Origin of the sequence: Sphingomonas daechungensis (assembly GCF_039543105.1) — a bacterium.
GTDB lineage: Bacteria > Pseudomonadota > Alphaproteobacteria > Sphingomonadales > Sphingomonadaceae > Sphingomicrobium > Sphingomicrobium daechungense.
In genome coordinates this window covers 2,148,904-2,261,036 of record NZ_BAABJC010000001.1, presented here as the reverse complement: position 1 = coordinate 2,261,036, position 112,133 = coordinate 2,148,904, and the positions used below count along the sequence as shown (strand labels likewise).

Here is a 112,133-nt window from a genome sequence, read left to right as displayed (position 1 = left end):
GGCCTAATGGTCGCGTGGAACCAGTTCGCCACCCTTCACCACCGCGACCGGGCGCTCAAGCACGCGCACGTCCTGAAGCGGATCGCCGTCATAGGCAACGAGATCGCCATAGCGTCCGACCTGGATCTCGCCGACGTCGTTGCGGCCGAGCGCTTCCGACGCATTCCTGGTCGCCGCCTGGATCGCCTGCAGCGGGGTCATCCCGTACTCGACCATGACCGCGAACTGCTGCGGGACCATCTTGTGCGGCATCACGCCGGCGTCCGACCCGAACAGCATGCGTACGCCCGCCTGATTGGCCTTGCGGAAGTTGTCGCGCTGGATCTGCCCGATCTCCCGGTCCTTGCGGATGTTTTCCTCGAGCTCGCCGTTCTTCTTGCCCTCCGCCTGCGTGTAGTCGGTGTTCTTGATGTCCATCGAGAACCAGACCGGCCGCTTGCGCGCCTTGGCGAGCTTGATGCTTTCATCGTCGAGCAGGCTGGCATGCTCGATCGTGTCGATGCCGGCACGGATCGCTGCGTTGATGCCGCTTGCGCCGTGCGCATGCGCGGCGACGCGGAGGCCCTGCATGTGCGCCTCGTCGGCAATGGCGCGAAGCTCCTCCTCGGTCAGCTGCTGCTGCCCCGGCGTGTCGCCTCGCGAGAAGACGCCTCCAGTCGCGCAGACCTTGATCACTTCGGCGCCAAACTTGCGCTGGCGGCGAACCTGGTACTTCAGCTCGTCAGGGCTATCGCCAATGCCTTCTTCCTTTTCCTTCTTCTGAAGACTGGGCGGCAGATAGGTATCGTCGCAATGGCCGCCCGTCGCCCCGAGCGCGTGGCCCGCGCCGATGATCCTGGGGCCAGTGACATAGCCAGCCTCGATGGCCTGCTTCAGGCCGACGTCCTCCCAATCGCTCGAGCCGACAACCCGCATCGTTGTGAAGCCCACGTCGAGCATGTCGCGAGCGCTTGCGGCCGCGACGATCGGCCAGAAACTGTCGGTGTATTCGAGGAAGCGATAACCCGCGATGTCGGCGGGCCCAAGATGCGTGTGCATGTCGATCAGGCCGGGCAGCAAGGTACGGTTGCCCAGATCGATATGCTTGACGTCCGATCCCCAGCGAACCGTGCGCGCGTCCGCAATCGACGTGATGTGCCCGCTGTCGTCGACGAAGATCGCCGGGTTCGCGACGTAACGCCCCGTCTCGACGTCGAGATAACGGTCAGCAGTGATCACCGTCGCCCCGCTCGCAGGCACAGCGAAGGACAATGCCGCAGCGGCGGCGAGCAACAGGCGCTTCATCGAATTCCCCCTATTTCTAATGCTTAGATGTGAATGACCCGTCCAAAAGCGGCGAGGACGCTTTCGTGCATCATCTCGCTGAGCGTCGGGTGTGGAAAGACGGTTTGAATGAAGTCGTCTTCCACGAGCTCAGCGGTCTTGCCTATCGTGTAGCCCTGGATCAGCTCGGTGACCTCGGCGCCGATCATGTGCGCGCCGAGCAATTCGCCGGTCTTGGCGTCGAACACCGTCTTCACGAAGCCGTCGACCTCGCCGAGCGCGATCGCCTTGCCGTTCCCGATGAAGGGGAACTTGCCGACCTTCACCTCGTAGCCGGCTTCCTTCGCCTTCGCCTCGGTCAGGCCGACTGAAGCGACCTGCGGCCGGCAGTAGGTGCAGCCCGGAATGTTCTTCGCATCGGTCGCGTGCGGGTGCGCATCTTTATTGCCGAGCTCCTTGGCGATCGCTTCAGCCGCCGTCACCCCTTCGTGGCTCGCCTTGTGCGCAAGCCAGGGCGGCGCGGTCACGTCGCCGATTGCCCAAAGGCCCGGCACGTTGGTGCGGCACATCGGGTCGGTGTCGATGTGTCCCTTGGTCGTCTTCACGCCGAGCGCTTCGAGCCCGATGTTCTCGGTGTTCGGAACGATGCCGACCGCGACAATCGCATGGCTGAACCGATGCGCGGCCGACTTGCCGTCCTTGGTCTTGATGACCGCGACGACGCCCTTCGCGTCCGACTTCAGGCTCTCGACGCCCGCGGACGTCAGCACCTGCATGCCCTGCTTGGTCACCGACTTTTCGAGGAAGGCGCTGACCTCCGCATCCTCGACCGGAACGATGCGGTCGAGCATTTCGACCACCGTCACCTTGGCGCCAAGGTCGGCATAGAAGCTCGCGAACTCGATCCCGATCGCGCCGGAACCGATGACCAGCAGTTCGCTCGGCATCTCCGCCGGAGTCATGGCGTGGCGGTAGGTCCAGATGCGCTTGCCGTCGGCCGCAGCGAACGGCAGGTCCCGCGCCCGGGCGCCTGTCGCGATGATGATGTGCTTAGCCGCCAGCTCGGTCGCCTTGCCGTCCGAGCCGGTCACCGAGAGCTTGCCCTTCGCGGTGATCTTTCCCTCGCCCATGTGCACGGCGATCTTGTTCTTCTTCATCAGGTGCGTGACGCCCTGATTGAGCTGCTTGGCGACTGCGCGGCTGCGGGCGACGACCTTGTCGATCTTGAAGCCGGCCTTGATCGCCTCGAGCCCGTAGGCGTCCGCATGTTGAATCTGGTGGAAGATTTCGGCCGTCCGAAGCAACGCCTTGGTCGGGATACAGCCCCAATTGAGGCAGATGCCGCCAAGGTTCTCGCGCTCGACGATCGCGGTCTTGAGGCCAAGCTGGGCAGCGCGGATCGCGGCCACATAACCGCCCGGGCCGGAGCCGAGCACGATGACGTCGTAGGATTCAGCCATTACTTCCCTCTTGTGCCGCGACTTCGCGCGGTCTGTCATTCTCGTCGAGCGCGACGAACTTGAAGCGCCCCCATGCAACGCGCGTCTCGGCATCGCCGTGCCGTTCCCGCGAGATCGCTTCCGCCTGATAGGTGAGCGACGTCCGCCCGCTTTCAAGCAGCTCCACGTAGACAGAGACTTCGTCGCCGACGCTCGGCGCGCCCTTGAACCGAAGCTCGTCCGCCGCGACCAGCACCGCCTTGCCGCGCACAACGCGCGACGCTTCGCTTCCCGCGCCGAGTGCCATCTGACTGATCAACCAACCGCCGAATACCCCGCCGTAAGGATTGAGGTGCGTCGGCATTGCAGTCGCGCGGATCACGGGGACGCGGTCAGGCAAGCGCGGCCCTCAGCGCGTGTGCCAATTGAAGAACATCCGGAAGGCAAGCGCGGAACCCAGGAACAAAGGGACCGAGAAAAGGAAGCCCGGCGACCCCTTGATCGGCCGGATCGTCCCCCAACCTGCCCAACTATGGAGCCACCCGCCTTCCTGGCCGCCGAGGGACAATGGCAACACGAACGCCAGGATCGCTCCGAGCAGGAGTGCCGTCATCCACTTCATGTCAGGCCAACATGCCTAAAGGATTCTCCACCAGCCGCTTGAACGCCTGCATCAGCTTCGCTCCGTCGGCGCCGTCGATGGCGCGGTGGTCGAAACTTCCGGTCGCAGACATCACCGAGGCGATCTGAAGGCTGTCGTTGATGACATAGGGCCGCTTCTCGCCCGCGCCGATCGCCATGATCATGCCCTGCGGCGGGTTGATGACGGCTTCGAACTGCTTGATGCCGTACATGCCCATATTGCTAAGGCTGGCGGTGCCGCCCTGATATTCCTGCGGCTGGAGCTTGCCCTCTTTAGCACGGCCCGCCAGGTCCTTCATCTCCGTCGAAATCGCGGAGACGCTCTTGGTGTCGGCACCGACGATGATCGGAGTGATCAGGCCCGCGGGGATGGAGACTGCTACGGAAACGTCAGCCCGGCTGTACTTGAACAGCTGGTCGCCGGCGAAGCTGACGTTGCACTCCGGCACCTCGATCAGCGACTGAGCAAGCGCCTTAATCAGCAGATCGTTGACCGACAGCTTCACGCCGCGGCTTTCGAGGCCGGCGTTGAGCTCGGCGCGAAGCTTGAGCAGCGCGTCGAGCTGGATGTCGACCGTCAAATAGATGTGCGGGATCTGCTGCTTCGACTCCGTGAGGCGGCGAGCGATCGTCTTGCGGATGTTCGACAGCTTGATCGCCTCGTGCGGGATCGCTTGTTCAATGACGCCTGGGAGTACGGCGTGACCGCCAAGCGCCGGAGCCGCCGCTGGCGTACCTGCCGGTGCAGCAGCCGGAGCTTTGCCGACCGCAGCGTCGATGTCGGCGCGGACGATGCGCCCGTCCGGACCCGAGCCCTGCAGCGCATTGAGATCGATGTTCTGGGCCTGGGCCAGACGGCGAGCCAGCGGCGAGGCCTTCACGCGGTCACCTTCTGTACGTGGCCGAGCGGCGGGCTGCGCCGGAGCAGGAGGTGTCTCGGTCGAAGTGACGCCCTTGGCCTCCGGCAGCGCACTCTTGGGCGTTTCGTCCGGCTTCGGTGCAGGAGTGGCGGCCTTCGGCGCTTCCGCCGGAGCGGTATCTGCCTTCGGAGCCGCCGCGGAAACGTCCTCGCCCTCGCCCGCGAGAATCGCGATGGGGGCTCCGACCTTCACGCCATCCGTGCCTTCGGGAACGAGGATCTTGGCGATCTTGCCCTCGTCGACCGCTTCGAACTCCATCGTCGCCTTGTCTGTCTCGATCTCGGCGAGAATGTCGCCCGACTTCACGTCATCGCCCTCTTTCACGAGCCATTTGGCGAGCGTGCCCTCCTCCATGGTCGGTGAAAGTGCGGGCATTTTGAGTTCGGTCGGCATGAGCGTCTTTCCGCTTGAGCAAGCCTTTGGGCACAAAGCCAATGCGGCGGTCCGGGTCAAGGGCCAGACCGCTCGCGAACGTGCCGCTTGCGCTGAACGCCGGATTAACGCAGCACTTGTCTGACATGGGGGAGAGCGGCCCGAAAAGAACCTACCTCGTCGTGATCGACGACAGTGCGGAGGCGCGTGTTGCGCTCCGGTTCGCGGCGCGTCGCGCGATCAAGACCGGCGGCCTCGTCGAGGTGCTGGCCATCGTCGAGCCGCAGGATTTCGTCCAGTGGGGGGGAGTCCAGGCGGCAATGGAGGAAGAGCAGACGCTGCGCATCGAGGGGATCGTCAGCGGCGCGGTCGGCGAGATCATGGACGAGTCGGGCCTGAAGCCCTCGATCGTCATTCGTAGCGGCGAGCCGGCCAAGGTCGTGCGCGAATATGTCGGCGAACGGACTGAGGTCGCTGCGCTGGTGCTCGGTGCCGCCCCTGCGGGGAGTCCCGGACCGCTGGTGGCGCATTTCACCGGCAATGATGCCGGCAAGGTTCCCTGCCCGATCATGATCATCCCCGGCTCGCTCAGCGAGGAGCGGCTGGAACAGCTCAGCTGAGATGAATGCGGTAAGCGGCGGCTGCCTCTGCGGCGATGTCCGTTTCACCGCGGTAGGCGAGCCGGAGCGCGTTGGCATCTGCCACTGCTTCGATTGCCGGAAGCACCATGGAGCCCTGTTTCACGCGTCGGCGATCTTCGATCAGGGTGCCGTGGAGGTTGAGGGAGAGACACGCGAATATGCCGGGCGTCATTTCTGCCCGCGTTGCGGCTCGTCGGTGTTCGGCCGGAGCGGCGTCGAAGTTGAAGTGAATCTCGGCGCCCTCGACGCCATCGATCAATTCAAGCCGACTTATGAACTGTGGACGGTTCGTCGCGAGTCATGGATGCCGCCATTCCCGCTCCAACGGCGATTCGAGCGCGACCGCGTCTAGAGGACTTTCGCCAGCAGCTCGCCCAAGGCGACGCAGCCCGCTTCATCCTCTCCGCTGAACCTTGCCGGGCTCGGGCTGTCGATATCCAGGACTGCAATCAGCTTCCCGTCACGAACGATCGGAACGACCAGCTCGCTCGCCGAAGCTGCGTCGCAGGCGATATGGCCTGGGAAGGCGTGAACGTCATCGACGCGCTGAACCTCGTGGCTCGCTGCGGCAGCGCCGCACACGCCGGTGCCGAACGGAATGCGGATGCAGGCCGGCCGTCCCTGGAACGGTCCGAGCACCAGCTCGCCGTCGACGTTGCGGTAGAAGCCCGCCCAATTGATGTCGGGAAGCGTCTCCCAGATCAGCGCCGCGACGTTGGCCATGTTGGCGATCGGATCGGGCTCACCGGCCGTCAGCCCCTCGGCCGCGCTCAGCAGATCCTTGTAGAGCGTCGCCTTGTCCGCCGCTTCGATCTTGAAGTCGTACATCAGTCGAACTGAACCTTTCCGCGGCCCTGCTTGACCGCGCTGCGTTGCTTCTTCCTGTCAACGCGCTCAGCCTTCGCCGCCCGGCTTGGACGCGTCGGCTTGCGCTTCGCCTGGACGATATGGGCAGCGGCAATCATTTCCGCCAGCCGCCGCCGCGCGTCCTGCCGATTGGCATCCTGCGTGCGATACTTGCGGGCGGTGATCAGCAGTTCGCCGGCGCCGGTCACCTTGCTGCCGGCGATCTGCTTTAGCCGCTCGTAGGCGTTGGGATGAAGGCCGAGCCGATAGAGGTCGACGCGCAGCTGCACTGCCGTCGCGACCTTGTTGACGTTCTGTCCGCCGGGTCCCGTCGCGGCGAGGAAGCTCTCGCTCAGTGCGTCCTCGGGGATGATGACATCCTCAGGCTTCACTGCCCCAGTCCCCGAAATATTCCGGAAGCGGCGCGCTCACGTCGATCGTCGCCTTCTTCTCGCGCGGCACGACCAGCCGCGAGGCATGCAGCAGCATCGGTCCGCCAGGAACGCCGTAGACGCGATCGCCGACGATCCCGCGGCCGAACGCCTCTCGCGCGTGCACACGCAGCTGATGGGTGCGTCCGGTCACCGGGCGAAACTCGACCAACGTCCTGCCATCGCGTTCCGACAACTTGCGCCAATTGGTCACGGCCTTGTCGCCCTTGGGATCTGGCACCATTCGCCATCCCGCTTTTTCACTCGACTTTTTGCCGAGCGCGAGTTCGATCACGCCGTCGTCCTGCTCGATCGCGCCGTCGACGACCGCGAGATAATATTTCTCGACCTGCCGCGTTTCGAACGCCTTCTGCAGCAGCGACCTCGCCTTGGGCGATCGCGCGAGCAACAGGCAGCCGGACGTGTCTTGATCCAGCCGATGCATCGGCGTCGGCGGCCGCTGGAAGCCTTGCTTCAATTCGTTGAGACGCCCGACGACGCTATCGCCGCCCCGGCGCGGCGTATCCACCGGCAGGCCCGCGGGCTTGTCGATGACCATCGCTTCCGCGTCGATGAAGAGGATGCGTTCGTTAAGCACTTGCCGTCATTGCGAGGAACGCCGTGGCGAAGCAATCCATCGGCTCAATTGCGGCGTCGCGCCTGCGAACAAAGGGAAATCGGGTCTGTGACTCCTGCGCAACGATTCCGAGGGAATCCAGCGCGTTACACATTATTAACCTTTTGCCTTCAGACATCGAATGGTTAATGACCGCTTCAAGGCCGTTAAGAGAGCGTAACGCTAGCTACGCTTTAGGGGGCCTGTCGGGTGGGGGGATTTCAAGATGCGTGTGCTGCTGATCGAGGACGAGCCGACGACCGCAAAGAGCATTGAGCTCATGCTGGGTACGGAAGGCTTCAATGTTTATACCACCGATCTCGGGGAAGAAGGCCTCGATCTCGGCAAGCTCTACGACTACGATATCATCCTTCTCGACCTGAACCTGCCGGACATGCACGGCTATGACGTGCTGAAGAAGCTTCGCACCGCGAAGGTCGGCACTCCGGTCCTGATCCTCTCGGGCATCGGCGAAATGGACAGCAAGGTCCGTGCGCTTGGTTTCGGCGCTGACGACTACGTCACCAAGCCGTTCCACCGCGATGAATTGGTCGCCCGCATCCATGCGATCGTGCGCCGCTCGAAGGGCCATTCGCAATCGGTCATCCGCACCGGCAAGCTCGCTGTGAACCTCGACGCCAAGACGGTCGAAGTCGACAGCGCCCGGGTGCACCTGACCGGCAAGGAATATGCGATGCTGGAGCTGCTTTCGCTCCGCAAGGGCACGACGCTGACCAAGGAAATGTTCCTGAACCACCTCTACGGCGGCATGGACGAGCCCGAGCTCAAGATCATCGACGTGTTCATCTGCAAGCTGCGCAAGAAACTTTCGCTGGCTTGTGGCGGTGCGAACTACATCGAAACGGTCTGGGGCCGCGGCTACGTGCTTCGCGATCCCGATTCAGAAGAGGTAGACCCGCCTGCGGCGGCAGTAGCGTAACCCAACAAAATCCCGGGGAGGGTGAATTGGCGGGGTGCCTGATCGGCGCCCCGCCTTTTTCTTTGCGCCAAAGCGTCCATGGCAGACTGAAACGCTTGCTTTTTGGCGACGGCACGCATCACTTCTTGGAAGTTGAAAATCGGGGGCGTGAACTTGGCCGACACAGGCAATCACGACGGAATGGTCTGGCTGGCCGGCGGCGAGTTCAGAATGGGATCGGACCATCATTACCGGGAAGAGTCACCTGCACATGATGTTTCGGTGGCCGGCTTCTGGATGGACGAGCATCCCGTCACGAACCGGCAATTTGCGGAATTTGTGAAGGCGACTGGCTACGTCACCATAGCCGAAATCGCGCCGTTGGCCGATGATTATCCGGGCGCCAAGCCGGAAATGCTCCGACCCGCGTCATTGGTGTTCACACCGACCGATCGGCCTGTCCAGCTCGACGACTGGAGCCAATGGTGGTGCTATGAGTTCGGCGCGGACTGGCGGCACCCGACGGGACCGGAAAGCGGTTTGGACGGATTGGAAGATCATCCGGTCGTCCATGTCGCCTGGGCCGACGTAAACGCATATGCCGACTGGGTGGGCAAGGACCTGCCTACCGAGGCCGAGTGGGAGTATGCAGCGAAGGGCGGATCGACCGGCGAATTCGTCTGGGGCGATGAACTCGTGCCCAACGGGAAGCACATGGCCAATACGTGGCAGGGCGAATTCCCCTACCGCAACAGCTTGGAAGACGGGTTCTTGAGGACATCTCCCGTGGGCAGCTTTCCAGCGAACGGGTTCGGGCTGGTCGACATGATCGGAAACGTCTGGGAATGGACCTCCAACTGGTATTCGAATGGCCATTCGGTTGAGGCCGTCAAGCCATGTTGCTCGCCCGCGAGTCCCCGAGGCGCATCCATCGAAGGTAGCTACGATCCCAATCTTCCCGACATTCGAATTCCCCGGAAAGTGGTCAAGGGCGGGTCACACCTTTGTGCGCCCTCCTATTGCCGACGCTACCGTGCTGCAGCTCGGCACGCACAAGCGATCGACAGCTCGATGAGCCACCTCGGGTTCAGGTGCGTAGTCAGAAAGCCGTCATCTAGCCAAGGTTAGGTCGATTTGGCGTCGAGAGTCTTCGGCGATACCGAATCTCAGGCGTTGATCAGCAGGCGCTTCCGTTCACCGCGAATGGGCAGACTGAGCTGCTCCGGCAGCGCATTGGCGGCCGCTTCGTGCTCCGCCTCGTCCATTCGCCGCCAGCCGTCGCGGCCAAGCCGCTCGAGCGGGCGGAAACGGGTCTTGTAGGCCATTCGCGGAGAGCCCTCGACCCAATAGCCGAGGTAGACGTATGGCAGCCCCGCCCTTGATGCCCGGATGATGTGATCGAGGATGATGTAGGTGCCAAGGCCTTTGCGCGATCCGGGGCCGACGTCGAAGAAGCTGTAGATCATCGACAGACCGTCGCCCTGCTGGTCCGACAGGCAGGCGCCGACCAGCTTGCCCGGCTTCCCGTTCTTCGACGGCTCCCGATATTCGACGAGGTAGGTGCGAACCGGCGTCTGCTCGACCATGTCGGCGAAATCGCTCTCGTCCATCTCGGCCATGCCGCCGCCCGGATGACGAATTTCGAGATAGCGCTGCAGCAGCTCGTATTGCTCCTGCGTCGTCCAGGGCTTGCACGCTGTCACTTCGAGGTCCGCATGCTTGCGCATCATCTTGCGTTGCGTTGCGTTGGGCGTGAACTCCGCCGCCAGGACGCGCACGGAAACGCAGGCCGAGCATTCGATGCAGCTTGGACGGTAGGCGACCGACTGACTGCGCCGAAATCCGATCCGGCCGAGCGCTTCGTTGAGCTCGCCGGCGTGGCGACCCGAAAGCTCCGTGAAAACCTTCCGCTCAACCTTGCCCGGGAGATACGGGCACGGCGACGGATTCGTCACGAAGAACTTCGGAAAGCGGAACGGTGCGCTCAAGCGGACTCGCCTCCTGAGAAAGTTACGAACTCATTTATGCGACTGGTAAACGCCGATTGAAAGGGTTTGCGCCCTTGGAAAGAGGGTTAATTGTCGCCGCTGTCCCGAGATGGGAAAATCCGGACTTGTCCGGACCTAGTCGAGCGAAGCCCGTTCGACGCGGAATCCTGCCGATTCCAATCGCTTGATCACGTCGTCGATCGACTCTGCATCGCGTGCCTCGCACTCGACTTCGATGATCGTGTCCTTGGCCGGAAGGCGGTTGAAGATCCGGCTGTGATAGATTTCGATGATGTTGACGCCCGCGTCCTGACAGCAGCCCGCGATCGCGGCGAGCGCGCCCGGCCGGTCCTGTGCGGCAATTCGAAGACGCGCCATTCGCCCCTGGCGGGCAAGGTCGCGCACCAGCACGGTTGCAAGCAAGTGCGTGTCGATATTGCCGCCGCATAATACGGTGCCGACCTTCTTCCCGGCATAGCGCTTGGGATCCGAAAGCAGTGCCGCCAGCCCCGCCGCGCCGGCCCCTTCTGCGACGGTCTTTTCGATCCCGACGAGCATCGCGACCGCGCGCTCGATGTCGCGCTCGGGGACCAGAACGATGTCGTCGATCAGCGCCTTCAGAATGCGCGAGGTGAGTTCGCCGGGTTCCTTGACTGCGATGCCCTCTGCGAGGGTGTCTCCGCCCAAAGGAAGGTTCGATCCGTCGTGAGCGCATTTCATCGACGGATAGAGCTCGGCCTCGACGCCGATCAGCTCGATCTCCGGCTTCAGCGCGCGTGCTGCAGTTGCGATACCCGAAAGCAGGCCACCGCCACCGATCGGAACGACCAGCATGTCGAGATCCGGCGCTTCCTCCAGCATCTCGATACCGAGCGTTCCCGCGCCGGCAATGATCTGAGGGTCGTCGAACGGATGAACGAAGACGAGTCCTTCCTCGCGTTCCAACTCGCGCGCCTTGGCAAAGGCATCGTCGAACATCTTGCCAAACAGCACGACCCGGGCGCCGTGGCCCTCGGTCTGGGTGACTTTGATTGTTGGGGTCGGCTCCGGCATGACGATCGTCACCGGAATGCCGAGCCGGTGTCCGTGATAGGCGACCGCCTGTGCGTGATTGCCGGCCGACGCCGCGATCACGCCGCGGGCGCGTTCTTCGGGCGAAAGCTGCAGTAGCTTGTTGAGGGCGCCGCGCTCCTTGTAGGCGGCAGTGAACTGCAGGTTCTCGAACTTCAGCCAGACTTCCGCTCCGATGATCTCGCTCAGCGTCTGGCTCTTGAGCATTGGCGTTCGCACGACGGCGCCTTCGATACGCTCGGCGGCGGCGCGGATGTCGTTGATCGTCGGGGCTTGCATGGACGCGGGCTGAAGCATGCCGCGGAGCTAGACCTTCCGCGCCGTCGGAACAATGCTATGCCGCAAGGATGCGAAAGGCATTTCTCGCCGCGGTTGCGGTTCTCCTCGCCACACCGGCGTTCGCCGATACCCTCATCGACAATGCTCGCGGCATCCAAATTGGCGCCGACGGCAAGCTGCAGCGGTTTCGCGCACTCGTCGTCAATGACAAGGGCAAGGTCGTCCAGGTCCTTCGCGACGGACAAACTGCCGTCATGCCGATCGAGCGTACGGTCGATGTCGGCGGGCGAACTTTGCTTCCCGGACTGATCGACGCGCACGGACACGTAATGGGCCTCGGCATTGCCGCGCTTCAGCTCGACCTCGTCGGCACGAGCTCGGTCGCCAACCTGCAGCAACGGCTGCGTGCCTATGCTTCGGCCCGGACCAGCGATCCGTGGCTTTCCGGCCGGGGCTGGAACCAGGAATTGTGGACGGATTCACGCTTTCCGACCGCGGCTGATCTGGATGCAGCGGTTTCCGACAGGCCGGTGGTTCTGGAGCGGGTGGATGGCCACGCGCTGGTGGTCAACAGCGCTGCGCTGAAGGCAGCGGGCATCACTGCGGCGACGAAGGATCCCGTCGGCGGCAAGATCGAGCGCGACGCGAGCGGGAATCCCACCGGCTTGCTCGTCGACGCTGCGATGGACCTCGTTGCGTCGAAGGTTCCGCCGTCGACGCCGGAACAGCTCGCGCAGGCGCTGGCCAAGGCGCAGGAGCAACTGCTTTCCGTCGGAGTCACGGCTGCGGCCGACATGGGCACTTCCGCAGCGGACTGGGCGGCGATGCAGGCGGCCGGGCAGAGCGGAAAGCTCAACGTCCGCATCATGAGTTATGCGTTCGACGTCCAGAACATGCGGGCAGTGGTCCCGAATGGTCCGACGCCGTGGCTGTTCGACGACCGTCTTCGAATGGGTGGGATCAAGCTCTACGCCGATGGGGCTTTGGGCTCTCGAGGCGCATGGCTCAAGAAGCCTTACGCCGACAAGCCCGACACGCGGGGCTTGCAGTTCCTCAAGGACGAAGAGCTTCTCGCCAAGGCGGAGGAAGCAGCAGGCAAGGGGCTGCAGGTCGCGGTGCACGCGATCGGCGATGCCGCGAATGCGCAGGCCATCTCAGCCTACGAACAACTCACAAAGCGCTACGGCAACCAGCGCCGCTGGCGGATCGAGCATTTCCAGATCGCCGACCCGGCCGACATCCCACGCCTCGCGCCCGCCGGTATCATCGCCTCGATGCAGCCGACTCATCAGACCAGCGATCGTCTGATGGCGGAAAAGCGGCTCGGGCCGGACCGGCTGGCGGGGGCCTACGCCTGGCAATCGGTGCTGAAATCGGGTGCGCGGTTGGCCTTCGGCTCAGACTTCCCGGTCGAATCGCCCAACCCCTTCCCGGGCCTGTCCGCGGCAGTCAGTCGCCAGGATGCGAACGGACAGCCTTTGGGCGGGTGGATCCCGGAAGAAAGGGTGAGCTTCGAGCAGGCACTCGCCGGATTCACCCGAGACGCCGCCTACGCGGGCTTTGCCGAGCAAAAGTTCGGCGCGCTCGAACCGGGCAAGTGGGCCGACTTCATCATTGTCGATACGGATGTCGCGGCTGCCGATCCGCAGGAGATCGGCAAGACGCAGGTGCTGCAGACCTGGGTCGCCGGCAAAAAGGTCTGGCAGCGTCCGGCTAGCGGGACTGCCGAGCGCGGGAGATAAGCATCGACGGCGTCAGGATCTGCGGCAATTCCTCGGGATCCTTGCCCGGCACATACCAAAGGTAGAGTGGCACCCCCGCCCGTCCCCGGCTTTCGAGGAAGCGCGTGATTTCCGGATCGCCCTTGGTCCAGTCCCCCACGAGCACCGTCACACCCGCCTTTTCGAACGCCTTCTGCACCTCGTCGCGATTGATCGCGGCGGTTTCGTTCGCCTTGCAGGTCAAGCACCAGTCGGCGGTGAAATAGACGAACACGGGGTGGCCTGCCGCCAGCTGCTCCTCGACACGGGCTTCGCTCCATGCACTCGCATCCGAAGCCGCGGTTGAAGCCGTAGGCGGCGCGATGGGGATGAACGCGATCGCGACCACGGCGACCGCGATTGCGGCGAGCGTCGCCAAATAGCCGGACTGCTTGCCTTGCCGCTGGAGCAGGCCTGCCCCGAACAGCATCACGGACACCAGCACAGCTGCAGCGATCCCGATCTGCAGCGCGGTCCCCCCGCCCAGCCGCCACAAGAGCCAAAGGCAGGCAAGCGCAGTCAGCCCCATCGGGATGGCCAGGATGCGCTGGAGCGTAGCCATCCACGCACCCGGCTTCGGAAGCAGCTTCCGAAGCGCCGGAATGAAGGCAACCAGGACGAACGGCAGCGCAAGGCCAAGACCGAGCGCCGCGAACACGGCGATCGACCCAGCAGGCGGAAGCAGCAGCGCAGCACCGAGCGCTACTCCGAGGAACGGCCCGGCACACGGCGTGGCCACGAAGGCCGCCAGCGCCCCGGCGCCGAAGCTTCCAGACGGCATGCTCTCCGTCATCACGCTCGGCACTTCGAACACACGCAGGAGGTTCAGCGTGATCGCCGTCGTCAGCAGCAGGAGAATGAGGATCGTCCTCGGGTCCTGAAGCTGGAAGGCCCAACCGATCTCGGTCCCGGCCGATCGGATCGCAAGCAGGACGACACCGAGCGCGCCCGTGCCGACGATTGCGCCGGCCGCATAGCCAAGCGCATCCCTCCGCGCCGCTCGCTCGTCACCGCCGCTCTTCGCCAGGTGAAGGGCCTTGATCGCCAGGATCGGGAACACGCACGGCATCAGGTTGAGTAGAAGACCGCCTAGGATCGCCCCGACAACGGCCCACAAGATCGCCTGGGGCCCCGTATCGCCGATCAGGCTACCGCCCTTTGGCACCGTTCCGCGCACCGCCGTGAACTCGAGCCCGGTGCCGTCCCCCAGCGAAAGCACGCCGGCAAACTGCGCCGGTTCGCCCGTTCGCCGCGGCAGCCCCGCGATCAGCCTGTCGCCCTTCCGACGGAACTGCTGCTCGGCAGCATAATCGACGGGCCCGTCCACCGCCGCGAAGACGTACGGCTCCTTGACCTCCACGTTTCGCGGAAGCGGGATTGCGATCCGGAGCTTCTGGCCTGACACCTCGAAATTCGCCGGCGTCGCAAGCGGACGCGGCAACAGCTTTCGCCATGCATCGAACTGCTCCTGGAAGTCCGGTTGCACCTTCCCGATTGCAAGGTCTGTCGAGAATTCGCCCTGTTCGGGAACGCAGATCTTGTCAGTGCAGGCGAGCCAGCGGGCGCTGGCACGGATCGGAACCGTTCCGGGCTTTGCGTCCGCCGGAACCTTCAGCCTTGCGAGTACCGAATAGTCGTTCTCGTAGACGTAATTCATGATCCCGGCGACGGTCAGCCGCGTGGGAACCGGGTAGCGAAGCGCGCCGACCGCATAGCCCGGCGGCAGCTCCCACTTCACCTCCATCGGCAGCCCGGCGTCCCCGGGATTGAGCCAATAGCCGTGCCAGCCAGGTTGCGTATTCATGCGGATGGCAAGCTCGACTTCACCGCCCGGCTGCGCGGAATTTTCGGCGATCAGTTGCGGCTCGATTCCGCGCGCGTTGGCGAGGGCCGGCGCAAGCAAGATGGCGAGCAGGATCAGCAGGCGCCGAAGCATTGCGTTAACGGGTACAGCCGTACGGCCCGAAGGCAAGAGAGTCGGAGTCGCAATGGCTTCACATCTCGGCTAGCTCTTGCCGCGGACCCAAGTCGGAGAGTCATGGAATGCGCTTCGTTCGTGCAATCTGGAAACTGCTTGTCGGAGTTAAGGACGCCCTCGTCCTCATCTTCATGCTTCTGTTCTTCGGGTTCCTCTACGCGGCGCTGTCCGCGAAGCCGACGCCGGTCGGCGACGGCATTCTCGCTCTCGACCTCAACGGGTCGGTCGTCGAACAGCCCTCGAAGGCGGACGTTTCCGAAGTCCTCTCGGGCGGCAACCGCATCCGTCAATACAGCCTGCGCGAGTTGCTGGCGGCCTTGGAGGCGGCGAAAACCGACGATCGCGTCAAAGCGGTGGCGCTTGATCTGGATGGCTTCACTGGCGGCGGTCAGACGACGCTTACCGATCTCGCCGACGAGATTCGCTCCGTGCGAGCGTCGGGCAAGCCGGTGATCGCCTATGCGACCGGCTACACCGACGACGGCTATCAGCTCGCCTCCGCGGCATCCGAAATCTGGCTGAACCCGCTGGGACTGGTCGCAGTGGCCGGACCCGGCGGTCAGCGGCTCTATTACAAGGGCCTGCTCGACAAGCTCGGCGTCACTGCCCACGTCTATCGCGTCGGCACCTACAAGGCCGCCGTCGAGCCCTACACCCGAACCGACATGTCGCCGGAGGCGAAGGAGAACGCCCAGGCGCTCGGCAATGCCCTGCTCGAAAGCTGGCGCGAAAGCGTGGTCAAGGGCCGTCCGAAGGCGCAGCTCGACGCCTATATGCGCGATACCAATGCCGCGGTTCAGGCTGCCGGTGGCGACATGGCCAAGGCGGCGCTTAACGCCGGGCTGGTCGACAAGGTCGCGGATCGCCACGACTTCGAGAAGCGTCTGGCGGAGCTGGGTGGCGAAGATGACAGCGCCGTCGGCGGCTACAAGCGCATTCGACTTGGCGCCTACATCAAGGACGCAGTCGACGCGCAGCCGGAAGGTCCGATTGGCGTCGTCACCGTTGCCGGCATGATCGTCGACGGCAAGGCCTCGGCCGGAACAGCGGGCGGCGACAGCATCGCCCAGCTGATCGAAAAGGGTCTCGCCCGGAAAAACCTCAAGGCCCTGGTCGTTCGCGTCGACAGCCCCGGCGGTTCGGTGCTTGCGTCTGAGCGTATTCGCCAGGCGATCCTCGAAGCCAAGCGCCGCAAGCTCCCGGTCGTCGTCTCGATGGGCAGCGTTGCAGCCTCGGGTGGCTACTGGGTGTCCACCCCCGCCGACTACATCTACGCCGAACCGTCGACGATCACCGGATCGATCGGCGTGTTCGGGATCCTGCCCAGCTTCGAAGGCACGCTCGCCAAGCTCGGGCTTGGCGCTGATGGCATCAAGACGACGCCGTTGTCCGGAGAGCCCGATGTCCTGCGCGGGCCGTCACCGGAATCCGAGCAACTTCTGCAGACCGGCGTGAACTCCATCTACGGGCGTTTCCTCGGCCTCGTCGCCCAGTCGCGGCACAAGACTCCGCAGGAGATCGACAAGATCGCGCAAGGCCGCGTGTGGGATGGCGGAACCGCCCACCAGATCGGCCTCGTCGACGGATTCGGCAGCTTGAACGACGCGGTCCAGAAGGCCGGCGAGCTCGCGAAGCTGGACAAGGACGACCGCGGCATCACCTATCTGGAGCGGCCGACCAGCTTCAAGGAGCAGCTGATCGAAATGCTCGCCTCGGAAGAGCGCGACGAAGGGTCGAGCCCAACCGATGGCTTCGCCTTCATCGGGAATGGCCAGGTCGAATTGGCCCAGGCGGTTGCCGACCTGCGCTCGGTTCTCGGCGGACCAAGCATCCAGGTCCGCTGCCTCGAGTGCCCGTCCCCCGCTCCGGCCAAGGTCGATCGGAAGGACGCCGGCTTCCTGGCCGCAATCAGCGACTGGCTGTTCTAGAGCCCCTTCCGCTTCCGACGTAGCGTCATCGGCAAAGTCATGGCGCCCAGGACGGCCATTGCCAGCGCTCCGATCGCGAGGACGATGATAAACGGATTGTGTGCGTCCTCGCGGCCGCCGGGGTCCAAGATGTGCAGGCCCCACATGAAATCGTAGAAGCGCCACCAGCGCGTGCGCGTGGCGACGATCTGGCCCGATACGGCATCGACAAAGAAGTGCGTTCCGTCGTCCATCGTCACCTGCCATGTCGCGAGTGGACGACGAAGGTCGAGCGGCGGGTCTTCCGGCCTGGTTCGTGTTACGGATGCAACCCGGCCCGTACCGGCATAGCGCGCCTGGACTTCTTGCCGGGCATCGGCAGCGGACAGGGCCGGGAGATAAAGCCCGGTCAATGGATCGGCGAGCCGAACCTTGCCATCGGGCAGCTTGACCACCCATCGCGGACCGACCGCGCGCTGCTCCAGAGAGAGGGACGTCAGATTCACGCCTGTCAGTGACGGCGGGATCGGCGGACCCGCAAGCCGAACGGGTGCCGCATCACGAAGCAGGCCCTCACCACGCACTGTCTCGATGGGCCGCGCGACCATGACCAGGCCGGAGATGATCCACAGGAGCACCGGGATCGCGGCCAGCCAGCCGAGGCGGATGTGCCAGCGCCTGAGGCCGGCCCGTTCCATTATCGCCATCCCCTCGCCGCCGTGGTCATGCCGCTGGCAAATGCTTCCTTGGCGACGTCCGCCAGAAGCGCCGCAATCCCTGCGTCATCGGACGCTCCAGAAGCCGATAGCAGAGCATGGCCCCAAGGATCGAAACCGTTACCCCAACGGCGGTGAACGCAGTCGGCCCCAGGCTCTCCAGGCCGCCGGATCTCCAGAAATGCGCCAAGGCTGCAAGCGTGATCACGTGCGTGAGGTAGAGCGAATAGGACGCGTCACCAACGGCCTTCAGGCCAGGGATCGGCAAGGTCCGCGAATATAGCGCGCCGCCGACGACCAATGTCGCTCCAACCAGGTTCGAAGCATGGCCGAGAAACGGAAGGATGGAGCCGTCCCGCAGGATGATAAAGCCTGCCGCCACGGCCAGCAGCCAAGTCCACGACCGCGCAAACTGATGCCGCATGTAGATGATGCCGAGCACGACGCCCGACAGGAATTCGAAGATGATCGGGTTGGCGTAGAAATTCATCACGTCGATCCGGCCGCGAAGCGCGGAGCCGGCAAGGACCACTGCGGTGAGAAACACGGCGATGAGTGCGAAGCGTTTTCGCCACGACCCCCGGCTGGCGGCAATCGCAATGGCGAACAGGACGTAGAACAGCATTTCGTAATTCAGCGTCCAACCGGGCACCAGCAACGGCCAGAACTGATCGGTGACCACCGGATGTCGCGCCGGCAAGAACAGGAAGGATGCAATTGCATGCGGCGCGCTGAAAACGGTGGTCTTGAGCAATTGCGGTGCGGTCAGCGCAATCGCCAGGACTCCGGCAGTGACGAGCCAGTAAAGCGGGACGATGCGAATGATCCGGTTGCGCATAAAATCGCCCGCGGACATTCCCTGCCGCCGCTCGACCGACACCCACATGATGAAGCCACTGATGACAAAGAAGATGTCGACGCCCGACGACAGCCAGTTCACGTCCAGGGTCCCGTACCCCAGCCGCTCCAGCTGCAAGCCGATGTGGACAAAGACCACCATCGTCGCCGCAACACCGCGCAGCATCTGAATCGGGACAATGTCCTGGCGCGTGGATTCAATCGTCAGATGCCCATCCTCCGCCTCTCATGAGGCCGTAGGACAGGACGAATTGCAAGCACCGGCAATCGAGACTTAAGCCCCTGTCTCAAAAGGGGATGAAGCGGGCTCCGGCGTGGATTCGGGATTTGCCCGGTAAATCAGCGTCCTAGATGTGGATCGGCTTGCCGGTCACCGCCATCGCCGCTTCCTTCAGCGCTTCGCTGTGCGTCGGATGGGCATGGCAGGTGTATGCGATGTCCTCCGATGTCGCGCCGAATTCCATCGCCTGAGCGGCCTGCGCGACCATCGTCCCCGCAACCGACGCGATCATCCACACGCCGAGCACGCGGTCGGTCTTCGCATCGGCGATGACCTTCACGAAGCCGTCGGGCTCGTGGTTGGTCTTGGCGCGGCTGTTGGCGAGCATCGGGAATTTGCCGACCTTCACCTCGCCATGCTCGCGCGCCTGCGCTTCGGTGAGGCCGACGCCGGCGATCTCCGGCATGGTGTAGACGACGCTCGGGATCACATCGTGGTTCACGATGCCGGTCAGGCCTGCGATGTTTTCCGCGACCGCAATGCCCTCATCCTCGGCCTTGTGGGCGAGCATCGGGCCCGGGATGACGTCGCCGATCGCCCAGACGCCCGGGACCGACGTGCGGAACTCGTGGTCGGTCTCGATCTGACCGCGCTGGTTGACCTGCAGACCCGCCTTGTCGAGCGCGAGGCCTTCCGTATTAGGCCGGCGGCCGATCGACACCAGCACAGCGTCGGCCTCGATCGTCTGGGCTGCGCCGCCCTTGGCTGGCTCGACGGTGAGCGTCGCCTTGCTGCCGTTGACCGTCACGCCGGTCACCTTGGTGCCGAGCCGGAACTCGATCCCTTGCTTCTTGAAGATCTTGTTCGCTTCCTTGCGGATGTCGTCATCGAAGCCAGGGAGGATCTGGTCGAGGAACTCGACGCAGGTCACCTTCGCCCCGAGCCGGCGCCATACGCTGCCCAGCTCAAGCCCGATCACGCCGCCGCCGATGACAACCAGATGGCCCGGGACCTTCTCAAGCTCGAGCGCGCCGGTCGAGGAGACGACGGTCTTCTCGTCGATCTCGACGCCCGGGAGCGGCGTCACCGACGAGCCGGTGGCTACGACGATATTCTTCGCGCGGACGGTGCGGTCGCCGACCTTGACCGTGTCCGCGTTCTCGAAGCTGGCGCGGCCCTTCAGCCATTCGACCTTGTTCTTCTTGAACAGGAATTCGATGCCGCCCGTCAGGCCCTTCACCGCGTCGAGGCGCTGCGCATGCATCGCCGGCAGGTCGAGCTCGGGCGTGACCTTGATGCCCATCTTGGCCATCGCGCCATTCGCCGCCGCGTCGAAATACTCCGACGCGTGCAGGAGAGCCTTCGACGGAATGCAACCGACGTTGAGGCAGGTGCCGCCGAGCGTGTCGCGGCTTTCGGCGCAAGCGGTCTTCAGGCCAAGCTGCGCGGCACGGATCGCCGCGACGTAGCCGCCGGGGCCGGAGCCGATCACGAGAACGTCAAAGTCGTAGGCCTCGGCCATCAATCGCTCCGATCTTGGGGTTCGCGGGCGACTTAAGGGCGAGACCCGCCAGCCGCAAGCGCGTCGCCGTTGGTAACGCGCATTTAACCGTCATTTGTTAGCGCTATCACCACGGGGGAGAGCCGTACAAAATGTTGGATCGTCACGCATCGGGCGTACGCGCCTGGCTATTGATCGAAGCGTCGCGCGAAGGAATTCTTCGCTTTGCGACCGCACTGCCGTCGGCCCGCCCCCGCATTGCGGACATTCATGAAATCCGTGTGGACGGGGTCCCAACTTTCACCGACGCCCTGCAACAGTATGAGAGGGAGAAGCGCCTCCAGCTCAGCGGCATGCAATGCGCCATGGCAATCGCCGGAGCCGCGAACGGTGAAGCCATCTCTCTGGTCCGGTCTCGCTGGACCATCAGCAGAGCCGGGCTTGCAGCCTACTTCGGCACCAGCCCCATCATTTTGAACGATGTGGCCGCGCGAGCATGGGCGACCCGCTCCGGGACCGGGATCATCGAACCGATCCGCGGCGTGGATCGACTGAGCTTCGACAAGCCGGGGCGCTACGGCATGATCATGGTTGAGGAAGGCGTCGGCGCGGCAATCGTGGACGTCGCTCGCGACGGGTCCGTGCGCGTTCTCGAGACGGAAGCCGGTCACATGGACTTCGCAGCGTCGAACGAGCGTGAGGAGCGACTCGCGAAGGCCGTCCGTGGAGCGAATGGCGTGGTCAGCTGGGAAATGCTGCTGATGTTCGACCGGATGGACCCGATATGGGCAAGCGCCTGCCCCGACCTGCTGGAGCCTGAGCGGCCGCGTGTCCTTGCGACCCTGCTCTGCCGCTTTGCCGTCAACCTGATGCACAGCTTCGGGGCGTGGGACGGGATCATGGTCACGGGGAGTCGCGCAGCGAGAATGCTTCGGGCGGACAGTCGCCTGCACTTCGAATCAGCGTTCACCACACGCCGCAACTTCAGCCGGCTGGTGTCGAATTCGACGATCTGGCGTGTCGACCAGCACGAGGCCGTCCTGACCGGCGCCGCCGAACGGCTGGCGCAGCACGTCTTCCCGGCGCTGAGAGCCGCGGCCTAGAGGTCGATCAGCAAACGGGTCGGATCTTCGATCGCTTCCTTGACGCGAACCAGGAAGGTAACCGCCTCGCGGCCGTCGATCAGGCGGTGGTCGTAGCTGAGAGCCAGGTACATCATCGGGCGGGCGACGATCTGCCCGTCCTTGACCACCGGCCGCTCCTCGATGCGGTGCATGCCGAGCACGGCAGACTGCGGCGGGTTGATGATCGGCGTCGACAGCAAAGACCCGAACACCCCGCCGTTTGAAATGGTGAAGGTGCCGCCGGTCATGTCGTCGACCGTCAGCGTGCCTTCCTTGGCCTTCTTGCCGTAATCGGCGATCGACTTCTCGATCTCGGCAAAGGTCATGCGGTCGGCGTTGCGGACGACCGGTACGACGAGGCCCTTGGGTGCCGATACCGCGACCGACACGTCGAGATAGTCGTGATAGACGATCTCGTCGCCTTCGATGCTCGCGTTGACCGACGGAACGTCCTTAGCCGCAAGCGCGACCGCCTTCACGAAGAAGCCCATGAAGCCGAGGCGAATGCCGTGCTTCTTTTCGAACAGATCCTTGTAGCGAGCTCGGGCGTCGATCACCGCCGACATGTCGACGTCGTTGAATGTCGTCAGCAGCGCTGCCGTATTCTGCGCCTCCTTCAGGCGATGCGCGATCGTCTGCCGCAGACGCGTCATCTTCACGCGCTCTTCTCTGCGGTCTCCGGTTGGGGCAGTTTTCGCGACGGGCTGCGGAGTAGCAGAAGTCGGCGCTGCGGGAGCACGGGCCTCCGGCTCATGGACCGGCCCACCGGCCTTCGCGGCTTCAGCGGCAGCAAGCACGTCGTCCTTGGTCAGGCGTCCGTCCTTTCCGGTCCCGCGGATCTTGGTCGGGTCGACATGATGCTCGAGCACGGCACGGCGAACCGCCGGCGACAGGGTCGTGATGGCATCGTCACCGTTCGGGGGCTCAGGAGCATGCTCGGTCCCGCGCAATTGCGGGTTCTCGCCGGCGCCGGCCGGGTTCGTCGTCGCGGCTGCGGCCTCGGTGGCCGGCGCGGAAGGCGCGGCAGCGCCCGCCGTCGCATTCTCGTCGATCCGAGCGATCAGTCCGCCGACGGCAACCGTGTCGCCCTCATTCGCCAGCGCCTCGGTCAAAACTCCCGCGACCGGCGACGGAACGTCGACGCTGACCTTGTCGGTCTCGAGCGTCGCAATGGCCTCGTCGGCCGCGACCGCCTCGCCTGGCTTCTTCAGCCACTGCGCGAGTGTGCCTTCGGTGATGGACTCGCCGAGTGTCGGAACTTTTACCTCAGTCGCCATCGATGCTCCTCTAGGCCCGGCGTGCCGCGGGCTCAGCCTGTGCCGGGCTGCTATGGCCCAGCGCCGCCGCAATCAAGTTCGCCTGCTCCGCCGCATGACGTTTTGCCAAGCCAGTCGCGGGCGACGCAGACGACGCGCGGCCCGCGTAGGTCGGCCGCATGCCCTGGAACCCCGCCTCGGCGAGGCACTCCTCGAGCAGGTCCTCAACGAAGAACCAGGCGCCGTTGTTCTTCGGCTCTTCCTGCGCCCAGACGAGCGTTTCGAGCTTCGGCATCGCCTGGAGGCGCTTCACGAGCGGTTCCGACGGGAACGGATAGAGTTGCTCGATCCGAACCACCTCGGTGTTCGGGTCGCCCCCGCCATCGCGGGCTTCCATCAGCTCGTAGGCGAGCTTGCCGCTGCAGAGCACGAGGCGCTTGGTCTCGCCGTCCTGCGGTGGACGCAAATCGCTGACGATGCGCCGGAAGTGGCTCTCGCCGGTGAAATCGGCGAGGCTCGACACCGCCAGCTTGTGCCGAAGCAGCGACTTCGGCGTCATCATGACCAGCGGCTTGCGGAAATCGCGCAGAAGCTGACGCCGAAGGATGTGGAAGTAGTTCGCCGGGGTCGTGCAGTTGGCGACCTGAATATTGTCCTCGGCGCAAAGCTGCAGGTACCGCTCGAGGCGCGCGGAGCTGTGCTCCGGCCCCTGCCCTTCGAACCCGTGGGGAAGCAGCATGACCAGGCCGCTCGCTCGGAGCCACTTGGCCTCGCCCGCCGCGATGAACTGGTCGATGATGGTCTGCGCGCCGTTGGCGAAGTCACCGAACTGCGCTTCCCAGCACACCAGGGTGCTCGGGTCGGCGAGCGAGTAGCCATATTCGAACCCGAGCACGCCGAATTCGCTAAGCGGACTGTCGCGAACCTCGAAGCGACCGCCATCGATGTGCGCCAGCGGGATGTATTTCGCACCGGTCTGCTGATCGACCCAGACCGCGTGACGCTGGCTGAACGTGCCGCGGCCGCTGTCCTGGCCTGACAGGCGGACATTGTGGCCTTCGGCGATCAGGCTTCCAAACGCGAGCGCCTCGGCGGTCGCCCAGTCGAAGCCTTCGCCTGTGTCGAACATCGCCTTCTTGGCATCGAGAATGCGCTGCAGCGTCTTGTGGACGTGGACATCGGCCGGAACCGTCGTGAGTGCTTCGCCAATCTTGCGAAACTCGTCCTCCGGTACGGCGGTCGTCGTGTTGCGACGCCCCGTGACCGTCTCCTCCGGCTGGTTGAGCCCGGTCCAGCGGCCCTCGAACCAGTCGGCCTTGTTCGGCAGATAGCTGACCGCCGCCTGAAACTCTTCCTCTAGGTGGTCGACGTACGCCTTGGTATGCTCTTCGACCCACTTTGCGTCGATCACGCCTTCGTTGACGAGGCGCTGCTCATAGATCGCCGAAATCGGCGGATGCTGGCGAATAGCCGCATACATGAGCGGCTGGGTGAAGCTGGGCTCGTCGCCCTCGTTGTGACCGAAGCGGCGGTAGCACCACATGTCGATGACGATGTCGCGGCCGAAGGTCTGGCGGAACTCGGTCGCCAGCTTGCAGCAGAAGGTCACCGCCTCCGGATCGTCGCCGTTGACGTGCAGGATCGGTGCCTGGACCGACTTCGCCACATCCGAAGGATAGGGCGATGATCGCGCGAATTGCGGGCTGGTCGTAAACCCGACCTGGTTGTTGATGATGAAGTGGATCGTGCCGCCGGTGCCGTATCCGGGTAGCCCGGAGAAGGCGAGGCATTCGGCGACGATGCCCTGGCCCGCGAAAGCTGCATCGCCGTGCAGGAGGACCGGAAGCACGGTCTTGCCATGCTTGTCCTCACGCAGCGTCATGACGGCACGCGCCTTGCCGAGCACGACCGGATCGACCGCTTCGAGGTGTGACGGGTTCGGCAGCAGCGACAAGTGCACCTTGTTGCCGTCGAACTCGCGGTCCGACGAAGTACCGAGGTGGTATTTCACGTCGCCCGATCCGCCGACGTCCGCCGGGTTGGTCGCGCCTCCGGCGAACTCGTTGAAGATCGCGCGATAGGGCTTGCCCATCACGTTCGACAGGATGTTCAGCCGGCCGCGGTGAGCCATGCCGACGTCGATCTCGGTCACGCCATATTGGCCACCATATTTGATGACCGCCTCAAGAGCGGGAACCGCGCTCTCGCCGCCGTCGAGCCCGAATCTTTTCGTGCCGACATATTTGCGCGCGAGAAACTTTTCCCACTGCTCAGCTTCGATGACCTTGGTCAGGATCGAGCGCTTGCCCTCGGGCGTAAACTGGATCTCGGCGTCCTTGCCTTCGATCCGCTCCTGAAGAAAGCGGCGCTCCTCCAGGTCGTTGATGTGCATATATTCGACGCCGACGACGCCGCAGTAGTTCGCCTGCAGCACCTTCACGATCTCGTTTATCGTCGCCCGCTCGAACCCGAGTGCCCCGCCAACCCAGATCGGCCGGTCAAGGTCGCCCGGCCCGAAACCGTGATATTCGGGGGTCAGGTCGGCCGGCAGCTCCGAATGATGGAGGCCGAGCGGATCGAGCTTGGCGGCCAGATGCCCGCGCACGCGATAGGTGCGGATCAGCATCATTGCGCGGATTGAGTCTTCCGCCGCACGCCGGATGACGTCGGGATTCGCGGCTGGCGTGGCGGCCGCAGCCTTCTCCGTAGCTGCTTTCTTGAAGGCCTCGATCGTCGCCTCGGTGGGATCGAGACCAAGATTGATGTCGTCGAGCTCGGCGATCGGCCAGTTTGGCCGCGCCCAGCTAGGTCCCGGCTCGCGCTCCGGGAAGATCGGTTGGTCGTCGGACATTATGCGTAAGCTGCCAGTAGCTCTTTCAGCGTCGTTCCGAGCTCAGATGGGCTTGGGCTGACGGTAATTCCAGCCGCCTCCATCGCCGCGATCTTGCTCTCCGCATCGCCCTTGCCGCCCGACACGATCGCGCCGGCATGGCCCATGCGGCGTCCCGGAGGCGCCGTGCGGCCCGCGATGAAGCCGACGACCGGCTTCTTGCGGCCGCGTTTCGCTTCATCGGCAAGGAACTGGGCAGCGTCTTCTTCAGCCGAGCCGCCGATTTCGCCGATCATGATGATGGACTTGGTCTCGTCGTCGGCGAGGAACATCTCAAGCACGTCGATGAACTCGGTGCCCTTCACCGGATCGCCGCCGATGCCGACCGCGGTCGACTGGCCAAGGCCCTCGTTGGTGGTCTGGAACACCGCTTCGTAAGTGAGCGTGCCGGAGCGGCTGACGACGCCGACACTGCCTTTCTTGAAGATGTTGCCCGGCATGATGCCGATCTTGCACTCGTCCGGAGTCAGCACCCCGGGGCAGTTCGGGCCAATCAGCCGCGATTTGGAGCCATCCAGTGCGCGCTTCACGCGGACCATGTCGAGCACGGGAATGCCCTCAGTAATCGCCACGATCAGCGGGACCTCGGCATCGATCGCTTCCAGGATGGAGTCGGCGGCGAACGGCGGCGGCACGTAGATGACGGACGCATCTGCTCTCGTCTTCTCCACCGCCTCGCCGACCGTATCGAACACCGGCAAGCCGATGTGGGTGGTGCCGCCCTTACCCGGGGTGACACCGCCCACCATCTGCGTGCCGTAATCGAGAGCCTGGCGCGTGTGGAAGGTGCCAGTCTCTCCGGTCATCCCCTGCGTGATGACCTTGGTGTTCCGATTAACCAGAATGCTCATTGGGTCGGCGTTACCTTTGCGTCTTTGTTCCAATTGACCTGCAGGACCGTGTATCCGCCGGTCCGCGTCGCGAGGGCGCGATAGCCCTCCTTGTCGTTCAACCACTCAACCGGCTTGAAGGAGCCCGCCGACGGCTGGCCGCCGCGCAAGTGGCTCTCAACCGCGGCCGATGCCGGCCGCAGGACGAGGTTCTGCGATGCGACGCCGCAGATCCTCGGGCTGAAGCTGCGATCCGTATAGCTCAGCGAATAGAGGTAGGAATCCTCCGAGCCTGCGATCTTCCACACCTGCGCTTCGCTCGGCTTGCCGAGGCGGCTGCGGATGGCGGTCGGAAGTCCGTCAAAGCCGACCTGGGTGGCGGACGTCGCCGCCGCCTTGCCCTCGAAGCAGGCGGCAATGAACAGGTTCGGTAGTTGGTCGGGTGCGACCGGGGTCGTGACAGCCGCTGCGTTCAAAAGAGTGGCTGCTGCAAGTGACATCATCATCTTGGACCTCCCTCTAACTTCTTGGGGCAGCGATTATGCGCCCCATCGCCGACGAAACGAACCGTGATTCGATGAACGCCCTTTAGCTCAGGCTGCCATCGATCTGCCTGCACGCCACCAGAAGTTCCTTCACCGCGTCAACGCTGACCTGGAGGTTCTGCCTGGCTTCATCGTCGAGCGTGATCTCGATCACTTCCTCCGCGCCATCGGCACCGATTACGACCGGAACGCCGACATAAAGTCCGTCGAGGCCATATTTGCCTTCCACGTAGACCGCGCATGGCAAGACGCGCTTCTGGTCCCCGAGATAAGCTTCCGCCATCGCGATCGCGCTGGTGGCGGGCGCGTAGTAAGCCGAGCCGGTCTTCAACAGCGCCACGATCTCGCCGCCGCCGCCGCGGGTGCGCTTGACGATCTCGTCGATCCGCTCCTTCGTGGAGCGGCCCATCTTGACCAAGTCGTCGACCGGAATGCCGCTGATCGTGGTGTAGCTGGTCACCGGGACCATCGTGTCGCCGTGTCCGCCGAGGACGAAAGCGTTCACGTCGCGGACGCTGACATTGAATTCCTGCGCCAGGAATGTCGCGAAGCGCGCGCTGTCGAGCACGCCGGCCATGCCGACCACCTTGTTGTGCGGGAGACCTGAGAACTCGCGAAGCGCCCACACCATCGCGTCGAGCGGGTTGGTGATGCAGATGACGAAGGCGTCCGGGCAATGCTCCTTGATGCCCGCGCCGACGGCCTTCATGACCTTGAGGTTGATGCCGAGGAGATCGTCGCGGCTCATGCCTGGCTTGCGCGGCACGCCGGCGGTGACGATCACGACATCGGCTCCGGCAATGTCGGCATAGTCGTTGGTGCCCGTAATCTTCGCGTCAAAGCGCTCGATGGGACCGCATTGGCTCAGATCCAGCGCCTTGCCCTGCGGAATGCCCTCCGCAATGTCGAACAGCACGATGTCGCCAAGCTCGCGCTGCGCGGCGAGGTGAGCGAGGGTTCCACCGATCATTCCGGCGCCAATCAGGGCGATCTTCTTGCGGGCCATCAGGCTGCTGCTTTCCTTGCTTTTTCGTTTGACGCCGAGGGCTCGGCGCAGAATGGCGGCGCTCTAGACCGCGATGAGGAGTCGGGCAACCGCCTCTCCCCGGATGTCAAAATCCTCACCTTTGCGGCATCGATCAAGGCGAGCCCCACTCCGGCCACGGCGATGACGATTAAGCCCGTCCACGACTCGTCGGTAACCAAATTCATCAAGCATTGCGCAGAGTTGCCCGCCTAGTTTCTCGGCCATGGGAAGGCTTTTACTGGTCGCGAGCTTCGCGATGCTTGGCGCGACCGCCATGGCTTCGGCAAAACCGGAACATGCCAATCAGGGCAGTGGGAAATCGCGTGCAGCGAATTCGTCGCCTGTCGGCTATGGCGCCGGCGGCTGTCCGCCGGGTCTCAAGGGCAAGAATGTTTCTTGCATGCCTCCCGGCCGCTACAAGAAATTGTTTGAGATTGGTCAGCGCGTTCCCAGCGGCTTCAAGGGTCTGATGCCCTACAGCGCTTTGCCTTACGATCTGCGCATGGGATACGGCGGCGCGCTCGATCGAAGCGCCCGCTACGTCTACGACCAGCAATTCCTGTATCGGGTCGACCCGGAGACGATGATCGTCCGGCAGATTCTACGGGCGCTTCCCTAAAGCCCGCCTTCGTTGGACGTTACAACGGCGTTCAAGCCGTGATCGTCCACGGCGTTAAGGTTGGCCGGGGCCGCGTTGAGCAGGTTCGAGGCATCGTCGAGCTGGAGATTCTCCTCGGCCGTTGGCGTGTCGGCAGGCCTTTGGCAGGACACCATCAGCGGCAAAGCGAGCAGGATCGGGGCGATCTTCATGTTCAGCACTCCATGACGGAAGCGCGCCCAAATGCCAAAGAAAAGGGGCCGCGCGGCAAGCCGCACGACCCCTTCGAAATCGCGTGAACCCTTAGTTCGCGGCGTTTTCGGCTGCGTTGCCAACAGCGCTGGCAGCGTTGTCGACGGCGTTGCCCGCAGCGTCGATGGCGTTGCCGGCCGCGTCGAGCGCATTGTCGGCAGCGTTGCCGGCGTCGACAGTCGCCGCGTTGACGTCCTCGACGGCCGCGTTCTCGACGTTCGCTTCGTTACCTGCGGTGGTGTCTTCGGTCTTGGCTTGGCAAGCAGCCAGGCCGAGCGCGAGGACCGCAACGGTCACTGCAACTTTCTTCATGATCGTTCCACTCCCTCAAATGGTCCTAAGCCGGACCCGGGCTCGGCCTGTCGCGAAAATCGCTCAGGCCAGCGGGCGCCATTACAGGGGCGTTACAAGCCGCGCAATCGGGAAAATCATCACATTTTCTGACACAGTCGCCCCTGCGTTCATTGACATATAAAGTTTTCTTTATATCATGTTTCCCGATGGACGCGCTCCCACTTGCCGAGCTGTTGCAGGCACTTGCCGACCCGACGCGGCTTCGCATCCTTGCGCTCCTGCGGCGGATGGAGCTGTCCGTCGGCGAACTGGCCATCATCCTCGACCAGAGCCAGCCGCGCGTGTCTCGGCACGTCCGCATCCTCGCAGACGCGGGTGTCATCGACCGCCGCCGTGAAGGCAGTTGGGTATTCCTGACGATTGCGCCGGAAGGGCGCGCAGCGCCGATGTTTTCTCTCATAGACGCATGGACATGCGAAGAAAGCGCACAGGCCTTCGAAGCTGACGCTTCGAAGCTGGACCGCATCCGCTCCGACCGCGCCGAGGCGGCCACCCGCTATTTCACGTCCCACGCCGAAGTCTGGGACTCCATTCGCTCGCTGCACGTCGCCGAAAGCGAGGTCGAGGAAGCGATCGGCCGTGCGCTGGGCTCGGAAGATCTCGGTTGCCTGGTGGACATCGGCACCGGCACCGGGCGGATGATCGAGTTATTCGGACGCAGCGCCAGCCATTCGATCGGAATCGACCGCTCGTCTGAGATGCTACGGCTGGCCCGAGTAAAGCTTGAGGCCGCCGGCATCTCGTCGAGCCTGCGCCAGGGCGACCTGTATTCCTTGCCCCTGGATGACGGTGCCGCCGACACCGTCATCATTCATCAGGTGCTGCACTATGCGCACTCGCCGGCCGCAGCGATCGAGGAAGCTTCCCGCGTGCTCGCGCCCGGCGGACGCCTGCTGATCGTCGATTTCGCGGCGCACGAACGCGAGGAGCTCCGCACGACAGATGCGCATATCCGACTGGGCTTCGACGACGACACAATGACAAGCTGGTTCAAGGCGGCGGGTATTGCCGTCGATCATGTCGAGCATCTGGAAGGCGGCGAACTGACCGTGACCGTTTGGCGCGGCGAGAAAGCCGGCGTCCGCCAGCGCGAGCGGAGGGCTGCATGAACAAGTTCGAGAGCCTTGCCGCCCGCACGCCTCTGTTTGCGGAGACGCGGGGCGACATCGAGGTCAGCTTCGAGTTCTTCCCGCCGAAAACCGACAAGATGGCGGACACCCTTTGGGACTCGGTGAAAACCCTCGAGCCGCTGCATCCTCGCTTCGTCTCAGTGACCTACGGGGCCGGCGGCTCGACCCGCGAGCGCACGCACCAGACCGTCGAGCGCATCCTCAAGGAAACCTCGCTGACCCCGGCCGCGCATTTGACCTGCGTCGCCGCCAGCAAGGACGAGGTCGACGAGATCGCGAAGGACTATTGGGACCTCGGCGTCCGCAACATTGTCGCCCTCCGCGGCGATCCCCCGGAGGCTGGAACCAAGTACCAGCCGCACCCCAATGGCTATCGCGACGCCTGTGAGCTGGTCGCAGGCCTGAAAAAGGTTGCCCCGTTCGACATCTCGGTTGCCGCATACCCGGAGTGCCACCCGGACTCATCGTCGCGCGCATTCGACATCGAGAACTTGAAGAAGAAGGTCGATGCGGGCGCTGACCGGGCGATCACGCAATTCTTCTTCTCGGCGGACTGCTTCTTCCGCTTCCGCGACGATGCGGCGGCTGCGGGGCTGGACGTCGAGATTGTCCCGGGAATCCTGCCGGTCTCCAACGTCGCAACGACACGCCGCTTCGCCGCGACCTGCGGCGCCGCGATCCCGAAGTGGCTCGACGATTTGTTCGAAGGTCTCGACGACCTACCGGCTGCGCGTCAATTGATTGCGGCGACCGTCGCGGCCGAGCTTTGCGGCCAACTCTACGCGGGCGGGGTTCGCCACTTCCACTTTTACACATTGAACCGGGCGGAGCTGTCCTACGCGATCTGCCACCTGCTCGGTGTGAGGGCCCAAGCATGAGCGCTTCCCAGTCACTCCGCAGCGAAGCCGCCAAGCGCATCCTGATCAAGGACGGCCCCTACGGCACCGGCATCCAGGGCGAAAAGTTGTCCGGCGAAGCCTATTGCGCTGGCCTCGATCTGCTGAAGGACCAGAAGGGCAACAACGACCTTTTGAACCTGACCCAGCCGCAAGTGGTCCGCACCATCTGCGAGCGCTTCGCCGACGTCGGCGCAGAAATCCTCGCCACCAATACCTTCAACGCGAACCGCATCAGCCAGGCAGATTATGCCGCTGAGCACTTGGTCGGCGACATCAACCGCGCTTCGGCCCGCATCATGCGCGAGGTGGCCGACCGTTACACCGCGAAGGACGGCAAGCCGCGCTGGATTGCCGGTGCACTCGGACCGACCAACAAGACCCTTTCGCTATCGCCGGACGTGAACGATCCTGCCTATCGCGAGGTCGACTTCGACACGGTGAAGGACGTTTACCGCGAGCAGATCGACGCGCTCGTCGAAGGTGGCGTCGACTTCATCCTCGTCGAAACGGTGTTCGACACGCTCAACGCCAAGGCGGCGATCATGGCGACGCTGGAAGCCGAGCAGGCGCTCGGTCGCGAGCTTCCGCTGATGGTGTCGATGACCCTCACTGACCTTTCCGGCCGCAACCTTTCCGGCCACACGGTCGAGGCGTTCTGGGCCACCGTCCGCCACGCCAAGCCGGTCACGATCGGCCTCAACTGTTCATTCGGCGCCTCGCAACTTCGCCCGCACCTCGTGGCGCTCAACGGCCTCGCCGACACTTTGATCATGGCCTACCCGAACGCCGGCTTGCCCAACGATCTCGGCGAATATGACGAAGTCGCCGCCGAGACTGCCGCTCAGGTGAGCGAATGGTTCGACGCCGGTCTCGTCAACATCGTCGGCGGCTGCTGCGGCACGACGCCTGCGCACATCGCCGCGATCGCCAAGGCTGCTGAGGGCCGCATGCCGCGCAAGGTGCCGACCGCCCCCCGTCAAACCCTTCTTGCCGGCCTGGAGCCGATGGTGATCGCTGCGTGAGTACCCAACCGAAGACGATTCTGGATTCCGAGCCGGCCGCGGCCGCAGCAGGCGCGCGCTTCGTCAACGTGGGTGAGCGGACCAACGTCACCGGTTCCGCCAAGTTCAAGAAACTGATCCTCGCCGGCGACTATGACGCGGCGGTCGACGTCGCTCGCGACCAGGTCGAGAACGGCGCGCAGATCATCGACGTCAACATGGACGAGGCTTTGCTCGATTCAGAGCAGGCGATGACCATCTTCCTCAAGCGCATCGCCGCGGAGCCGGACATCGCCCGCGTCCCGGTGATGATCGACAGCTCCAAGTGGAGCGTGATCGAGGCTGGCCTCAAGTGCGTGTCGGGCAAGCCGATCGTCAATTCGATCAGCATGAAGGAAGGCGAAGCGCCCTTCCTCGAGCTCGCCCGCAAGTGCCGCGCCTACGGCGCCGCCGTCGTCGTCATGGCTTTCGACGAGGTCGGACAGGCCGACACTGCCGCACGCAAGATCGAAATCTGCGAGCGGGCCTACAAATTGCTGACCGCCGACGGGTTCGAGCCGCAGGACATCATCTTCGACCCCAACATCTTCGCCATCGCGACGGGCATCGACGAGCACCGCCGCTACGCCATCGACTTCATCGAGGCGACGGCCGAAATCCGCCGCCGCTGCCCCGGCGTCCACATCTCGGGCGGTCTTTCGAACCTCAGCTTCTCGTTCCGCGGCAATGAGCCCGTTCGCCGCGCGATGCACAGCGTGTTCCTCTACCACGCCATCCCCGCGGGCATGGACATGGGCATCGTCAACGCCGGCCAGCTCGAAGTCTACGACCAGATCGATCCCGAGCTTCGCGACGCCTGCGAGGACGTCATTCTCGACCGCAATGAGGACGCGACCGAGACGCTGATCGCGCTCGCCGAACGCTACAAGGGCACCGACGCCGCCGAAGAGAAGAAGCTCGCCGAATGGCGCGGCCTGCCGGTCACCGAGCGCCTGTCCTACGCGCTGGTGAAGGGCATCGACGCCCACATCGTCGAGGACACCGAAGAGGCGCGCCAGCAGGCCGAGCGTCCGATCCACGTCATCGAAGGCCCGCTGATGGACGGCATGAACGTCGTCGGCGACCTGTTCGGCGCGGGCAAGATGTTCCTGCCCCAGGTGGTGAAGTCCGCCCGCGTGATGAAGAAGGCCGTCGCCCATCTCATCCCCTTCATCGAAGAGGAGAAGGAAAAGAGCGGTGTCACCGCGGGCAAGGGCCGCGTCGTGATGGCGACCGTGAAGGGCGACGTTCACGACATCGGGAAGAACATCGTCGGCGTCGTTCTTCAGTGCAACGGCTTCGAGGTCATCGACCTCGGCGTCATGGTACCGTGGCAGACGATCCTTGAATCAGCGAACGACAATCAGGCAGACATGATCGGCCTCAGCGGCCTGATTACCCCATCGCTGGACGAGATGGTCACCGTTGCCGGTGAGATGCAGCGTCTCGGCCTCAAGACCCCGCTTCTGATCGGCGGCGCGACCACTAGCAAGGCGCACACGGCGCTGCGGATCGACCCAGCCTACGAAGGCCCGGTCATTCACGTCCTCGACGCCAGCCGCGCGGTCGGCGTGGCATCGTCACTGGTGTCCGACACGCAGTGTGAGCCGCTCGTCGCCAAGACCGCCGACGAATATGAGGCGCTACGCATCGCCCGCTCGCGCAGCGGGCAGAGCGAACTCGCAAGCATTGCGGATGCCCGCGCTAATGCCTTCGCCTTCGATCCATCCGGCCAGGCGCCCGCACCTATCCGCCCCGGCCTCCACCAGATCGGCGAATGGCCGCTCCGCGACCTCAAGGCATCGATCGACTGGACACCTTTCTTCCGCGCCTGGGAGCTCGCCGGAAACTATCCGCAGATCCTCGACGACGAGGTCGTCGGCGAAAGCGCCCGCAGCCTCTTCAACGACGCGCAAGCGATGCTCGACAAGATTATCGCGGAGCGCTGGGTCACACCGAAGGCCACCGTCGGCCTGTGGCGCTGCAAGCGCGAGGGCGACGACGTCCTGGTGCTTGCCGGCAACGACTGGACCCGCCTGCCCTTCCTTCGCCAGCAGGTGAAAAAGCGCGAAGGCCGGCCGAACATGAGCCTCGCCGACTTCATCAATCCCGAGGGCGAGGATTGGATCGGCGGTTTCGCGGTCGGCATTCACGGGCTCGAGCCGCACCTCGAGCGCTTCAAGGCCGAGAATGACGATTACTCGGACATCCTGCTGAAGGCGCTGTCTGACCGTCTCGCCGAGAGCTTCGCCGAAGTTCTGCACGCGGAAGTCCGCAACCGCCTGTGGGGTTATGCCGATGAGCACTTCTCGACGGCCGACCTGATCCGAGAAAAGTTCCAGGGCATTCGCCCGGCGCCCGGCTACCCAGCCTGTCCCGACCACAGCCTCAAGCCGATCCTGTTCGAGATGCTCGGCGGAGCGCCCGGCGAGGTGAGCCTTACCGAGAATTTTGCGATGCTTCCGACTTCAGCAGTGTCGGGCTTCTATTTTGCCCACCGCGACAGCCAGTATTTCGGTGTCGCCCGGATCGGCGAGGACCAGCTGGCGGACTATGCGGAACGGCGCGGCGTCGACCTCGACTGCGCGCGCCGCTGGCTGAGGCCGAACCTCGACTAACACCGGCCGGTACCGCTAGGGCGGCGCAATGGATACAGCGGCGGCCATTTCACCGGGTGCACCCGCGCGCACTTGGAGCGGAGAGCTCCGGGCAACGCTCGCGCTCGCCTGGCCGCTGATCCTCGCCAACCTGACCATGCAGCTGATCCAGGCGACCGACGTCGTCCTGCTCGGCTGGCTCGGGCCGAAAGAGCTGGCCGCCGCGGCCCTCGCGCTGAGCCTGTCGTTCGGCATGATCCTGTTCGCACTCGGTGTTCTGACCGCCACCTCGCCAATGATGGCATCAGCACTAGGCGCACGATCCAACTCCGTCCGCGATGTCCGCCGAACATTCCGCCAGGGCGTGTGGGCGGCCGCGCTTATGGCGATTCCGACCCTCATCGTCCTGTGGAATGCCGAAGCGGTCATCCTCTCCTTTGGTCAGGACCCGGAGCTCGCCCGCCTCGCCGCCCGGTTCCTGCGCGGGTACATGTGGGTGATCCCGCCGTGGATGCTGTTCCAGGTCATGCGCAACTTCGTGTCTGCGCTGGAACGGCCCGGCTGGGTGCTGGTGATCAGCACATTCGGCATTCCGCTCAACGCGCTGGTGAGCTGGTCGCTGATCTTCGGCCACCTGGGCATGCCCAGGCTCGGACTGATCGGCGGCGGCGTCGGCAGCTCGATCGTCTGGGCTGCGATGGCCCTCGCTCTCGTGATCGTAATCCTCACCGACCGGCAATTTCGCCGCTTCCACGTCTTCGGACGGTTATGGCGTGCCGACTGGCCCCGATTTCGCAAGCTGTTCAAGCTTGGCGGGCCGATCGGCATCACCATGGGCCTGGAAGGCGGCGTGTTCAGTGCCGCTGCCTATCTCATGGGCCTGTTCGGGGCACCGTCCGTCGCTGCTCATCAGATCGCGCTGCAGATCGCCGCGACCACCTTCATGGTTCCCTTGGCGCTTGGCCAGGCGACCACCGTGCGGGTCGGCCTCGCCTATGGCCGGAAGGATCGCGAGGGCATCGGCCTCGCCGGATGGACGGCATTCTGGCTCAGCACCGCCTTCATGACGCTGATGGCGACGTTGATGTTCATCTTCCCGCATCAGCTGATCACGCTCTTCCTCGCGGACACGCCGGAGAATGCGACGGTCATCGCGTTCGGAGTCTCCTTCCTGCGCATCGCGGCACTGTTCCAGATTGTTGATGGCTGGCAGGTCGTCGGCGCGGGAATGCTTCGCGGAATCCACGACACGCGCGTCCCGATGGTTTTCGCCCTCTTCGGTTACTGGGCGATCGGCTTGGGCATTGGCTTGGCGTTGGCCTTCGCAATGGAATGGCGCGGGGTCGGCATCTGGACCGGCCTTGCCGCGGGCCTCGGAGTTGTCGCGATCCTCATGCTTTGGCGCTGGACTCGTCGCGAGAGGCTGGGCCTGCTTCCAGTCGGCGCCTAAAAATCTCATCGCCCAGGGTGTTGACGCCCCAAACGGCGGCACCCATATGCGCGGCATCGCTGGCACTCTCCTCGCGGGAGTGCCAACGCGCATGTTCAACAAGAGAGAGACAAGGGGCTCACTATGGGTTTCAGGCCGCTTCACGACCGCGTCCTCGTCCGCCGCATCGAGGCTGATGAGAAGACGACGGGCGGAATCATCATTCCCGACACCGCCAAGGAAAAGCCGCAGGAAGGCGAAATCGTCGCCGTCGGCACCGGCGCTCGCAGCGACGAGGGCAAGGTTACGCCGCTCGACGTCAAGGCCGGCGACAAGATCCTGTTCGGCAAGTGGTCGGGCACCGAGGTCAAGATCGACGGTGAAGACCTGATCATCATGAAGGAAAGCGACATTCTGGGCATTGTTGGCTGACGCCAACGGGCTCGGGATCGTCGGCTGACCTCAGCTGAACTTCCAACGAATCCACGACATCAAGAAAGGGTAGCCAAATGGCAGCCAAGGACGTCAAATTTTCCCGCGATGCGCGTGAGCGCATCCTCCGCGGCGTCGACATTCTCGCCGACGCCGTGAAGGTGACGCTCGGTCCCAAGGGCCGCAACGTCGTCATCGACAAGAGCTTCGGCGCACCGCGCATCACCAAGGACGGCGTCACCGTCGCCAAGGAAATCGAACTCAAGGACAAGTTCGAGAACATGGGCGCGCAGATGCTGCGCGAAGTCGCTTCGAAGACGAACGACCTCGCCGGCGACGGCACCACGACCGCGACCGTCCTGGCGCAGTCGATCGTTCGCGAAGGCATGAAGTCGGTTGCGGCCGGCATGAACCCGATGGACCTGAAGCGCGGCATCGACATCGCCGTCGGCAAGGTCGTCGAGGACCTCAAGGGCCGTTCGAAGGCCGTTTCGGGCAGCCAGGAAATCGCCCAGGTCGGAATCATCTCCGCCAACGGCGACAAGGAAGTCGGTGAGAAGATCGCCGAAGCCATGGAAAAGGTCGGCAAGGAAGGCGTCATCACCGTCGAAGAGGCCAAGGGTCTCGAGTTCGAGCTGGACGTCGTCGAAGGCATGCAGTTCGACCGCGGTTACCTGTCGCCCTACTTCATCACCAACCCCGAGAAGATGCAGGTCGAACTCAACGACCCGTACATCCTCATCCACGAGAAGAAGCTGTCGAACCTCCAGTCGATGCTCCCGATCCTGGAAGCGGTTGTTCAGAGCGGCCGTCCGCTCCTGATCATCGCCGAGGACATCGAGGGCGAGGCTCTGGCGACGCTCGTCGTCAACAAGCTGCGCGGTGGCCTCAAGGTCGCGGCCGTGAAGGCTCCGGGCTTCGGCGATCGCCGCAAGGCGATGCTCGAGGACATTGCCATCCTCACCGGCGGCGAGATGATCAGCGAAGATCTCGGCATCAAGCTCGAGAACGTCACGGTGAACATGCTCGGCCAGGCCAAGCGCGTCACGATCGACAAGGACAACACGACGATCGTCGATGGCGCCGGTCAGCGTGAAGGCATCGAAGGCCGCGTCGGCGCGATCCGTCAGCAGATCGAGAACACGACGTCCGACTACGACCGTGAAAAGCTGCAGGAGCGTCTCGCGAAGCTCGCCGGCGGCGTTGCGGTCATCAAGGTCGGCGGCGCGTCCGAGGTCGAGGTGAAGGAGCGCAAGGACCGCGTCGACGACGCTCTCCACGCGACCCGCGCTGCGGTCGAGGAAGGCATCGTTCCGGGCGGCGGCACTGCGCTGCTCTACGCCACCAAGGCTCTCGACGGCCTCAAGGGCGAGAATGACGACCAGACCCGCGGCATCGACATCATCCGTCGTGCGCTGCAGGCTCCGGTCCGCCAGATCGCCGAGAACGCCGGCCATGACGGCGCCGTGGTTGCCGGCAAGCTGGTCGACGGGAATGATCCGACGCTCGGCTTCAACGCCCAGACCGAAACCTACGAGAACCTCGTCTCCGCCGGCGTGATCGACCCGACCAAGGTCGTCCGCGCTGCGCTCCAGGACGCGGCCTCGGTCGCCGGTCTGCTGATCACCACCGAAGCGGCGGTCAGCGAAATGCCGGAAGACAAGCCGGCAATGCCGATGGGCGCTGGTGGCATGGGCGGCATGGGCGGAATGGACTTCTAGGTCCCGCGCTCAACGCACAGAAAAGAAGGGCCGGAGGAGCGATCCCCCGGCCCTTTTTCTTTGTCGCGACCGCTACTTGCCAGCCAAGTCGCGGATCATCGATTCCCAGTGCATCGTGCTGTCCCACAGCGACTGGACGGGGATGCGCTCGTCCTTGCCATGGGCGCGCTCGTCGTCGGGGGAGACGCCCCAACCTCCATCGACGCCGTAGACCGGGATCCCGCGTGCCCGGAACTCTAGCCCGTCGGTAGCTCCGGTCGACATTTGCGGGATGATCTGAGCGCCCGGGAAGCGTGCGTGGATCGCCTTGGTGTAGGCTCCCACGACATCCGGCCGGAGCGGCGAGACAGGCGTCGGTCGGCCGGCGTCGGCGTCCGGCGTGACTTCGACGCCCGGACCGACCACCTGCTTCAACTCGGCCTCGATCGTCGCCGGCTGGACACCCGGCAGGATGCGGCAGTTCACGGTGGCTTCGGCCAGCTGCGGCAGCGCATTGTCGGCATGTCCGCCCTTGAGCCGCGTGGCGACGCAGCGGGTGCGGGTCAGGCCGACTTCGAGCGGATCGCTTTCGATACGATCCGCGGCCGCACCGTCGGCCGGATTGGCGACCCACGCGCGCATGGCGTTGCCTAGCTCGCTATTGCCCTCCTGCTTGGCGCGCTCGGTGAAATAGACCTTGGTCGTCTCGTTGAGCGCCGGCTCGAAACGGTGGTTCTGCAGCTTCTTCAGAGCATCGGCGAGCTGATAAATCGCATTGTCCGGTCGCGGCCGCGAGCTATGGCCGCCGGGATTGCGGACGCGGAAGAAGTAGGTCTGGAACGTCTTCTCCGACGTCTGCAGGCCGTAGCCGAGCGACTTGCCGTCGCGTGTGAAGGCGCCGCCGCCGCCATCGGCGTTCAACGCAAACTCCGCTTCCGTCCACTTGCGCCATTCGGTCGCGCCGAGCTCCGCGCCCTTGCCCTGTGTCTCCTCGTCGCCCGTGAACAAAACGACGATGTCGCGATCCGGCTTGAAGCCCGATGCGCGCAGCTTCAGCAGAGCGACCATGGATGGCACCAGGCCGCCCTTGTCGTCGCCGGAACCGCGTCCGTAGAAATAGCCGTCCTTTTCGACCAGCTTGAACGGGTCCGTCGTCCAATCCGACGGCAAAGCGTCGACCACATCCATGTGGGCCAGGATCAGGATCGGCTTCTTCTTCGGCGTGCCCGCCGCCGGCCAGCGCGCAATAATCGCCGCCGTGTCGTTGCCCGGCACCGACGTGTACGGAAGGACATGAATGTCGCTGTCCGCCCAGCCGAATTCCTTGAATTTGCTGGCGAGGTAATTGGCGAGCTTCAAATTCTCGCCCGCGCGGCCCTTGACCGTCGGCGTCTCCACCGCCGTCTTGTAGATTTCGCGAGCCGTTGCCTCCCATTGCGGTGGAAGGCTCTTCCCACCTTTTAGTGCGGCGGGAGGAGGAGAGTTCAACGGCGGCTCAGGTGCCTGCGCCAGCGCGACTGTGGATGAGAGTGCAAGCATGACGGTCAGCGGTATGCGCATTGGAATCTCCCCTTGAACGCGCCGCACGCTAAGCCTGAGCAATCGGGCGTCAAGCGTGGTCGGTGCCGTGCCCTTCCGCGAGATATTCGGCGCTCCGCATTTCCTCGAGACGGCTGACGGTCCGTTGGAACTCGAAGCTCCCGTCGCCGTCCGGATAAAGACCCGCAGGATCCGCGTCCGCAGCAGCCAGAAGCTTCACCCGATGCTCGTACAGCGCGTCGATCAAGGTAACGAACCGGGCCGCCTCATTGCGCATCTCGCGCGTCATCACTGGGATGCCGACGATGATCACCGTGTGGAAGCGCTGGGCGATGGCGAGGTAATCGGCAGCCCCGCGAGCCTCGCCAACCAGCCGCTTGAACGAAAAGACCGCGACGCCTTTCAGGCTCTTGGGAACGTGCAATGTTCGTCCGCCACCGACCGATAGGTCCTCCGTCGGGACCTTGGCGCGGTCCTCGACGGGATAGTCCGTCAATTTGAAGAAGGCGTCGCTCAGCGCCTTGGTCGCTTCCGCTCCGTTGGGAACGTGCCAGGTGTTCACGCCGGTCAGGCGGTGAAGCCGGTAGTCGGTCGGACCATCGACTTCGACGAGCGCGAAACTCTTTTCGATCAGGTCGATGAACGGCAGGAACAGCTCCCGATTGAGCCCGTCCTTGTAGAGATCGCGCGGCGGACGGTTCGACGTCGTCACCACCCGCATGCCTCGCTCCAGCAGATGCTCGAATAGCCGCGACAGGATCATCGCGTCTGCGGGATTGTTCACGACCATCTCGTCGAAGCAGAGCAGCGTCACTTCGTCGGCGATGTCGTCCGCGACGCGCTCGAGCGGATCGCCTTCCTCATCCTTGCGCTTTTCACGCAGGCGGGCGTGCGTTTCGAGCATGAAGGCATGGAAATGCACGCGGCGCTTCGGCTCGACGGCGATATGCTCGAACGCAAGGTCCATCAGCATCGATTTGCCGCGCCCGACACCGCCCCAAAGGTAGATGCCGCAGAGTTCAGTCTGCTGCCTATTGAACAGCCTTTTGAGAAATCCGCCATTGCTGGCGTTGAGTTCCTCCCCCAGCCGGTCGAGCGCTCCGGCCGCACGCTCCTGCGCGGGATCGGGCTTCAGCTCCCCTGCCGCGACAAGCTGATGGTAGGCCGTGCCTACCGGTCCGCTCATGCGGGCCCGTTTCGCTCTTTGATGCGCTTCAGCGTGCCCGTGAAGCTGTAACAGGACTCGCCGTCCTGCTTCACCACACCCTGCAGGAACACCAGGCTCCGCGTCTGCTTTACCAGTTCGACGTGGGCGTCGAGCGGGATGCCAACCTTGCCGCGTGCAAGGAAGTGAGTGGTCAGGTCGAGCGTCACGAAGTGGCCCGGCGTGATGCCGGCGCAGCGGCCGCCAGCGAACAGAGCCATGTCGATGAAGCTCATCACGGCGCCGCCGTGGATGGAGCCGCCCATGTTCATATGACTTTCGTTCGGGAACATGCGGGCGATCCCGCGTCCCGGGCCATCAGGCTTGAACAGAAGACGGCCAGTCGCAGCCGCGAACGAATGCTTGCGAAAGTCGCCCCAGCTGTACCAGCCCGGATTCTCCGCATCGGGCTGCGCTCCGGTCGGAACACCGACGTCTTCCAGGCCGTCGCTCACGCCCGTATCGCTCAAGCTGCCCGTTCGGCGATCAGCTTCTTGGTCTCGGCAATCGCCTTGGCCGGGTTGAGTCCCTTCGGACATACGTTGGCGCAGTTCATGATCGTGTGGCAGCGATACAGACGGTACGGATCCTCGAGATCGTTGAGACGCTCGCCCGTCGCTTCATCGCGACTGTCGGCAATCCAGCGATAAGCCTGCAGCAGCACGGCCGGTCCAAGGAACCGGTCGGAATTCCACCAATAGCTTGGGCAGCCGGTCGAACAGCAGAAGCAGAGGATGCATTCGTAAAGGCCGTCGAGCTTCGCACGGTCTTCCGGCGACTGCAGCCGTTCGCGACCCGACGGGGCCGGGGTCACCGTCTTCAGCCAGGGCTGGATCGAGGCATATTGCGCATAGACGTGCGTGAGGTCGGGAACGAGGTCCTTCACCACTTCCATGTGCGGCAATGGCGTGATCTGGACGTCGCCCTTGATGTCCTCGATCGCCGTCGTGCAGGCGAGGCCGTTGCGGCCGTCCATGTTCATCGAACAGGATCCGCAAATGCCTTCGCGGCAGGAGCGGCGAAACGTCAGGGTGGAGTCGATCTCGTTCTTGATGCGGATCAGCGCGTCGAGAACCATCGGGCCGGTCTTGTCGAGATCGATGGTGAACGTGTCGACGCGAGGATTGTGACCGCTATCCGGGTCGTAGCGGTAGATCTTGAACGTCTTCAGCCGCTTGCCCTCTTCGGCGGGGAACGTCTTGCCCCGCGTGACGAGGCTGTTCTTCGGAAGGCGAAACTCGGCCAAGGACTGGCTCCTGATAAGTCTTGCGCGGGCGCTATCACCCGCGACCTTGATTTTCAAACCTGCGCGGCGGCCTTCAGCACATCCTGGGCGTGACCCGGCACCTTCACTTTCCGCCACGCGCGAACGACCTTGCCATCTGAACCGATGAGATAGGTCGCCCGCTCCATCCCCATGTATTTCCGACCATACATCGACTTTTCGACCCAGGTTCCGAAGGCGTCCGAGATTTTGCCGTCCTCGTCCGAAGCGAGCGGTACGGCGAGGTCGTACTTGGCGATGAACTTCTCATGCTTCTTCATCGGATCGCGGGAAACGCCGACGACCTTCACGCCCGCCTTCTTGAAGTCGGGGGCAAGCTGAGTGAAATTCTGGGCTTCCAGCGTGCAGCCCGACGTGTCGTCCTTCGGATAGAAGTAGAGAACCAACGGCTGGCCGGGCGACGAAAGGTCGACGGTGCTTCCATCGCTCGACGTGACCTTGAGCGCCGGAGCCCGATCGCCTTCCTTAACGCCGCCTTCGTTGATCATTGCGCGTCCCTCACCGATTTCCAGAGTGTGGCGATCCTCTGCCGTGCCTCGCCGTGCGCCGCAAGGAGGGAGTCCCAACCATCGTGTCCGCATAGCGCCGCAACGAGCGCACGCGACTTCTCCGGAGGCTCATTGCTGCCGGGAGCGACCAGCCGCATGACCACCAGCATCCGGCTCAACAGGCGGAGGTCGGCGTCGAAGCTGGCATCGATCAGCCCATCCGTCGCCAATTGCCCGATGGCATGTTCCAAACGCGGATCGAGTCCCTTGCCACTTACGAGTTGCAGAGTGTGGACCGCGAACTCCAGGTCGACGAGTCCGCCCGGCCCGAGCTTGATGTCGAGCGGACCGGAAGGCGCCTTGTGACGGGCCATCTCGTCCCGCATCCGGGCGGCGTCACTGCGGGTCTTGCCGGCATCTCCCCGCGCCTCGAGAACATCGCAAATTTCCGTCCGCAATCTCTTCCGCGCGCCCGGCGATCCGTAGATCGGGCGGGCCCGGCACAAGGCCATATGCTCCCACGTCCACGCCTCATTGCGCTGATAAGCGAGGAAACCTTCTCGGGAGACGGCCAGCATGCCTTCGCTTCCCTGCGGCCGCAGCCGCGTGTCGACGTCGTAGAGCGGTCCGGCGGCCGTCGGCACACTGATCGCGGCAGTGACCCGATTGGCAAGCCGGTTGTAATAGTCGGTTGCGCTCAAAGGCTTCTTGCCGTCCGACATCGCGCCCTCGGGCGCGTCATAGACATAGATAATGTCGAGGTCGGACGCGTGAGTCAGTGCGCGCCCGCCGAGCCGTCCAAGCGCAAGGATCATCAGCTCGCCGCCGTCGATCCGGCCGTGTGACTTCTCGAACTCCGCAGCAGCGAGGTCTGCCATCGCCACGATCGTGCCCTCGGCGACATTGCTGTAACCCATGGCGACGTCGAGCGGATCGGCATGTCCCGCAATGAGCTGGACGCCCAGCGCGAAGCGCCTTTCCGCGATGATCCGCCGCGCGCGGTCGAGCGCACGGTCGTAGGACTCGCCCCGCATCGCCGCGCTGAGCAGCTTCGCCATCGGGCCGGGTTCGGGCGGAAGGGCGAAGCTCGATTCGTCGATCAATCCGTCGAGGAGATCGGGACGCCGCGTCAGCATATCCGCAAGCGGCGGCGCGTAGGTGAGCATCAAGGCCAGGTGTCGCGCCAGCTGCGGCCGCGCTTCGAGCAGACGGTAGAGATTGATACCACTCGACAACCGCTCGACAATGTCCGCCAGCCGGTTGACCGCATGATCTGGGTCCGGTCCCGACGCGATTTCTCGCAGAAGCGCCGGGAGCATGGCCTCGAACGCAGTCCTGGCGGCAGATGAGCGTAGCGAGCGCGCGCGCCCGGACCGCCAGTCCGAAATCCGCTTCACCGCGACCGACGGATCCGCAAACCCAAGTTCCTTCAGCTCATCGACGAGGACATCGGGGTCGCTCGACAGACGGCCTTCCCGATCTGGGGCGAGCGAATTGAACAATCGCTCCGCGCAATCGACGTGGGGCACGAGCTGATCGATGAGGTCGGTCCCGCTCGGAAGCCCATGCAGCCTCGCGACATCGTCGAGGGCTTCGCGATCGAGCGGCAGGAGGTGCGTCTGCGCATCGCCGACCATCTGCACGCGGTGCTCGATCGTCCTCAACAGCACATAGGTTTGTGCCAAGGCGTTGGCGGTCTCTCGCGGGATGTGGTCGCCGTCTGCAAGGACCCGCAGCGCGTCGAGCGTCGCGGGAGCCCTGACGGATGGGTCGCGTCCGCCGTGGATCATCTGCTGTACCTGGGCGAAGAATTCGACCTCGCGGATTCCGCCGCGTCCCCGCTTGAGGTCGTAGCCGGGCCCGAGCCTTGCGCCCTGGGCGTAATGATCGCGGATCCGCGCGGAGATCTCGCGCACTTCCTCGATCACTCCGAAATCCAGCGACCGGCGCCACACGAACGGCTGGATCGCCTTCAGGAATTGCTCGCCAAGCCGCCGGTCGCCCGCGCAGACTCGGGCGCGGATGAAGGCTGCCCGCTCCCAGGCCAGAGCCGAGGACTCGTAATGCGAGATGGCGGCGTTGATAGGCAGCACGATCGGCGTCACTTCCGGCGACGGGCGAAGCCGAAGATCGACCCGTGCGACATAGCCGTCCGCAGTCCTCTTCTGCAGCAGCTCGACCATCCGACGCCCGACGCGAACGGCCGCCTCCGAATGGTCGTCGCGTTCTCGCTTGGGCATGACCTCGGGGTCGAACAAAAGGAGCAGGTCGACATCCGACGAATAGTTGAGCTCGCGGCTGCCAAGCTTTCCGAGAGCGATGACCGCAATTCCCTGGGCGGCTGCACCTGGGACACGTTCTGCGATTGCGACTTCCACGGCGCGCTCGATCGCTTCATCGGCGAAGTCTGACAGATGGCGCGTAGCCTGCTCGAAGCTCAGTTCTCCGGCCAGGTCGCCAAGGGCAACGGTCAGCGCCACTCCTGCGCGCTGCCGACGCAGCTCCGCATCCACCGTCTCGCCCCGAGCCTGGAGGGCAGCGGCAATCGCCGCATCGCTCCCCATGGACACGAAGATTTCCGCCAGTTCCGGAAGGGACTGCGCAGACTCGCGCAAGAACGGCGAGTAGGCCCTGGCGCGCTCGAGGGCATCTTGCCGCGCCCCTTGTGCCGTTGGTGTCCCACCCGCAGCAGTTCGTCGAGGATCGGGCAAGTTCGGCGAAACCTCCGGGCGTCTTAGTCGTTCAATACAGACCATGGATACGGAGCGTCGATCCAGTGGTGCAACGGAAGTCAACATGGACCGCAGAATCATCCGCGTCGACATTCCGCCAGCCCACGCCGGCATTACAGCCGCACTCCGGAGAGCCTTCTCTCCGGTGAACGAGGACCCATGCGAGCGGGATTTCTCCGACTTGCTCCGCCGCCTCAGCTAGTCGCTGAGCCACGCAAATCTAACGTTCGTGGTCGCGGCTGAGGTCGTCAACTTCATTCATGATGGTTTGCAAGGCCGACTTGTTGGGGTCGGTGCGATGCTGGCGACGTGAGGGCAGTTTGCCGCTGTTGAGCAGGCTTTCTAGCGCGACGCGCCCCCGAGCCACGCGGCTCTTTATCGTACCGACTGCGCAGCCGCAGATGTCGGCAGCTTCTTCGTAAGCGAAGCCGCCGGCGCCAACCAGGATGAGCGCTTCGCGCTGCGGCTGGGGCAGGTGCATCAGCGCACGCTGCATGTCGCTGAGCTCGATATGCCGGTCCTGGCTCGCGGGTGCCGCCAGGATCTTCGACGCGGTAAGGTCGTCCCACTCGCCCTTGAAGCGGGCGCGCCGCATCTGGCTGAGGAACAGGTTGCGAAGGATGATGAAGGTCCAGGCCCGCATGTTGGTGCCGGCCTGGAACCGCTTCCGCGCCGCCCACGCCTTGAGCAGCGTCTCCTGCACCAGGTCGTCGGCGAGATCGCGGCTGCCTGAAAGCGAGCGGCCGAACGCGCGGAGGTGCGGGATGACGGCGGCAAGCTGTTCCTTGAACTCCGGATCCGGGAGTGGAGCCCACTCTCCAGAATCGGCGTCAGCCTTGGATACAGCCTTCTGGTCTTCGTCTTCGGCCACTAATTCCCCACCCGTTCAAACAAGGGTTTATGCGATCCGGCAGCCGCCGGACCCGTACGCTTCAGAGAATGACGATTGCAGGTCAGGTCGCGGCGAACAAATAGATGATCGCGAACAACACAATCACAAGTGCAAGACCGACACCCAAAACATAACGCGTCACATGCGGCGTAGCGCCGGCACGCGCTTCCGTAGTCGTCAGCTGTTCGGGTCTCTCGTCGCTCATCATTCTCTCAAGCTTTACGTTCCACGGGCCAACGCGCTGTTGGCGACCATGTTCCGCAACCGTTACGGCTGGACCTTAAGCCGGCACCGTCGCGGCGTCGAAGAACAACGCTTGGGCGATTGCCGCCTTCACCGTGGACCGCTGGAACGGCTTCGTGATGAGGAAGGTGGGTTCGGGCCGCGTGCCCGTCAACAGCCGTTCCGGGAACGCGGTGATGAAGATCACCGGGACCGAGAATTCCGCAAGAATGTCCTTCACCGCGTCGATACCGCTGGAATCGTCGGCGAGCTGGATGTCGGCGAGAACAAGGCCCGGCGGATGCTGGCGGGCCTGCGATACGGCCTCATCGCGGGTCACGGCCACGCCGGTGACGTTGTGGCCCAGGTCGCGGACGATCGTTTCGATATCCATTGCGATGATCGGCTCATCCTCGATGATCAGGACGTCCGCCAGCGTCTGGCGCTCGATTTCGCTCAGGGCCTCGGCAACCAGCGAGTCGACGTCTTCGGGCGTCGCGCCAATGAGATAAGCCGCGTCGTCCGACGAGAAACCCTCGAGAGAGGTCAGCAGCAGCGCTTGCCTCGACAAAGGCGTGATCCGCGAGAGGCGGGCTTGGGCAATACCCTCCGCGCCGGAGTAATCCTGGCCAGGCTCCTCGCCTTCCTCGATATTTGCCGTCGACCAGATCGCGTGGAAGGTCTTGTAGAGGCCCAACCGCGGGTCGACGTCCCGCGGGAACTCGTCGGGCTTCGCAACGATGGCTTCCAGTGTTGCGCGGACGAATGCATCGCCATGCGTCTGACTGCCGGTCAGGGCGCGAGCATAGCGGCGCAGGAAAGGCAGGTGCGGTGCGAGTTCCTGACCAAGGGACATATTTATGGACTCTCCCAATCGTATGCGGGGGAGGTTCTTTGAGCGCGCGTAACGATCGATGCAACCCTGGCTCGGGCGTGGTCGGTCGTTTCGCTGCTCGTCCCCGCGGAAATGTTAATCGCTGGAACAAAGCACAACGCATTTGGTTTCCGCTTCGCGCGGTAAGGTTGCTGCGGGTGGAGGTTTCGGCGCTTGCCGCATCGCATTTTCAACGATCGCGATGATCTTTCCTAAACCCGTTGCACCGTGAGAGTACAACGTTAAACGAAACGCGCTTGTTACCCGCGCAAGGGGGACGAGAAGGTTGAGTGTCAGGAATAAGGGCGGCTCATTGGGCGGCGCTAAGAACAATGCGGCGCCGCAAAAGGCGTCCGAAGAGAATAAGAGCCGCAAGCAGCGAGCAGGCGATATCGGCCGCGCGCTTCGTACGATCTATGACGACACGCTGCGCGAGGCCGTTCCTGACGATTTCAGCGACCTGCTCGGGAAACTCAGCTGACGCGTTGACAGGCTTTTCAACATGTTAGGCGAGGCTGCACGGCGCTTCGCTGCGCTCTCCACTCCTGTAAAACTATTCCTGATCCTGTCGGCCGCCCTGCTGCCGATTGGCCTTGGGCTCGTCTGGGCGGCGAGCCAGGGCATTCGCGATGCGAACAATGTCATCGAAGACCAGGCCCACGAGCAGGCGCGCCTTGCGTCGCGTGGCGTCGAAAGCCTGATCGCCCGCAACGCCCTTGCCCTGCGAATCGCCAGCAACGGCCGAATCACGAACAGCGCGGATGCCTGCTCCATCGTCCAGCAATCCCTGACCGTCACACCCGCAGTCGCGCAGAGGTTCGAGCTGGAGGACGAGAACGGCCGACGCCTCTGCGAGGTCGGCAATGTTCCGGAAACTGCACGGCTTTCTTTGGTCGCACCTGGCGACATTGCTCTCAAGATTCTCCCGGAGGACGAAGCGCTGGGCTTCCGGGTCGGCGTCGTAGGCGGCCTTGCCACTGGCGCTTTGTCCAGGGCAGACCTGAAGAAGGCGGCGCTGGATGCGGCGCCGAACGTCCAGGGTCTGACCCTTCGCGACCGGCAATCTGAGCTGCAAATCGTTGCGCCGAGCGCGCTCGACGACCCCGCGCAGAAGCTGGTCACGTCGAAATGGCCGCTGGCGAACGGCCGCCTGGAAATGGTCGTCACCACCAAGCTGCCGATGATTACCACCGGCGACCGGCTGCTCCTCCTGCTCCCATTCCTGATGTGGATCGTGGCGGCGTTGCTGACCTGGGTGCTGGTGACCCGCCTGCTGATCGGTCCGTTGCGAATGCTTCAGCGCGCCGTGGTCAACTACGAGCCCGGGAACGAAGAGCTCGCTTTGCCTCAGAAGCTTGGGCCCGCGACGGAGATCCAGGATTTACGCGATGCTTTCGAGCGCGCCATGGAGCGGGTCGAAGGCTCCGAGCGCGAGATGGCCGGCGCCCTCGAAGGCCAGCGGCGCCTGGTTCGCGAAGTGCACCACCGGGTGAAGAACAATCTGCAGGTTGTCGCTTCACTGATCAACATTCATGGCCGCACCGCGGAGACCCCGCCGGCGCGCGCCGCCTACGGCTCCATCAGCCGGCGCGTCGGCGCACTCGCGATCGTCCACCGCAATCACTTCGCGGAGATGGAAGAGAACCGCGGAATTTCGCTTCGCCCCCTGCTGTCCGAACTGGCAGCCGAACTCCGCGCGACCGCTCCCGATTCCGCGCGCGGAATGCGGATCGAACTGGACCTCGAAGGGGCGAACACGACACAGGACGTCGCCGTTTCAGTCGCCTTCCTGGTCACCGAGATCGTCGAATTCGCGATGCTCAGGACACCCGAGGATCCGGTGGAAATCTCGCTTCGGCGGACGAGCGAGCTGACGGCACGCCTCACGCTCAACAGCAAGGTCCTCAACCCAGACGAAGAGGGCGACCGCGAAAAAGATCAGTTCGAGCGTATTATTTCCGGCCTCGCCAAGCAGCTCCGCTCCGTGCTCGAGCGCAAGCTCGGGCGCTACAGCGTTGAAATTCCGGTGTTTCCTCCGCTCTAGCAGGAAGGAAAATATCGTTACGGCTGCAGAGAAAAAAGTTTCAGCCGTTCGGAACTTCCGCCGGAGAAGGCGCGTTTTACATACTGGATAGTGACCTTTTGCCCCCCCGCTCTCGCTATCCGATTAAATGGGCCCGGAACCGCCAACCCTCCCCCCCCCCGGTGGCGTTTCCGGGCCCTCATTCTTTCCAGCATCCATTTCTTCTGACCCTTCGGTCTCCGCGGCGTTCGCTTGGCGGCTGCGGCGCCAGTGCGTGAGACGGATTGCGACGATGGCCAGCTCGTAGAGCGAATAGAGCGGCACCAGCAGCAGCAGCATTGACACCGCATCGGGAGGCGTGAGCACCGCCGAAACGGCCGCGCATGCGACGATCGCGTAGCGGCGCGATTTCGTGAGTTGCTCCAGGGTGATGATGCCGGCCCGTTCCAGAACCATCAGCAGGATCGGCGTGAGGAAGGCGACCCCGAAGCCGAACAGGAAACGGGTGCAGAAGCTCAGATAGTTGCCGACGCCCGGTAGAGCCTCGCGCTGAATCCCGCCTACGTCTCCCTGGAAGCTCAACAGGAAATGCAGAGCCCAGGGCATGGCCACGTAGTAGGCGAACGCCGCGCCGCCGATAAAAAAGAACGGCGTCAGCAGGAGGAAAGGCAGGAGCGCCCTCTTTTCCTTGGCGTACAGGCCCGGCGCGACGAATTTCCACATCTGGATCGCGAAGAACGGGAAGCCGAGCATCAGCGACGCGAACAGAGCGACCTTCACCTCGGCGAAGAAGGCTTCGAAGATGTCGGTGTAAATGATCTTTCCCTGCCCGGCGGCGATCAGCGGCTGGACGAGAAAGGCGAAGATGGCCTTCGAGAACGCGAGGCAGCTGAAGAACAGGATGGCAAGGACGACGATCGAATAGAGCAGCCGCTTCCTCAGCTCGATCAAATGCTCGAGCAGAGGCGCCTTGGTGTCGTCGATATCCTTCACGGCAGTTCCCGCTTGTCGGGCGGGACCTGCGGATCGGGCTCCAGCGGTAGCGCCGGCTGGTTCTCTTCCGGCTTGGGCGGCTCCATCAGGGCAGGATATTCGCGCATGATGCGCTCATTTTCCTCGCGCCACTTCTTCTCCATTTCCTCGAGCTCGGCCTCGCGGATCATCGCGTCGATGCCGGACTGAAAATGCCGCGCCATGCCGCGAATCTGCGCGACCCAGCGGCCGAGCGTTCGCAGCGCATTGGGCAAGTCCTTCGGGCCGATGAAGATCAGCGCGAGGATCGCGACGAGGACAAGTTCGCTGGTATCGACGCCGAACATCTTCGGCAGTCTCCGCCGGAATTAGCCGTTGGTGCGATCGTCTCCGGCTGGCGGCACGGAGTCGGTGGTACGGCGCGGCTCGGGGGTCACGTCAATGGGTTCGCTGCGCGGAAGCGGGCGCGGATCGGCGCGGCGCTGCTCTTCCCGACGCTTCTCGTCTTCATCCTCTGCCATGCCTTGCTTGAAGCTTTTCAAGCCCTTGGCGACGTCGCCCATCATGTTCGAGAACCGGTTCCCGCCGAACAGCAGCAGGAGGATGATCGCGAGGATCAGGATATGCCAGAAACTGAAGCCACCCATGGGAAAGAACTCCTTTGGCGGGCCTTCTAGTCTTCCTGCTCTTCGCTTTCCAGTTGGAGTTGTCCGAGCGCTTCGAAGACGCCGTCTTCGAGCGGGTCGAGCAGGCCCGCGGCCTTCAGATCGTCAATTCCCGGCAAGTCCTTGCGCGACCCGAGCCCGAAGTGGGTGAGGAATTCCTGTGTGCTCGCGTAAAGCAGCGGGCGTCCCGGTCCCTCGCGGCGACCGGCGGTGCGAACCCATCCTGCCTCCATCAGAACATCCAGCGTGCCTTTCGAAATCTGCACCCCGCGAATGGCCTCGATCTCCGCGCGGCTGACCGGCTCATGATAGGCGATGATCGCGAGTGTCTCGGTCGCCGCTCGGGACAAGCGCCGGGGCTCCTCGCGCGTGCGGCGCAGCAAGTGAGCAAGGTCGGGCGCGGTCTGGAAATGCCAGTGGCCACCGCGCTCGACGAGCTCGACGCCGCGCCCGGTATAGATCTCCGTCAGTGTCTGCAGCGCGGCAGCGACGTCGCCTTCTCCGACATGGCCCTGGATATCGTCGACGGTCAAAGGTTCGGCGGAAGCGAAGACGGTCGCTTCGACGGCGCGCACGAACTCTTCCATCAGGCCGCCCGCAGCTCAAGCGCCGCGAACGGCTCATCCTGGCGGATATCGAGCCTGCCGCGCCTCGCGAGCTCCAAGGCGGCGACGAAGCTTGAAGCCAGGGCCGAACGGCGGAACACGGGGTCATCGCTATCGGGCAGGAAATTGCCGATTTCCATCCAGTCGATGGCCATGCCGATCATCCGGCTGACCCGCTCGATCGCATCATCCAGCGTCATCACCGAACGCGTATGCACCACGTGCATGGCGGGAGCGGTGCGCGCCTTAACCATGCCGTAAGCGGAAAAGAGCTCGAACGGGCTAACCTGCCAGGCGGACTTGCGGACCAGCCGCAATCCTTCCGGCGCGCCGCGCAGGAAAACGTCGCGGCCGATGCGGTCCCGGCCAAGCAGCCGCGCACCAGCCTCGCGCATCGCATCGAGCCGCTGCAGCCGCATCTGCAGGCGCAGCGCGACTTCTTCGGGGCTTGGGTCCTGCTCCGGATCCTTTGGCAACAGCAGGCAGGACTTCAAATATGCCAGCCAGGCCGCCATCACGAGATAATCGGCGGCGATCTCCAGCTTCAGCGCCCGGGCGTTGGTGATGTAGTCGGTGTACTGGTCGACGAGCTGCAGGATCGAAATCTGCGCGAGGTCGACCTTCTGCGCCCGCGCCAGGTTGAGCAGCAGGTCGAGCGGGCCTTCCCACCCGTCGAGGTTCAGGGTCAGCTCTTCTTTGCCGACCGAGAAATCGAGCGCATCCACCCCCATGGAGCGAGCCTAGTCCCAAGTTCCTGGAGTGCGAAGAGAAAAGGCCAGACTCTTGTGGATAAGTCGGCCGTCAGGCGAGGGCCAGCAACGTGTCCCTTTTCTCGACCGCCGCGGCGAAATCGAGGCCGTCCTGCGGCGTGAAGGTCAACGCCATCGCCCGCGACAGCCGCGCCTCGGCTTCCTGGCTCAGGGCGGGCACCGCTTTTGCGACCAGGATCATGTTTTCCATCTTGCCGTCGCAGTGCAGAGCCACGTCGCAACCCGCCGCGACGCAGGCCGCCGCGCGCTGCCCATGATCGCCCTCAAGGGCCTCCATGCCGATATCGTCGCTCATCAGGAAGCCGTCGAATCCGATACGCTGGCGAATGATGTCATGGATGACGACCGGCGATTGCGACGCCGGGCGGTCCGGGTCCCACGCCTTGTAGAGCAGGTGGCTGGTCATTCCCATGGGTGCATTGCGGAGACGCTCGAACGGCTCGAGATCGACCGCAAGCTCCTCCTCGCTGGCGTTGACGACGGGCAGCTCGTGATGGCTGTCGACGAGCGCACGGCCATGTCCCGGGATATGCTTGATGACGCCAAGCACGCCGGCCGAGTGCAGGCCGTCGAGGATGGCCCGGCCAAGCGCGGACACCTGCATCGGCTCCGCCCCAAGGGCGCGGTCGCCGACGATGTCGCTCGCGCCCGGCTGGCGGACGTCGAGCATCGGCAGGCAATCGACGTTCACCCCAACCTCGTTGAGCATCAGCGCGAGCGCGCGGGCGTTGACCCGCGCCGCCTCGATCGCGCTCGACGGCGCCAATTGATAGAGCCGGTCGAAGGCTTCGCCGCACGGGAATGACGGCCATTCCGGCGGCTTCATCCTCGCGACGCGCCCGCCTTCCTGATCGATCAGGATCGGCACTTCAGGCCGGCCCACAATGTCCCGGAGCCCGTCGGTCAGCCGCCGCATCTGCTCGCGATCTTCGCAATTGCGGCGGAACAGGATGAAGCCGGTCGGATCGGCATCGCGGAAGAAGTCGCGCTCGTCGCGCGTGATTTCCGTCCCCTCCAGACCGTAAATCGCTGCCCGCATCAGTTGGCTACGAAGCAGTTCTCGCCGGCCACCTTGAGCGCCTGGCACGCCTGCTTGGCCTCGGCCGGCGATGACGCCGACGCGCGCAGGCGAATGCCGCCGGAGAAGGGAATGATCATCTTGTTCATCGCCGCGATCGAGGGGAAGCGCGCCGATAATGCGGACCACGCCCGCTCCGCCTGCGCCTGGTTGGCAAAGGCGCCGAGCTGGATGACGCTGCCCTTGCCGCCGGTCGGCGCCGGTTCGGGCTTGGCTTCAACCTTGGCTGGCGCGGGCTCGGTCGCAGGCGCTGCTTCGGGCTTGACCTTCGGCGGCGCTATGGGCGTCTCCGCCGTTTTGCTGAGATCGAGCTGGGCGTCGGTGTCCTGGCCGGCGCTCGTCTCGAATGCGGTCTCGCTTTCGCCCGCGACATCGAGTCCGCCCGGATCGATGGGCTTGACCTTGTAGGGGCCAGGTTCGGCGCGGATCAGCTCGGGCGCTGCGGCGCCGCTGTCGACCGCCCCCTGACGGCCAAGCCAGAAGAAGGTTGCAGTGACCAGGGCGAGGGCGACCAGGACGACCAGCAGCGCAAGGAGCATCCGCCGCGCGGGAACGCCGCCGGGACCATCCTCGTCATCGACCGCTTCGAGCCACGGCAGCTGCTCATCATATGCCGATCGGCTGTCGCTCATCCCCAATGCCCTTTCGCGCACCCGCCAGGTCGACGACCACGCAACTCTGCCCGATCGTCCTCATCCGCTGGCAAAGCACTTCGGAATGGGCCTGTGAAGTGGTTCCGATCTGGAGCCGGTAATAAACCTTGCCGTTGCGGAGCGACGGAATGTCGGTGACCACTGCCGGAAGCCTCTTCATGCCGGGAAATGCCTTGGCCAGTCGCGACCATGCGATCTTGCCTTGCCTCAGGCTCGCATAAGTCCCGATCCGAACCATCCGTCCGGATGCGCCAGCCGACTCCCAGGGATTCGAGAATTGGAGCGCCTTCGACTGGCTGTCCGGCCTGGGCAGCGACTCTTCGCCTGCTTTGATGGCGTGCGACTGCCGGGTGCTTCTCTGCGGAGCAGAGATCACCGTCGGGCGAAGGTCCTCTTGCTGTCGAAGGACGACCGGTGCCGGAACGGGCGACGGTTCGATCTGCGGCATGGGAGCCAGGGTGACATCGCGATCCATCGGAAGCACCGGTGCTGTCACCGGCGGACTTGCCGTCGCTTCCTGCCGAATCGTGGAGCTTGGCGCCGATGCAATCTCGCTGCGCGTCGCTCCGAACCAATAAGCGATGCCCGCGACCGCCATCATCGCCAAAACAACCGACGCGAAAATCAGGAACTTCCCGCCGCGCTTTCTTTGCGGCACGTGATCGTCGGTCAGCCACGGAAGCCGGTCGGCATCCGGCGCAATCGTGTGGGGCATCAGCTCAACGCATCTCCTCGGTCGCGGTCACGCCCATCAGCGCGAGTCCGCTTCGAATGACCTGCCCAATGCCTAGCGCGAGTTCCAGGCGCGCGCGAGAAAGTTCTGGCTTGTTTTCAACCAGAAAGCGCCGATCCGGGTCGTCGTTGCCGCGATGCCACAGGGCGTGGAACGCGGCCGCGAGATCGTAGAGGTAGAAGGCGATCCGATGCGGCTCATGCGCCATCGCGGCACCCTCGATCGTCCGCGGATATTGCGCCGCAAGCTTCACCAGCGCGATTTCTTCCGCATCCAGCAAATCGAGGTCGGCAGGTCTATCCAGGCTGACCCCGGCATTAGCGGCCTTGCGCATCAGCGAACTGATCCGCGCATGAGCGTACTGGACGTAAAAGACCGGATTGTCCTTCGACGCTTCGACGACCTTGGTGAAGTCGAAATCGAGCGGCGCGTCGGCCCGGCGCGTCAGCATGATGAAGCGGACGACGTCCTTGCCGACCTCGCGGACGACGTCCGCCAGGGTCACGAATGACCCCGAACGCTTGGACATCTTCACCGGCTCGCCGGCGCGGAACAGCCGCACCATCTGGATCAGCTTCACGTCGAGGTCGACGCGTCCGTCGGTCAGCGCCTTCACCGCGGCCTGCACGCGCTTGACGGTCCCGGCGTGGTCGGCGCCCCAGATGTTGACCAGATGGTCCGCGTTCTCGGCCTTCTGGAAATGATAGGCGGCATCGGCGCCGAAATAAGTCCAGCTTCCGTCCGACTTCTTCATCGGCCGATCCTGGTCGTCGCCGAACTGGCTGGAGCGGAACAGCGTCAGCTCGACCGGCTCCCACTCATCGTGGGGATCGAGACTCTTCGGCCGCTCGAGCTCGCCTTCGTAGACGAGGCCCTTTTCGCGGAGGACTTCCATCGCCTTGTCGACGGCGCCCGACTTCTGGAGCTTGTCCTCGGACGCGAAATGATCGTGATGGATGCCGAGCAGACCGAGGTCATGTTTGATCAGCTCGACCATCGCCGCGATCCCGCGCTCCCGGAATGTCGGCAGCCACTCGTCTTCGGGCAGGTCGGCGTAACGGTCGCCGAACTCCTCGGCGAGCGCTTGGCCAACGGGGATCAGATAGTCGCCGGGATACAGGCCCTCGGGAATCTCGCCGACATCCTGACCGAGCGCTTCGCGGTATCGCATGTGCAGCGACCGCGCGAGCACGTCGACCTGCGCGCCGGCATCGTTGAGGTAATATTCCTTGGTGACTCGAAAACCGGCGGCCTCGAGCAGGCGCGCCAGCGCATCGCCGACGACTGCGCCCCGGCAATGGCCCACGTGCATCGGCCCGGTCGGGTTGGCCGAGACATATTCGACGTTGACTCGCTCGTTGTTGCCAATCGTCGACAGCCCGTATTTCTCGCCCGCCGCGAGGATCGATCGAAGCTCGTTCCGCCAGGCATTGTCGGACAACCGGATGTTGATGAACCCCGGGCCGGCGATGTCGACCGAAGTCACGTCCGGAAGTTCCCTGAGCTTGGGCGCAATCGCCTCCGCCAATGCGCGCGGATTGGTTCCCGCCGGCTTGGCCAGAACCATTGCGGCATTGCTCGCGAGGTCCCCGTGCGAAGGATCGCGCGGTGGCTCGACCGCAACGGCACGACGGTTCAACCCTTCGGGCAGCGCACCTTCGGACTGAAGCTGATCGAGCACCTCGTCGAGAAGCGCGGAATAGCGGGAGTACAGGCTCAATTCGGTTCACCAGGTCAGGAAAGCAGCGCCTCTAGCGCAGCACCGGCGAGCCGTCACCCTTAGCCAGAGACGGACGCGATTGTCCCGTTTTGATACTTGTTACGATTCTGTCACGAAGTTTATGGTAAACAAATGTTTAACGCATGCCGATAAATCATGTATTTTCCGCTCGCTAGACGATTCGCTGTCGGATTGGGCGAGCGTCCCAGCAGGTGCGTTAAAGGGACAAATCGATGAAACTCGTACTCAGAGCAGCAGTAGCAGTGCTGGCGATGTCCGCTGCGATGCCGGCATCGGCCGCGATCATTTTCGATTACAACACTGGAATCCTGACCGTTGATGGGAACACCACGGTCGGCGACAGTACGACAATTTCCTTCAATGGGTTTTCGCCGAACAGTCCGGTCATTCCCGGTCTGACGGGCGATCTGACGCTCGTCTTCCAGGGCTTGAGCGGGAACAACTACACGTTCACCTATCGGATCGCGAACACGTCGGGATCACCGATCGATGCTGCGCGGGTCACTGCCTTCGGCTTCGATGACATCACCCCGAACGCGACGCTCCTCGGTTCCAGCGTGACTGGGACGTATGGGACGGTTTCCAGCGGCAGCCTGCCGGGGAACATCGACCTCGAGTTCTGCGCGAAGAACGGTCAGAACAACAATTGCTCGGGAAGCTCAGGCGGACCGGGCGTCGGCCAGACCGGATCGGGCAACCTCACGATCGCATTTTCGGGAAGCAACCCGTCGATTACCTTGAGCGGGATGTATGTCCGCTGGCAGGGCATCGATTCCACCCAACTGGGCATCACGGGCGGATCCGCAATCGGAACCCCGACGCCACCGAGCGTTCCGGAGCCGGCCAGCTGGGCGATGATGTTGATGGGCTTCACCGCCGTCGGCTTCGCAGTGCGTCGCCGCCGGAAGACCTTGATTCCTCAGGCCGCATAGGCCCCTGGGGAACGACACTCGCAAAGAGGGAGCCACGGTTTCTGTTATGGGGCCCGGCGCCCTCTTCGCGACACCGGGGTGACGGGTCCCACCCGAACACACAATAGATCGAATTGCCCTTATGGGGTCCGTGTCTTGTAGAGCGACGCGAGGGACGGACCCCAACCCTAGAAGCGATCGGGCAGATCCACCGGCCCGACCAGCTCTTCGTGCCGGGCAACCGCAAATCGGTCGGTCATTCCGGCAACGAAGTCGCCGATCGTTCGAAGCCTCTGCACATGATCTTCATCGCGGCGCCAGGCCTCGGGCAGCAGTGACGGGTCACCGCAGTAGGCCGCAAAGAGGTTGGCGACGACGCGCTGGGCTTCGGTCCGCACCGGCACGAGAAGTGGTGCATTATAGAGGCGTTTATACAGGAAGCGCTTGAGCTCCCTCTCCTGATGGCCAAGACTTTCTGAAAAGCCGACGAGCTGCATCCCAGCCGCGCGGACGTCGTCGCAGGTCTCGACACCGGTCGCGGCAATGCGCCTTTGCGTTTCCGAAATCAGGTCTCCGACCATCGTCCCGATCTGATCGCGAACGAGCGCTCGCAGCGCCTTGTCGTCGGACAGGCCAATGAAGCGCCTTGCGATGGCGCCCCAATGCTTGTGCACGATAGGAACCTCGACAAGCTCGTCGAGCCTTAGCAGCCCAGCCCTCACACCATCGTCGATGTCGTGATTATCGTAGGCGATGTCGTCTGCCACAGCGGCGACCTGCGCTTCCAGCGAAGGCCAGGACCGAAGCTCCAGGTCGAACGCGTCGTTGGCCTCGGCTAGCGCCCAGGTCGGGGCGGCGACGGGACCGTTGTGCTTGGCGAGGCCCTCAAGCGCTTCCCAGCTCAGGTTGAGACCGTCGAAACCTGGATAAGGTGCCTCGAGCCGTGTCACGAGGCGAATGCTGTGGGCGTTGTGATCGAAGCCGCCCGCGTCGGCCATCGCCGCCTGCAGGGAGTCCTCGCCGGCATGGCCGAACGGCGGATGGCCGAGGTCGTGCGCGAGGCACAGCGCTTCGGTCAGGTCCTCATTGAGGCCGAGTGCCCGCGCGATGGTCCGCCCGATCTGCGCTACCTCGATGCTGTGGGTCAGGCGAACGCGATAATGGTCGCCGTCGGGAGCGACGAAGACCTGTGTCTTGTGACGCAAGCGGCGAAACGAAACCGAGTGGATGATGCGGTCGCGGTCGCGCTGGAAAATGTCGCGAGGCCCGCGCGGACCGGCGTCCACCTCCGGATGGGCCCTGCCGCGCGACGTTGAAGGCTGCGCGGCAAGTTTCGAGGTCATTCGCCTTGGAGTTTCCTGATCGACTGTCCGGGCTGGTTGGTCCACGTAAAGGCGTCAATGTGAACGGACGCAAGGTCGTCCGCGAAAATACTTGCTTCGCTGTCGTTGCGGAAGGGACCGATCAGCAACCGTGCCTTGCCGGGCTCCTCGGCAATGTAGCCGCTGATACCCTCGAACAGCTCGCGATTGCGGGTCTTCAGCCGCACGAACTGGTCCGGAAGAGCGGTTGCATTGGGGCCACTTGCGAGCTGGATCCATAGCCTGCGCGTGGCGCTCGTAGTGCTCGGCGACGCGCTCGAAGGCTGGCTCACGGTCGTCGGAATCGAGGTCGAAGCGACTTGTACGGTCGATGCGGGCTCACCCGTAGTCGTCGCAGTTTCCCCGGCTGGCTTTGTCGCCTGCGACAACCACTCCTGAATGGAGGCGATGCGGTCCTCCTCCTCCGGGGTCGGCTTTTCGGCGGACTGCTTCGGTGACCGACCGTAGATGATCTTCACAGGATTGGCCGGGATCGGCGGCGGCGCGGACGCCGTCTGGAGACCGCTAGCACTCGGAAAGATGCCAAGGTTCACTGCCGCGGCCTTCTGATCGGAACGCAGAGCCGGCAACTTCTGGAAGAAGTAGGCCATATGCGAAGCCGAGCCAGGCATGGCGCTCTCAATCGCATTCTTTGCGCCTGCTGAATCCCCGGTGAGAGCCAAAACGAACGCCCGGGTCCGCGCGGCGCCGGCGTCGCCGCGTGCCATCAGCGGCGACAAGGTCGACAACGCGTCCGTCTTGTTGCCCGTAATGGCGAGGCTCAGTGCAAGGCGGCGGCGCGCTTCGTCGCCGTCGTGTCCGAACAAGGCCGCGCGGTAATCCGCCTGCGCATCGCGGTGACGGCCGAGGAGGTCGTAGGCGAGGCCGCGATCGCAGCCGATCATCGATTGCGTCGCACCCCGCTGCACCGCGCGGGAGAAATATTGGAGAGCGCCATTCCCGTCGCCCTGCTGCGCCAAAGCGGCACCGATCCCCGCTTGCGGAAGCGGGCTGGTAGACCAGGCCTCGTCCGCCCTGCCGAAGAATCCCGCAGCCGCCTGCGTGTCGCCGAGGGCTAGCGCTGCACGACCGGCGCCGATCAAGGCGTCGAAATTTCCGGGACTGGATCCGAGAACCTTCATGTTGCGGGCGAGCGCGTCCGATGGACTTTCCCCGCCGGTCCCCACCGCCACCTGCGCGAGTGCAGCCGTCGGAACAGCAACCATCGCAGGCCCGATTATTGAAAGCGCCGCTGCCGCTAAACCAACGCGACCGGCCATACCTTTTGCCATGGACCCCCCATGGCAGATTGGAGCTTGCACAAAGCTTGCTCGCTAGTGGGTTATCGCCAGACCGTTGCGGGCAGGCGATAAGCCGCCCGCAACGTCTAACTTGCGATTACTGGTTGTTCTGCCGGTTGAGGAAACGCGGGATGTCGATCGGCTCGCGGCGATAGTCGGTCGCCGAATCGTCCTCGTTCACCTGCGCCTGGGCAGCACCGCGAGCGATGTTCGACATGCGTTCGAATAAGGTGCCGGTCTCGCGAACCTTCGGCTTCTCCTCGATCGGCGCGGCCATTTCGGGCATCTCGTCCTCGTCCATCGGCGGAGCGATCGGCGCCGACCCGACGGTCGTGAGCACGTCATCATTGTCGAGAGCGAGTTCATCACCGTCCTCGATCTCGTCGGTGAGCTCGAGCGTATCCTCGTCCGTCTCCTCCTCCGTCACCATGGTCGGCGTTGGCGTTGGGACGACGGTGGCCGGCGTGATTGTCGCCGTTGTCGCCGTGCGCGGGAAAGCGAACACCTTGCCCGGCTGCGGCTGGGCGACAGCTTCGGCTTCGATGCCGGTCGCAACCACCGAAACGCGGATACGGCCGTCGAGGTCGTTGTTGAACGCCGAACCCCAGATGATGTTGGCGTCCGGATCGACCAGTTCCTTGATGTGGCTGGCAGCCTCATCGACTTCCATCAGGCGCATGTCTTCGCCGCCGGTGATCGAGATGATCACGCCCTTGGCGCCCTTCATGCTTACACCGTCGAGCAGCGGATTCGAGATCGCCTTTTCGGCGGCTTCGATCGCGCGATTGTCGCCCGACGCTTCTCCGGTGCCCATCATCGCCTTGCCCATCTCGCCCATCACCGAGCGGACGTCGGCGAAGTCGAGATTGATGAGGCCGGGCATGACCATCAAGTCAGTGATCCCGCGAACGCCCTGCTGGAGGACCTCGTCGGCCATCTCGAACGCTTCCTTGAAGGTCGTTTCCGAGTTGGCGAGCCGGAACAGGTTCTGGTTCGGGATCACGATCAAAGTGTCGACGTGCTGCTGCAGCTCCTCGATGCCGGAATCGGCAGAGCGGCCGCGGCGGGCGCCTTCGAACGCGAACGGCTTGGTCACCACGCCGACCGTCAGGATGCCGCGGTCGCGAGCAGCCTTGGCAATGACCGGAGCAGCACCCGTGCCGGTACCGCCGCCCATGCCGGCAGCGATGAAGCACATGTGAGATCCATCGAGAGCGCGCTCGATATCCTCGATCGTTTCTTCGGCAGCCGCGCGTCCGATCTCGGGCCGCGATCCGGCGCCGAGGCCCTGCGTAATCTTCAGGCCAAGCTGGATCCGCCGGTCCGCGCTCGACGCGTTAAGCGCCTGCGCATCCGTATTGGCGACGATGAAATCCACGCCCTGTACGTCAGCGCGCATCATGTTTGCGACGGCATTACCGCCGGCACCGCCGACGCCAATGACGCTGATCCGCGGCCGAAGTTCGTCGACTTCCGGCCGGATGAAATCGATGCTCATGGGCAAACCCCCTTCAAGCGCCGCTAGCGCGTTGATCCTCCACCGTGATTCTTCTGAATCATCCCGAGTCTCAAGCCAAGCGAAAAAGTTAACGCGACCCGAAAAAAGTGCGAACCGCGTGTCCCGAAAGACTCAGACGCGCGACGGTTGTTCCCCGTCGAGGTCAACCTGTTCGATTTTTGGGACGCCCACGGCCCACCAGATCGCACCGATCGCCGCAATGACGGCCGTCAGCACGAAGGCCGCGTTATAGCCGGAGCGCTGGACCACGATGCCGGTGACGATCGGCCCGACAATGCCGGACAGATTGCCGATCGCGTTCTGTACGCCGACCCACGTTCCCGACGCGCGCGGTCCCGCGAACATCTGCGCGACGGCGTAAAGGTTGAGCGAGAGCGATGCCGATGCCGCCCCCGCGAGGCAGAGCAGGATGGCGATGGTCACCGCGTCATGTGCGTAAGCGAGCCCAAGGATTGCCAGCGCGGCAAGCGTCTGGCTGGCGACCATCATCCAGCGCCGGCACAGCGCTTCCGACCGGCCGGAACGGGTCCACCAATCCGAGAAATGCCCGTAGCCCAAAGCGCACGCGCCCTGCACGGCATAGCCAAGCGTCGCCAACATGGTCATCTCGCCGATCGAAAAGCCGCGCGACTTGGTCAGGAAAAGCGGCAGCCAGGCGAGCAGGAAGTAGAAGCAGTAATTGCCGAGCGCGTGGACGATCGACATCGACCACAAAGGCCACTTGGACAGCAATTGCCCCAGCGGCACCCGCTGGCCTTCATCGCGAAAACCGGTCGTCGGCAGCGCCTTGACCGTCTGCCACCACGGAAGAAGCCAGGCGAGCGTCACGATCCCGAACACGAAGAAGATCGCCTGCCAGCCCCAGCTCTGAAGGATCAGGCCGCCTGCCAGCGTCCCCACCGCCGGGCCGAGCGCAAGGCCAGTCGCAACCGCGGCATTGGCGACGCCGCGCCGCTCCGGCTCGACGTGCCGGGCGATGATCTTCGAACTCCCCGGAAAGGAGATGCTCTCGCCGACGCCGAGCATGATCCGCAGCACCAGCAGCGACGTGAAGCCGCCGGCGAAGCCCATGAGGAAGGTCGAGCCGGCCCAGAGCAGGATGCCGGCCGCCATCAGCTTGTAGACGGAGAAGCGGTCGCACAGCCAGCCGGCGAACATCTGCACCGGCGCGTAGATCCAGAAGAAGGCCGAGAAGACGACGCCATAGGCTTCCTCGGACAGGCCGAGGTCCGTCTTCATCAACGGCGACGCGATCCCGATCGCACCGCGATCGACATAGTTGAGGAACACCGCCGCCCCGAGGAGGAAGATCAACGCCCCCGTCGTCCCGCTCCGCGCGCCGCCTGCCATCATGGATTGCCCCTCCCCCACGCCTCCCGCCAACCCGCGAATGGTCCCAATGTTCGCAGTGACGGGCCTGCTTTTCGCGACGCACCAGTCCTCCACGCACGCGTTGAATCCAACGCCGAACAGGGAAGCTCGAAGAGACAAGCAGAGCTTTTCCTATTCCGCCAGCGCAATCGTGTTGGGGTGTCTGTTTCAACCCAATCCATGCCCTTGGATGTCGCTCGGGAGTATCCCGGATGTCGCCGCACTGACTGCGATCCTAAGTGACTGTCGAGCGCCCCGCGTGATCGAACGTGAGGTGTCGCTGAGGCCGTAAGAAAAGCGCGGGGAGACGGGGCGATGACGATGAATGAATATAAGAGCGGACAGGCATTCTCTGGGGTCATCGGTCGTACTTTCGACGTTTCGAAACCCGCGTGGCCTGCTCCGAAACGAGCCAAGGAAGGCGCACCGAATGTGCTGTTCATTATTCTCGATGACGTGGGGTTCGGGCAGCTCGGCTGCTTCGGTAGTCCGATCCGCACGCCGCACATGGACGCATTGGCGGCCGACGGAGTGCGCTACAACAACATGCACACGACGGCGCTTTGCTCGCCCTCACGGGCCTGTTTCCTGACCGGTCGCAATCATCATTCGAACGCCTTGGCCTGCATTACCGAGGGTTCGACCGGCTACCCCGGAAGCAATGGCTCCATGCCGTTGGAAAATGGCATGCTGTCGGAAATTCTCCTGCAGCATGGCTACAATACCTACGCCATCGGCAAGTGGCACCTCACGCCGACCGAAGCGAGCTCAGCCGCCGGACCCTATGATCGCTGGCCCTTGGGGCGTGGCTTTGAGCGCTTCTACGGCTTCCTCGGTGGCGACACGCACCAATATTATCCGGAGCTCGTCCGGGACAACACGCAGGTTGAACCGGAAAAGACGCCGGAAGAAGGTTATCACCTGACGGTCGACCTGGTTGAGAAAGCCAAGGCGATGATCGCGGATGCGAAGCAGGTCGCTCCGAACAAGCCGTTCTTCATGTACTTCTGTCCGGGCGCCATGCACGCGCCGCATCACGTTCCCCAGGAATGGGCAGACAAATACAAGGGCAAGTTCGACGGCGGCTGGGATGTCTATCGCGAAGAGACGTTCGAACGGCAAAAGGCGATGGGGCTCGTGCCAGACAATACGCAGCTGTCTCGCCACGATCCCGACGTACAGGACTGGAACGAGTTATCAGCGGATGAGCGGCGGCTTTATGCGCGGATGATGGAGGTGTTTGCCGGCTTCCTGGAGCACACCGATCATTACATCGGCGAGCTCATCGCCTTCCTCAAGGACCTCGGAGAATATGAGAACACCATGATCATGGTGGTGTCCGACAATGGCGCGAGTTCAGAGGGCGGACCGCACGGCTCGGTGAACGAGAACAAGTTCTTCAACAACGTGCCCGATAGCCTTGAGCAGAATCTCGCAGCCATCGACACGCTGGGAGGTCCCGAATGGTTCAACCATTATCCCTGGGGCTGGACCCACGCCGGCAACACGCCTTTCCGTCGCTGGAAGCGGGAGACCTATCGAGGCGGAGTGTCCGACCCATTGATCGTAAGCTGGCCGAAAGGGATCAAGTCCCGAGGCGAGGTGCGCACCCAATATTGCCACGGCATCGACATGGTCCCCACTGTCCTTGACGCGATCGGGATCGAGCCGCCCACGCATATCAGGGGCATCTCCCAATCTCCGATCGAGGGGTTCAGCCTTGCCAGTTCATTCGACCGCGAGGACGCAGAAGCACTGCACGTTACCCAGTATTTCGAGATGTTCGGGCACCGGTCACTCTATCACGATGGATGGCGAGCCGTTTGCCCCTGGCCGGGAACGTCCTTCGCAGAAGCCGAAGGAAGAGTGTTCGGCACGCCAATTACTTTTGACCAGCTGACCGAGTTGGATGCCTATGGCTGGGAGCTTTACAACATCCGCGAAGACTTCGCCGAAACCAATAATCTTGCCGACAAGGAACGCGAACGGCTGATCGCCATGATCGGCATGTGGTACGTCGAAGCCGGCAAGTATAACGTCCTGCCAATCGACAGCCGCGGAACGATGCGCTTTCTTGAGGAAAGGCCACAAATCGCGCCGCCACGAACACACTACGTTTATTATCCCGGCACGCAGATGGTGCCGACGAACGCAGCGCCTCGCGTCACCAACGTTCCGCATCGGGTGGCCGTGCACGTGTCAGTTCCCGATGGCGGAGCCAGTGGCGCGCTGTTCACCATGGGTGGCAACGACGGAGGGTTCGTTTTCTACGTTCAAAACGGCCGGCTGACCTATGGCTACAATTATGTATCCGACCAGCGATTCAAGATTCAATCTGACGAAACGATCCCCGCAGGAGAGCATGTCTTCGGATTCGAATTCACTCCGACGGGTGCGCCGGATTTCGCCAATGGCAAAGGAGTGCCGGCAACGATCACTTTGTTCGTCGACGGCAAGTCAGTGGGGTCCGGGGATCTTCCCGTAACCATTCCCCTTTCGCTCGGACTGGGGGCCGGCATCTGCGTTGGTTCGGATTCGGGTTCGCCCGTCATGACGGATTACGATCCCCCGTTCGCGTTCACGGGAACCATCAAGAAGGCTTTGGTCGATGTTAGCGGCGAGCCGATCGAGGACAGGGAAGCGCAAGTCCGAATGTACCTCGCTCGGCAGTAGCTTGAACTGTCCGATTAGCGAGGAGCAGTTCACCCATGGCTGCGGCGGGCGCGAACCAGGCGCCCGCGGCGGGCCACGGTTCCTCACCTAACTTTGGATGAGGTTTCAGTCGGCGGTCCCGTTCGTAAGAACTAGCGTATGACCATCATCAAGATTGCCGTCGCCTGGATCCTGCTCGGCAGCGTTGCCGCTGCGATCACGTTCGGACCCGCCTTGCTCAGGATCGTCGCGCTTGGGCCGATCAGCCTTGCGGGCGTTCTCGCGTCCTGAGTAGCTAGATCCCGCCCTTCATGGCCGCGATCAGGCGGCCGAACATGCCGTTGGCGGGCTTCTTCGGGCCGCCCTTGCTTACCGTGAGGTCGCGGATGTCGCCGCTCTGTGACGAGGCCAGGCAGGCGAGGCCGACGAGGGTCGAGAAGGCCGGGCCGCTGTGGGCATCGGGAAGGCCGGTGAGTTGCCTCGGCCGGCCGACGCGGACGGAGCGGCCGAGGACGCCCTGCATATAGTCGGCGATGTTCTTGAGCTCGGCGCCGCCGCCGGTCAGCACGACCTGGCGACCGACTGGACCCGTGAAACCGAGGCTCTTCAGCGCCTCGTCGATGCTGGCGGTCAGTTCCTCGACGCGCTGGCGAATGACGGTCATCAGCTGCGCGCGGGTGATGCGCATCGGGTCGACGCCGTCTTCCGTGCCCATCTGCCGCGCCTCGATCATTTCGTGATTGTCGCGCGGGCTCGTCATCGCCGATCCGTAGAAGCACTTCAGCCGCTCGGCATCGCGACGCTGCACGCCGAAGGCACAGGCGATGTCGTCGGTAATATCCTTGGCCCCAAGTGGGATCGAGCGCAGGCCGAGGAGCATCCCGCCCGCATGAAGAGAGACGTTGGTCACTTCGGCACCGAGCTCGACCAGCGCAACGCCAAGGTCGCGCTCGTCCTCCGTAAGGCAGGCGAGCGCCGCCGCGACGGGCGACGCGACGATTGTCTTCACGCCGAGATGGGCGGAGCGGATCACATAGTCGATGTTGCGCAGCGGCGCGGGGTCGGCGGCGACGACGTGGATATCGACGCCAAGCCGGTCGGCGTGAAGGCCGAGCGGGTTCTTGACGCCCTCGACGCCGTCGATGGTGTAGAGCGCCGGGTGCGCGTGAAGAACGACCTGGCCGTTGCGGTCGATCGCTCCGCGGCCGCCCATTAGAAGCTCGTCGATGTCGGTCTGCTCGACCTGATGGCCGCCGAGCTCGACCTCGACATTGGCAAGGTCGCTCGACAGGCCGCCGGCGCCGAAGCTGGCCCAGACGTCCTCGATGGTGAGGCCCGACATGCGCTCGGCAAGCTCGACGGCTTCGCGGACGGCATGCTCGCTCGCTTCCATGTCGGTCACGTAGCCGCGCTTGACGCCGCGGCTCTCGCGCTGACCGGTGCCGAGCACCTGCAGGCGGCCGTCGTCGGTCAGCGTGCAGATCAGCGCCCCGACCTTCGAGGAACCGATATCCAGCGCTGCAATCAAAGGCTGATCGACGGGTGCTGCCACGGCGAGCGACTAACCCTCCACCGTCGGTTGCTGGGCGGATTCGGGGATGATCGGTTCGCCCGGCGAACGCGGCAGGCGGACGATCATCTTGCCGGGAATGCGCAGGTCGAACCGCACCAGCCCGCGGCCAAGCAGGCCGGATGAGCGGTCGGCCTTGGCGAAGCGGGCGAGCGCGTCACGCGCTGCATCGACGCCCTCAGGAAGCGCCACCGTCTCCCCCGACTGGAAGGCGAGGTCCCAGCGGCGTCCGCCGACCCAGGTCGCCGATGCGAGCTGCGCCTGCATGGCCGGGGAGCCCGCGAGGATGGTCTTGAGGTCGCTCGACCGCCGGTTTGCGCCGGGTCCGATGACCAGCGGCAAATCGGGCATCTTGTCGACCGGCACACGGTCGAGGACGATGCCATGGGCGTCGATCAGGGCGAGCCGCTCGCGATCCTGCCAAAGCGCAGACGGGGTTCGCTCGACGACGTCGATGACCAGCGTATCGGGCAGGCGGCGCGACACGCGGGCGTCCTGGACCCAGCCGAACTGCAGCAGCCGGTTGCGGATGGCGGCGACGTCGACAAGCGGCTGCGCCGGGTCGTTCTGGCCGGTTGCCGCCGCAGCCTTGTGGAGCTCATCCACGACCACGGCGTCGATCAGCTTATGGTTCATGTGCTTGATGCCGACGATCTGATAGCCGTTGACGCGGAAGCCTGCGTTTCCGACCGCTTCGCCCGCCTGCAGCGCGGCCTTGGCAGGGATGTCGAGAGCGATTGCGGCGGCGCCGGCCATCAGCACCAGGAAGCCGGTGAAGCCGAACGCGGCGAGCTTGTTGGCCCGCGCGCTGTTCATCTTCTGAGCGGCCGTGGGCGCGGTCTTGCGTTTCGCCTTGCCCCCCGATCCGCGCCGCATCCGCGCCGCCATTCGCCTACCCCTTCTTTCTCGTGAGCGCTTCCTCGATCAGACGCTCGACCAGTTCCCCGTAACTGATGCCGCACACCTTCGCTTGCTCCGGCACCAGGGACAAGGGGGTCATTCCGGGTTGAGTGTTGACTTCCAAAAGAAAAATGCCGGCTTCGCCCTGTTCGTCGTCCCAGCGGAAGTCGGACCGCGACGCGCCGCGGCAGCCGAGCAACTTGTGCGCCTTGGCGGCCATGTCCTTCATCGATTGAGCGATGTCGTCGGGGATCTGCGCGGGGCAGACATGCTCTGTCAGGCCGTCGGTATATTTGCTGTCGTAGTCGTAGAAGCCGACCTTCGGCTTTAGCTCGGTCACGGCGAGCGCCTCGTCGTTGAGCACGGCGACGGTGAGTTCGTGACCCTTCACGAACGGCTCGGCGAGAAGCGTATCAAAGTGCCTCCACGGTCCCTCGACATCGCGGCCGATCGGGCTGCCATAATTGCTCTCGTCAGTGACGATGGCGACGCCGACCGACGAACCCTCGTTGACCGGCTTCAGCACGTACGGCCGCGCAATCGGGTCGCCGCTGTAGAGGCTCTCACTCTCGACGATCGTCCCCGCCGGCATGCGCACGCCGTGCGGGACCAGCACCATCTTGGTCAGCTCCTTGTCGATCGCGATGACCGAGGCTTCGAGCCCGCTGTGGGTGTAGGCGATGCCCATCAGGTCGAGCATGCCCTGGACCGTGCCGTCCTCGCCCGGCGTACCGTGGAGCGCATTGAAGACGACGTCGGGCTTCAGCTCTTTCAGCTTGGCGGCGACGTCGCGGTCCATGTCCAGTTCGATCACGTTCGACCAGCCGCGCTCACGGATCGCATTGGCGACGCCGCGCCCGCTCGTCAGCGAAACCTCGCGCTCGGACGACCAGCCGCCCATCAACACAACGACGCGAAAATCCTTGTTCATTCCCTGCCGATCCGCTGGATTTCCCATTCAAGGGTAATGCCGGAGTTTTCCAACACGCGGCGGCGGACTTCCTCGCCCAGCGCCTCGATGTCGGCGCTGGTCGCGCTACCGAGGTTGAGCAGGAAGTTGCAATGCTTTTCCGAGACTTGGGCGTCGCCCATCGTCAGCCCACGGCAACCGGCCGCATCGACGAGCACCCAGGCCTTGTGGCCGGGCGGATTCTTGAACGTCGAGCCGCCGGTGCGGCTACGGAGCGGCTGGGATTCCTCGCGAGCGCGGGCGATGGCATCCATTTCCGCGCCGATGGCTTCTGGCTTGCCGGGTGAGCCGCGGAAGGTGGCTTCGACGACCACTGCTCCTTCAGGCAGTTCGCTGTGGCGGTAGGTGTAACCGAGCTTTTCGAGCGGCAGGGTTTCGATGCTGCCGTCGCGCATCGCGACGCGAGCTTCGACGAGAATGTCCTGAACCTCGCGGCCGTAAGCGCCGCCGTTCATTCGAACGAAACCGCCAACCGTGCCGGGGATTCCGCGCAGGAACTCGAGGCCGGCAATGCCTGCATCGCGCGCAGTCGAAGAGACGAGGATACCGCTCGCCCCGCCCCCGCAACGAAGGGTCACGTCGTCGACCTTGTCGATCTTCGAAAATGCTTTGCCGAGGCGGACCACGACACCCGGAACGCCCGCGTCGCGGACGATCATGTTGGAGCCGAGACCGAGCGCCATCACCGGCACTTCGGGATCGAGATCGCGCAGGAACTGGACCAAATCGTCCTCGTCCTTCGGCTCGAACAACCACTGCGCTGCGCCGCCGCTCTTGAACCACACCAACGGCGCCAGCGGCGCATTTTCGGTGAGCCTGCCTTGAACCTGCGGGAGCGTGTCGACGCTCACTTGCTCGCCCTGACCTTGGTCAGGCAGTCGCCGAGCGAGGCGGCCCACTTGGTGATGTCGCCCGCGCCCATGCAGATGATGAGGTCGCCCGGCGCCGCGAGATCGCGAAGGCCGGCGCACAGGTCGTCGAGGTCGCTGACCGTGCGGACCATGCGGTGGCCGTGCGCGCGAAGACCCTCGGCCAGCGCCTCGGAATCCGTGCCCTCGATCGGCTGCTCGCCCGCCGCGTAGACGGGCGTCACGAACACGATGTCGGCGTTATTGAAGGCGTTCTGGAAGTCTTCCATCAAGTCGTGAAGACGCGAGTAGCGGTGCGGCTGCACGACCGCGATGACCCGCTGGTCGGCGCTTTCCCGGGCCGCCGACAACACCGCGCGAATCTCGACCGGATGGTGCGCGTAATCGTCGATGATCACGCAGCCATCGACTTCCCCGACCTTGCTGAAGCGCCGCTTCACGCCATCGAAGCGGGCGAAGCCTTCGCGGATCTGGTCTTCGGAAATGCTAAGCTCCAGCGCGACCGCTACGGCGGCGAGCGCATTCTGGACGTTGTGCCGCCCGGGCATCGGCACGGCGAGGCCCTCGATCGTATGCCTCTCGCCATCCCGGCCCGAAACCACGACGTCGAACTGGCTCCCGGCCGGTCCCGCGACCTGCATGTTATCGGCACGCAAATCCGCCAGCGCGGAGAATCCATAGGTCACGATCCGCCGGTCGCGAATGCGGCCGATGACGTTCTGCACCTCCGGATGATCCACGCACATCACGGCGAGGCCGTAGAAGGGCACGTTCTCGATGAATTCGCAGTAGGCCTTCTTGACCTCTTCGAACCCGCCGTAATGCTCGAGATGTTCGGGATCGATGTTGGTGACGACCGCGATTGTCCCGTCGAGGCGGAGGAAGCTGCCGTCGCTCTCGTCGGCTTCGACCACCATCCAGTCGCTCTTGCCCAGCCGGGCGTTGGATCCGTAACGATTGATGATGCCTCCGTTGATCACGGTCGGGTCGAGCCCGCCCGCATCGAGCATCGCCGCGATCATCGACGTCGTGGTCGTCTTCCCGTGCGTGCCGGCGACCGCGATGGTCTTCTGCATCCGCATCAGCTCGGCGAGCATTTCGGCGCGCTTCACGATCGGCAGGCGACGCTCGACGGCGGCTTCGACCTCAGGATTGCCGCGGCTGACCGCGGAGGAGATCACGATCACCGCCGCGTCGCCGAGGTTCTCGGCCTTCTGGCCGATCATGATCGGAATGCCGAGCTTGCGCAGCCCTTCGACAATATAACCTTCAGCGAGGTCGGAGCCCTGAACTTTGTAGCCGACCTTGTGCATTACCTCGGCGATGCCGGACATGCCGATGCCGCCGATGCCGACGAAGTGGATGGTGCCGATGTCGGTGCCCAAAGCCTTCACGCTGGAACCCCTCCGGCGGGGGCTTCGGCGCGTACGCGCGGGCTGAGCGTGAAGCCGACTTCCATCGGCGACAGCCCTCCACCGACGCGTTCGACGAGATCGGCGAGATTGCTCGCCGCGTGCGGTTTACCGACGGATAGCGAGCGGGCCGCCGCGTTGATCAATGACTGCGGGTCCTCGGCCATCACTTCGATCTGCCTGGCCAGCGCCTCGGGCGAAAACAGAGGTTGCTGAATCATCCGCGCGCCGCCCGCGTCGGTGATGTCGCGAGCGTTTGCGGTCTGATGATCGTCGGTCGCTTCCGGATAGGGGATGAGGATCGCCGGGCGGCCCGCTGCCGTCATCTCGGCGACCGTCGACGCGCCGGACCGTGCAATAACCAGATGCGCCTCGGCGAGCTTCGCAGGCATGTCCTCGATGTAGGTCATCAGCTCTGCAGGAATGCCGAGTTCCGAATAGCGCTTGCGTACCTGGTCGATGTCGTCCGGGCGGCACTGCTGCATGACCTGCAGGCGAAGACGCAACGACGGCGATAGCAGGCCCAGCCCTTCCGGCACGACCTTGCTGAGGACGGTCGCGCCTTGGCTTCCGCCGGTGACGAGGATCTTGAAGGGGGCATATTCGTCGAACGGCGGGAACGGAACTTCGCCAAGCTTGGCGATCGCCTCGCGCACCGGATTGCCGACCAGCACCACCTTGTCATTGTAGCTCTTCTTGATTCGTTCAACCTCGTTGTACGCGGTTGCGATCGCGGTCGCCTCGCCCGCAAGAAATCGATTGGCGCGGCCGAGCACCGCATTCTGCTCGTGAAGAACAGTCGGAATCTTCATCGAAGATGCCGCAAGCAGCGCTGGCACCGCCGGATAGCCGCCGAAGCCGATAACCGCGTCGGGACGATGGTTCTTGTAAAGGTTCTTCGCCTCGCGACGGCCCGCCATCAGCGAGCGCACACCGCGGATCATTCCGAGCGGACTCTTCGTCAGCCGTCCCGCTGGCAGGATATGCACCGGCACGCCCTGGAATAGCCCGGGAAAGCGCGCGCCACGATCGTCGGTGATCAAGAGCACGCCGTGTCCGCGCTTCCGCAGTTCCGCAGCGAGCGCATGCGCGGGGACCATGTGGCCCCCGGTCCCCCCTGCGGCCAGAACGAAATTCATGCGGTAACGCTCTCCCCGCTCCATTTCACGACATATGGCGAGCGGGTCAGATACGGATTTCGCCGCGTGAATGCGAGCAGCAAGCCCATGCCGATGGAGAGGGCGAGCATCGAACTTCCGCCGTAGCTGATGAACGGCAAGGTCATGCCCTTCGACGGTGCGAGCTGGACATTCACCATCATGTTGATGAGCGCCTGCAGCCCGAACTGGATCACCAGCCCCGCCGCGGCCAGCAGGGCGAAGCTGTTGTCCTCGTCGAGCAGCTTGATCAGAACGCGGGCGACAATGGTCAGATACAGGATGGCGATGGCGAGGCAGGCGATCAGGCCGAACTCCTCGCCGATCACCGAGAAGATGTAGTCCGTGTGGGGCTCGGGCAGGCCGAACTTGCGAGTGCCGGCGCCCGGGCCCATCCCGAACAGGCCGCCTGCGGTCAAAGTGCGCATCGCGTTCTCGACCTGAAAATTGTCGCCCTCGCCGAACAGGAAGCCGTCGATGCGCGTGGTCGCGACGGGATAGAAGAAATAGGCAAGCACCACGCCGACGACGGCGGCTGCCGCGAGGATTCCCAGGACGCGCAGGCTAACGCCTGCGAGTGCCAGCATCGCGATCCAGACGCTGGCGAAGATGATGGTTGAGCCGAAGTCCGGCTGCTTCATCAGCAGCACCGCGACCGCGCCGACCAGCACCGCGGACAGCGGGAAGATCGGCAGCGATTTGTCCTGCTCCCGCAGCGACAGCAGCCATGCCATTGCAACGACGAAGAACGGCTTGAGGAATTCGGACGGCTGAAGCTGGCCGATGCCAATGTCGATCCAGCGTGTCGCGCCGTTCACCTCCGGCCCGAGGATCGGCACGAAGATCAGCATGACGAAGAAGAAGGCCGCCCCCGCGAGGGAGAAGCGCTTGGCCCGCTCGCGCGGCATCATCGAGATGGCAATCATCACCGGGACGCCGACGCCGATCCAGACGATCTGGCGGTAGAAATAGTGAAGTTCGGAAAAGCGGACGGAGCCGCCGGAATAGCGCTCGCCGGCGGCGGGCGACGCGGCGGCGACGGCGATCAGGCCGATGCCGATCAGCGTCGCGATCAGCAGCAGCAGGACCTTGTCGATCTCCCAGAACCAGCGGCCGACCGCCGATGTGTCGGAGCGGCCGTAATTGCTCGGGTCCAGCCGCGCGGCCTTCGCCTTGATCTGCCCTGAAATGCTTCCGATCATAACGCCCCCACCAGGTCCTTGAACCTGTCACCCCTCTGCTCGAAGTCCTTGAATTGGTCGAACGACGCGCAGGCTGGCGAGAGTAGAACGGTATCGCCCGCCTGTGAATCCCGCGCGGCGTGATCCAGCGCATTTTCAAGCGTTTCGCAGTTCGTCACCGGCATGTGCGGCGCGAGAAGCCTCGCGAACAATTCACCGGCCTCCCCGATCGTGTAGGCGGAGCGAACGTGACCGAAGTGCGGTGCGCATTCGTCGAGATTGTCTGTCTTCGCTTGCCCGCCGAGGATCCAGCGGATCGCCGGGAAGGCGGCAAGCGCCGGAGCGGTCGCGGTCGGGTTGGTGGCCTTGCTGTCGTTGACAAAAAGAACGCCGTCCTTTTCGCGGACGCGCTCCATGCGGTGGGGGAGACCGGGGTAGGTTCGGAGGCCTTCCTCGACTTGCTCCTCCGTCAAACCGAGCAAACGACATGCCGCAGTGGCGGCGGCGGCGTTTTCAGCGTTGTGTGGTCCTTGGAGCGCGGGCCAGCGCGATTGATCAGCAATCTCGTCAACGCCGACACCGATAACCCGGTCATGATCTTGCGACCACCGGATCTCATACTCCTCAAAAGTCGGCTGAGTTTCGCGCGAGATGACCTGAAGATAATGACCTGCCTGCATGTCGAGCAAACGCACCTTCGAGGCCACGTAAGCATCAAAGTCGTCGTACCGGTCGAGATGGTCGGGCGTGATGTTGAGGAGCACCGCGACGTCGCAGTCGAGGCTCCGCGTCAGGTCGATCTGGTAGCTCGACAGCTCCAGCACATAGACGCCGCCATCGGGCAGCGGGTCCTGCGCGAGGATCGGCAGGCCGATGTTACCGCCCATTTCCGTCGGCACGCCGGCGGTCTTGAGGATATGATGGGTGAGAGCAGTCGTCGTCGACTTGCCGTTGGTTCCCGTAATGCCGACGACCTTGTGCGGCGGAAGCTCGGGCCGGGCGCGGGCGAAGATCTCGATGTCGCCGATGATCTCGACGCCGGCAGCGCGGGCGCGCTGGGCGATGGGGTGGCGATTGAGAGGCAGGCCGGGCGTGACCACCAAGCTGTCGAACTGGCTGAGGTCCGCCCGATCTAGGTCTTCAACGCGAAATTCGGCAGAATCCAAATCGACAGACATTTCCATAACTTCGTCGAAGGCCCGCTCACGAGCATCGTCGTTACTGTCCCAACCAGTGACCGTCGCGCCGCTGGCGATCAGTGCTTTGACAGTCGCAAGCCCCGACCGCGCCAGACCGTAGACCGCATAATGTTTGCCGGCGAAGGCCTTGGCGGTGATCACCTCAGCTTGAGGGTGGAAAGCCCGGCCAGCGCCAGGATGAAGCTGACGATCCAAAAACGGATGACGACCGTCGGCTCGGACCAGCCGAGATGCTCGAAATGGTGGTGGATCGGGGCCATTCGGAAGACGCGCTTGCCGGTGCGCTTGTAGACCACGACCTGGATCACGACCGACGCCGCCTCCAACACGAACAGACCGCCGATGATCACCAACACGAACTCGTGGTGCGTGGCGACCGCGACCGCTCCGAGCGCCCCGCCTAATGCCAGGCTGCCGGTGTCGCCCATGAAGACGGCGGCGGGCGGCGCGTTGAACCACAGGAAGGCGAGACCCGCGCCGACGATCGCCAGAAGCAGAACCGTCAGGTCGCCGACGCCGAGGATGTGCGGAATGCCGAGGTATTCGGCGAAACGGGCGTTGCCGACTAGATAGGCGATCAGCAGGAACGCCATCGAGGCGATGATGACCGGCATGGTCGCCAGCCCGTCGAGGCCGTCGGTCAGGTTCACCGCATTCCCGAAGGCGACGATCACGAACGCTCCGAAGGGAATGTAGAACCAGCCGAGGTCCAGCACCGGCCCCTGCACGAACGGCAGGTAGAGATTGGTCGTGCCCGACCCGGCGATCAGCCAGGTGGCGAAGCCGGCGATCAGGAACTCCAGCACCAAACGCGTCTTGCCGGACAGGCCGGCGTGATGCGCCTTCTTCACCTTGTCGTAGTCGTCGAGGAACCCGATCAGCCCGAAGCCGCCGGTCACCAGCAACACCGCCCAGACGTACGGATTGCGTAGGTCCATCCATAGCAGGACGGACACCGACATCGAAATCAGGATCAGCAGGCCGCCCATTGTCGGCGTGCCGCGCTTGGCGAGATGGCTCTGCGGCCCGTCGGCACGGATGGGCTGGCCCTTCCCCTGCCGGACGCGGAGTTGCGAGATCAGCCACGGACCGAGGACCAGGCCGATCAGCAGCGCGGTCGCGCTTGCCGCGCCGGCGCGAAAGCTGATGTAGCGGATGAGGTTGAGGATGCCCGGAAATCCGAGCTGTTCGGCGATCAGATAGAGCATGTCGCGCCCTCCTTCACGCGCTCGACCAGCTTCGCAAGCCCGACTGAGTTGGATGCTTTCACCAGCACGGCGTCCCCAGGACGGAGCATGGACAAGAGGGCTTCGGTCGCTTCGTCGACGTCCCTCGACATGTCGACACCGACCTTTCCGACGATGATCTCAGCTAGCGGCCGCATCTCGTCGCCGATCAGGATGACGCGGTCGACGTGCGCGTCGAGAACGGAAGGCGCGAGACTGGCGTGAAGCTCGGCGCTATGCTCGCCAAGCTCGCGCATCGGTCCGAGGACGGCGATGCGCCGCTCGATCTCCTGTTCCGCGCCAAGGCTCTTCAGCGTCGCTGCCATGGAGGCGGGATTGGCGTTGTAGCTTTCATCGATCAGCAGGAACTCGCCGCCATCGACGCGGACGTGGTGACGCTCGCCGCGCCCCTTGAGTCCGCCGAGATCCGCAAGCGCCAGGCCGGCCACGCCGACGTCGAGACCCAGGGCCTCGATGGTCGCAAGCACGGCGAGCGCGTTCGACACCCAATGCTCGCCGCGCTGAGAAATTGTAAAGGTAACTTCACTTTCTAGAAGCGCTGCGGTGATCAGGCTTCCGCCCTCCGACGAACGGACCGCGTGAAGGGCGTGAACGTCGGCGTCGCCCGAACCGAACGTGACGATCCGGTCGGCGTAACGGCGCGCTGCCCGGACGAGCCGGTCACGATGTGGCGTGTCGTTCGGGATGATCGCGATTCCGTCGGTTTCGAGGCCCTCGAACACTTCGCCCTTCGCATCGGCAATCGCTTCTTCCGAACCGAGGTTTTCGATGTGGGCCGGCGCGATGGCGGTGATGAGCGCAAGATGCGGGCGGACCATACGCGTAAGCGCGGCGATCTCGCCGGGATGATTCATGCCCATCTCGAGCACCGCAAAGTCCACGTCGCGCGGCATCCGGGCGAGGCTCAGCGGAACGCCGGTATGGTTGTTGTAGCTCTTGACGGAGCGATGGGCCTTGCCGCCGCTGATGCGGTCGAGCACGGCGTACAGCGCTTCCTTGGTGCTGGTCTTTCCGACGGAGCCGGTGACACCGACGATCAGCGCGTTCGAACGTTCGCGTGACGCACGGCCGAGGTCTTCGAGCGCCCGCGCTGTGTCCTCGACCAGGACATGCGGGCCAATGACCGGTTGCGAGACAATTGCTGCCGCCGCTCCCGTTGCGAAGGCGCGTTCGACGAACTTGTGGCCATCGTAGACGGTGCCCGGCATGGCGATGAACAGGTCGCCCGGCTGAACTTCGCGACTGTCGAACGTCACTCCAGTGACTTCGAAGGGCTCGCTTGCACGGCCGCCGGTTGCAGCTTCGATTTCGGCCGAGGCCCAGAGCACGCCCATGCCTTCGCCCAAGCCCCTCATGCCGCGCACTCCCGCGCGACGAGTGAGTCGTCGAACGGCAGGATTTTTTGGTTCGCGCCCGCGCCGATGATCTGACCGGTCTCGTGCCCCTTGCCGGCGAGCAGGATGATGTCCCCCTCCACTGCCATGCGAATGGCTTCAGCGATTGCTTCGCGGCGGCCGCCGATCTCGATCGCGCCGGGGGCTCCGGCGAGCACCTCCGCGCGGATCTTCGCGGCATCCTCGCCGCGAGGATTGTCGTCGGTGACGATGACGACGTCCGAAAGCCGGGCCGCGACCGCACCCATCTCCGGCCGCTTGCCCTGGTCGCGGTCGCCACCTGCCCCGAACACCGTGATCAAGCGGTTGCTGACATGCGGACGGAGAGCGGCGATCGCCGCCTCCAGAGCATCGGCGGTATGCGCATAATCCACGTAAACCGGCGCGCCCGCGCGACTGATGACCGCACGCTCAAGTCGCCCGCGCACGGGCGCGAGCCGCTGAATTGCGGAAAAGACGGTCTCGAAGCTACTGCCTGTCGCCATGGCTAGGCCTGCCGCGACCAACACGTTGGCCGCCTGGTATGCACCGATCAAAGGCAGAGCGAGACGATACGTTCCCTCGCCATGCTTGATCACCAGTTTTTGCCCGAGCGCGGTCGGCTGTTGCTCGACCAGTTGGATGAATTCGCCCGCGCGGCCAGCGGTCAACGGCTCGATCCCGCGCTTGCGAACCCGTTCGATCACCTCCGCCGACTTGGGATCGTCGGTCCAGACCACCGCGGCGCCATCCGCCGGGAGCAGCTCGTCAAACAGCCGCATCTTGGCTTCGAAGTAGGCGTCCATCGAGGGGTGATAATCGAGGTGGTCGCGGCTGAAATTGGTGAAGGCGACGGCCTTCAGCGGCACGCCCTCGGCGCGATGCTGGTCGAGCCCGTGTGACGAGGCTTCGTAAGCGACGTGGCTGATGCCCAAGCGCTTGAGGCCGGCCATGTTGTTGAGGAACGTGACGATGTCGGGCGTGGTCAGGCCGGTCTTCACTTGATCGTCGGAGGTCGTGACTCCCAGGGTTCCGATCGACGCCGACCGATGTCCCGCCATTCGCCAGATCTGGCGCGTCATCTCGACGGTCGAAGTCTTTCCGTTCGTTCCGGTGACCGCCACGACAGTCTCCGGATACGGTCCGTAAAAGCGTGAAGCGAGTTGCGCGAACAGCAGCCGCGGCTCGCCATCAGACAGATGCGGCACCGATGGAACGGTCGCCTCGGCCCGCGCGACGACCGCGACAGCGCCGCGCTCAACCGCCTCGCCGATGAAGTCTTCACCGTTGAAGACTGCACCCCTGAACGCGCCGAAGACGCTGCCCTTCGCCACCTTCCGGTGGTCGATCGCAAAGCCGGTCACTTCTGAATCGCTATCGACGCCCGCGAGGTCCCTCAGCTTCACTGTCTCTAGTGCTTTGCGTCTTCGTGAACGTAGGGGAGTACAAGCGACATGTCGGGTTCGCGATTCTTGTCCGGGCGAACGCCAAGCATGGGCGCGATGCGGCTGACCGCCTGTCCGAAGGCCGGGCCGACGTTCCAGGCGGCAGTGCGGAAGCCATAGGTTTCCGGCAGCGCCTGGGGTTCGTCGAGCATCATAACCATCACATAGCGCGGCTCATCCATCGGGAACACACCCGCGAAGCTGGTCACCAGCTTGGACCGGTTCTCATATTTCTCGGCCGATCCGGTCTTGCCGCCGACCCGATAGCCGGGCGCGTCGGCCTTCTTGCCCGTCCCCTCTGTCACAACCAGACGCAGGAGCGAGCGCATCTTGTAGCTCGTGTCCTCGGTGAAGACGCGATGACCCTTGCCAGTCGCGTGGCTGCGGTCGACCTTGAGCAACGTCGGCGGCCGGTAGACGCCGCCGTTGAACAACGTCGCATAGCCGCTGGCGAGATGCAGCGGGCTGACCGCAAGGCTGTGGCCGAAGCCGATCATCATCGTGTCCAGCGAAGTCCAATCGCGCGGCCGAAGAGGTTTCGTCTTCTCCAGCAGCTCGATGTCGCTCTTCCGCAGGAAGCCCAATTTATCGAGGAACGCCTTTTGACGAGCTGCACCAACCTCCGCGGCTATTTGAGCCGAACCGATGTTGGAGCTTTCCTTCATGATTTCGGCGACGGAGCAGGCGCGGCCGTAGGGGTGAGTGTCGTGAATGACCCGGCCGTAAGCCGGATATTCGCGCGGACAGGGATACATCTTGCCGAAATTCTTGATGATCCCGCTGTCCATCGCCATCGCGACGGTGAACGGCTTGAAGGTCGAGCCCAGCTCCCAGACGCCAAGCGTGGCGCGGTTGAAGCGGGCTTCCATCGATCCCTGTCCCGCAGCGTTGGGGTTGAGCTGCGGCAACGACGTGAGCGCCAGGACTTCGCCCGTGTGAATGTCCATGACGACACCGGCCGCGCCCTTGGCCGAGAACTTGGTCATGGCGAACAGCAGTTCGTGCTCGAGAGCCTGCTGGATCCGGCTGGAAATCGCCAGCTGCAGCGGCTCCCCGCGGGAGGCGGAGTCGGACAGCTTCTTGTCGAACGCCCGCTCCATGCCGGCCACGCCATGCCCGTCGATATCGGTGTAGCCGATGACGTGAGCAGCGAGACTGGTCTGCGGGTAGAGCCGGTCGGGCTCCCGCTCCAGCGCGATGCCTGGCTCGCCAAGCGCGTTGACCGCCTCGACCACGCCAGGTGCTGCGCGGCGGCGAAGGTAGAAGAAGTTCTTCCCCGATCGCAGCATTGCGAAATACGCTGCCTCGTCCCGTTCGGGCATCAGCCGCGCCAGACTGCGCGCAAGCTCCAGCTTGTCGCCGATCACCTTGTTCGGCCACAAACCGATGGTCCACGCGTCCATCGTCCGCGCCAGCGGCACGCCGTCGCGATCGACGATGTCGCCGCGTTCCGGGATGAGTGCGGTCAGGCCGCGCTTGGCCCCGGCATGATCGCCAAAGGCTGCAAGATACAGGATGCGCAGCGCGATCAGCGCGATGATGCCGGCATAGACCAACAGGCCGAACATCAGCCGCTGGTGCATCATCGTCAGAATCTGACGCCGCTGACCGACAAGTCGGAGCCGCTCGGGCCGGGAAGCGACGAGAGCGGGAGTCGGTGCGTTCATCGGGCCGAGCCGGAATCCTTGGCTGTTTTCTTCGAATTTGCCTTGGCCGGAAGCGGCGCCAGCGGATCGACCTTGGCCAGACGCACCGGCTTTGTCACCGGCTTGGCGGCGGCTTCGAGCTTCTTATCCCCAGCTTTCTTTTCGTTCATCGCCGGCTTGGTCTGCGGCGTCTTAACGCGCACGTCCGAAACACTTTTCACCGACTTGGCTTCGATCTTTTGCGCAGACTGGACGACCTTCTTCGGCTGGGGCGCGACGGCCTGCTGCTCCACCGCCTCGCGAACCGGAATCTTGAGACTCGCTTCACGCATCAGCCGGGCAGCGGGAGCGGACGAGGAGGCGCCCGCGCCATCCACTCCAGCGTCGCCCTCCTCGAGCGGAGCAGATTGGAGAGGCGGCGCGGGCACCGAGGCCATCACCACGGGAGCTTCGACATTATGCGCCGGCTCGGGCTGCGCGAGGCGGGCAAGCTGGAAGCCGCCCTCCAGAAACTGGTCCGCCGACGGAGCCGACAAAGCGAGGACCTTGACGTTCCACCGCTCCAGCTGTGCCAGGCGGCCGCGAGTGCCGATCTCGGTCTGAAGCATGCGGATGTCGCGCTGCGTCATGACGATCCGGTTCTCGACGTCTTCCAAAGACGCGCGCTCCGAAGCGACGTTGAGCGAGACCAGGTAGCAACCAAGCGCGGCGCCCGCACAGCTCGCCACCATGAACACCGAGCGGAAGCTCCGGGCCGCGCTCATTTCCTGTCTCCTGATTTGGCCTGCCATGCCGGCGTGGATGTCCGGACCGCGCTGCGCAGCCGTGCCGAACGCGACCGCGGATTGCGTGCGATCTCGGCCTCGGACGGGCTGACCGGCTTGGCGACCCGCTCAAATGTTGGTGCGGGGCCCTGGACTGCTACTGGGCGATGACGAGACCCCGCTGGCGTCGCGCCGCTACGTTCACGGAAGAACCGCTTCACGATGCGGTCCTCGAGACTGTGGAAAGTGACGATGGCAAGCCGGCCGCCGGGCTTGAGCGAGCGCTCGGCAGCAGCGAGACCGCCTTCGAGCTCATCGAGCTCGGCGTTGAGATGAATGCGGATCGCCTGAAAGGTCCGGGTCGCCGGATCGCTCTTCTGGCCCTGGCGGTAGCCGGTTGCGCGGCGGACGATGGCGGCAAGCTCGCCCGTCCGTTCGATCGGGCGATTGTTGACGATGGCGCGGGCGATGGCGCGGGCGCGAGGCTCCTCGCCGTATTCGCGAAGGACACGCGCGATCTCGGCCTCGTCGGCCTCGTTGAGGAAGTCGGCGGCGGTCGGGCCGGCCTTTTCCATGCGCATGTCGAGCGGACCGTCGGCCGAGAAGGAAAAGCCGCGGTCCGCTCTGTCCAGTTGCATCGAAGAGACGCCGATATCGAGCGTGATGGCATCGACGAGGCCGATGCCGCGCTCCGTCAACACCCGGTCCATCTGGCTGAACCGATCTTCGACGAGCATCAGATTGGGGTCCGGGACGAGCGACCTGCCGGCTTCGATCGCCTCGGGGTCGCGATCGAAAGCGATCACTCGTCCCGCCCCCACCTGGAGCATGGCACGCGTGTAGCCGCCGGCTCCGAACGTTCCATCGACAGCCGTCTCGCCCGGCTGGATGGCCATTGCGCCGATCACCTCGTCGAGGAGCACCGGGACATGCGGCGCTGCGGTGGTGCCGCGGCCGGTCATGCCTTCAGGCCCTTCTCTTCGAGGCGGAAGCGCGTGACGTCTTTGAGGTCCTCGGGGATGCGCGGATCTTTGAGGAGCAGCTTGGGATTCCAGATCTGGAAGGTTTCGCCGGTACCCAGGAACAGTGCGATGTCCTGAAGCTCGCCTTTGCGGCGCATCATCGGCGGGAGGACGATCCGGCCCGACGGGTCGTAAGGAACCTCTTCGGTGGCGGCGAACGCCATCAGGTTGCGTTGCTGATATTCCAGCTGCGCATCGGGGCTCGTCTCTTCTTTTTCGAGCAGGCGCTCCAGCTTGGCGTGCTTCAGCGCAGCGTATGCGGGGTCGTAGGCGCTGAGGCAGGCGAAGGTGTCATGCTTGGCGAGGACGATCGTGCGGGAGTCGCCTCTGCGTTCAATGACGGATCGCAGGAAGGAGGGCACGGAAACGCGACCCTTCGCGTCCACCGCGTTCAGCGCACTGCCCTGAAACAGATGCTCTAGCGCCACAAACCACTCCCCGTTCGCAGCGCACGGCTCTCCCGACCACGGACGCACGGCATCGCCGCGCTTCCGCGCCCAAAACACAGGCAATGGGTTAGCCCCGCACTACGGAGAGTGTTGGTAACTCACCTTATTTGGGGACACAATGGATTTTGATGCCATTTCGTGGGTTTTCATGCCCACTGGCGGATTTCTGCGGCTTTTTTACCTCAGTTTCGCGGGATGTTCCTAACCTGTTCTTTGCATATCAACCTGTGGATAACCCTGTGCGCAGACCGAATCGGAGAATCAGCGGCTAAGTCACTGCCTACTCAGCGTTCCAGCCGGTCGAGTTCGCGAAGCAGCAGTTGGAGGTCACCGGATCGGTCATCGACATTCAGCCAATCCGCGTCGGCGATGATCGTCGCTTTGCCGCGTCCGATCGCGCAGCGGGCGATTAAGCCCTTCCCCTCAACATCGCAGCCGGCTTTCTCGGCGAGGATCCCGCCGGGCGAGGAAAAAGTCGTTGGGCTGGGTCCGATGTCCCCAGCAACTGGCCCGTCCGCCGCGCTCTTCACGAGCTTCAAGCCCCAGTGAGCAAGCAGTCCCGTATCAGCGAACGATGGCGGCGGGCGAAGTTTGTCGCCCAGCGGCCGCTTGCTCGGCCAGTCGAGCTTGGGATCTGCCAGTAGAAGCAGCCGCCCCCCATCCCGTACCCAGCGATCGAGATCGACCAGCGCCTCGGCGGTCTGCGGCAATGCATGAGCCATCAGCAGCAATCGGCCCTGCGCGAGGGACGCCCGGTCGGCAGCCCCAATCGGGACGACGCGGTAGCGGGTCTCCAGCACCGTCAGCGCCTTCGATCCACTGCTTTCCAGGGTGAACTCTTCGGGGAAGATCAGTGGCAGGGTCGTAAGCAGCATCAGCCGCGGCTTCCGGTCGCGCGGACCGAGATTCGAGGCCGACCCGCCACGACCCAGCGCGACAGCCGCGCCGATGGCGAGCAATGCGATCAAGCCAAGCGCCAGGACCAGCGCCGGAATGCGGCGCATATGGCGACCTACTCTGCGCTGGCGTTATTGAGGGAAGCGTCGCCTCCGGGAGCAACGCCCAGTTGCGCCAGCGGCTCATCGGATTCCGATGTGTTCAACTGCTGCGCATTGTCGATTTCCGGATCCTCGCGGGACCGAGTGATGACCGAGCCGAGCAGCACCAGCAGGAAGGCGAACGCAAGGCCCGTGAGCCCGATCCGAATGCGTTGAGCGCTGGTGCTCGCGGGATTGGCCATTGCGGTTGGAAGCTATGGCCCGACACGGTACAATGCAAGGTGATGCCTTGACGCTTGCACTGCCGTTGTGAAAGGCGCTGGAATCATGACTCGCCCCCTAACGATCCTGACGCTCGTTGCGGCCGCCGCGCTAGCCGGCTGCAACAGCGAAGACCACACCATCGTTTCCGACCCCGCCGGGCCGGACCCCATGGCCAACGCCGTTGCCAACGCCGGATCGGTGACGCTTCCGCCGTCGATCCAGGCCAGCAAGGCCTATCGCTGCAAGGACAACAGCCTGATCTACGTTGACTGGTATTCGGACGGCTCCGCGCGCGTGAAGAAGTCGCGTGACGAGGTAGGCGCTCCTCTGCTCGCCGCTGGCGACAAGGCACTGACCGGCGATGCCAAGGCCGCGTCGATCACCTTCAACGGCCAGAGCTGCAAGGCTTAAGCCAGCACCATTGTTTCAATCCACGGCGCCGGAGAAATCCGGCGCCGTTTTCATTTGGCCTTAGGCTGGTTCCGCCTGCTTCTGGGAAGAGCCCATTTGCTCCATCCGCCGCTGCATCTCGTCCGGCGGAACATCCTCGACGTGCATCGCGAGGCTCCACTGGTGGCCGAACGGGTCGCTCAAGGTGCCCATACGGTCGCCCCAGAACTGGTCTTCGAGTGGACGATCCTGATGGGCGCCGGCGTTGATCGCCTTGTTGAACGCCGTGTCGACGTCATCGACGTAAAGCAGAATGCTCGACGTCGGCCCGCCCCGGCTCCGAGGGCCAAGGTGGCCTTGATCCGGAAATTCATCAGCCAGCATCACCACGCTGTCGCCGATCTCCAGCTCGGCATGGCCGACACGGCCGCCCATCGGCAGTCGGAACTTCTCATTCGCGCCAAACGCGCGCTCGTAGAATTTGATTGCGGCGTTGGCGTCGTCGACGACCAGATACGGGGTGACGCTGTGATAGCCTTCGGGAATGGGCTTCGGCATCTGAGGTCTCCTGACCCTTCCACCCGCCGCGAGCCTACTCCTTTTGCCTGAGTCGCTCCAAAGCCGTTCGTCGCAAGCTAGCGACCATTCGCAGACGCGGCTAAGGGCCGCGCATGACCGTTCTCGAAGCCTCCCGCATCAGTCCCGAAACCGTCGCCGAGCATGGCCTTTCGCCTGAGGAGTACGACCGTCTCCTCCACGCGCTCGGACGCGAGCCGAACCTCGTGGAACTCGGCATCTTCTCGGTGATGTGGTCGGAGCATTGCTCCTACAAATCGTCGCGCTTCCACCTGAAGAAGCTGCCGACCGAGGCGCCGTGGGTGATCTGCGGTCCCGGAGAGAATGCCGGCATCATCGACATCGGCGACGGCGACGCGGCCATCTTCAAGATGGAGAGCCACAACCACCCGTCCTACATCGAGCCCTATCAGGGCGCGGCGACGGGCGTCGGCGGCATCCTGCGCGACGTCTTCACCATGGGCGCACGCCCGATCGCGAACATGAACGCGCTGCGCTTCGGCCGGCCCGATCATCCCAAGATGCGCCACCTGATCGCGGGCGTGGTCCACGGCATCGGCGGCTACGGCAATTGCGTCGGCGTCCCGACCGTCGGCGGCGAGGTCAATTTCGACACCGCCTATGACGGCAACATCCTCGTCAACGCGATGACCGTCGGCGTCGCGAAGACGGACAAGATCTTCTACTCGGCCGCGACGGGCATCGGAAACCCGATCGTCTATGTCGGCTCGAAAACCGGCCGTGACGGCATCCACGGCGCGACCATGGCCAGCGCGGACTTCGACGAGAACAGCGACGAGAAGCGCCCGACCGTGCAGGTCGGCGACCCCTTCACCGAGAAATTGCTGATCGAGGCCTGCCTGGAGTTGATGGCCACCGACGCGATCGTCGCCATCCAGGACATGGGCGCCGCGGGCCTCACCTCCTCCTCGGTCGAAATGGCGAGCAAGGGCGGCGCGGGCATCCGGCTCGACATGAACAAGGTGCCGTGCCGCGAAGAGGGCATGACGCCCTACGAAATGATGCTCTCCGAGAGCCAGGAGCGCATGCTGATGGTGCTGAAGCCCGGCCGCGAGCCGGAGGCCGAAGCCATCTTCCGCAAGTGGGAGCTCGACTTCGCGGTCATCGGCGAGGTCACCGACACCGGCCACATGGTGCTGGAGTTCGACGGGGAGGTCGTCTGCGACATCCCGCTCGGTCCGCTCGCCGACGAGGCGCCCTGCTACGAGCGCCCGTACATCAGCCAGGACGAGTACAAGGCGTGGGCCGGCATCAAGCCGCTGGAGAACGTGCCGGAGAGCACGGACATCGCGGCGGACCTGCTGAAGCTGATGGCCTCACCCAACCTCGCCAGCCGCCGCTGGATCTGGGAGCAGTACGACAGCCAGGTGGGGGCCGACACCGTCCAGCGGCCGGGCGGAGACGCAGCGGTCGTGCGCGTGCACGGGACGAAGAAGGCGCTGGCCATCACCACCGATTGCACGCCGCGCTACGTCTATGCCGATCCGGTCGAGGGCGGGAAGCAGGCGGTCGCGGAGACCTACCGCAACCTCTGCGCGGTCGGCGCGAAGCCGCTGGCGATCACCAACTGCCTCAACTTCGGCAACCCGCAGCGGCCGGAGATCATGGCGCAGCTCGTCGGTGCCTTGCAGGGCATGGGCGAAGCTTGCCGCGCGCTCGACTACCCGATCGTGAGCGGCAACGTGTCGCTCTACAATGAGAGCAAGGCGACGGGCGGCGGCTCAGCGATTTTGCCGACGCCTGCAATTGGCGGCGTCGGGTTGCTGGAGGATTGGGAGAAGTCGGCGACGATCGCTTTCAAGGCTGAGGGTGAGCACATCATCCTGATCGGCCACAGCGACAGTCATTCGGGCCAGTCACTCTGGCTTGACGTGTGTCACGGCCGACGTGAGGGCTCTCCGCCACCAGTCGATCTTGATGCCGAGCGGCGTGCGGGCGAATGCATCCGTGGATTGATCGCGGACGGGCTCGTCACTGCTGTTCACGATTGCGCCGACGGTGGAGCAGGTGTCGCGATTGCTGAAATGGCACTTGCCGGAAACATCGGAATGTCCATGACGGTCGTGCCGCAAATCCCCAACCCAGGCGCGATCCTGTTCGGCGAGGATCAGGGTCGTTACGTCGTCACGACGTCCGATCCAGATCGGGTCCGGGCGCTAGCGAATGATGCGAACCTTTTCGCCGTTCCGATTGGAACGACGGGCGGAGATGCATTGACGTTCGATTTGATGGATCGCGGCGGCCCTCAGAGCGTGACGCTAAGTCAGTTGCGGGTCGCGCATGAAGGCACCTTCCCTAAGCTGATGGGCGCCGACGCCGCGCTTGCATAACGCTCGTCATTGCGAGGTGCCGAAGGGGACGCGGCAATCCAGTGCGCGGCTGGATTGCTTCGCTGCGCTCGCAATGACGGAGAGAGGTAGCTAGCGTCCCTGGAAAGGGGAGGCTCAATGCTCAAGCCGATCGCCATCGCGACGGCCGTTTCCGGCACGCTCGACATCCTGTTCGCGATGATCCTGACGGTTTTCTTCGGCCGCGAGATCGGGAACATGCTGCGCTACGTCGCCTCGGGCCCCTTCCCTGCTGCCGTGGACATGGGCGCCGCGGGCGCGATCCTCGGCCTGCTCGTCCACTTTTCTCTGATGGCGATTATGGCGGTCTCCCTGATGCTGTTCCTGCGATCGCGGCCGCCGATTCTCGCTACGCCTTACCGAACCGGAATCGCTTTTGGCGTCATCACCTATTTCATCATGAACTGGCTGGTCGTTCCGCTCCGCTTCGGCACGCCGCTTCCGCCGAAAGCGCTGTCGATCGCGACTCAGCTGTTCGCGCACGTGGTGCTGGTCGGCATCCCCATGTCGCTCGTCGCCGCGCGCGCTCTGAAGCCGCGATCCGAATGACCGCCGGCTACTCCGGCACGCCGCTCGGCAAGAAGCTCGGGTATCGCCAAGGCATGCGGGTGTTCGTGGGCGACATGCCCGATCCCATTCGTCACGAGATCGAACAGAGCATCGGCGAGAAGCCCGAATGGCAGTTCATTCCCGAAAGCGAGCTCGAGGCAGCGCACGTCTTCGTTACCCAGCGCACTGCGCTGGAGGACAAGGCCCGGGCACTGCTGCCCCTGCTGGGCAAGGGCGGGTTCCTCTGGGTGAGCTGGCCGAAGAAGGCCGCGAAAGTCGCAACCGACATCACGGAGGACACGATCCGCGAGGTTTGCCTGCCGATGGGTCTGGTCGACGTGAAGGTCTGCGCGATCGACGCGACCTGGTCGGGCCTGAAGCTGATGCGGCGACGGTAAGGCTTCGCGCTCTCGTTACACACGTGTAACGTGGGCGCATGACCCAGACATCCACGCGCGGCTGGACCTATGCGGGCCTGGCAATCTCGCTCCTCGGCATTCCAGCGATCGTCACGGCTCAGCGTCTGCTCGCCCCCGATCCGACAGCGGCGAGCAGCATCGTCATCCGGGAGATTGCAATCCTTGCCGTCACCGCATTCGTCCTGTGGATCGTCGTCGCTCGCGAGCGCCTGCCATTGTCTTCGATCGGCCTTCGCTTCGATCGTGTCGGCCGCTCCGTGGCCTGGGGATTCGGGCTGGCCGTCGCCGCTTTCGTAATCCTGCTCGCGTGCCTCGCTGGCTTCTCGGACCTTGGCATTCACTATGGAGAAGGAAGCGGAATATCGCGCGCGCTTCCGGTCACATTCCTCGCAGTCATGCGCGCAGGCATTTCGGAAGAGGTGCTCTACCGAGGATTTGCCTTGGAGCGCCTGCAGTCGCTGACCGGAAGCAAGTGGATTGCCGCGGGCGTCACCCTAGTCCTCTTCGCCGCATTCCATTTTCGGCAAGGCATGGCCGGTGTGTTCCTGGCGTTCGTGCTCGGCGGACTGTTCACCGCTTACTACTTGTGGAAGCGCGACCTGTTGGCGACGATCACTGGCCACTTCCTGGTCGACTTCGTGCCCAATGTCCTGCTGCCGCTGCTAGGGGCCGGCGACTGATACTTGCGAATGGTTCGCATTATCGATATATACGTCTGCATGATCGTCTGCATCTGCAACCGCATCACCGAGAGCGAGGTCCGCAAGGCCGCTCGCTGCGGCGCGGCGTCTCCGGAGGCCGCGTACGCCTGCCAGGGCTGCAACGTGCAGTGCGGATGCTGCCTCGACTTTGCCCAGGACGTGATCGACGAAGAGCTTGGCAAGGCGAAGCACCTTCGGCTCGTGACTGCCCGCGCCGCCTGACTTTCTGCGACTGACTCTCAGTCGCATGTTTTTCCCGGTTTTCCGCCAGTTTTTCGACTTCCTTCCGCGCGCGTGGGGGAGTACATCCGTGCTGTCGGCAGGAGTCACTGAATGAAGGGCGATCCCAAGGTCATCGAGCTTCTCAATGAGGCGCTGAAGAATGAGCTGACCGCCACCAACCAGTACTGGCTGCACTACCGGCTGCTCGACAATTGGGGCGTCCACAAGCTCGCCGCGTTCGAGCGTCACGAATCGATCGACGAGATGAAGCATGCGGACCGGCTGGCGGAACGCATCCTGTTTCTCGACGGCTTGCCCAATTTCCAGCTGCTTGGGCGCCTGCACATCGGCGAGAACGTTGAAGAGGTGCTGAAGGCCGATCTCGAGCTGGAGATGGAAGCGCTGACCCAGCTGCGCGGAGCCATCGCGCACTGCGAGACGGTGAAGGATTACGTCAGTCGCGATCTCTTCTCGGAAATCCTCGAAAATGAGGAGAGCCACGTCGACACGCTTGAGCAGCAGTTGGAGATGATCGCGCGGATGGGCCTGCAGAATTACATTCAGCTTCAGTCGAAGCCCGCCGAAAGCTAAGGTTCCCGCAGGGGGACAGGAATGGCGACACTTCCATCGACCGGAGAGTCGGGGCGAATCATCACGCTCGACATCATTCGCGGCGTCGCGGTGATGGGCATATTCTCGGTCAACGTCATCGCCTTCGCGATGATCGAGGCCGCCTATTTCAACCCCGCCGTGTACGGTGGAAGTACCGGCCCGAACTTTGCGGTCTGGGCGACCAACATGGTCCTGATCGACGGCAAGATGCGGTCGTTGTTCTCGATGCTATTCGGTGCCTCGATGCTGTTGGTGATCGAGCGCGCCGAAGCTTCCGGCCGGCCGGCCTGGCTCGTTCACGCACGGCGGATGCTCGTCCTGCTCGGCTTCGGGTTGATCCACTATTACTTCATCTGGTTCGGCGACATCCTGACGCTCTATGCGGTTTGCGGACTGGTGGTCTTCCTGTTCCGCAACCTGTCGATCGAAAGGCAAGTGGCGCTCGGGGCCGCCTTCATGGTCGGGCACATGCTGTTGTTCACCGGCTTCCTGATCGATGGCTATCACACCGATGTCGCCGCCCATGCACCGAACGCTCCGCAGGCCGCCATCGACTCCTGGAATGCCGGTTTCGGAAGCTTTGCCCCGGATGCGCAGACGATTGCCGACGATCGGGCCATCCACCTGGGGACCTATCTCGATTACGTCCGCTATCGCCTGTCCGAATGGACGGATATCTTCCCGACGACGATCGCCTTCATTCCGGACACTATCGGGCTGATGCTGCTGGGCATGGCCGGATACCGGTCCGGTTTCCTGACCGGTGAATGGAGCAACAAGGCTTACCGCCGGGTTGCCGTCATCTCGCTTTCGATCGGTTTCGTCGGCGGCGCGGGGGTTGTCGGTTACGATGTTTGGTCCGGCTTCAGCGTCCTAGGTTCGATCGCCGCGTTCGTTGTCGTTGCGACGCCCTTCATCACGGTCATGGCATTCGGCTATGCGGCCAAGATCATCCTGCTAACGCGCCGCTTCGGCCCGCTTGCGCAGCGCATTGCTGCCACGGGACGGTGTGCCTTCTCCAACTATCTTGGCACATCGATCGTGGCGTCGCTGATCTTCTACGGCTGGGGGCTTGGCTACTACGGGTCTCTGTCGCGCTGGCAGGCGTGGTGCCTCGTGCCGCTGGTGTGGGTGGGGATGCTCTTATGGTCCAAGCCATGGCTCGAGCGCTTCCACTACGGCCCGCTGGAATGGGCATGGCGCAGCCTTGCGCGTGGCAAGATGCAGCCGATGCGGAAGACGCGAGCGACGCCCGCGACGGCCTAGATCCGGCCGAAATCCTGGTTCGAGGCCTTGCGGCCGAAACCTGCCTGCGGAGCGCGGGTCAGAAGCGGATTGGTTGCCTTGTCGAACAGGTCGACCGTTCGCGAGAAGAGCTTGCGAAGCTCGACGACTTCCGGAACGAGCTCGTCAGGGAAGCGGCGCGACTCGACGCAAAGCCTCGCGGTGCTTTCAATCAGTTCGGCAACATCGGCGAGCGGACCGGCCCCGAACTGACGAGCCTCACCCTTGATGGTGTGGGCCGGAATAACGAGCGCGGCCGTGTTCTGGTCGTGCATCGCCTCTTCGATCTGCGCGACCGATTTGGCTCCGTCTTCGCGGAAGTAACTGAGAATCCGAATGAAACCGGCACCGAGCTCGGCGCGGCTCCGTTCGAAGTGAACCCAGTCGACGATCTTGAAGTCGTCGTCGCTCATTGCATTCCCCGTGACCACGGGACTCGCTTACGCCGCAAAGGGTAAAATTAGGCTTAGCGCCCCTTGTCGTACGGGTTTTTCGGCGCGCGAAAGGAAAGCCGCATCGGCACCGGGGCAAGCTTCAGGTCGCGCCGCATCGAGTTGAGCAAGTAGCGGCGATAGCTGTCCGGCAGTTGGTCGACGCGGGTGCCGAAGACGACGAAGGTCGGCGGTCGGGTCTTCACCTGCGTGATGTAGCGAAGCTTGATCCGGCGACCGCTCGGAGCCGGCGGCGGATTGGCGTCGACGGCCTGCTCGAACCAACGGTTGAGCTCGCCCGTCGAAATCCGGCGCGACCAGGACTCGCGAAGCTCGAACGCGACTTTGAGAACGTCGTCCACGGCTTTCCCGGTCTTCGCCGAGATCGCCAGCACCGGAACGTTCTTGAGCTGCGAGAGCCCCTCTTCAAGCGCCGCCTTCACTCCGTTGAACAATGAGGAGGCATGTTCAGCGACGTCCCACTTGTTGAGCGCGATGATGAGCGCCCTGCCCTCCTCGACGACGAGGTCAGCAATACGCAGATCCTGTGCCTCCAGGCCCCGAGTGGCATCCAGGAGGAGGACGACCACCTCGGCATGTTCGATCGAGCGCCGCGTGTCCGCACCCGACAGCTTCTCGAGCTTGTCCTCGATTTTCGCCCGCTTCCGAAGGCCCGCCGTATCGACGAGCCGCACGGGCCGTCCCTGCCATTCCCAGTCGAGGGTGATGGAGTCCCGCGTGATCCCCGCTTCGGGACCGGTGATCATTCGCTCCTCGCCGAGCATCTTGTTGACCAGCGTCGACTTGCCGGCATTGGGCCGCCCGACGATGGCGAGCTTCAGCGGCCGAGCCGGGTCTTCCTCGTCAAGCTCCTCTTCGACCTCGTCGTCGTCGCGCTCAACAAAGGGTCGGAGGCTTTCGAACAGGTCGACGACGCCCTCGCCATGCTCGGCGCTGATGGCGATCGGTTCGCCGAGGCCGAGCGAGAAGGCCTCGAGACGCCCGCTCTCGCCGGCGTTCCCCTCCGCCTTGTTGGCGGCGACGATGACCGGTGTTTCCCCCGCGCGCAGCCACCGAGCGATCTCTTCGTCGAGCGGGGTCAGCCCCTCGCGCCCATCGATCAGGAACAAGGCCACGTCCGCCTCGCGCACCGCGGCTTCGGTCTGCTGGCGCATGCGACCCGGAAGCGTGTGCGGGTCTTCGTCCTCGTAACCGGCCGTGTCCATCACCCGGAACTCGAGCCCGAGCAGCTTCGCCTCGCCCTCGCGGCGGTCGCGGGTGACGCCGGGGCGATCGTCCACCAGCGCGATCTTCTTGCCGACGAGGCGATTGAAGAGCGTCGACTTTCCCACATTGGGACGGCCGACGATCGCTACGGTGGGGAGACGGGGCATCCGCGGCGGTTAGCCGATGAATCCGCTTCTGCGAAGGACCGTGATACAACACCGATTCGTGTGCGCAACGGAACGAGTTAGCGGCGAGCGTATTGAATCGCCCGTTCCAAGTTCGGGAGCATGAGAAGAATGCCGTCGCGACCCGCATGGAGGGGACAGATCAGACTCGCCTTGGTCTCGATCCCCGTGGAGATTTATCCCGCCACCAAAAGTGGCGCTCAGATCCAGTTCCATCAGGTGCACGAGCCCTCGGGCAAGCGCATCAAGTATGAGAAGGTCGTACCCGGCATCGGGCCGGTCGACCCCGACGAAATCGTCAAGGGCTTTGAGGTGTCGAAAGGCCACTACGTCCTTCTAGATCCGGAAGAGATCGAGGCGGTAAAGCTCGAAAGCCGCAAGACGCTCGACCTCGTCCAGTTTGTCGACGAGGACAATATCGAGGCGATGTTCTTCGAGAAGCCATATTACGTGGTTCCCGCCGACGACCTCGCCGAGGAAGCCTATGTCGTGCTTCGCGATGCGCTGAAGGACGCCAAGAAGATCGGCGTCGGCCAGATGGCGATGCGCGGCCAGGAATATGTCGTCGCGATCAAGCCAGCCGGCCGCGGTATCCTGATGGAGACGCTCCGCTACGCGGACGAGGTCCACAAGTCCTCGGGCTTCTTCCGCGATATCGGTGACACCAAGCCCGACCCGGACCTGCTCGACATGGCTTCGATGCTGATCGAGCGGAAGGCGGGCGAGTTCAATCCCAGCGAATTCCACAACCGCTATGTCGATGCCCTGAAGGACCTGATCGCCGAGAAGCAGAAGAAGAAGGGCGAGAAGGTGATCCAGGATCCGGATGCGGACAAGGCTCCGCCGAAGGGCTCCAATGTCATCGACTTGATGGCGGCGCTCAAGAAGAGCCTCGGCGACGAGAAGAAGTCGGCGCCGAAGAAAGCTGCGGCGAAGAAGGCGCCCGAGAAAAAGCCGGCGAAAAAAGTCGCGGCGGGCGGTCGAGGACGGTGAGTTGCGCCCCTGCGAAGGCAGGGGCCCAGTTCGCTGCCGGAAGGCAGCGCCTGCGGCGCTGGACTAGGCTCCTGCCTTCGCGGGAGCGCGGATAATGGCCCGCAAGCTCGACATCGAGACCTACAACCAAAAGCGCGACTTCACGAAGACGAAGGAGCCGAAGGGCCGCAAGCTCAAGGGCAAGGGCGACAGCTTCGTCGTCCAGAAGCATGAGGCGTCGCGCCTCCACTGGGATTTCCGGCTGGAGCTCGACGGTGTCTTGAAAAGCTGGGCGGTGCCCAAGGGGCCCAGTCTCGACCCGGGCGACAACCGTCTCGCCATGCGCACAGAGGATCATCCGCTCGATTACGGAAGCTTCGAAGGGACGATCCCGGCGGGCGAATATGGCGGCGGCACGGTGATGCTGTGGGACCATGGCCGCTGGATTCCGCACCCCGACAAGGACCCACGCAAGACACTGGAAGAAGGTCACCTCCACTTCACCCTCGAAGGCGAGCGCATGCGCGGGGAGTGGGTGATGTTCCGCCTGAAGCCCAAGCCCGGCGAAAAGGCCGAGCCGTGGATGCTGAAGAAGGTCACCGACGAGTTTGCCAATCCCGACAATGGGGAGGAGCTGGTCGACGAGTTCACCACCAGCGTGACCACCGACCGCACGATGGCGGAAATCGCATCCGGGAGCGAAGTCTGGCGCTCCAACCGCGGCGGTCAGAAAGGCGGGCGCGCGAAGAAAAAGGCATCGGAAGCTCCGCCGCCGTTCCAGTCGCCGCAGCTCGCGACGTTGGTAGACGAGGTTCCGCCGGGTTCGAACTGGCTCTTCGAATACAAGTACGACGGCTACCGTCTGCTGATCGCCACGGGCAGCGGTGCGGCCACCGCCTGGACCCGCAACGGCAAGGACTGGAGCGACAAGTTCCGAGCATTGGTGAAAGCCGCGGCGCATCTTCCCCCCGGCTGCCTGATCGACGGCGAAGCGGTTGCGCTCGATGAGACCGGGAAACCCGACTTCCAGTTGCTCCAATCAACGCTGAAGGACAGCCGCGGCAGGAACCTCGCCTTCTACGCCTTCGACCTGCTGGTCGACCGCGGCGAGGACATAACCCGGCTTCCGAATATCGAGCGCAAGGACCGCCTGAAATCTCTGCTTGCCGGGATGGCCGAACCGATCCTGTTCGGCGATCACGTCATCGGCCGCGGTGACGAGCTGTTCCGCGAGATCTGCAAGGCGGGCGGCGAAGGCCTGATCGCAAAAGTCGCCAATGCCCCCTACCGCGGCGAACGCACGCGCAATTGGCTGAAGGTCAAATGCATCCGGCGCCAGGAATTCGTCATCGTCGGCTGGTCCGAAAGCGACAAGCGCCGCGGGTTCCGATCATTGCTGGTCGGCACGCGCGATGGCCGTAAACTGACTTACGCCGGCAAGGTCGGCACGGGCTTCAGCGGCGCGCTGATCGAAGACCTGATGGAGCGGATGGAGCCGCTCGCGACGGACAAGGCGGCGGTCGAAGTCCCCCGCGCGGAGCGCAAGGGCGCGCACTGGATCGAGCCGAAGCTCGTAGCCGAAATCGCCTTTACGGAGTTTACGTCGGATGGCGTTCTTCGACATCCAAGCTTCATCGCCTTGCGTGAGGACAAACCTGCGAGCCAGGTCGTCCGCGAGGTGCCCAGGCATCTCAGGGAAACGAACGTGACGGCGAAGCCGAAGACCGCGCCGCGGAAGGTCAAGCTGAAGTCCGCCGAGGACTTCGGAATCGAGATCTCGAGCCCGGACCGCGTCATCTATCCCGAGCTTGGCCTGACCAAGAAAGACCTCGCCGACTATTACGCGACCATCGAGCCGCTGATCATGAAGGATTGCGCCGACCGGCCAATGACTTTGATCCGCTGCCCGGGCGGACGAACCGGCGAATGCTTCTTCCAGAAGCACGATAAAGGCACCTTCGGGCCGAACGTGAAGCAAATCCCGATCGAGGAAAAGGATGGCGAAACGGAGGACTACCTCTACTTCGACGACATCCGCGGCCTGCTCGCCTGCGTGCAGATGGGCACGATGGAGTTTCACGGCTGGGGCAGCAAAATCGGCGCGGTCGAATGCCCCGACCGCCTGGTGTTCGACCTCGACCCCGATGAAGGGCTCGACTTCGGCAAGGTCACGGAAGCCGCAGTTTACGTGCGCGACCTCGTCGCACAGCTCGGCCTCAAGAGCTTTCCGCTGCTCACCGGAGGGAAAGGCATCCACGTTGTTATCCCGCTCGACGCGACCGCCGATTGGCCGAAGGTGAAGAGCTTCGCCGACCGCTTCTCGCGCGCCGTTTCGGAAGCGGAGCCGGAGCGGTTCACCGCCAACATCCGCAAGGCGCAGCGCACTGGCCGCATTTTCATCGACTGGCTCCGCAACCAGCGAGGAGCGACCGCGGTCATGCCTTACTCCGCCCGCGCCCGCGAGGGCGCTCCGGTCGCGGCTCCGGTGACGTGGGACGAACTTGACGACTTCGACAGCGGCCACGCCTTTTCGATCCGCGATGCGGGCGAACTGCTGAAGCGGGCCAAGTCGAAGTCGCTTGCGGGCTGGGGAAAAGCGTCGCAATCCCTTCCGGATGCGTAACAGCCTCCGTCTAACGCTCCTCCCACTCCTCTTCGTCCTGATCGCCGCATCGCCGCCCGAACTCCAGCAATGGCGCGGACAGGCTGCGCGCGTCACGATCGCTCGCGACGATTGGGGCATCGCCCATGTGCGCGGAAAGACGGACGCCGACGCGGTGTTCGGCATGATCTACGCGCAGGCCGAGGACGACTTTCCGCGGATCGAGGCAAACTATCTCACCAATCTCGGCCGCACCGCCGAAGCCGAGGGCGAGAAGGCGATCTGGCAGGACTTGCGTGCGCGCCTCTACGTCAGCGAGCCGGAGTTACGGGCGAACTACGCCGCGAGCCCGCCGTGGCTGAAGCGGTTGATGGATAGTTGGGCGGCAGGCCTCAATTACTACCTGGCGACTCATCCGAACGTGCGCCCGCGCGTCCTCACCCGCTTCGAGCCGTGGATGGCGCTGAGCTTCACCGAAGGGAGCATCGGCGGCGACATCGAGCGGATCGATCTCGGCGAATTGCAGAAGTTCTACGCGGGCAAGCGTACCCTCGCCGCCAGCTTGAAGGACGTTGAACCGCGCGGTTCGAACGGGATCGCGATTGCACCGACGATCACAGCGCCCGGCACCGGATCGCTGCTGCTGATCAATCCGCACACCAGCTTCTTCTTCCGCTCCGAGCTGCAGGTCAGCAGCGACGAAGGTCTCAATGCCTACGGCGCCTCAACGTGGGGCCAGTTCTTCATCTACCAGGGCTTCAACGAGCGCGTCGGCTGGATGCACACGTCGAGCGGCGTCGATAATGTCGATGAGTTCGCGGAGAAGGTCGAGCGCAAGGGCAAGGGCTTTTGCTACCGCTTCGGCAAGGACTGCCGCTCGCTCGTCGAACGCAACGTCACGATCAATTACCGCGCCGCAAACGGCAAGCTGGTCCAGCGGACTTTCACCACCTGGCGCACGCATCACGGGCCTATCGTCCGCGAGGCGAACGGCCGCTGGGTTTCCTTCGCGATGATGGACAAGCCGGTTGCCGCTCTTCAGCAGAGCTTCCTTCGCACCAAGACGCGTGACCTGAAGGACTTCCTCAAGGTCGCCGACCTCAAGGCGAACAGCTCCAACAACACGGTCTTTGCGGACAGCAAGGGCGAGATCGCGATGCTGATGCCGCAGTTCATGCCGCGGCGCGACAACCGGTTCGATTATTCGAAGCCCGTCGACGGCAGCGATCCGGCGACGGACTGGGGTCCGCTCCACCCAATCACCGAACTGCCAAGCACAGTCACGCCGCCGAATGGCTGGGTGCAGAACACCAACAACTGGCCCTACTCCGCGGCCGGTCCGAACAGCCCGAAGCCAAAGCCCTTCCCCGCCTACATGGATACGTTCGGCGAGAATTATCGCGGAATTCACGCGCTCCAATTGCTGATGGCAAGCAGAAGTTGGACGAGAGAGAAGCTGCAATCCGCGGCTTTCGATAACGACCAGCCAGGGTTCGGCTTACTACTTCCCGGCCTCGTTCAAGCCTATGACGCGCTTCCGGTCAGAAGTCCGCAGCGCGCGCAACTGGGCGGCGCGATCGGTGTGCTGCGAACATGGGACAATCGCTGGAGCGCGGGATCGATCGCGAACACTATCGCAAACTATTGGGGCGACGAGATCTGGAAGCTCTCGACCAACACTGAATGGGATGACGGCCTTCCAGTTTTCCAGCGTTTGCTTCGTCTCAGCGGCAAGCAAAAGCTCGATGCCCTAAGGGCAGCGATGGCGCGGCTTCGCCGCGACTTCGGCTGGTGGCAAGTGCCGTGGGGCGACGTGAACCGCTTCCAGCGCATTTCACCCGCAATCGATCATCCTTTCACGGATGCGGGCCCGAGCATTCCCGTCCCCTTCAGCTCCGCCCGCTGGGGGTCGCTCGCGTCGTTCGGCGCGTCGCAGAAGCCCGGCACGAAGAGATGGTACGGAACAAGTGGCAACAGCTTCGTCGCCGTCGTCGAATTCGGGCGCCGGGTCCGCGCGCGCGCGGTCACGGCCGGAGGCCAAAGCGGCAATCCCGCCTCAAAGCATTTCAACGATCAGGCGGAGCGTTATGCCTCCGGCAACCTGCGCGAGGTCTATTTCTATCCCGACCAGCTGAAGGGTCACACGGAACGGACCTACAGGCCCGGCGACTAAGGGCAGAACCCGGCGGCCCTGCCCTTAGTCGGATCAGAACTTCACGCCGAACTCGACACCCCAGATGCGCGGCTCGTTGACCATCGCAGTCAAGTTATTGAAGTCGATGCCGGAAACGGCGCTTTCGTCGTTGGTGATGTTCCGGACGAACCCGGCAACGTCGAACTTGTCCCACTTGTAGCCGATCCTCACGCCGCCCTCGAGAAGGCTGTCGTCGCTGAACTCGACCGAGCGGTAGAGGAAGAACTGGATCTTCGAACGGTGGTACCAGTCGGTGTAGAAGTAGATGCTGCCCGGGCCGACCGGATGCTCGTATCCGGCGGTGAAGTTAATCGTCCACTTCGGCGCCTGCGGAAGCTGGTTGCCGTCGATGTAGACGATCGACGGCTGGAACGGCGCTGCCGGAACCGCAACCGGATCGAGCACGGTGCAGGGCGCGCCGCAGGTCTCGACGACAAGGCCGCTGTCGCGGATCTTCGCGATGTTCAAGCTGACGCCGCCGGTGAAGGTCAGGCCGGTGACCGGGCGGGCTTCGAATTCCGCTTCGAGGCCGTGGCCCTTCACCGCGTCCGCATTCAGCAGCAGGTTGGCGTTGGTGCCGCCACCGACCGCGGATAGCTGCAGGTCCTTGGTCTTGAAGAAGTACGCGTCGAAGTTGAAGCGCAGCTTGCGGTCGAACAGCACGGTCTTGATGCCCGCCTCATAAGACATCGTCCTCTCACTGTTCGCCGTCGAAACCTGACGGTCGAACAGGATACGGCCCTGGATCGCGGGAGCGCGATAACCCTTGGCGACACGGGCATAGACGTTGACGTCCGGACTGACCTCCTGGAGCGCGCTGACGTCCCAGGTCAGCTGGCTGTCCTTGACCCTGGTGGTCGTCTCCGGAACCGGGCCACCGCCCACGAAAAGCGGCCGAATGTCGAACAGGCGTTCGGCGTCGAGCGTCTTCTTGTCGTGGTTCCAGCGCGCGCCGGCCTGAAGCGTCAGGCCGCTGTCGGTCGCGTAATTGACCGAGCCGAAGATTCCGAGCGCCTTCGAATCCTGCTTCTGGTTGACGATCGCCGCCGGTGACGTGTCAGTCGGGTTCGAGAAGTCGAAGCTCTCGATGTCGAGATTCTCGTCGAAGTAGAAGACGCCGGCCTGGTATCCGAAGCCGCCCTTGTTGTTCGACGCAATCCGGATTTCCTGCGTGAATTGGTCGAGGCTCGGGACATTGTCCTGGCTCTGCGCAGGGAACGGGATGAAGCCGGGGCCCGATCCTGGCAGGCCGCAGCAGCCGAAGCCGCCGTCGATGTCGCCGCGGCTTTCGACCTTGCCGTGCCAGTAGCTGGTCACGGAATAGAGCGTCGCGGCGCCGAAATCATACTCGATCGTGCCGGCCACGTTCTGCGTCCGCAGCTTCTGGAAATTCAGGCCGTCGGTGCGAACCTGGTCGCGCTTGAACTCGCCGCCAGTGACGCCGACCAAATTGTTCGTGCCCTGCTCGATCGCGTTGGCGCGGAACAGGCGAGCGCTACCGTTCAAATGCCGGAACTGGCCGACCAGCAGGATCTTGAGCTCCTCCGTCGGCTTGAACTGGACCTGCGCGCGAAGGGCGTAGTCGTCATAGCCTTCGAGGTCGTGCTTGCCAGGGTCGTCGAGGTTGTCGACCCAGTCATTGCGGTGCTGCCAGATCCCCGACACGCGCGCCGAAACCTGGTCGCTGAGATTGCCGCCAGTCGCGCCCTCGGCGTTGATCGTCGAATAGGTGCCGTAGCTGATCCGCGCATAATTATCGCCACGGCCCGGACGGGTGGTGTCGAACTTGACGATGCCGGCAGGGGTATTGCGGCCGAACAATGTGCCTTGCGGGCCGCGCAGGACTTCGATGCGATCGAGGTCGAAGGCTGGGAAGCCCTTCAGGATCGGGTTTTCGAGGACCACATCCTGGTAGACCACGCTGACCGGCTGCGACGCGTTGAGGTCGAAGTCGGTATTGCCGAGACCGCGAATGTAGAAACGCGGAAATGTGCGTCCGAACGAGCTTTCGATATTCAGGCTAGGTACCCGCCCCGCGAGCGCACGGACGTCGGCGCCCGCCGCGTTGATCGCCGTCAGCTGATCCTCGTTGATGGTGCCGACGGAGACGGGAACGTCCTGCAGGTTTTCCGAACGACGCTGGGCGGTAACGATAATCTCGCCGAGGCCCGTGTCTTCGCGTTCGACCGGAACCTGGGCTGCGTCGGTGGGAGTGGCCGCAGGCGCGTCGGGAGCTGGCGCATCCTGAGCCGCAGCTGGCGTGGCGAAGGTGCCGGCAGTGGCAATTGCCAACGCCGAGATCGACGAAAGATAGGTGCGCATCTCATCCCCCCGGATATCTGGAAGGCGCGGGCATGAAGCGGCGCCCGGAGTCGTTCCGAGCCCCCTATGCGCGATTCAAGCTACAAAGCTACGCAAAAGAGTCACCTTGGCGAATCCAGCGCGTCACCGTTGCCCGAAGGCCTCAGACGATGCGGTTGTTCCGGATCACTTCCTTGTACCAGGCGGCGCTCAGCTTCGGGATACGCTGCTGGGTCTTGAAGTCGACGTAGTGAATCCCGAACCGCTTGCTGTAGCCGTCGGCCCACTCGAAATTGTCCAGCAGGCTCCACAGGAAATATCCCTTGAGCGGATAGCCCTCGGCGACCGCGCGGTGAAACTGGCCGACGTAATTCCGGAGATACATCACGCGGTCGGCGTCATCGACGCGGCCGTTGGTCAGCGGATCGTCCGCTGACGCTCCGTTCTCGGAGATATACATCACGTTCGGCTTCCACAGCTCGCTGACCTGGCGCACGCCCCAGTATCCGACCTCCGGGCCGACAATCAGCCATGGCGAGGCCATTCGCGGCGACGAGGGAATATGCGGGATGACCGCGAAGCCGCGCGGCGAGTCGTCGGCTCGCACCCATTCCGGCGCGTAGATATTGAGGGCGACGAAATCGAGCGGGCTGCCGATCGCTTCCATGTCACCCGCCTGCACCTTGGGCGCATTCGCGCCTTCCTGAGTCAGATATTCGTCGATGTAGCGGCCTTCCATGATCGCGGTCAGGAACATGGCGTTGTTCACGCGAGTCGCCTTCTGGGCCGCGGCGACATGCTCCGGAGTCTCCATCACCGGCACATGGATGACCGTATTGTCCGCAATTCCGACTTTCGTCCCAGGCTTGGCATGGGCACGGATCGCCTGGACGCTGAGGCCATGGGCAAGCACGCCGTTGTGCCGAACCTGGTTCGCCTCGGCATCGGGCAGCTTCATGCCCGGAGCGTGGATTCCGACTTTGTAGCTAAGGTCGGTGAAGCAGCGCAGCTCATTGACCGTCATGATATTCTTCACACGGTCAGTGATCTGGCCGGCCATGTAGCCCGCATATTCGGCAAAGGCCTTCGAGGTGTCGCGATTCTGCCAGCCGCCAGGAAGCGCCGCCGGATAGTCCCAGTGAAACATGGTGACATACGGCTCGATGCCGTTCTCGAGCAGATTGTCGAGGACCCGGTTGTAGTGATCGACGCCCTTCTGGTTGGGCTTGCCGCGACCGGTCGGGAAGATGCGCGACCAGGCCAGCGACAGGCGATAGCTGCTGACTCCGAGGTTCTTCAGAAGCTGCGTGTCTTCGGCGTAGCGATGGTAGCTGTCCGTCGCGACGTCGCCATTGTCGTTCCCGAACACCTTTCCCGGCGTGTGCGAGAAGACATCCCAGTTGGTCGGGCCGCGCCCGTCCTCGTTGACCGCGCCTTCGATCTGGTAGGCCGCTGTCGCACAGCCCCAGCGGAAGTCCTTCGGAAACGACAGGTCGGTGGGTGCGGCCTTCGCCAGTCCGGCCGGACCGCCAACAATCGCGGCCGTCGAAGCGGAACCGAGTATCTTGCCAATATCGCGACGCGAGAATTCGGTCATGCTTCGCCTCTCCCAAAACGAAGCTGCGTGCATAGCATGGCTACTGCGGTTGGCGAGCCGGAATGTTAGCGCTCACAACAGGCGCGTTCAGGCGTCGCCGAACCTGTCCGTCGCGCGCACCAGGCCGTCGAGAATGCCCGGCTCGTTGAAGAGGTGCCCGGCGTCGGGAATGATCTGTAGGTCGACCTCCGGCCAAGCCTTCTTCAGTGCCCAGGCCGCGCGCGGCGGTGTGCACGTGTCATGGCGGCCCTGGACGATCACGCCCGGAATGCCGCGGAGCTTCTCGACTCCCTTCAGCAACTGACCTTCCTCGAACCAGCCATTGTTGGCCATGTAGTGGTTCTCAATGCGGGCCACCGCGACCGCAACGTCGGGGCTGGTGAAATGCTCGACGGTGGCCGGACTCGGCAGGAGGGTGACGATGTCACCTTCCCACTTGCTCCAGGCCTTGGCGGCAGTCAGTTGCACGTCCTTGTCGTCGCCGGTCAGGCGCTTGCGATAGGCTTCAACCATGTCGCCGCGCTCGGCCTCGGGAATCGGCGCTTCGAACTCGTCCCACTTGTCGGGATAGACCGATGATGCGCCGCCGTAGGCATACATCCAGTCGATTTCGTATTGGTCGAACAGGAAGATGCCGCGAAGGATAACCTCGGTAACGCGCTCGGGGTAGGTCTGCGCGTAAGCCAACGACAGCGTCGAGCCCCAGCTGCCGCCGAACACCTGCCATTTGTCGACCTTCGAAACCTGCGTCCGCAGCTTCTCGATGTCGTCGACCAGGTCCCAGGTCGTGTTGTTCTCTAGGCTCGCGTAGGGAGTCGACTTCCCGCAGCCGCGCTGGTCGAACACGAGGATCTTGTACTTGTCGGGGTTCCACTGGCGCCGATGGTCAGGGCTCGACCCGCCGCCCGGGCCGCCGTGCAGCATCACCGCCGGCTTGCCGTTCGGATTGCCGCTGAGTTCCCAATAGAGGCTGTGGCCGTCGCCGACGTCGAGCATGCCCGTCTCGTAAGGCTGGATTTCCGGATAGAGGGTCCGGCGCTGTGGGGCGTGTATGTCCATCAGAAGCTGAACTCCTCGTAGATGCGCGAAACGTCGCCATTCCACTCGTTCTCATATTTGTCGAGCAGGCGGTCGGCAGGCGTCACGCCAGTTGCGACGACTTCGTGGAGGGGATCAAGGAATCCGCTCTCGTTGTCGCCGGCGGAATTGAGTCGCGCGCGTCGGCTGAGGCCATCGGATGCGATGTCGAGCACCTGGCGGGCGAGATCGTGCACGGTACCGCCGCCGGGGACTGACGTCTTAAGCGCCAGTTTCGGAACGTCGTGCCGAACCTGCGACCGCTCCTCGATGGTCCAGTCCTTGACGAGGTCCCAGGCGGCATCGAGAGCCTGGCTGTCGTAGAGTAGCCCGACCCACAGCGCCGGAAGTGCGCAAATCTTGCCCCAGCGACCGCCGTCGGCGCCACGCATCTCGAGAAAGCTCTTGAGGCGAACCTCCGGGAAGATGGTCGACAAATGATCGACGAAGTCCGACCGCCTCGGCTTTTCTCCGGGCAGTTGCGGGAGCTTTCCGTCGAGGAAGGCATGGAAGCTCTCGCCCGCGACGTCGATGTACTTTCCGTCGCGGTAGACGAAGTACATCGGTACGTTCAGCGCATAGTCGAGGTAGCGCTCGTAACCGAACCCATCCTCGAACACGAACGGCAGCATTCCGGTTCGGTCGGCGTCGGTGTCCTCCCAGATGTGGCTGCGGAAGCTGCGATAGCCGTTGGGCTTGCCCTCGGTCAGCGGCGAGTTCGCGAACAGAGCCGTTGCAACGGGCTGGAGAGCAAGGCCGACCCGAAACTTCTTAGCCATATCGGCTTCTGAACTGTAGTCCAGATTCACCTGAATGGTACATGTGCGCAACATCATATCGAGGCCGAGCGAGCCGACCTTCGGCATGTAGTTGAGCATGATCGCGTACCGGCCCTTGGGCATGATCGGCAGCTCGCCGCGCGTCTTGTCGGGCCACATGCCGACACCGAGAAAGCCGATGCCGAGCTTCTCACCCACCGCCTTGCACTGGTTGAGGTGGCGCCCGGCCTCGGCGCAAGTCTGGTGTAAATTCTCCAGCGCAGCGCCGGAAAGCTCGAACTGGCCGGCCGGCTCCAGGCTGATTGTTCCATCCGGGCCGGACAAAGCGATCGCATTGCCGTTCTCGAGCACAGGCTCCCAGCCATATTCGGTGAGGCCATTCAGAAGATCGCGGATACCGCCGGCCTCGTCATAACTGGGTGCTCGGTGGTCAGCGACGCGATAGACGAACTTCTCGTGCTCGGTTCCGATGCGCCAGCGCTCTTGCGGCTTTTCACCCTTGGCGAAGACCGCAAGCAAATCGTCGCGGCTCTCGATCATGCGGTGCGTCTCGGGCGTATCGTCGGTGCGTTGCGTCATTGGGAGCGCGACTTAGCTCCGGGCGGGAATCCGCGCCAGCACTTCCGCTTTATGGCCTCATAAGCCCGGCTTTCAGCGCCAATCGCCGGCGACCGCCATGTACGCGGCAAGCGCTGCGAGCGCCGCCGTCTCCGCACGCAGGATACGCGGCCCGAGCGAGATTGGCGTGGCCGAGGGCAAATCGCGGATCGCGGCGCGCTCTTCGTCGGTGAATCCACCTTCGGGGCCGGTCAGGATAGTCGCAGAACCTGGCCTGAATGCGTTGGCGGCCGGCTCACCGCCGGTCTCGTCGGCAAAGTAGAGAGGGCGGTGGATTTCTCGCAGGAGCTGTTGAAGGCTGACTGGCTCCGCGATCGCCGGCAGCACCGTGCGGCCGCATTGCTCCGCTGCCTCGATCGCGATCGATTGCAGCCGCTCCAGCTTCACGCGCTCCGCAATGGTGCGGTGAGTCATGACCGGCTGCAGAGCCGCCACGCCGAGCTCGGTTGCCTTTTCGACCAGCCAGTCTGTCTGCGTGCGCTTTACCGGCGCGAACGCCAGGCAGACGTCGGGCATGACCTCCGCGTCCCGCGTCTTCCGCTCGACCGTGAGCGTCATCCGCTTGCGGCCTGCCTCGGAAACCCGCGCGAGCCATTCGCCGGACTCGCCGTCGAAGACGAGCAATTCGGCTCCCTCGCCGAGGCGCATGACGTTGCCGAGATAGTTCGCCTGACCTGCGTCGAGCTCGACACCAGTCCCCTCTGCAAGCGGCGTTCTCACGAACAAGCGAGGCAGGCTCTTCGGCGGCCAGGCGGGCGTTGCAGGCATCAGAGCGGCTTAGCGCCTTGCGCGTGGCCCGACTACGGCAGGGCTACTTGCCCTTGCGAGACTGCGAAATGAACACCGGAATGAGCGCAACGAAAACGGCGAGAAGAGCGATCCAGACAGCCGTTTCGGGAACGTAATCGATCTCCGGCCAACTGGCGAGACATCATTGGCAGACATACCGTGCAACCCGCGCTAACGCTCGCGCGGTGACCGCCGCTTCCGATATCGTGCCCGACAGCGAACGCCGTGGGTTGATCGGCGCTCTCCCCGCTCGCCTGAGACCGCTGGCGTCCCTGATGCGGATCGATCGGCCGATTGGGACGTGGCTGCTCTACTGGCCATGCGCGTGGAGCGTGGCGCTGGCGGGCGTCGACAGGCACTGGAGCCTGCTGTTGTGGTTCTTCCTCGGCGCCTTTGCGATGCGGAGCGCCGGCTGCGTCTACAACGACATTGTCGACAGGAACCTCGACAAGTCGGTCGAGCGCACGCGCCTTCGTCCCCTCGCAAGCGGGCGGACCTCGGTCGGCGCCGCGTGGGCGCTGATCGCAACGCTTTGTCTGCTGGGACTGGTTGTGGTGGCCCAGTTGAATGTCACCGCGGGTATCATTGCATTCGTTAGCATTGCGCCTGTCGCGGCCTATCCTTTCATGAAACGCATCACTTGGTGGCCGCAGGCGTGGCTCGGCCTCGTCTTCTCCTGGGGCGCTCTGGTCGGGTGGCCGGCCGTGCGCGGGACGCTCGATCTTCCCGCGCTGCTGCTGTGGTTGGGAAGCATCGCCTGGGTCGTCGGCTACGACACGCTCTATGCCATCCAGGATATCGAGGATGACGCGCTGGTTGGCGTGAAGTCGTCGGCACGGCGGCTCGGCCACAAGGCAGCGCAGGGCGTCGCGGTTTTCTATGCAATCGCGGTGCTATTCTGGGGCGCCGCGATTTGGTCGGTCCGCGCGGACTGGCTCGCGCTCGTCGCATTGGCTCCCGCCGCGATCCACCTCGCCAGCCAGGCGCGCCGGGCCGATTCCAAGGACGGGGACTTGGCGCTCAAGCTGTTCCGGTCCAATCGGACCGCAGGCTTCCTTGTTTTCCTCGGGCTGCTGGTCGTCGGCCTTTCCAGCCGCTAGGCGCCGCCAATGCTTTCCGTGGAACAGGCGCGCGATTCCGCGCAATCGCTCGTCGAGCAGGCGCGCCGTGCCGGTGCCGATGCCGCAGACGCCGTTTACATCGGGTCGAAGTCCCAGGGCGTGCAGGTCCGCCTTGGCGAGCTGGAGCATGTGGATTTTTCGGAAGGTGAAGACGTCGGCCTGAGGGTCTTCGTCGGGCAGCAGTCCGCCAGCGTGTCCACGTCCGACTTCTCGAACGAGGCGCTCTCAGCCCTCGTCGAACGCGCAGTCGCCATGGCTCGCGAAGCACCTGAGGATCCTTACGCGGGGCTTGCACCCGCTCAGCTGATTGCCCGAGGACCGTTCCCTGACATCGACGCCGAAGATCGAAGCGCCCCGGGCCCGCAGGAATTACGCGAGAGCGCACTCGCAGCCGAGAGAGCAGCGCGCGCGGTCGAAGGCGTCACCAATTCTTCTGGAGGCTCGGCGGGCCGCTCTGCGAGCACCATGGCGCTCGCCACATCCTCCGGCTTTAGCGGAGCTTCGCGTTCCACGGGGCACAGCATTTCCGTCAGCGTGATTGCCGGAGAAGGGCCGACAATGCAGCGCGACGGCGCATGGCACGGTGCGCGACATCTGTCGGACGTGGACGCACCGGAAATCGTTGGCCGACTTGCTGGCGATCGGGCGATCGCCAAGCTCAACCCCGGCAAGCCCCAGCCGGGACGCTATCCGATCCTGTTCGATCCTCGCGTCGCCGGGTCGCTGGTGACTCATTTCGCCGCGTCTATCTCCGGCGGATCGATTGCGCGAAAGGCCAGCTTCCTGCTCAGCAAGCTCGGCGAGCGCATTTTTGCAGACGGTGTGCGGATCGTCGACGATCCACTCCGCCCGCGCGGACTTCGCTCCCGCGCCTTTGACGGCGAAGGTCTCCCGGTTGCTCGCATGGACTTCGTATCCGATGGAATTCTTCGAACTTGGACAGCCGAGAGCGCGTCCGCTCGCCAACTTGGCATCCAGCCGACGGGCCACGCCGTGCGCGGTGCTGGCGGAGCGCCGGGGGCCGGACCGAGCAACCTGTTCATCGAGGCGGGGAACCGCACTCGGGAGGAGCTTCTCGCCAGCTATCCGGAAGCGATCCTGGTCACCGAACTCATCGGACAGGGGATCAACTACGTGACCGGCGACTACAGCCGGGGAGCTGCCGGCTTCATGGTCCGCAACGGCGAGATCGCGGAGCCGGTCGCCGAAATCACAATCGCCTCCAACCTGCTCGAAATGTTTGCAACTTTAGAGCCGGGCAGCGATCTGGAGTTCCGGCGCGGGATCGATTCCCCGACCCTGCTATTGCCGGAAATGACAGTCGCCGCCGCCTAGTCCGCCGCCTCGATGGCCGGAACGCCAAGCCGCATGATCTCGATCTTGGTGCAGCGATCCATCACCACTTTGAGGCCGGCAGCCTCGGCGCGGGCCGCCGCATCCTCGTTGACGATTCCGAGCTGCATCCAGACTGCCTTGGCGCCTGCGGCAATCGCCTGGTCGACGGCCTCGCCTGCCGCGATCGGGCGGCGGAAAATATCGACGATGTCGATCGGGACGCCGATCTGGCCAAGGTCGCGCCAGACGAACTCGTTGTGAACGCGCTCGCCGGTGATCTGCGGGTTGACCGGCAGCATCCGGTAGCCGTGGCGCTGCAAGAAGGCCGACACGCCGTAGGACGGGCGATCCGGCCGGTCCGAGCAGCCGAACACGGCAATCGTCCGTGCCTCTGTCAGCAACTGCCGGATGTCTTCGTCGGTGGTCAGCGGCATCAGTCGTCTCCCGAGCGTTCAATGCTTCAGCGGCGAACTTTCTCCAGTTCGGCCAACACCGCGGCGGCGAGTCTGGTGAAAGCGTCCGCGTCCTGCGGAGCGCCCGCGGCTGGCGGCATTCCGGCATCGGATGCCGAGCGAATTGCAGGCGACAAAGGCAGCCGCCCCAGGAAGGGCACGCCGATCGTCTCCGCGGCAGCTTCCGCGCCGCCGCTGCCGAACGGATCGGAGCCTTCGCCGCAATGCGGGCAAATGTAGCCCGCCATGTTCTCGACGATCCCGAGAACCGGCACGTCCATCTTGCGGAACAGGTCGATCGCGCGGGTCGCGTCGATCAAGGACAAGTCCTGCGGTGTCGAGACGATCACGGCCCCATCCGGCCGCGATTTCTGGATCAGTGACAATTGGACGTCACCGGTGCCCGGCGGCAAATCGACGACGAGGACCTCGGCATCGCCCCAGTCCGCCTCGATCAGCTTGGCCAGCGCACCCGTCGCCATCGGCCCGCGCCAGGCCAGTGCATGGCCCGGCGACACCAGCTGGCCGAGCGAAAGAAACTTGAGGCCATGCGCTTCGACCGGGATCAGGCGGTCGTCCTCGGCTTCGGGCTTGGCATTGGTCCCTAGCAGGGTCGGCTGCGACGGTCCGTAGACGTCGGCGTCGACAAGACCGACTTTCTTTCCTGTCCGCGATATGGCGATGGCCAGGTTAGTCGCGACAGTCGATTTGCCGACCCCGCCCTTGCCGGCCCCGACGGCGATCAGGGTACGCGCCGGCTGCGAGGCGGTCATGGCAATGCGTGCCTCGCTTACGCCTTCAATCGCCAGCGCGGCGTCGCGGAAATTTTCCTCGACGGCCGCGCGATCCGCGGTTCCAAGACCGGTCGCATCGACGATCAACGTCGCTACGCCATCCTTCAGCTTTCGCGAGCGCAGGCGCGCGGCTTCCGGGTGCGCATCGAGCGTCGCGAGCGGGTCATTCTCTGCTGCCATCGCCGCGCGACATAGGAAGTCGTCGCTCGGTTGCCACTGTTTTTCGCCCGGACTGCTTCCTATAGTGGTCCCATGACCATCTTTTCGGGGCTCGTCCCCAGGGCGCGCGCCCTCTTCAGCGACAATAAAGGTCCATGGGGTCCGTCGAGCGGCGGAGAGCCGGAGGACGAACCGTCTCCGAAAGGCCCGTGGGGCGAGACTCCCTCCAAGGGCAAGCGCGCGACGGGATCGTCGCGACAAACCGCCTCCCTCGACGAATTCCTTCGCCGGGGACGCGAACGCTTCGGCGGCGGCGGCGGCGGCTATTCTGGCCGGCCGATCGGCTCCCTCATCTTCTGGGCGATCGGCGCTTTGGTGCTCGTCTGGTTGCTGTTCACCTCGACCCACGTGATCTCGCCAAGCCAGCGCGGCGTCGTTTCCCGGTTCGGGCGCTACACCACTACCCTCGGGCCAGGTGTGGGCTTCACCCTCCCCTCGCCAATCGACCGCGTGAAGAAGATCGACGTCGAGAACATCCGCTCGTTCGACCTGGGTTCGACCGGCGATAACGACCTGATGCTGACCGGCGACCAGAACTTGCTGGATATCGCTTATTCGGTCCGTTGGAACATCCGGACGCCGGAGCTCTATTTGTTCCAGCTTGCGGATCCCGACGAAACGACCAAGCAGGTGGCGGAAAGCGCAATGCGCGCGGTCGTCAGCCGGGTCAGCCTGAACGACGCCATGGGTGACAAGAGGGCAGAGATCGAAACCCAGGTCACCGAGCTGATGCAGCGTATCCTCGACAGCTATCGCTCGGGCATCCAGGTGCAGGGCATCGCAATCAAGCAGGCCGATCCGCCCGACGCCGTCAACGACGCCTTCAAGGAAGTCACGGCGGCCCAGCAGGACGCCCAGTCCTACGTCAACCAGGCCCGGGCCTATGCCCTTCAGCTCACTGCCAAGGCGCAGGGCGAGGCGACGGCGTTCGACAAGGTCTACGAGCAGTACAAGCTCGCGCCCGAAGTCACCCGCCGCCGCATGTATTACGAAACGATGGAGCAGGTGCTATCCAAGGTCGACAAGACGATCATCGAGGCGCCCGGAGTGACGCCGTATCTTCCACTGCCGGAGCTTAAGAAGTCGCAGCCGCAGCAGCAGGAGACGCAGCGATGATGGACTTCATCCGCCAGCGTCCGATCGTTACCGCGGTCGTCGCACTCGCGCTGTTGCTCGTGCTCGTGAGCAGCTTCCCCGTCGTTCCGGAAACCAAGCAGGCCGTCGTAGTCCGCTTCGGCAAGCCGGCCCGGATTCTCAACCGCTACGAACCAGGCCGCCCGATCGGCAGCGCAGGCGCGGGAATCAGCTGGCGCATTCCGTTCGCGGAAGACATCGTCTGGATCGACAAGCGCGTGCAGGACGTGGACATGCAGCGCCAGCAGGTGCTGTCGACCGACCAGCGCCGGCTCGAGGTCGATGCATTCGCCCGCTACCGCATCGTGGATCCTCTGAAAATGTACATCCGTGCACGAAACGAGGACCAGCTTCGCGACCAGCTACGCCCGATCCTGGGCTCGGAAGTTCGCAATGAGCTCGGCCGGATCGAGTTCGCGGCGCTCCTGACCCCGGAGCGGCAGGGAATCATGGAAAGCGTCAAGAAGTCGCTCAACATGATCGCCAGCCAGTACGGCGCGGAAATCATCGATGTGCGGATCAAGAAGACCGACCTTCCCGACGGCACGCCGCTTCAGTCCGCCTACGATCGGATGCGGACGGCGCGCCAGCAGGAGGCTCGCTCAATCCGTGCCCAGGGTGCCAAGCAGGCGCAGATCATCCGTGCGGAAGCAGACG

At 64.0% G+C, this 112,133-nt stretch carries 107 protein-coding genes (1 of these 107 running past the window's edge); 37 read left to right on the top strand and 70 right to left on the bottom strand.

The window, feature by feature from the left end; genetic code table 11:
- Nucleotides 1-3 precede the first annotated feature (3 nt).
- The 5 genes from ABD928_RS11810 to ABD928_RS11790 are packed head-to-tail and all read right to left on the bottom strand — an operon-like array spanning nucleotide 4 to nucleotide 4,657.
- Complete coding sequence (locus ABD928_RS11810) at nucleotides 4-1,284, bottom strand: Xaa-Pro dipeptidase (RefSeq protein ID WP_345169005.1); 1,281 nt, start codon at nucleotides 1,282-1,284, stop codon at nucleotides 4-6.
- Nucleotides 1,285-1,307: 23 nt separating this feature from the next.
- Nucleotides 1,308-2,723: a dihydrolipoyl dehydrogenase gene (gene lpdA / locus ABD928_RS11805; RefSeq protein WP_187715054.1), complete on the bottom strand. Its 1,416-nt coding sequence runs from the start codon at nucleotides 2,721-2,723 to the stop codon at nucleotides 1,308-1,310.
- Entirely contained in the window at nucleotides 2,716-3,066 is a 351-nt protein-coding gene (locus ABD928_RS11800; RefSeq protein WP_187715759.1) for an acyl-CoA thioesterase, read from the bottom strand. The genes lpdA (ABD928_RS11805) and ABD928_RS11800 overlap by 8 nt, the downstream gene beginning before the upstream one ends.
- A gap of 45 nt (nucleotides 3,067-3,111) precedes the next feature.
- Nucleotides 3,112-3,324, bottom strand: a complete 213-nt coding sequence (locus ABD928_RS11795) for a hypothetical protein (RefSeq protein WP_187715055.1) — start codon at nucleotides 3,322-3,324, stop codon at nucleotides 3,112-3,114.
- Between the two features lies 1 nt (nucleotide 3,325).
- On the bottom strand, nucleotides 3,326-4,657 hold the full coding sequence (locus ABD928_RS11790) for a pyruvate dehydrogenase complex dihydrolipoamide acetyltransferase (protein ID WP_187715056.1): 1,332 nt from the start codon (nucleotides 4,655-4,657) through the stop codon (nucleotides 3,326-3,328).
- A 125-nt stretch (nucleotides 4,658-4,782) separates the two neighbouring features.
- Here ABD928_RS11790 and ABD928_RS11785 point away from each other — a divergent pair, with 125 nt between their 5' ends.
- Both ABD928_RS11785 and ABD928_RS15435 read left to right on the top strand, forming a co-directional pair.
- Nucleotides 4,783-5,256: a universal stress protein gene (locus tag ABD928_RS11785; protein ID WP_345168999.1), complete on the top strand. Its 474-nt coding sequence runs from the start codon at nucleotides 4,783-4,785 to the stop codon at nucleotides 5,254-5,256.
- A gap of 1 nt (nucleotide 5,257) precedes the next feature.
- Entirely contained in the window at nucleotides 5,258-5,629 is a 372-nt protein-coding gene (locus tag ABD928_RS15435; RefSeq protein WP_187715057.1) for a GFA family protein, read from the top strand.
- Here ABD928_RS15435 and ABD928_RS11775 read toward each other — a convergent pair.
- From ABD928_RS11775 to ABD928_RS11765, 3 genes are read right to left on the bottom strand one after another with little or no spacing between them, the layout of a single operon-like run.
- Nucleotides 5,626-6,105: a GAF domain-containing protein gene (locus ABD928_RS11775; protein ID WP_187715058.1), complete on the bottom strand. Its 480-nt coding sequence runs from the start codon at nucleotides 6,103-6,105 to the stop codon at nucleotides 5,626-5,628. The genes ABD928_RS15435 and ABD928_RS11775 overlap by 4 nt on opposite strands.
- Nucleotides 6,105-6,515, bottom strand: a complete 411-nt coding sequence (gene arfB, locus ABD928_RS11770; RefSeq protein ID WP_223276624.1) for an alternative ribosome rescue aminoacyl-tRNA hydrolase ArfB — start codon at nucleotides 6,513-6,515, stop codon at nucleotides 6,105-6,107. Before arfB ends, ABD928_RS11775 begins: the two co-directional genes overlap by 1 nt.
- The gene (locus ABD928_RS11765; protein ID WP_345168992.1) at nucleotides 6,505-7,152 is read right to left on the bottom strand and encodes an RluA family pseudouridine synthase; all 648 of its coding nucleotides are present in this window, start codon (nucleotides 7,150-7,152) and stop codon (nucleotides 6,505-6,507) included. Before ABD928_RS11765 ends, arfB begins: the two co-directional genes overlap by 11 nt.
- Nucleotides 7,153-7,396: 244 nt before the next feature.
- Here ABD928_RS11765 and ctrA point away from each other — a divergent pair, with 244 nt between their 5' ends.
- Together ctrA and ABD928_RS11755 are read left to right on the top strand one after the other, a co-directional pair.
- Entirely contained in the window at nucleotides 7,397-8,110 is a 714-nt protein-coding gene (gene ctrA / locus ABD928_RS11760; RefSeq protein WP_187707988.1) for a response regulator transcription factor CtrA, read from the top strand.
- A gap of 180 nt (nucleotides 8,111-8,290) precedes the next feature.
- Entirely contained in the window at nucleotides 8,291-9,217 is a 927-nt protein-coding gene (locus ABD928_RS11755; RefSeq protein WP_345170203.1) for a formylglycine-generating enzyme family protein, read from the top strand.
- A gap of 38 nt (nucleotides 9,218-9,255) precedes the next feature.
- Here ABD928_RS11755 and ABD928_RS11750 read toward each other — a convergent pair whose 3' ends face one another.
- Entirely contained in the window at nucleotides 9,256-10,077 is an 822-nt protein-coding gene (locus ABD928_RS11750) for an arginyltransferase (RefSeq protein ID WP_187715059.1), read from the bottom strand.
- Between the two features lie 135 nt (nucleotides 10,078-10,212).
- The gene (locus tag ABD928_RS11745) at nucleotides 10,213-11,445 is read right to left on the bottom strand and encodes a threonine ammonia-lyase (RefSeq protein WP_345168987.1); all 1,233 of its coding nucleotides are present in this window, start codon (nucleotides 11,443-11,445) and stop codon (nucleotides 10,213-10,215) included.
- Between the two features lie 50 nt (nucleotides 11,446-11,495).
- On the opposite strand from ABD928_RS11745, the gene ABD928_RS11740 reads away from it, so the two are divergent.
- Nucleotides 11,496-13,169, top strand: a complete 1,674-nt coding sequence (locus ABD928_RS11740; RefSeq protein WP_345168984.1) for an amidohydrolase — start codon at nucleotides 11,496-11,498, stop codon at nucleotides 13,167-13,169.
- On the opposite strand, the gene ABD928_RS11735 is transcribed toward ABD928_RS11740, so the two are convergent.
- Complete coding sequence (locus ABD928_RS11735; RefSeq protein WP_345168981.1) at nucleotides 13,141-15,123, bottom strand: protein-disulfide reductase DsbD family protein; 1,983 nt, start codon at nucleotides 15,121-15,123, stop codon at nucleotides 13,141-13,143. The two genes, ABD928_RS11740 and ABD928_RS11735, sit on opposite strands and share 29 nt — an antisense overlap.
- Before the next feature lie 107 nt (nucleotides 15,124-15,230).
- On the opposite strand from ABD928_RS11735, the gene sppA reads away from it, so the two are divergent.
- Nucleotides 15,231-17,093 carry a signal peptide peptidase SppA gene (gene sppA / locus ABD928_RS11730; protein WP_345168977.1) on the top strand — a complete coding sequence of 621 codons (1,863 nt, stop codon included), beginning with the start codon at nucleotides 15,231-15,233 and terminating at the stop codon, nucleotides 17,091-17,093.
- Here sppA and ABD928_RS11725 read toward each other — a convergent pair.
- From ABD928_RS11725 to lpdA (ABD928_RS11715), 3 genes are all read right to left on the bottom strand, one after another.
- On the bottom strand, nucleotides 17,090-17,770 hold the full coding sequence (locus ABD928_RS11725; RefSeq protein WP_187715060.1) for a hypothetical protein: 681 nt from the start codon (nucleotides 17,768-17,770) through the stop codon (nucleotides 17,090-17,092). The genes sppA and ABD928_RS11725 overlap by 4 nt on opposite strands.
- Before the next feature lie 25 nt (nucleotides 17,771-17,795).
- A complete protein-coding gene (locus tag ABD928_RS11720; RefSeq protein WP_345168974.1) occupies nucleotides 17,796-18,812 on the bottom strand; it encodes an acyltransferase family protein in 1,017 nt (338 codons plus the stop codon).
- 181 nt (nucleotides 18,813-18,993) lie between these two features.
- Nucleotides 18,994-20,388: a dihydrolipoyl dehydrogenase gene (lpdA, locus tag ABD928_RS11715; RefSeq protein ID WP_345168971.1), complete on the bottom strand. Its 1,395-nt coding sequence runs from the start codon at nucleotides 20,386-20,388 to the stop codon at nucleotides 18,994-18,996.
- Between the two features lie 131 nt (nucleotides 20,389-20,519).
- Here lpdA (ABD928_RS11715) and ABD928_RS11710 point away from each other — a divergent pair, with 131 nt between their 5' ends.
- Entirely contained in the window at nucleotides 20,520-21,470 is a 951-nt protein-coding gene (locus tag ABD928_RS11710) for a glucokinase (RefSeq protein WP_345168968.1), read from the top strand.
- On the opposite strand, the gene odhB is transcribed toward ABD928_RS11710, so the two are convergent.
- The 5 genes from odhB to mdh all read right to left on the bottom strand — a co-directional run bounded on the left by odhB (nucleotide 21,467) and on the right by mdh (nucleotide 28,018).
- Nucleotides 21,467-22,768 (bottom strand): 2-oxoglutarate dehydrogenase complex dihydrolipoyllysine-residue succinyltransferase, encoded by a 1,302-nt coding sequence (odhB, locus tag ABD928_RS11705; RefSeq protein WP_345168965.1) that lies wholly within the window; start codon nucleotides 22,766-22,768, stop codon nucleotides 21,467-21,469. The two genes, ABD928_RS11710 and odhB, sit on opposite strands and share 4 nt — an antisense overlap.
- 10 nt (nucleotides 22,769-22,778) lie before the next feature.
- On the bottom strand, nucleotides 22,779-25,598 hold the full coding sequence (locus ABD928_RS11700) for a 2-oxoglutarate dehydrogenase E1 component (protein WP_345168962.1): 2,820 nt from the start codon (nucleotides 25,596-25,598) through the stop codon (nucleotides 22,779-22,781).
- Nucleotides 25,598-26,488, bottom strand: coding sequence for a succinate--CoA ligase subunit alpha (gene sucD, locus ABD928_RS11695; RefSeq protein ID WP_187715064.1), 891 nt, complete (start codon nucleotides 26,486-26,488; stop codon nucleotides 25,598-25,600). Before sucD ends, ABD928_RS11700 begins: the two co-directional genes overlap by 1 nt.
- On the bottom strand, nucleotides 26,485-26,973 hold the full coding sequence (locus tag ABD928_RS11690) for a hypothetical protein (protein ID WP_187715065.1): 489 nt from the start codon (nucleotides 26,971-26,973) through the stop codon (nucleotides 26,485-26,487). Before ABD928_RS11690 ends, sucD begins: the two co-directional genes overlap by 4 nt.
- Before the next feature lie 82 nt (nucleotides 26,974-27,055).
- A complete protein-coding gene (gene mdh / locus ABD928_RS11685) occupies nucleotides 27,056-28,018 on the bottom strand; it encodes a malate dehydrogenase (RefSeq protein WP_187715066.1) in 963 nt (320 codons plus the stop codon).
- Between mdh and ABD928_RS11680 the strand changes: the two genes are divergently transcribed.
- On the top strand, nucleotides 27,959-28,252 hold the full coding sequence (locus ABD928_RS11680) for a hypothetical protein (protein ID WP_345170231.1): 294 nt from the start codon (nucleotides 27,959-27,961) through the stop codon (nucleotides 28,250-28,252). The two genes, mdh and ABD928_RS11680, sit on opposite strands and share 60 nt — an antisense overlap.
- Before the next feature lie 10 nt (nucleotides 28,253-28,262).
- Complete coding sequence (locus tag ABD928_RS11675; protein WP_187715067.1) at nucleotides 28,263-28,658, top strand: hypothetical protein; 396 nt, start codon at nucleotides 28,263-28,265, stop codon at nucleotides 28,656-28,658.
- On the opposite strand, the gene ABD928_RS11670 is transcribed toward ABD928_RS11675, so the two are convergent.
- Together ABD928_RS11670 and ABD928_RS11665 are read right to left on the bottom strand one after the other, a co-directional pair.
- A complete protein-coding gene (locus ABD928_RS11670) occupies nucleotides 28,655-28,849 on the bottom strand; it encodes a hypothetical protein (RefSeq protein ID WP_187715068.1) in 195 nt (64 codons plus the stop codon). The genes ABD928_RS11675 and ABD928_RS11670 overlap by 4 nt on opposite strands.
- Nucleotides 28,850-28,940: 91 nt before the next feature.
- Nucleotides 28,941-29,186, bottom strand: a complete 246-nt coding sequence (locus ABD928_RS11665; RefSeq protein ID WP_317617572.1) for a circumsporozoite protein — start codon at nucleotides 29,184-29,186, stop codon at nucleotides 28,941-28,943.
- 203 nt (nucleotides 29,187-29,389) lie between these two features.
- On the opposite strand from ABD928_RS11665, the gene ABD928_RS11660 reads away from it, so the two are divergent.
- The 7 genes from ABD928_RS11660 (at nucleotide 29,390) to groL (ending at nucleotide 38,491) form a co-directional block, all read left to right on the top strand.
- Entirely contained in the window at nucleotides 29,390-30,352 is a 963-nt protein-coding gene (locus tag ABD928_RS11660; protein ID WP_187715069.1) for a metalloregulator ArsR/SmtB family transcription factor, read from the top strand.
- Nucleotides 30,349-31,251: a methylenetetrahydrofolate reductase [NAD(P)H] gene (gene metF, locus ABD928_RS11655; RefSeq protein WP_345168956.1), complete on the top strand. Its 903-nt coding sequence runs from the start codon at nucleotides 30,349-30,351 to the stop codon at nucleotides 31,249-31,251. Before ABD928_RS11660 ends, metF begins: the two co-directional genes overlap by 4 nt.
- Nucleotides 31,248-32,294, top strand: a complete 1,047-nt coding sequence (locus tag ABD928_RS11650) for a homocysteine S-methyltransferase family protein (protein ID WP_187715070.1) — start codon at nucleotides 31,248-31,250, stop codon at nucleotides 32,292-32,294. The genes metF and ABD928_RS11650 overlap by 4 nt, the downstream gene beginning before the upstream one ends.
- Nucleotides 32,291-34,930, top strand: a complete 2,640-nt coding sequence (metH, locus tag ABD928_RS11645; protein ID WP_398286568.1) for a methionine synthase — start codon at nucleotides 32,291-32,293, stop codon at nucleotides 34,928-34,930. Before ABD928_RS11650 ends, metH begins: the two co-directional genes overlap by 4 nt.
- 28 nt (nucleotides 34,931-34,958) lie before the next feature.
- The gene (locus ABD928_RS11640) at nucleotides 34,959-36,359 is read left to right on the top strand and encodes an MATE family efflux transporter (protein WP_345168954.1); all 1,401 of its coding nucleotides are present in this window, start codon (nucleotides 34,959-34,961) and stop codon (nucleotides 36,357-36,359) included.
- A gap of 123 nt (nucleotides 36,360-36,482) precedes the next feature.
- Nucleotides 36,483-36,770 carry a co-chaperone GroES gene (groES, locus tag ABD928_RS11635; protein WP_187715071.1) on the top strand — a complete coding sequence of 96 codons (288 nt, stop codon included), beginning with the start codon at nucleotides 36,483-36,485 and terminating at the stop codon, nucleotides 36,768-36,770.
- A gap of 77 nt (nucleotides 36,771-36,847) precedes the next feature.
- Nucleotides 36,848-38,491 carry a chaperonin GroEL gene (groL, locus tag ABD928_RS11630; RefSeq protein ID WP_187715072.1) on the top strand — a complete coding sequence of 548 codons (1,644 nt, stop codon included), beginning with the start codon at nucleotides 36,848-36,850 and terminating at the stop codon, nucleotides 38,489-38,491.
- Between the two features lie 72 nt (nucleotides 38,492-38,563).
- Here the strand turns inward: groL and ABD928_RS11625 are convergent, their stop codons facing one another.
- Genes ABD928_RS11625 through ABD928_RS11600 form a run of 6 tightly spaced genes read right to left on the bottom strand, consistent with a single transcriptional unit; the run spans nucleotide 38,564 to nucleotide 45,697 of the window.
- The gene (locus ABD928_RS11625; protein WP_187715073.1) at nucleotides 38,564-40,030 is read right to left on the bottom strand and encodes a M20/M25/M40 family metallo-hydrolase; all 1,467 of its coding nucleotides are present in this window, start codon (nucleotides 40,028-40,030) and stop codon (nucleotides 38,564-38,566) included.
- Between the two features lie 49 nt (nucleotides 40,031-40,079).
- Entirely contained in the window at nucleotides 40,080-41,195 is a 1,116-nt protein-coding gene (gene zapE, locus ABD928_RS11620) for a cell division protein ZapE (protein ID WP_345168948.1), read from the bottom strand.
- Nucleotides 41,192-41,683: a PaaI family thioesterase gene (locus tag ABD928_RS11615; protein ID WP_223276455.1), complete on the bottom strand. Its 492-nt coding sequence runs from the start codon at nucleotides 41,681-41,683 to the stop codon at nucleotides 41,192-41,194. Before ABD928_RS11615 ends, zapE begins: the two co-directional genes overlap by 4 nt.
- A complete protein-coding gene (locus tag ABD928_RS11610; RefSeq protein WP_345168944.1) occupies nucleotides 41,680-42,459 on the bottom strand; it encodes a succinate dehydrogenase iron-sulfur subunit in 780 nt (259 codons plus the stop codon). Before ABD928_RS11610 ends, ABD928_RS11615 begins: the two co-directional genes overlap by 4 nt.
- Nucleotides 42,460-42,512: 53 nt before the next feature.
- Nucleotides 42,513-42,986, bottom strand: a complete 474-nt coding sequence (locus ABD928_RS11605) for a peroxiredoxin (protein WP_345168941.1) — start codon at nucleotides 42,984-42,986, stop codon at nucleotides 42,513-42,515.
- Nucleotides 42,983-45,697, bottom strand: coding sequence for a bifunctional [glutamine synthetase] adenylyltransferase/[glutamine synthetase]-adenylyl-L-tyrosine phosphorylase (locus ABD928_RS11600; protein WP_345168938.1), 2,715 nt, complete (start codon nucleotides 45,695-45,697; stop codon nucleotides 42,983-42,985). Before ABD928_RS11600 ends, ABD928_RS11605 begins: the two co-directional genes overlap by 4 nt.
- Nucleotides 45,698-45,782: 85 nt before the next feature.
- Between ABD928_RS11600 and ABD928_RS11595 the strand changes: the two genes are divergently transcribed.
- Nucleotides 45,783-45,920, top strand: a complete 138-nt coding sequence (locus ABD928_RS11595; RefSeq protein WP_187715076.1) for a hypothetical protein — start codon at nucleotides 45,783-45,785, stop codon at nucleotides 45,918-45,920.
- An 18-nt stretch (nucleotides 45,921-45,938) separates the two neighbouring features.
- Here ABD928_RS11595 and ABD928_RS11590 read toward each other — a convergent pair whose 3' ends face one another.
- The 3 genes from ABD928_RS11590 to ABD928_RS11580 all read right to left on the bottom strand — a co-directional run bounded on the left by ABD928_RS11590 (nucleotide 45,939) and on the right by ABD928_RS11580 (nucleotide 47,688).
- On the bottom strand, nucleotides 45,939-46,589 hold the full coding sequence (locus ABD928_RS11590; RefSeq protein ID WP_187715077.1) for a sigma-70 family RNA polymerase sigma factor: 651 nt from the start codon (nucleotides 46,587-46,589) through the stop codon (nucleotides 45,939-45,941).
- 82 nt (nucleotides 46,590-46,671) lie between these two features.
- Nucleotides 46,672-46,815 (bottom strand): hypothetical protein, encoded by a 144-nt coding sequence (locus ABD928_RS11585; protein WP_187715965.1) that lies wholly within the window; start codon nucleotides 46,813-46,815, stop codon nucleotides 46,672-46,674.
- A gap of 75 nt (nucleotides 46,816-46,890) precedes the next feature.
- A complete protein-coding gene (locus ABD928_RS11580; RefSeq protein ID WP_187715078.1) occupies nucleotides 46,891-47,688 on the bottom strand; it encodes a response regulator in 798 nt (265 codons plus the stop codon).
- Nucleotides 47,689-47,992: 304 nt separating this feature from the next.
- On the opposite strand from ABD928_RS11580, the gene ABD928_RS11575 reads away from it, so the two are divergent.
- Both ABD928_RS11575 and ABD928_RS11570 read left to right on the top strand, forming a co-directional pair.
- Nucleotides 47,993-48,187, top strand: coding sequence for a NepR family anti-sigma factor (locus ABD928_RS11575; protein ID WP_223276458.1), 195 nt, complete (start codon nucleotides 47,993-47,995; stop codon nucleotides 48,185-48,187).
- A gap of 21 nt (nucleotides 48,188-48,208) precedes the next feature.
- Nucleotides 48,209-49,750: a sensor histidine kinase gene (locus tag ABD928_RS11570; protein WP_345168932.1), complete on the top strand. Its 1,542-nt coding sequence runs from the start codon at nucleotides 48,209-48,211 to the stop codon at nucleotides 49,748-49,750.
- A 123-nt stretch (nucleotides 49,751-49,873) separates the two neighbouring features.
- Here the strand turns inward: ABD928_RS11570 and tatC are convergent, their stop codons facing one another.
- The 9 genes from tatC to argS all read right to left on the bottom strand — a co-directional run bounded on the left by tatC (nucleotide 49,874) and on the right by argS (nucleotide 56,925).
- On the bottom strand, nucleotides 49,874-50,722 hold the full coding sequence (tatC, locus tag ABD928_RS11565; protein ID WP_345168929.1) for a twin-arginine translocase subunit TatC: 849 nt from the start codon (nucleotides 50,720-50,722) through the stop codon (nucleotides 49,874-49,876).
- On the bottom strand, nucleotides 50,719-51,048 hold the full coding sequence (gene tatB / locus ABD928_RS11560) for a Sec-independent protein translocase protein TatB (RefSeq protein ID WP_187715082.1): 330 nt from the start codon (nucleotides 51,046-51,048) through the stop codon (nucleotides 50,719-50,721). The genes tatC and tatB overlap by 4 nt, the downstream gene beginning before the upstream one ends.
- Nucleotides 51,049-51,069: 21 nt before the next feature.
- Entirely contained in the window at nucleotides 51,070-51,348 is a 279-nt protein-coding gene (locus ABD928_RS11555) for a twin-arginine translocase TatA/TatE family subunit (RefSeq protein WP_345168925.1), read from the bottom strand.
- 26 nt (nucleotides 51,349-51,374) lie between these two features.
- Nucleotides 51,375-51,953, bottom strand: a complete 579-nt coding sequence (gene scpB / locus ABD928_RS11550) for an SMC-Scp complex subunit ScpB (protein WP_187715084.1) — start codon at nucleotides 51,951-51,953, stop codon at nucleotides 51,375-51,377.
- Nucleotides 51,953-52,702: a segregation and condensation protein A gene (locus ABD928_RS11545; RefSeq protein ID WP_345168921.1), complete on the bottom strand. Its 750-nt coding sequence runs from the start codon at nucleotides 52,700-52,702 to the stop codon at nucleotides 51,953-51,955. The genes scpB and ABD928_RS11545 overlap by 1 nt, the downstream gene beginning before the upstream one ends.
- 70 nt (nucleotides 52,703-52,772) lie before the next feature.
- The gene (gene nagZ / locus ABD928_RS11540) at nucleotides 52,773-53,780 is read right to left on the bottom strand and encodes a beta-N-acetylhexosaminidase (protein ID WP_187715085.1); all 1,008 of its coding nucleotides are present in this window, start codon (nucleotides 53,778-53,780) and stop codon (nucleotides 52,773-52,775) included.
- Complete coding sequence (locus ABD928_RS11535; protein WP_345168918.1) at nucleotides 53,780-54,451, bottom strand: SPOR domain-containing protein; 672 nt, start codon at nucleotides 54,449-54,451, stop codon at nucleotides 53,780-53,782. The genes nagZ and ABD928_RS11535 overlap by 1 nt, the downstream gene beginning before the upstream one ends.
- Complete coding sequence (locus ABD928_RS11530) at nucleotides 54,426-55,187, bottom strand: flagellar basal body-associated FliL family protein (protein WP_187715087.1); 762 nt, start codon at nucleotides 55,185-55,187, stop codon at nucleotides 54,426-54,428. The genes ABD928_RS11535 and ABD928_RS11530 overlap by 26 nt, the downstream gene beginning before the upstream one ends.
- A gap of 4 nt (nucleotides 55,188-55,191) precedes the next feature.
- A complete protein-coding gene (gene argS / locus ABD928_RS11525) occupies nucleotides 55,192-56,925 on the bottom strand; it encodes an arginine--tRNA ligase (RefSeq protein WP_345168914.1) in 1,734 nt (577 codons plus the stop codon).
- 233 nt (nucleotides 56,926-57,158) lie between these two features.
- Between argS and ABD928_RS11520 the strand changes: the two genes are divergently transcribed.
- Nucleotides 57,159-57,878, top strand: coding sequence for a cistern family PEP-CTERM protein (locus ABD928_RS11520; RefSeq protein ID WP_187715088.1), 720 nt, complete (start codon nucleotides 57,159-57,161; stop codon nucleotides 57,876-57,878).
- A gap of 167 nt (nucleotides 57,879-58,045) precedes the next feature.
- On the opposite strand, the gene ABD928_RS11515 is transcribed toward ABD928_RS11520, so the two are convergent.
- From ABD928_RS11515 to ABD928_RS11500, 4 genes are all read right to left on the bottom strand, one after another.
- A complete protein-coding gene (locus ABD928_RS11515) occupies nucleotides 58,046-59,200 on the bottom strand; it encodes a deoxyguanosinetriphosphate triphosphohydrolase (RefSeq protein ID WP_345168911.1) in 1,155 nt (384 codons plus the stop codon).
- A complete protein-coding gene (locus tag ABD928_RS11510; RefSeq protein ID WP_345168908.1) occupies nucleotides 59,197-60,444 on the bottom strand; it encodes a hypothetical protein in 1,248 nt (415 codons plus the stop codon). Before ABD928_RS11510 ends, ABD928_RS11515 begins: the two co-directional genes overlap by 4 nt.
- 172 nt (nucleotides 60,445-60,616) lie before the next feature.
- Nucleotides 60,617-62,017, bottom strand: coding sequence for a cell division protein FtsZ (ftsZ, locus tag ABD928_RS11505; protein ID WP_345168905.1), 1,401 nt, complete (start codon nucleotides 62,015-62,017; stop codon nucleotides 60,617-60,619).
- Nucleotides 62,018-62,149: 132 nt separating this feature from the next.
- Nucleotides 62,150-63,391: an MFS transporter gene (locus ABD928_RS11500; RefSeq protein ID WP_345168903.1), complete on the bottom strand. Its 1,242-nt coding sequence runs from the start codon at nucleotides 63,389-63,391 to the stop codon at nucleotides 62,150-62,152.
- 339 nt (nucleotides 63,392-63,730) lie between these two features.
- Between ABD928_RS11500 and ABD928_RS11495 the strand changes: the two genes are divergently transcribed.
- Both ABD928_RS11495 and ABD928_RS11490 read left to right on the top strand, forming a co-directional pair.
- Entirely contained in the window at nucleotides 63,731-66,082 is a 2,352-nt protein-coding gene (locus ABD928_RS11495) for an arylsulfatase (protein WP_345168901.1), read from the top strand.
- 138 nt (nucleotides 66,083-66,220) lie between these two features.
- Nucleotides 66,221-66,352 carry a hypothetical protein gene (locus tag ABD928_RS11490; protein WP_262984898.1) on the top strand — a complete coding sequence of 44 codons (132 nt, stop codon included), beginning with the start codon at nucleotides 66,221-66,223 and terminating at the stop codon, nucleotides 66,350-66,352.
- Between the two features lie 4 nt (nucleotides 66,353-66,356).
- Here the strand turns inward: ABD928_RS11490 and ftsA are convergent, their stop codons facing one another.
- From ftsA to ABD928_RS11405, 17 genes are all read right to left on the bottom strand, one after another.
- Complete coding sequence (ftsA, locus tag ABD928_RS11485) at nucleotides 66,357-67,613, bottom strand: cell division protein FtsA (protein ID WP_187715092.1); 1,257 nt, start codon at nucleotides 67,611-67,613, stop codon at nucleotides 66,357-66,359.
- A gap of 9 nt (nucleotides 67,614-67,622) precedes the next feature.
- Complete coding sequence (locus tag ABD928_RS11480) at nucleotides 67,623-68,519, bottom strand: cell division protein FtsQ/DivIB (RefSeq protein WP_345168896.1); 897 nt, start codon at nucleotides 68,517-68,519, stop codon at nucleotides 67,623-67,625.
- A 4-nt stretch (nucleotides 68,520-68,523) separates the two neighbouring features.
- Entirely contained in the window at nucleotides 68,524-69,462 is a 939-nt protein-coding gene (locus ABD928_RS11475; RefSeq protein ID WP_345168893.1) for a D-alanine--D-alanine ligase, read from the bottom strand.
- Nucleotides 69,459-70,352: a UDP-N-acetylmuramate dehydrogenase gene (gene murB, locus ABD928_RS11470; protein WP_345168890.1), complete on the bottom strand. Its 894-nt coding sequence runs from the start codon at nucleotides 70,350-70,352 to the stop codon at nucleotides 69,459-69,461. The genes ABD928_RS11475 and murB overlap by 4 nt, the downstream gene beginning before the upstream one ends.
- Nucleotides 70,349-71,764: a UDP-N-acetylmuramate--L-alanine ligase gene (gene murC / locus ABD928_RS11465; protein ID WP_187715094.1), complete on the bottom strand. Its 1,416-nt coding sequence runs from the start codon at nucleotides 71,762-71,764 to the stop codon at nucleotides 70,349-70,351. Before murC ends, murB begins: the two co-directional genes overlap by 4 nt.
- Nucleotides 71,761-72,921 carry an undecaprenyldiphospho-muramoylpentapeptide beta-N-acetylglucosaminyltransferase gene (gene murG, locus ABD928_RS11460; RefSeq protein WP_345168887.1) on the bottom strand — a complete coding sequence of 387 codons (1,161 nt, stop codon included), beginning with the start codon at nucleotides 72,919-72,921 and terminating at the stop codon, nucleotides 71,761-71,763. The genes murC and murG overlap by 4 nt, the downstream gene beginning before the upstream one ends.
- On the bottom strand, nucleotides 72,918-74,141 hold the full coding sequence (locus tag ABD928_RS11455) for an FtsW/RodA/SpoVE family cell cycle protein (RefSeq protein ID WP_345168884.1): 1,224 nt from the start codon (nucleotides 74,139-74,141) through the stop codon (nucleotides 72,918-72,920). Before ABD928_RS11455 ends, murG begins: the two co-directional genes overlap by 4 nt.
- On the bottom strand, nucleotides 74,138-75,460 hold the full coding sequence (gene murD, locus ABD928_RS11450) for a UDP-N-acetylmuramoyl-L-alanine--D-glutamate ligase (RefSeq protein ID WP_345168881.1): 1,323 nt from the start codon (nucleotides 75,458-75,460) through the stop codon (nucleotides 74,138-74,140). Before murD ends, ABD928_RS11455 begins: the two co-directional genes overlap by 4 nt.
- A complete protein-coding gene (mraY, locus tag ABD928_RS11445) occupies nucleotides 75,457-76,527 on the bottom strand; it encodes a phospho-N-acetylmuramoyl-pentapeptide-transferase (protein WP_187715095.1) in 1,071 nt (356 codons plus the stop codon). The genes murD and mraY overlap by 4 nt, the downstream gene beginning before the upstream one ends.
- Nucleotides 76,515-77,900 carry a UDP-N-acetylmuramoyl-tripeptide--D-alanyl-D-alanine ligase gene (locus ABD928_RS11440; RefSeq protein WP_187715765.1) on the bottom strand — a complete coding sequence of 462 codons (1,386 nt, stop codon included), beginning with the start codon at nucleotides 77,898-77,900 and terminating at the stop codon, nucleotides 76,515-76,517. Before ABD928_RS11440 ends, mraY begins: the two co-directional genes overlap by 13 nt.
- Nucleotides 77,901-77,917: 17 nt before the next feature.
- Complete coding sequence (locus ABD928_RS11435; RefSeq protein ID WP_345168877.1) at nucleotides 77,918-79,345, bottom strand: UDP-N-acetylmuramoyl-L-alanyl-D-glutamate--2,6-diaminopimelate ligase; 1,428 nt, start codon at nucleotides 79,343-79,345, stop codon at nucleotides 77,918-77,920.
- Nucleotides 79,346-79,350: 5 nt separating this feature from the next.
- Nucleotides 79,351-81,051: a peptidoglycan D,D-transpeptidase FtsI family protein gene (locus tag ABD928_RS11430; RefSeq protein WP_187715096.1), complete on the bottom strand. Its 1,701-nt coding sequence runs from the start codon at nucleotides 81,049-81,051 to the stop codon at nucleotides 79,351-79,353.
- Entirely contained in the window at nucleotides 81,048-81,794 is a 747-nt protein-coding gene (locus ABD928_RS11425) for a hypothetical protein (protein WP_187715097.1), read from the bottom strand. The genes ABD928_RS11430 and ABD928_RS11425 overlap by 4 nt, the downstream gene beginning before the upstream one ends.
- Entirely contained in the window at nucleotides 81,791-82,756 is a 966-nt protein-coding gene (gene rsmH, locus ABD928_RS11420) for a 16S rRNA (cytosine(1402)-N(4))-methyltransferase RsmH (protein ID WP_345168872.1), read from the bottom strand. The genes ABD928_RS11425 and rsmH overlap by 4 nt, the downstream gene beginning before the upstream one ends.
- Complete coding sequence (locus ABD928_RS11415; protein ID WP_345168870.1) at nucleotides 82,753-83,244, bottom strand: division/cell wall cluster transcriptional repressor MraZ; 492 nt, start codon at nucleotides 83,242-83,244, stop codon at nucleotides 82,753-82,755. The genes rsmH and ABD928_RS11415 overlap by 4 nt, the downstream gene beginning before the upstream one ends.
- Before the next feature lie 305 nt (nucleotides 83,245-83,549).
- Complete coding sequence (locus ABD928_RS11410; RefSeq protein WP_345168868.1) at nucleotides 83,550-84,269, bottom strand: hypothetical protein; 720 nt, start codon at nucleotides 84,267-84,269, stop codon at nucleotides 83,550-83,552.
- A gap of 8 nt (nucleotides 84,270-84,277) precedes the next feature.
- Nucleotides 84,278-84,505 (bottom strand): hypothetical protein, encoded by a 228-nt coding sequence (locus ABD928_RS11405; protein ID WP_187715102.1) that lies wholly within the window; start codon nucleotides 84,503-84,505, stop codon nucleotides 84,278-84,280.
- Nucleotides 84,506-84,590: 85 nt separating this feature from the next.
- Here ABD928_RS11405 and ABD928_RS11400 point away from each other — a divergent pair, with 85 nt between their 5' ends.
- Nucleotides 84,591-84,938 (top strand): hypothetical protein, encoded by a 348-nt coding sequence (locus ABD928_RS11400; RefSeq protein ID WP_345168865.1) that lies wholly within the window; start codon nucleotides 84,591-84,593, stop codon nucleotides 84,936-84,938.
- Nucleotides 84,939-84,998: 60 nt separating this feature from the next.
- Here the strand turns inward: ABD928_RS11400 and ABD928_RS11395 are convergent, their stop codons facing one another.
- Nucleotides 84,999-85,475, bottom strand: coding sequence for a VOC family protein (locus ABD928_RS11395; protein ID WP_187715104.1), 477 nt, complete (start codon nucleotides 85,473-85,475; stop codon nucleotides 84,999-85,001).
- 113 nt (nucleotides 85,476-85,588) lie between these two features.
- Between ABD928_RS11395 and purL the strand changes: the two genes are divergently transcribed.
- The 7 genes from purL (at nucleotide 85,589) to ABD928_RS11360 (ending at nucleotide 91,631) form a co-directional block, all read left to right on the top strand.
- Nucleotides 85,589-87,844, top strand: coding sequence for a phosphoribosylformylglycinamidine synthase subunit PurL (gene purL / locus ABD928_RS11390; protein ID WP_187715105.1), 2,256 nt, complete (start codon nucleotides 85,589-85,591; stop codon nucleotides 87,842-87,844).
- Nucleotides 87,845-87,961: 117 nt separating this feature from the next.
- On the top strand, nucleotides 87,962-88,411 hold the full coding sequence (locus ABD928_RS11385; protein ID WP_187715106.1) for a hypothetical protein: 450 nt from the start codon (nucleotides 87,962-87,964) through the stop codon (nucleotides 88,409-88,411).
- Nucleotides 88,408-88,809: a DUF3052 family protein gene (locus ABD928_RS11380; RefSeq protein WP_187715107.1), complete on the top strand. Its 402-nt coding sequence runs from the start codon at nucleotides 88,408-88,410 to the stop codon at nucleotides 88,807-88,809. The genes ABD928_RS11385 and ABD928_RS11380 overlap by 4 nt, the downstream gene beginning before the upstream one ends.
- 38 nt (nucleotides 88,810-88,847) lie before the next feature.
- Nucleotides 88,848-89,510: a CPBP family intramembrane glutamic endopeptidase gene (locus ABD928_RS11375; RefSeq protein ID WP_187715108.1), complete on the top strand. Its 663-nt coding sequence runs from the start codon at nucleotides 88,848-88,850 to the stop codon at nucleotides 89,508-89,510.
- A gap of 9 nt (nucleotides 89,511-89,519) precedes the next feature.
- The gene (locus tag ABD928_RS11370; RefSeq protein WP_317617574.1) at nucleotides 89,520-89,753 is read left to right on the top strand and encodes a (2Fe-2S)-binding protein; all 234 of its coding nucleotides are present in this window, start codon (nucleotides 89,520-89,522) and stop codon (nucleotides 89,751-89,753) included.
- 111 nt (nucleotides 89,754-89,864) lie between these two features.
- Nucleotides 89,865-90,344 (top strand): bacterioferritin, encoded by a 480-nt coding sequence (gene bfr / locus ABD928_RS11365; RefSeq protein WP_187715109.1) that lies wholly within the window; start codon nucleotides 89,865-89,867, stop codon nucleotides 90,342-90,344.
- 21 nt (nucleotides 90,345-90,365) lie between these two features.
- Complete coding sequence (locus ABD928_RS11360) at nucleotides 90,366-91,631, top strand: DUF418 domain-containing protein (RefSeq protein ID WP_345168855.1); 1,266 nt, start codon at nucleotides 90,366-90,368, stop codon at nucleotides 91,629-91,631.
- Here the strand turns inward: ABD928_RS11360 and ABD928_RS11355 are convergent.
- Nucleotides 91,628-92,062: an Hpt domain-containing protein gene (locus ABD928_RS11355; protein WP_187715111.1), complete on the bottom strand. Its 435-nt coding sequence runs from the start codon at nucleotides 92,060-92,062 to the stop codon at nucleotides 91,628-91,630. The genes ABD928_RS11360 and ABD928_RS11355 overlap by 4 nt on opposite strands.
- 53 nt (nucleotides 92,063-92,115) lie before the next feature.
- Entirely contained in the window at nucleotides 92,116-93,474 is a 1,359-nt protein-coding gene (gene der / locus ABD928_RS11350; protein ID WP_345168851.1) for a ribosome biogenesis GTPase Der, read from the bottom strand.
- A 129-nt stretch (nucleotides 93,475-93,603) separates the two neighbouring features.
- On the opposite strand from der, the gene ku reads away from it, so the two are divergent.
- The 3 genes from ku (at nucleotide 93,604) to ABD928_RS11335 (ending at nucleotide 99,239) form a co-directional block, all read left to right on the top strand.
- A complete protein-coding gene (gene ku / locus ABD928_RS11345; RefSeq protein WP_187715112.1) occupies nucleotides 93,604-94,485 on the top strand; it encodes a non-homologous end joining protein Ku in 882 nt (293 codons plus the stop codon).
- A gap of 94 nt (nucleotides 94,486-94,579) precedes the next feature.
- Nucleotides 94,580-97,087, top strand: a complete 2,508-nt coding sequence (ligD, locus tag ABD928_RS11340; protein WP_345168846.1) for a DNA ligase D — start codon at nucleotides 94,580-94,582, stop codon at nucleotides 97,085-97,087.
- Nucleotides 97,080-99,239 carry a penicillin acylase family protein gene (locus ABD928_RS11335; protein WP_345168843.1) on the top strand — a complete coding sequence of 720 codons (2,160 nt, stop codon included), beginning with the start codon at nucleotides 97,080-97,082 and terminating at the stop codon, nucleotides 99,237-99,239. Before ligD ends, ABD928_RS11335 begins: the two co-directional genes overlap by 8 nt.
- Before the next feature lie 33 nt (nucleotides 99,240-99,272).
- Here ABD928_RS11335 and ABD928_RS11330 read toward each other — a convergent pair whose 3' ends face one another.
- From ABD928_RS11330 to ABD928_RS11310, 5 genes are all read right to left on the bottom strand, one after another.
- Nucleotides 99,273-101,582: a TonB-dependent receptor gene (locus tag ABD928_RS11330; protein ID WP_345168840.1), complete on the bottom strand. Its 2,310-nt coding sequence runs from the start codon at nucleotides 101,580-101,582 to the stop codon at nucleotides 99,273-99,275.
- Between the two features lie 142 nt (nucleotides 101,583-101,724).
- Nucleotides 101,725-103,158 (bottom strand): GH1 family beta-glucosidase, encoded by a 1,434-nt coding sequence (locus ABD928_RS11325; RefSeq protein ID WP_187715115.1) that lies wholly within the window; start codon nucleotides 103,156-103,158, stop codon nucleotides 101,725-101,727.
- An 87-nt stretch (nucleotides 103,159-103,245) separates the two neighbouring features.
- The gene (pip, locus tag ABD928_RS11320; protein WP_187715116.1) at nucleotides 103,246-104,217 is read right to left on the bottom strand and encodes a prolyl aminopeptidase; all 972 of its coding nucleotides are present in this window, start codon (nucleotides 104,215-104,217) and stop codon (nucleotides 103,246-103,248) included.
- The gene (locus tag ABD928_RS11315) at nucleotides 104,217-105,593 is read right to left on the bottom strand and encodes a glutamate--cysteine ligase (RefSeq protein ID WP_187715117.1); all 1,377 of its coding nucleotides are present in this window, start codon (nucleotides 105,591-105,593) and stop codon (nucleotides 104,217-104,219) included. The genes pip and ABD928_RS11315 overlap by 1 nt, the downstream gene beginning before the upstream one ends.
- Before the next feature lie 72 nt (nucleotides 105,594-105,665).
- Entirely contained in the window at nucleotides 105,666-106,400 is a 735-nt protein-coding gene (locus ABD928_RS11310; protein WP_187715118.1) for a 16S rRNA (uracil(1498)-N(3))-methyltransferase, read from the bottom strand.
- A gap of 206 nt (nucleotides 106,401-106,606) precedes the next feature.
- Here ABD928_RS11310 and ubiA point away from each other — a divergent pair, with 206 nt between their 5' ends.
- The gene (ubiA, locus tag ABD928_RS11305) at nucleotides 106,607-107,521 is read left to right on the top strand and encodes a 4-hydroxybenzoate octaprenyltransferase (protein WP_345168831.1); all 915 of its coding nucleotides are present in this window, start codon (nucleotides 106,607-106,609) and stop codon (nucleotides 107,519-107,521) included.
- A 9-nt stretch (nucleotides 107,522-107,530) separates the two neighbouring features.
- The gene (locus tag ABD928_RS11300; RefSeq protein WP_345168828.1) at nucleotides 107,531-108,877 is read left to right on the top strand and encodes a TldD/PmbA family protein; all 1,347 of its coding nucleotides are present in this window, start codon (nucleotides 107,531-107,533) and stop codon (nucleotides 108,875-108,877) included.
- Here ABD928_RS11300 and ABD928_RS11295 read toward each other — a convergent pair.
- The gene (locus ABD928_RS11295) at nucleotides 108,874-109,311 is read right to left on the bottom strand and encodes a CoA-binding protein (protein ID WP_187715119.1); all 438 of its coding nucleotides are present in this window, start codon (nucleotides 109,309-109,311) and stop codon (nucleotides 108,874-108,876) included. The genes ABD928_RS11300 and ABD928_RS11295 overlap by 4 nt on opposite strands.
- Before the next feature lie 26 nt (nucleotides 109,312-109,337).
- A complete protein-coding gene (locus ABD928_RS11290; protein ID WP_187715120.1) occupies nucleotides 109,338-110,303 on the bottom strand; it encodes an Mrp/NBP35 family ATP-binding protein in 966 nt (321 codons plus the stop codon).
- 72 nt (nucleotides 110,304-110,375) lie between these two features.
- On the opposite strand from ABD928_RS11290, the gene hflK reads away from it, so the two are divergent.
- Nucleotides 110,376-111,458 (top strand): FtsH protease activity modulator HflK, encoded by a 1,083-nt coding sequence (hflK, locus tag ABD928_RS11285; protein WP_345168823.1) that lies wholly within the window; start codon nucleotides 110,376-110,378, stop codon nucleotides 111,456-111,458.
- A protein-coding gene (hflC, locus tag ABD928_RS11280) for a protease modulator HflC (RefSeq protein WP_187715767.1) crosses the window boundary here: on the top strand, nucleotides 111,458-112,133 show its 5' portion. Its footprint extends 185 nt past the window's final position; 676 of the gene's 861 nt are visible here — the first part of the coding sequence; the start codon lies at nucleotides 111,458-111,460; the stop codon falls past the right edge of the window. The genes hflK and hflC overlap by 1 nt, the downstream gene beginning before the upstream one ends.

Bases quoted from the DNA above. Each gene is read 5' to 3' on its own strand.
- ABD928_RS11360 (WP_345168855.1), top strand. From the start codon at position 90,366: ATGGCGACACTTCCATCGACCGGAGAGTCGGGGCGAATCATCACGCTC.
- ABD928_RS11700 (WP_345168962.1), bottom strand. From the start codon at position 25,598: ATGTCCGACGACCAACCGATCTTCCCGGAGCGCGAGCCGGGACCTAGC.
- ABD928_RS11410 (WP_345168868.1), bottom strand. From the start codon at position 84,269: ATGCGCCGCATTCCGGCGCTGGTCCTGGCGCTTGGCTTGATCGCATTG.
- groES (WP_187715071.1), top strand. From the start codon at position 36,483: ATGGGTTTCAGGCCGCTTCACGACCGCGTCCTCGTCCGCCGCATCGAG.
- ABD928_RS11755 (WP_345170203.1), top strand. From the start codon at position 8,291: ATGGTCTGGCTGGCCGGCGGCGAGTTCAGAATGGGATCGGACCATCAT.
- mdh (WP_187715066.1), bottom strand. From the start codon at position 28,018: ATGGCCCGCAAGAAGATCGCCCTGATTGGCGCCGGAATGATCGGTGGA.
- ABD928_RS11720 (WP_345168974.1), bottom strand. From the start codon at position 18,812: ATGCTGCGCGGTGTTGCGGCGACGATGGTGGTCTTTGTCCACATCGGC.
- murG (WP_345168887.1), bottom strand. From the start codon at position 72,921: ATGAATTTCGTTCTGGCCGCAGGGGGGACCGGGGGCCACATGGTCCCC.
- ABD928_RS11330 (WP_345168840.1), bottom strand. From the start codon at position 101,582: ATGCGCACCTATCTTTCGTCGATCTCGGCGTTGGCAATTGCCACTGCC.
- ABD928_RS11395 (WP_187715104.1), bottom strand. From the start codon at position 85,475: ATGCCGAAGCCCATTCCCGAAGGCTATCACAGCGTCACCCCGTATCTG.
- nagZ (WP_187715085.1), bottom strand. From the start codon at position 53,780: ATGCGGGCAGCGATTTACGGTCTGGAGGGGACGGAAATCACGCGCGAC.
- ABD928_RS11355 (WP_187715111.1), bottom strand. From the start codon at position 92,062: ATGAGCGACGACGACTTCAAGATCGTCGACTGGGTTCACTTCGAACGG.
- ABD928_RS11535 (WP_345168918.1), bottom strand. From the start codon at position 54,451: ATGAGCGACAGCCGATCGGCATATGATGAGCAGCTGCCGTGGCTCGAA.
- sucD (WP_187715064.1), bottom strand. From the start codon at position 26,488: ATGAGCATTCTGGTTAATCGGAACACCAAGGTCATCACGCAGGGGATG.
- ABD928_RS11310 (WP_187715118.1), bottom strand. From the start codon at position 106,400: ATGCCTGCAACGCCCGCCTGGCCGCCGAAGAGCCTGCCTCGCTTGTTC.
- ABD928_RS11710 (WP_345168968.1), top strand. From the start codon at position 20,520: ATGTTGGATCGTCACGCATCGGGCGTACGCGCCTGGCTATTGATCGAA.
- lpdA (WP_187715054.1), bottom strand. From the start codon at position 2,723: ATGGCTGAATCCTACGACGTCATCGTGCTCGGCTCCGGCCCGGGCGGT.
- sppA (WP_345168977.1), top strand. From the start codon at position 15,231: ATGCGCTTCGTTCGTGCAATCTGGAAACTGCTTGTCGGAGTTAAGGAC.
- ABD928_RS11725 (WP_187715060.1), bottom strand. From the start codon at position 17,770: ATGGAACGGGCCGGCCTCAGGCGCTGGCACATCCGCCTCGGCTGGCTG.
- der (WP_345168851.1), bottom strand. From the start codon at position 93,474: ATGCCCCGTCTCCCCACCGTAGCGATCGTCGGCCGTCCCAATGTGGGA.
- ABD928_RS11555 (WP_345168925.1), bottom strand. From the start codon at position 51,348: ATGGGTGGCTTCAGTTTCTGGCATATCCTGATCCTCGCGATCATCCTC.
- ABD928_RS11300 (WP_345168828.1), top strand. From the start codon at position 107,531: ATGCTTTCCGTGGAACAGGCGCGCGATTCCGCGCAATCGCTCGTCGAG.
- ctrA (WP_187707988.1), top strand. From the start codon at position 7,397: ATGCGTGTGCTGCTGATCGAGGACGAGCCGACGACCGCAAAGAGCATT.
- ABD928_RS11660 (WP_187715069.1), top strand. From the start codon at position 29,390: ATGGACGCGCTCCCACTTGCCGAGCTGTTGCAGGCACTTGCCGACCCG.
- ABD928_RS11490 (WP_262984898.1), top strand. From the start codon at position 66,221: ATGACCATCATCAAGATTGCCGTCGCCTGGATCCTGCTCGGCAGCGTT.
- ABD928_RS11625 (WP_187715073.1), bottom strand. From the start codon at position 40,030: ATGCGCATACCGCTGACCGTCATGCTTGCACTCTCATCCACAGTCGCG.
- ABD928_RS11640 (WP_345168954.1), top strand. From the start codon at position 34,959: ATGGATACAGCGGCGGCCATTTCACCGGGTGCACCCGCGCGCACTTGG.
- ABD928_RS11400 (WP_345168865.1), top strand. From the start codon at position 84,591: ATGACTCGCCCCCTAACGATCCTGACGCTCGTTGCGGCCGCCGCGCTA.
- scpB (WP_187715084.1), bottom strand. From the start codon at position 51,953: ATGGAAGAGTTCGTGCGCGCCGTCGAAGCGACCGTCTTCGCTTCCGCC.
- ABD928_RS11375 (WP_187715108.1), top strand. From the start codon at position 88,848: ATGACCCAGACATCCACGCGCGGCTGGACCTATGCGGGCCTGGCAATC.
- bfr (WP_187715109.1), top strand. From the start codon at position 89,865: ATGAAGGGCGATCCCAAGGTCATCGAGCTTCTCAATGAGGCGCTGAAG.
- odhB (WP_345168965.1), bottom strand. From the start codon at position 22,768: ATGGCGACTGAGGTAAAAGTTCCGACACTCGGCGAGTCCATCACCGAA.
- purL (WP_187715105.1), top strand. From the start codon at position 85,589: ATGACCGTTCTCGAAGCCTCCCGCATCAGTCCCGAAACCGTCGCCGAG.
- ABD928_RS11500 (WP_345168903.1), bottom strand. From the start codon at position 63,391: ATGATGGCAGGCGGCGCGCGGAGCGGGACGACGGGGGCGTTGATCTTC.
- ABD928_RS11580 (WP_187715078.1), bottom strand. From the start codon at position 47,688: ATGTCCCTTGGTCAGGAACTCGCACCGCACCTGCCTTTCCTGCGCCGC.
- ABD928_RS11370 (WP_317617574.1), top strand. From the start codon at position 89,520: ATGGTTCGCATTATCGATATATACGTCTGCATGATCGTCTGCATCTGC.
- ABD928_RS11405 (WP_187715102.1), bottom strand. From the start codon at position 84,505: ATGGCCAATCCCGCGAGCACCAGCGCTCAACGCATTCGGATCGGGCTC.
- ABD928_RS11735 (WP_345168981.1), bottom strand. From the start codon at position 15,123: ATGCTTCGGCGCCTGCTGATCCTGCTCGCCATCTTGCTTGCGCCGGCC.
- ABD928_RS11475 (WP_345168893.1), bottom strand. From the start codon at position 69,462: ATGAACAAGGATTTTCGCGTCGTTGTGTTGATGGGCGGCTGGTCGTCC.
- ABD928_RS11670 (WP_187715068.1), bottom strand. From the start codon at position 28,849: ATGAAGATCGCCCCGATCCTGCTCGCTTTGCCGCTGATGGTGTCCTGC.
- ABD928_RS11740 (WP_345168984.1), top strand. From the start codon at position 11,496: ATGCGAAAGGCATTTCTCGCCGCGGTTGCGGTTCTCCTCGCCACACCG.
- ABD928_RS11650 (WP_187715070.1), top strand. From the start codon at position 31,248: ATGAGCGCTTCCCAGTCACTCCGCAGCGAAGCCGCCAAGCGCATCCTG.
- ABD928_RS11790 (WP_187715056.1), bottom strand. From the start codon at position 4,657: ATGCCGACCGAACTCAAAATGCCCGCACTTTCACCGACCATGGAGGAG.
- ABD928_RS11520 (WP_187715088.1), top strand. From the start codon at position 57,159: ATGAAACTCGTACTCAGAGCAGCAGTAGCAGTGCTGGCGATGTCCGCT.
- ABD928_RS15435 (WP_187715057.1), top strand. From the start codon at position 5,258: ATGAATGCGGTAAGCGGCGGCTGCCTCTGCGGCGATGTCCGTTTCACC.
- ABD928_RS11745 (WP_345168987.1), bottom strand. From the start codon at position 11,445: ATGCTTCAGCCCGCGTCCATGCAAGCCCCGACGATCAACGACATCCGC.
- lpdA (WP_345168971.1), bottom strand. From the start codon at position 20,388: ATGGCCGAGGCCTACGACTTTGACGTTCTCGTGATCGGCTCCGGCCCC.
- ABD928_RS11515 (WP_345168911.1), bottom strand. From the start codon at position 59,200: ATGACCTCGAAACTTGCCGCGCAGCCTTCAACGTCGCGCGGCAGGGCC.
- ABD928_RS11510 (WP_345168908.1), bottom strand. From the start codon at position 60,444: ATGGTTGCTGTTCCGACGGCTGCACTCGCGCAGGTGGCGGTGGGGACC.
- ABD928_RS11380 (WP_187715107.1), top strand. From the start codon at position 88,408: ATGACCGCCGGCTACTCCGGCACGCCGCTCGGCAAGAAGCTCGGGTAT.
- ABD928_RS11785 (WP_345168999.1), top strand. From the start codon at position 4,783: ATGGGGGAGAGCGGCCCGAAAAGAACCTACCTCGTCGTGATCGACGAC.
- ABD928_RS11545 (WP_345168921.1), bottom strand. From the start codon at position 52,702: ATGGGGGTGGATGCGCTCGATTTCTCGGTCGGCAAAGAAGAGCTGACC.
- ABD928_RS11570 (WP_345168932.1), top strand. From the start codon at position 48,209: ATGTTAGGCGAGGCTGCACGGCGCTTCGCTGCGCTCTCCACTCCTGTA.
- ABD928_RS11810 (WP_345169005.1), bottom strand. From the start codon at position 1,284: ATGAAGCGCCTGTTGCTCGCCGCCGCTGCGGCATTGTCCTTCGCTGTG.
- metF (WP_345168956.1), top strand. From the start codon at position 30,349: ATGAACAAGTTCGAGAGCCTTGCCGCCCGCACGCCTCTGTTTGCGGAG.
- ftsZ (WP_345168905.1), bottom strand. From the start codon at position 62,017: ATGAGCATCGATTTCATCCGGCCGGAAGTCGACGAACTTCGGCCGCGG.
- ABD928_RS11595 (WP_187715076.1), top strand. From the start codon at position 45,783: ATGGACCGCAGAATCATCCGCGTCGACATTCCGCCAGCCCACGCCGGC.
- ABD928_RS11440 (WP_187715765.1), bottom strand. From the start codon at position 77,900: ATGGGCGTGCTCTGGGCCTCGGCCGAAATCGAAGCTGCAACCGGCGGC.
- ABD928_RS11675 (WP_187715067.1), top strand. From the start codon at position 28,263: ATGGGAAGGCTTTTACTGGTCGCGAGCTTCGCGATGCTTGGCGCGACC.
- ABD928_RS11425 (WP_187715097.1), bottom strand. From the start codon at position 81,794: ATGAGCGCGGCCCGGAGCTTCCGCTCGGTGTTCATGGTGGCGAGCTGT.
- hflK (WP_345168823.1), top strand. From the start codon at position 110,376: ATGACCATCTTTTCGGGGCTCGTCCCCAGGGCGCGCGCCCTCTTCAGC.
- ABD928_RS11775 (WP_187715058.1), bottom strand. From the start codon at position 6,105: ATGTACGACTTCAAGATCGAAGCGGCGGACAAGGCGACGCTCTACAAG.
- ABD928_RS11690 (WP_187715065.1), bottom strand. From the start codon at position 26,973: ATGATGATGTCACTTGCAGCAGCCACTCTTTTGAACGCAGCGGCTGTC.
- ABD928_RS11430 (WP_187715096.1), bottom strand. From the start codon at position 81,051: ATGAACGCACCGACTCCCGCTCTCGTCGCTTCCCGGCCCGAGCGGCTC.
- groL (WP_187715072.1), top strand. From the start codon at position 36,848: ATGGCAGCCAAGGACGTCAAATTTTCCCGCGATGCGCGTGAGCGCATC.
- ABD928_RS11455 (WP_345168884.1), bottom strand. From the start codon at position 74,141: ATGATCGGAAGCATTTCAGGGCAGATCAAGGCGAAGGCCGCGCGGCTG.
- ABD928_RS11495 (WP_345168901.1), top strand. From the start codon at position 63,731: ATGAATGAATATAAGAGCGGACAGGCATTCTCTGGGGTCATCGGTCGT.
- ABD928_RS11795 (WP_187715055.1), bottom strand. From the start codon at position 3,324: ATGAAGTGGATGACGGCACTCCTGCTCGGAGCGATCCTGGCGTTCGTG.
- ABD928_RS11800 (WP_187715759.1), bottom strand. From the start codon at position 3,066: ATGCCGACGCACCTCAATCCTTACGGCGGGGTATTCGGCGGTTGGTTG.
- zapE (WP_345168948.1), bottom strand. From the start codon at position 41,195: ATGAGCGGACCGGTAGGCACGGCCTACCATCAGCTTGTCGCGGCAGGG.
- ABD928_RS11315 (WP_187715117.1), bottom strand. From the start codon at position 105,593: ATGACGCAACGCACCGACGATACGCCCGAGACGCACCGCATGATCGAG.
- ABD928_RS11385 (WP_187715106.1), top strand. From the start codon at position 87,962: ATGCTCAAGCCGATCGCCATCGCGACGGCCGTTTCCGGCACGCTCGAC.
- ABD928_RS11295 (WP_187715119.1), bottom strand. From the start codon at position 109,311: ATGCCGCTGACCACCGACGAAGACATCCGGCAGTTGCTGACAGAGGCA.
- ABD928_RS11530 (WP_187715087.1), bottom strand. From the start codon at position 55,187: ATGCCCCACACGATTGCGCCGGATGCCGACCGGCTTCCGTGGCTGACC.
- ABD928_RS11335 (WP_345168843.1), top strand. From the start codon at position 97,080: ATGCGTAACAGCCTCCGTCTAACGCTCCTCCCACTCCTCTTCGTCCTG.
- ligD (WP_345168846.1), top strand. From the start codon at position 94,580: ATGGCCCGCAAGCTCGACATCGAGACCTACAACCAAAAGCGCGACTTC.
- rsmH (WP_345168872.1), bottom strand. From the start codon at position 82,756: ATGACCGGCCGCGGCACCACCGCAGCGCCGCATGTCCCGGTGCTCCTC.
- ABD928_RS11605 (WP_345168941.1), bottom strand. From the start codon at position 42,986: ATGATCAACGAAGGCGGCGTTAAGGAAGGCGATCGGGCTCCGGCGCTC.
- mraY (WP_187715095.1), bottom strand. From the start codon at position 76,527: ATGCTCTATCTGATCGCCGAACAGCTCGGATTTCCGGGCATCCTCAAC.
- ABD928_RS11290 (WP_187715120.1), bottom strand. From the start codon at position 110,303: ATGGCAGCAGAGAATGACCCGCTCGCGACGCTCGATGCGCACCCGGAA.
- ku (WP_187715112.1), top strand. From the start codon at position 93,604: ATGCCGTCGCGACCCGCATGGAGGGGACAGATCAGACTCGCCTTGGTC.
- pip (WP_187715116.1), bottom strand. From the start codon at position 104,217: ATGGACATACACGCCCCACAGCGCCGGACCCTCTATCCGGAAATCCAG.
- ABD928_RS11585 (WP_187715965.1), bottom strand. From the start codon at position 46,815: ATGAGCGACGAGAGACCCGAACAGCTGACGACTACGGAAGCGCGTGCC.
- ABD928_RS11325 (WP_187715115.1), bottom strand. From the start codon at position 103,158: ATGACCGAATTCTCGCGTCGCGATATTGGCAAGATACTCGGTTCCGCT.
- ABD928_RS11480 (WP_345168896.1), bottom strand. From the start codon at position 68,519: ATGGCGGCGCGGATGCGGCGCGGATCGGGGGGCAAGGCGAAACGCAAG.
- tatB (WP_187715082.1), bottom strand. From the start codon at position 51,048: ATGTTCGGCGTCGATACCAGCGAACTTGTCCTCGTCGCGATCCTCGCG.